Annotated in this window: 95 protein-coding genes and 1 tRNA gene (1 of these 96 running past the window's edge); 37 read left to right on the forward strand and 59 right to left on the reverse strand. The window is 62.0% G+C overall.

What is annotated here, in order from left to right:
* The 3 genes in view from AO692_RS13950 to AO692_RS13960 are tightly spaced (at most 15 nt apart) and all read left to right on the forward strand, a layout consistent with a single transcriptional unit that may run on beyond the window.
* On the forward strand, positions 1-275 hold the end of the coding sequence (locus tag AO692_RS13950; protein ID WP_054310657.1) for an ABC transporter ATP-binding protein. It extends 706 nt beyond the left edge of the window; only the last 275 of its 981 coding nucleotides appear in the window; the start codon falls outside the window, past its left edge; the stop codon is at positions 273-275.
* A complete protein-coding gene (locus AO692_RS13955; protein ID WP_054310658.1) occupies positions 272-1,282 on the forward strand; it encodes an ABC transporter ATP-binding protein in 1,011 nt (336 codons plus the stop codon). Before AO692_RS13950 ends, AO692_RS13955 begins: the two co-directional genes overlap by 4 nt.
* Positions 1,283-1,297: 15 nt before the next feature.
* The gene (locus tag AO692_RS13960) at positions 1,298-3,325 is read left to right on the forward strand and encodes a CocE/NonD family hydrolase (protein ID WP_054310659.1); all 2,028 of its coding nucleotides are present in this window, start codon (positions 1,298-1,300) and stop codon (positions 3,323-3,325) included.
* Between the two features lie 37 nt (positions 3,326-3,362).
* Here the strand turns inward: AO692_RS13960 and AO692_RS13965 are convergent, their stop codons facing one another.
* The 4 genes from AO692_RS13965 to AO692_RS13980 all read right to left on the reverse strand — a co-directional run bounded on the left by AO692_RS13965 (position 3,363) and on the right by AO692_RS13980 (position 7,547).
* A complete protein-coding gene (locus AO692_RS13965) occupies positions 3,363-4,043 on the reverse strand; it encodes a TetR/AcrR family transcriptional regulator (protein WP_054310660.1) in 681 nt (226 codons plus the stop codon).
* A 475-nt stretch (positions 4,044-4,518) separates the two neighbouring features.
* Positions 4,519-5,505 (reverse strand): dipeptidase, encoded by a 987-nt coding sequence (locus AO692_RS13970; RefSeq protein ID WP_054310661.1) that lies wholly within the window; start codon positions 5,503-5,505, stop codon positions 4,519-4,521.
* Positions 5,506-5,550: 45 nt separating this feature from the next.
* A complete protein-coding gene (locus tag AO692_RS13975) occupies positions 5,551-6,090 on the reverse strand; it encodes a 4-vinyl reductase (protein ID WP_054310662.1) in 540 nt (179 codons plus the stop codon).
* Between the two features lie 98 nt (positions 6,091-6,188).
* Positions 6,189-7,547 carry an MFS transporter gene (locus tag AO692_RS13980; protein WP_054310663.1) on the reverse strand — a complete coding sequence of 453 codons (1,359 nt, stop codon included), beginning with the start codon at positions 7,545-7,547 and terminating at the stop codon, positions 6,189-6,191.
* Positions 7,548-7,876: 329 nt separating this feature from the next.
* Here AO692_RS13980 and AO692_RS13985 point away from each other — a divergent pair, with 329 nt between their 5' ends.
* Complete coding sequence (locus AO692_RS13985) at positions 7,877-8,782, forward strand: LysR family transcriptional regulator (protein WP_082407369.1); 906 nt, start codon at positions 7,877-7,879, stop codon at positions 8,780-8,782.
* Between the two features lie 114 nt (positions 8,783-8,896).
* Here AO692_RS13985 and AO692_RS13990 read toward each other — a convergent pair.
* Positions 8,897-8,972 (reverse strand) — tRNA-Ile (locus AO692_RS13990).
* A gap of 131 nt (positions 8,973-9,103) precedes the next feature.
* On the opposite strand from AO692_RS13990, the gene AO692_RS13995 reads away from it, so the two are divergent.
* Positions 9,104-9,814, forward strand: a complete 711-nt coding sequence (locus AO692_RS13995) for an SIMPL domain-containing protein (protein ID WP_054310665.1) — start codon at positions 9,104-9,106, stop codon at positions 9,812-9,814.
* Positions 9,815-9,994: 180 nt separating this feature from the next.
* Here the strand turns inward: AO692_RS13995 and AO692_RS14000 are convergent, their stop codons facing one another.
* On the reverse strand, positions 9,995-10,345 hold the full coding sequence (locus tag AO692_RS14000; protein WP_054310666.1) for a hypothetical protein: 351 nt from the start codon (positions 10,343-10,345) through the stop codon (positions 9,995-9,997).
* Between the two features lie 195 nt (positions 10,346-10,540).
* Entirely contained in the window at positions 10,541-10,990 is a 450-nt protein-coding gene (locus tag AO692_RS14005; protein WP_054310748.1) for a YcgN family cysteine cluster protein, read from the reverse strand.
* Between the two features lie 158 nt (positions 10,991-11,148).
* Between AO692_RS14005 and AO692_RS14010 the strand changes: the two genes are divergently transcribed.
* Both AO692_RS14010 and AO692_RS14015 read left to right on the forward strand, forming a co-directional pair.
* The gene (locus tag AO692_RS14010) at positions 11,149-13,374 is read left to right on the forward strand and encodes an OmpA family protein (protein WP_054310667.1); all 2,226 of its coding nucleotides are present in this window, start codon (positions 11,149-11,151) and stop codon (positions 13,372-13,374) included.
* 428 nt (positions 13,375-13,802) lie between these two features.
* Entirely contained in the window at positions 13,803-14,324 is a 522-nt protein-coding gene (locus tag AO692_RS14015; protein WP_054310668.1) for a TIGR00645 family protein, read from the forward strand.
* 22 nt (positions 14,325-14,346) lie between these two features.
* On the opposite strand, the gene AO692_RS14020 is transcribed toward AO692_RS14015, so the two are convergent.
* The 3 genes from AO692_RS14020 to AO692_RS14030 form a co-directional block, all read right to left on the reverse strand.
* A complete protein-coding gene (locus AO692_RS14020; protein ID WP_054310669.1) occupies positions 14,347-15,213 on the reverse strand; it encodes an NAD(P)-dependent oxidoreductase in 867 nt (288 codons plus the stop codon).
* Between the two features lie 103 nt (positions 15,214-15,316).
* The gene (locus tag AO692_RS14025) at positions 15,317-15,907 is read right to left on the reverse strand and encodes a helix-turn-helix transcriptional regulator (RefSeq protein ID WP_054310670.1); all 591 of its coding nucleotides are present in this window, start codon (positions 15,905-15,907) and stop codon (positions 15,317-15,319) included.
* An 8-nt stretch (positions 15,908-15,915) separates the two neighbouring features.
* Positions 15,916-16,785 carry a S1C family serine protease gene (locus AO692_RS14030; protein WP_054310671.1) on the reverse strand — a complete coding sequence of 290 codons (870 nt, stop codon included), beginning with the start codon at positions 16,783-16,785 and terminating at the stop codon, positions 15,916-15,918.
* Between the two features lie 168 nt (positions 16,786-16,953).
* Between AO692_RS14030 and AO692_RS14035 the strand changes: the two genes are divergently transcribed.
* Positions 16,954-17,907 carry a trypsin-like peptidase domain-containing protein gene (locus AO692_RS14035; RefSeq protein ID WP_054310672.1) on the forward strand — a complete coding sequence of 318 codons (954 nt, stop codon included), beginning with the start codon at positions 16,954-16,956 and terminating at the stop codon, positions 17,905-17,907.
* A 2-nt stretch (positions 17,908-17,909) separates the two neighbouring features.
* Here the strand turns inward: AO692_RS14035 and AO692_RS14040 are convergent, their stop codons facing one another.
* Entirely contained in the window at positions 17,910-18,923 is a 1,014-nt protein-coding gene (locus AO692_RS14040; protein ID WP_054310673.1) for a zinc-binding alcohol dehydrogenase family protein, read from the reverse strand.
* A gap of 108 nt (positions 18,924-19,031) precedes the next feature.
* Between AO692_RS14040 and AO692_RS14045 the strand changes: the two genes are divergently transcribed.
* Positions 19,032-19,394 carry a helix-turn-helix domain-containing protein gene (locus AO692_RS14045; RefSeq protein ID WP_054310674.1) on the forward strand — a complete coding sequence of 121 codons (363 nt, stop codon included), beginning with the start codon at positions 19,032-19,034 and terminating at the stop codon, positions 19,392-19,394.
* A gap of 22 nt (positions 19,395-19,416) precedes the next feature.
* Here the strand turns inward: AO692_RS14045 and AO692_RS14050 are convergent, their stop codons facing one another.
* Together AO692_RS14050 and AO692_RS14055 are read right to left on the reverse strand one after the other, a co-directional pair.
* Entirely contained in the window at positions 19,417-20,325 is a 909-nt protein-coding gene (locus AO692_RS14050; protein WP_200911736.1) for an arginase family protein, read from the reverse strand.
* A gap of 119 nt (positions 20,326-20,444) precedes the next feature.
* Positions 20,445-20,870: a VOC family protein gene (locus tag AO692_RS14055; RefSeq protein ID WP_054310675.1), complete on the reverse strand. Its 426-nt coding sequence runs from the start codon at positions 20,868-20,870 to the stop codon at positions 20,445-20,447.
* 68 nt (positions 20,871-20,938) lie between these two features.
* Here AO692_RS14055 and AO692_RS14060 point away from each other — a divergent pair, with 68 nt between their 5' ends.
* On the forward strand, positions 20,939-21,535 hold the full coding sequence (locus AO692_RS14060; RefSeq protein WP_054310676.1) for a TetR/AcrR family transcriptional regulator: 597 nt from the start codon (positions 20,939-20,941) through the stop codon (positions 21,533-21,535).
* On the opposite strand, the gene AO692_RS14065 is transcribed toward AO692_RS14060, so the two are convergent.
* On the reverse strand, positions 21,484-22,482 hold the full coding sequence (locus tag AO692_RS14065) for a LysR family transcriptional regulator (protein ID WP_082407370.1): 999 nt from the start codon (positions 22,480-22,482) through the stop codon (positions 21,484-21,486). The two genes, AO692_RS14060 and AO692_RS14065, sit on opposite strands and share 52 nt — an antisense overlap.
* A gap of 121 nt (positions 22,483-22,603) precedes the next feature.
* Here AO692_RS14065 and AO692_RS14070 point away from each other — a divergent pair, with 121 nt between their 5' ends.
* A complete protein-coding gene (locus AO692_RS14070) occupies positions 22,604-23,251 on the forward strand; it encodes an FMN-dependent NADH-azoreductase (protein WP_054310677.1) in 648 nt (215 codons plus the stop codon).
* Between the two features lie 76 nt (positions 23,252-23,327).
* Here the strand turns inward: AO692_RS14070 and AO692_RS14075 are convergent, their stop codons facing one another.
* Positions 23,328-23,621, reverse strand: a complete 294-nt coding sequence (locus AO692_RS14075) for an HlyU family transcriptional regulator (protein WP_054310678.1) — start codon at positions 23,619-23,621, stop codon at positions 23,328-23,330.
* Positions 23,622-23,870: 249 nt separating this feature from the next.
* Positions 23,871-24,524: a PadR family transcriptional regulator gene (locus AO692_RS14080; protein ID WP_054310679.1), complete on the reverse strand. Its 654-nt coding sequence runs from the start codon at positions 24,522-24,524 to the stop codon at positions 23,871-23,873.
* 264 nt (positions 24,525-24,788) lie between these two features.
* On the opposite strand from AO692_RS14080, the gene AO692_RS14085 reads away from it, so the two are divergent.
* Positions 24,789-25,046, forward strand: coding sequence for a DUF2798 domain-containing protein (locus AO692_RS14085; protein WP_054310680.1), 258 nt, complete (start codon positions 24,789-24,791; stop codon positions 25,044-25,046).
* Positions 25,047-25,174: 128 nt separating this feature from the next.
* On the opposite strand, the gene AO692_RS14090 is transcribed toward AO692_RS14085, so the two are convergent.
* From AO692_RS14090 to AO692_RS14100, 3 genes are read right to left on the reverse strand one after another with little or no spacing between them, the layout of a single operon-like run.
* On the reverse strand, positions 25,175-25,600 hold the full coding sequence (locus AO692_RS14090; RefSeq protein WP_054310681.1) for a secondary thiamine-phosphate synthase enzyme YjbQ: 426 nt from the start codon (positions 25,598-25,600) through the stop codon (positions 25,175-25,177).
* A gap of 13 nt (positions 25,601-25,613) precedes the next feature.
* Positions 25,614-26,228 (reverse strand): LysE family translocator, encoded by a 615-nt coding sequence (locus AO692_RS14095; RefSeq protein WP_054310682.1) that lies wholly within the window; start codon positions 26,226-26,228, stop codon positions 25,614-25,616.
* 9 nt (positions 26,229-26,237) lie between these two features.
* Positions 26,238-27,131, reverse strand: a complete 894-nt coding sequence (locus AO692_RS14100; protein ID WP_054310683.1) for a helix-turn-helix domain-containing protein — start codon at positions 27,129-27,131, stop codon at positions 26,238-26,240.
* A gap of 138 nt (positions 27,132-27,269) precedes the next feature.
* On the opposite strand from AO692_RS14100, the gene AO692_RS14105 reads away from it, so the two are divergent.
* Together AO692_RS14105 and AO692_RS14110 are read left to right on the forward strand one after the other, a co-directional pair.
* The gene (locus tag AO692_RS14105; protein WP_054310684.1) at positions 27,270-28,100 is read left to right on the forward strand and encodes an N-acyl homoserine lactonase family protein; all 831 of its coding nucleotides are present in this window, start codon (positions 27,270-27,272) and stop codon (positions 28,098-28,100) included.
* Between the two features lie 208 nt (positions 28,101-28,308).
* Complete coding sequence (locus AO692_RS14110; protein ID WP_082407371.1) at positions 28,309-29,055, forward strand: DUF930 domain-containing protein; 747 nt, start codon at positions 28,309-28,311, stop codon at positions 29,053-29,055.
* Positions 29,056-29,080: 25 nt separating this feature from the next.
* On the opposite strand, the gene AO692_RS14115 is transcribed toward AO692_RS14110, so the two are convergent.
* From AO692_RS14115 to AO692_RS14130, 4 genes are all read right to left on the reverse strand, one after another.
* The gene (locus AO692_RS14115) at positions 29,081-29,332 is read right to left on the reverse strand and encodes a DUF333 domain-containing protein (RefSeq protein ID WP_054310685.1); all 252 of its coding nucleotides are present in this window, start codon (positions 29,330-29,332) and stop codon (positions 29,081-29,083) included.
* A 48-nt stretch (positions 29,333-29,380) separates the two neighbouring features.
* On the reverse strand, positions 29,381-31,405 hold the full coding sequence (gene rpoD / locus AO692_RS14120; protein WP_054310686.1) for an RNA polymerase sigma factor RpoD: 2,025 nt from the start codon (positions 31,403-31,405) through the stop codon (positions 29,381-29,383).
* 299 nt (positions 31,406-31,704) lie between these two features.
* Positions 31,705-33,636, reverse strand: coding sequence for a DNA primase (gene dnaG / locus AO692_RS14125; protein WP_054310751.1), 1,932 nt, complete (start codon positions 33,634-33,636; stop codon positions 31,705-31,707).
* A 132-nt stretch (positions 33,637-33,768) separates the two neighbouring features.
* Entirely contained in the window at positions 33,769-34,203 is a 435-nt protein-coding gene (locus AO692_RS14130) for an RcnB family protein (protein ID WP_054310687.1), read from the reverse strand.
* A 460-nt stretch (positions 34,204-34,663) separates the two neighbouring features.
* Here AO692_RS14130 and AO692_RS14135 point away from each other — a divergent pair, with 460 nt between their 5' ends.
* Both AO692_RS14135 and AO692_RS14140 read left to right on the forward strand, forming a co-directional pair.
* Positions 34,664-36,328, forward strand: coding sequence for a Na/Pi cotransporter family protein (locus AO692_RS14135; protein WP_054310752.1), 1,665 nt, complete (start codon positions 34,664-34,666; stop codon positions 36,326-36,328).
* Between the two features lie 107 nt (positions 36,329-36,435).
* A complete protein-coding gene (locus AO692_RS14140) occupies positions 36,436-37,623 on the forward strand; it encodes an MFS transporter (RefSeq protein WP_054310688.1) in 1,188 nt (395 codons plus the stop codon).
* 18 nt (positions 37,624-37,641) lie between these two features.
* On the opposite strand, the gene AO692_RS14145 is transcribed toward AO692_RS14140, so the two are convergent.
* The gene (locus AO692_RS14145; RefSeq protein ID WP_054310689.1) at positions 37,642-38,340 is read right to left on the reverse strand and encodes an isoprenylcysteine carboxylmethyltransferase family protein; all 699 of its coding nucleotides are present in this window, start codon (positions 38,338-38,340) and stop codon (positions 37,642-37,644) included.
* Between the two features lie 9 nt (positions 38,341-38,349).
* The gene (locus AO692_RS14150; protein ID WP_054310753.1) at positions 38,350-38,784 is read right to left on the reverse strand and encodes a hypothetical protein; all 435 of its coding nucleotides are present in this window, start codon (positions 38,782-38,784) and stop codon (positions 38,350-38,352) included.
* 117 nt (positions 38,785-38,901) lie between these two features.
* Between AO692_RS14150 and AO692_RS14155 the strand changes: the two genes are divergently transcribed.
* Positions 38,902-39,366 (forward strand): hypothetical protein, encoded by a 465-nt coding sequence (locus AO692_RS14155; RefSeq protein ID WP_152979834.1) that lies wholly within the window; start codon positions 38,902-38,904, stop codon positions 39,364-39,366.
* An 8-nt stretch (positions 39,367-39,374) separates the two neighbouring features.
* Here the strand turns inward: AO692_RS14155 and AO692_RS14160 are convergent, their stop codons facing one another.
* From AO692_RS14160 to AO692_RS14190, 7 genes are all read right to left on the reverse strand, one after another.
* Positions 39,375-40,814: a TRAP transporter large permease gene (locus tag AO692_RS14160; RefSeq protein WP_054310691.1), complete on the reverse strand. Its 1,440-nt coding sequence runs from the start codon at positions 40,812-40,814 to the stop codon at positions 39,375-39,377.
* Positions 40,811-41,314: a TRAP transporter small permease gene (locus tag AO692_RS14165; RefSeq protein WP_054310692.1), complete on the reverse strand. Its 504-nt coding sequence runs from the start codon at positions 41,312-41,314 to the stop codon at positions 40,811-40,813. The genes AO692_RS14160 and AO692_RS14165 overlap by 4 nt, the downstream gene beginning before the upstream one ends.
* Positions 41,315-41,465: 151 nt before the next feature.
* Entirely contained in the window at positions 41,466-42,521 is a 1,056-nt protein-coding gene (locus tag AO692_RS14170; RefSeq protein WP_054310693.1) for a TRAP transporter substrate-binding protein, read from the reverse strand.
* 195 nt (positions 42,522-42,716) lie between these two features.
* Positions 42,717-43,199: a GNAT family N-acetyltransferase gene (locus tag AO692_RS14175; protein ID WP_082407372.1), complete on the reverse strand. Its 483-nt coding sequence runs from the start codon at positions 43,197-43,199 to the stop codon at positions 42,717-42,719.
* A gap of 12 nt (positions 43,200-43,211) precedes the next feature.
* A complete protein-coding gene (locus AO692_RS14180) occupies positions 43,212-44,450 on the reverse strand; it encodes an RNA polymerase sigma factor (protein ID WP_054310695.1) in 1,239 nt (412 codons plus the stop codon).
* The gene (locus AO692_RS14185; protein WP_054310696.1) at positions 44,451-44,825 is read right to left on the reverse strand and encodes a YciI family protein; all 375 of its coding nucleotides are present in this window, start codon (positions 44,823-44,825) and stop codon (positions 44,451-44,453) included.
* 139 nt (positions 44,826-44,964) lie between these two features.
* Positions 44,965-45,414: a GatB/YqeY domain-containing protein gene (locus tag AO692_RS14190; protein ID WP_054310697.1), complete on the reverse strand. Its 450-nt coding sequence runs from the start codon at positions 45,412-45,414 to the stop codon at positions 44,965-44,967.
* A gap of 242 nt (positions 45,415-45,656) precedes the next feature.
* Here AO692_RS14190 and carA point away from each other — a divergent pair, with 242 nt between their 5' ends.
* Positions 45,657-46,859, forward strand: a complete 1,203-nt coding sequence (gene carA / locus AO692_RS14195) for a glutamine-hydrolyzing carbamoyl-phosphate synthase small subunit (protein ID WP_054310698.1) — start codon at positions 45,657-45,659, stop codon at positions 46,857-46,859.
* Between the two features lie 49 nt (positions 46,860-46,908).
* Here the strand turns inward: carA and AO692_RS14200 are convergent, their stop codons facing one another.
* Both AO692_RS14200 and AO692_RS14205 read right to left on the reverse strand, forming a co-directional pair.
* On the reverse strand, positions 46,909-48,177 hold the full coding sequence (locus AO692_RS14200) for a TCR/Tet family MFS transporter (protein ID WP_054310699.1): 1,269 nt from the start codon (positions 48,175-48,177) through the stop codon (positions 46,909-46,911).
* 199 nt (positions 48,178-48,376) lie between these two features.
* The gene (locus tag AO692_RS14205; RefSeq protein ID WP_054310700.1) at positions 48,377-49,309 is read right to left on the reverse strand and encodes a neutral zinc metallopeptidase; all 933 of its coding nucleotides are present in this window, start codon (positions 49,307-49,309) and stop codon (positions 48,377-48,379) included.
* A gap of 225 nt (positions 49,310-49,534) precedes the next feature.
* On the opposite strand from AO692_RS14205, the gene AO692_RS14210 reads away from it, so the two are divergent.
* Complete coding sequence (locus tag AO692_RS14210; RefSeq protein ID WP_054310701.1) at positions 49,535-50,425, forward strand: polysaccharide deacetylase family protein; 891 nt, start codon at positions 49,535-49,537, stop codon at positions 50,423-50,425.
* A gap of 6 nt (positions 50,426-50,431) precedes the next feature.
* Here the strand turns inward: AO692_RS14210 and mntR are convergent, their stop codons facing one another.
* On the reverse strand, positions 50,432-50,887 hold the full coding sequence (gene mntR, locus AO692_RS14215) for a manganese-binding transcriptional regulator MntR (RefSeq protein WP_054310702.1): 456 nt from the start codon (positions 50,885-50,887) through the stop codon (positions 50,432-50,434).
* A gap of 307 nt (positions 50,888-51,194) precedes the next feature.
* Here mntR and AO692_RS14220 point away from each other — a divergent pair, with 307 nt between their 5' ends.
* Complete coding sequence (locus tag AO692_RS14220) at positions 51,195-52,535, forward strand: Nramp family divalent metal transporter (protein ID WP_244483364.1); 1,341 nt, start codon at positions 51,195-51,197, stop codon at positions 52,533-52,535.
* 90 nt (positions 52,536-52,625) lie between these two features.
* Positions 52,626-53,501, forward strand: coding sequence for a protein-L-isoaspartate O-methyltransferase (locus AO692_RS14225; protein ID WP_054310704.1), 876 nt, complete (start codon positions 52,626-52,628; stop codon positions 53,499-53,501).
* Positions 53,502-53,504: 3 nt separating this feature from the next.
* On the opposite strand, the gene AO692_RS14230 is transcribed toward AO692_RS14225, so the two are convergent.
* The gene (locus tag AO692_RS14230; RefSeq protein WP_054310705.1) at positions 53,505-54,680 is read right to left on the reverse strand and encodes an MFS transporter; all 1,176 of its coding nucleotides are present in this window, start codon (positions 54,678-54,680) and stop codon (positions 53,505-53,507) included.
* Between the two features lie 250 nt (positions 54,681-54,930).
* On the opposite strand from AO692_RS14230, the gene AO692_RS14235 reads away from it, so the two are divergent.
* Complete coding sequence (locus tag AO692_RS14235) at positions 54,931-55,284, forward strand: helix-turn-helix domain-containing protein (protein ID WP_054310706.1); 354 nt, start codon at positions 54,931-54,933, stop codon at positions 55,282-55,284.
* A 75-nt stretch (positions 55,285-55,359) separates the two neighbouring features.
* Here the strand turns inward: AO692_RS14235 and AO692_RS14240 are convergent, their stop codons facing one another.
* The 4 genes from AO692_RS14240 to AO692_RS14255 all read right to left on the reverse strand — a co-directional run bounded on the left by AO692_RS14240 (position 55,360) and on the right by AO692_RS14255 (position 57,531).
* Positions 55,360-56,406: an extracellular solute-binding protein gene (locus AO692_RS14240; RefSeq protein WP_161808071.1), complete on the reverse strand. Its 1,047-nt coding sequence runs from the start codon at positions 56,404-56,406 to the stop codon at positions 55,360-55,362.
* A gap of 121 nt (positions 56,407-56,527) precedes the next feature.
* Entirely contained in the window at positions 56,528-56,848 is a 321-nt protein-coding gene (locus AO692_RS14245) for a hypothetical protein (protein WP_054310708.1), read from the reverse strand.
* Between the two features lie 97 nt (positions 56,849-56,945).
* Positions 56,946-57,218, reverse strand: coding sequence for a hypothetical protein (locus AO692_RS14250; RefSeq protein ID WP_054310709.1), 273 nt, complete (start codon positions 57,216-57,218; stop codon positions 56,946-56,948).
* 115 nt (positions 57,219-57,333) lie between these two features.
* The gene (locus tag AO692_RS14255) at positions 57,334-57,531 is read right to left on the reverse strand and encodes a hypothetical protein (protein ID WP_054310710.1); all 198 of its coding nucleotides are present in this window, start codon (positions 57,529-57,531) and stop codon (positions 57,334-57,336) included.
* Positions 57,532-57,781: 250 nt separating this feature from the next.
* Here AO692_RS14255 and AO692_RS14260 point away from each other — a divergent pair, with 250 nt between their 5' ends.
* The 4 genes from AO692_RS14260 (at position 57,782) to AO692_RS14275 (ending at position 60,977) form a co-directional block, all read left to right on the forward strand.
* A complete protein-coding gene (locus AO692_RS14260) occupies positions 57,782-58,867 on the forward strand; it encodes an ABC transporter substrate-binding protein (protein WP_054310711.1) in 1,086 nt (361 codons plus the stop codon).
* A gap of 126 nt (positions 58,868-58,993) precedes the next feature.
* Positions 58,994-59,719, forward strand: a complete 726-nt coding sequence (locus AO692_RS14265) for a hypothetical protein (protein WP_054310712.1) — start codon at positions 58,994-58,996, stop codon at positions 59,717-59,719.
* Between the two features lie 109 nt (positions 59,720-59,828).
* Positions 59,829-60,392 (forward strand): hypothetical protein, encoded by a 564-nt coding sequence (locus AO692_RS14270; protein WP_244483363.1) that lies wholly within the window; start codon positions 59,829-59,831, stop codon positions 60,390-60,392.
* 288 nt (positions 60,393-60,680) lie between these two features.
* A complete protein-coding gene (locus AO692_RS14275) occupies positions 60,681-60,977 on the forward strand; it encodes a hypothetical protein (protein ID WP_054310714.1) in 297 nt (98 codons plus the stop codon).
* A gap of 18 nt (positions 60,978-60,995) precedes the next feature.
* Here AO692_RS14275 and AO692_RS14280 read toward each other — a convergent pair whose 3' ends face one another.
* The 6 genes from AO692_RS14280 to AO692_RS14305 all read right to left on the reverse strand — a co-directional run bounded on the left by AO692_RS14280 (position 60,996) and on the right by AO692_RS14305 (position 64,394).
* Positions 60,996-61,433 carry a GFA family protein gene (locus AO692_RS14280; protein WP_054310715.1) on the reverse strand — a complete coding sequence of 146 codons (438 nt, stop codon included), beginning with the start codon at positions 61,431-61,433 and terminating at the stop codon, positions 60,996-60,998.
* Between the two features lie 229 nt (positions 61,434-61,662).
* Positions 61,663-61,914, reverse strand: coding sequence for a hypothetical protein (locus AO692_RS14285; RefSeq protein ID WP_054310716.1), 252 nt, complete (start codon positions 61,912-61,914; stop codon positions 61,663-61,665).
* A gap of 284 nt (positions 61,915-62,198) precedes the next feature.
* Positions 62,199-62,477, reverse strand: coding sequence for a DUF982 domain-containing protein (locus AO692_RS14290; RefSeq protein ID WP_054310717.1), 279 nt, complete (start codon positions 62,475-62,477; stop codon positions 62,199-62,201).
* A gap of 110 nt (positions 62,478-62,587) precedes the next feature.
* The gene (locus AO692_RS14295; RefSeq protein ID WP_054310718.1) at positions 62,588-63,019 is read right to left on the reverse strand and encodes a hypothetical protein; all 432 of its coding nucleotides are present in this window, start codon (positions 63,017-63,019) and stop codon (positions 62,588-62,590) included.
* A 185-nt stretch (positions 63,020-63,204) separates the two neighbouring features.
* On the reverse strand, positions 63,205-63,630 hold the full coding sequence (locus AO692_RS14300; protein WP_054310719.1) for a hypothetical protein: 426 nt from the start codon (positions 63,628-63,630) through the stop codon (positions 63,205-63,207).
* A gap of 167 nt (positions 63,631-63,797) precedes the next feature.
* The gene (locus AO692_RS14305) at positions 63,798-64,394 is read right to left on the reverse strand and encodes a TetR/AcrR family transcriptional regulator (protein ID WP_054310754.1); all 597 of its coding nucleotides are present in this window, start codon (positions 64,392-64,394) and stop codon (positions 63,798-63,800) included.
* Between the two features lie 112 nt (positions 64,395-64,506).
* On the opposite strand from AO692_RS14305, the gene AO692_RS14310 reads away from it, so the two are divergent.
* From AO692_RS14310 to AO692_RS14320, 3 genes are all read left to right on the forward strand, one after another.
* Entirely contained in the window at positions 64,507-65,517 is a 1,011-nt protein-coding gene (locus AO692_RS14310; RefSeq protein WP_054310720.1) for an NADP-dependent oxidoreductase, read from the forward strand.
* Positions 65,518-65,671: 154 nt separating this feature from the next.
* Complete coding sequence (locus AO692_RS14315) at positions 65,672-66,334, forward strand: dihydrofolate reductase family protein (RefSeq protein ID WP_054310721.1); 663 nt, start codon at positions 65,672-65,674, stop codon at positions 66,332-66,334.
* Between the two features lie 187 nt (positions 66,335-66,521).
* The gene (locus AO692_RS14320) at positions 66,522-67,835 is read left to right on the forward strand and encodes a tetratricopeptide repeat protein (RefSeq protein WP_054310722.1); all 1,314 of its coding nucleotides are present in this window, start codon (positions 66,522-66,524) and stop codon (positions 67,833-67,835) included.
* Between the two features lie 58 nt (positions 67,836-67,893).
* Here AO692_RS14320 and AO692_RS14325 read toward each other — a convergent pair whose 3' ends face one another.
* The 3 genes from AO692_RS14325 to AO692_RS14335 form a co-directional block, all read right to left on the reverse strand.
* Positions 67,894-68,157, reverse strand: coding sequence for a hypothetical protein (locus AO692_RS14325; RefSeq protein WP_054310723.1), 264 nt, complete (start codon positions 68,155-68,157; stop codon positions 67,894-67,896).
* Between the two features lie 93 nt (positions 68,158-68,250).
* The gene (locus AO692_RS14330) at positions 68,251-69,579 is read right to left on the reverse strand and encodes a S8/S53 family peptidase (RefSeq protein ID WP_054310724.1); all 1,329 of its coding nucleotides are present in this window, start codon (positions 69,577-69,579) and stop codon (positions 68,251-68,253) included.
* A gap of 113 nt (positions 69,580-69,692) precedes the next feature.
* On the reverse strand, positions 69,693-70,073 hold the full coding sequence (locus AO692_RS14335) for a DUF6180 family protein (protein ID WP_054310725.1): 381 nt from the start codon (positions 70,071-70,073) through the stop codon (positions 69,693-69,695).
* Positions 70,074-70,398: 325 nt separating this feature from the next.
* On the opposite strand from AO692_RS14335, the gene carB reads away from it, so the two are divergent.
* Positions 70,399-73,887 (forward strand): carbamoyl-phosphate synthase large subunit, encoded by a 3,489-nt coding sequence (gene carB / locus AO692_RS14340; RefSeq protein ID WP_054310755.1) that lies wholly within the window; start codon positions 70,399-70,401, stop codon positions 73,885-73,887.
* A gap of 57 nt (positions 73,888-73,944) precedes the next feature.
* On the opposite strand, the gene AO692_RS14345 is transcribed toward carB, so the two are convergent.
* The 3 genes from AO692_RS14345 to AO692_RS14355 form a co-directional block, all read right to left on the reverse strand.
* The gene (locus AO692_RS14345; RefSeq protein ID WP_054310726.1) at positions 73,945-74,397 is read right to left on the reverse strand and encodes a GFA family protein; all 453 of its coding nucleotides are present in this window, start codon (positions 74,395-74,397) and stop codon (positions 73,945-73,947) included.
* A gap of 504 nt (positions 74,398-74,901) precedes the next feature.
* Positions 74,902-75,387, reverse strand: a complete 486-nt coding sequence (locus tag AO692_RS14350) for a GNAT family N-acetyltransferase (protein WP_054310727.1) — start codon at positions 75,385-75,387, stop codon at positions 74,902-74,904.
* 34 nt (positions 75,388-75,421) lie between these two features.
* Positions 75,422-76,525 (reverse strand): transglycosylase SLT domain-containing protein, encoded by a 1,104-nt coding sequence (locus AO692_RS14355; RefSeq protein WP_054310728.1) that lies wholly within the window; start codon positions 76,523-76,525, stop codon positions 75,422-75,424.
* A 185-nt stretch (positions 76,526-76,710) separates the two neighbouring features.
* Between AO692_RS14355 and AO692_RS14360 the strand changes: the two genes are divergently transcribed.
* Positions 76,711-77,316: a methylated-DNA--[protein]-cysteine S-methyltransferase gene (locus tag AO692_RS14360; RefSeq protein ID WP_054310729.1), complete on the forward strand. Its 606-nt coding sequence runs from the start codon at positions 76,711-76,713 to the stop codon at positions 77,314-77,316.
* A 73-nt stretch (positions 77,317-77,389) separates the two neighbouring features.
* Here the strand turns inward: AO692_RS14360 and AO692_RS14365 are convergent, their stop codons facing one another.
* Positions 77,390-77,716 carry a hypothetical protein gene (locus AO692_RS14365; protein ID WP_152979836.1) on the reverse strand — a complete coding sequence of 109 codons (327 nt, stop codon included), beginning with the start codon at positions 77,714-77,716 and terminating at the stop codon, positions 77,390-77,392.
* Between the two features lie 270 nt (positions 77,717-77,986).
* On the opposite strand from AO692_RS14365, the gene AO692_RS14370 reads away from it, so the two are divergent.
* Entirely contained in the window at positions 77,987-78,196 is a 210-nt protein-coding gene (locus AO692_RS14370) for a cold-shock protein (protein WP_054310730.1), read from the forward strand.
* Positions 78,197-78,483: 287 nt separating this feature from the next.
* Here AO692_RS14370 and AO692_RS14375 read toward each other — a convergent pair whose 3' ends face one another.
* The 3 genes from AO692_RS14375 to AO692_RS14385 all read right to left on the reverse strand — a co-directional run bounded on the left by AO692_RS14375 (position 78,484) and on the right by AO692_RS14385 (position 82,700).
* Complete coding sequence (locus AO692_RS14375; RefSeq protein WP_152979840.1) at positions 78,484-80,595, reverse strand: ATP-binding cassette domain-containing protein; 2,112 nt, start codon at positions 80,593-80,595, stop codon at positions 78,484-78,486.
* 370 nt (positions 80,596-80,965) lie between these two features.
* A complete protein-coding gene (locus tag AO692_RS14380) occupies positions 80,966-81,577 on the reverse strand; it encodes a glutathione S-transferase family protein (RefSeq protein ID WP_054310731.1) in 612 nt (203 codons plus the stop codon).
* 223 nt (positions 81,578-81,800) lie between these two features.
* Entirely contained in the window at positions 81,801-82,700 is a 900-nt protein-coding gene (locus tag AO692_RS14385) for an EAL domain-containing protein (protein WP_054310732.1), read from the reverse strand.
* A 195-nt stretch (positions 82,701-82,895) separates the two neighbouring features.
* On the opposite strand from AO692_RS14385, the gene AO692_RS14390 reads away from it, so the two are divergent.
* Positions 82,896-84,098: a pyridoxal phosphate-dependent aminotransferase gene (locus tag AO692_RS14390; RefSeq protein WP_054310733.1), complete on the forward strand. Its 1,203-nt coding sequence runs from the start codon at positions 82,896-82,898 to the stop codon at positions 84,096-84,098.
* A gap of 74 nt (positions 84,099-84,172) precedes the next feature.
* On the opposite strand, the gene AO692_RS14395 is transcribed toward AO692_RS14390, so the two are convergent.
* Positions 84,173-84,568 (reverse strand): cupin domain-containing protein, encoded by a 396-nt coding sequence (locus tag AO692_RS14395; protein ID WP_054310734.1) that lies wholly within the window; start codon positions 84,566-84,568, stop codon positions 84,173-84,175.
* 285 nt (positions 84,569-84,853) lie between these two features.
* Here AO692_RS14395 and AO692_RS14400 point away from each other — a divergent pair, with 285 nt between their 5' ends.
* Both AO692_RS14400 and AO692_RS14405 read left to right on the forward strand, forming a co-directional pair.
* Positions 84,854-86,905 carry an elongation factor G gene (locus AO692_RS14400; protein WP_054310735.1) on the forward strand — a complete coding sequence of 684 codons (2,052 nt, stop codon included), beginning with the start codon at positions 84,854-84,856 and terminating at the stop codon, positions 86,903-86,905.
* Between the two features lie 867 nt (positions 86,906-87,772).
* Complete coding sequence (locus AO692_RS14405) at positions 87,773-88,276, forward strand: isoprenylcysteine carboxylmethyltransferase family protein (protein WP_054310736.1); 504 nt, start codon at positions 87,773-87,775, stop codon at positions 88,274-88,276.
* 60 nt (positions 88,277-88,336) lie between these two features.
* On the opposite strand, the gene AO692_RS14410 is transcribed toward AO692_RS14405, so the two are convergent.
* A complete protein-coding gene (locus AO692_RS14410) occupies positions 88,337-89,233 on the reverse strand; it encodes a LysR family transcriptional regulator (RefSeq protein WP_054310737.1) in 897 nt (298 codons plus the stop codon).
* Between the two features lie 54 nt (positions 89,234-89,287).
* Positions 89,288-90,262, reverse strand: a complete 975-nt coding sequence (trxB, locus tag AO692_RS14415) for a thioredoxin-disulfide reductase (protein WP_054310738.1) — start codon at positions 90,260-90,262, stop codon at positions 89,288-89,290.
* 255 nt (positions 90,263-90,517) lie between these two features.
* On the opposite strand from trxB, the gene AO692_RS14420 reads away from it, so the two are divergent.
* A complete protein-coding gene (locus AO692_RS14420) occupies positions 90,518-91,009 on the forward strand; it encodes an Lrp/AsnC family transcriptional regulator (RefSeq protein ID WP_054310739.1) in 492 nt (163 codons plus the stop codon).
* 46 nt (positions 91,010-91,055) lie between these two features.
* The coding region (locus tag AO692_RS14425) for a glycosyltransferase family 2 protein (RefSeq protein WP_054310740.1) at positions 91,056-91,831 on the forward strand (776 nt) is incomplete at its 3' end.

Consider the following 91,831-nt stretch of genomic DNA (forward strand, 5'->3'; position numbering starts at 1 on the left):
GCTCGACACGCGATATCTTCCACAATGCGCGACACCCCTACACCAAAAAACTGCTCGCTTGCGATCCGGCGAGGCTCTCGCGCCGCGAACCGCAGCTGCCCACCATTCCCGGCACGCTGCCCGACCTTCGCGACCGACCGAAAGGCTGCATTTTCCAAGCGCGCTGCGAATTCACCGACGAGGCCTGCGCAGAGATGCCCCCGGACATCCCGGTCGGTGGCGCCCATGTCACGCGATGCTGGCACGCCGGAAAAACGACCGGGGCGCGTGCATGACAACGGAACCCCTACTCGCAGTCTCCAACCTTCGGGTGCGTTTCCGCATCGGTGGCGTGATCAGCGCGCTCGCCGGTCGCCTCACTGAAATCGAGGCCGTCGCCGGGGTCGGTTTCACGCTGGAGCGCGGCCAGACGCTCGCGCTCGTGGGCGAATCCGGTTCGGGCAAAACGACGCTCGCGCGCGCCGTCAACGGCCTCCAGCCGGCGGCGAGCGGGTCGATCCGCTTCGAAGGCCGCGAATTGGGCAATTTTTCGAACGCAGGCTGGAAGTCGTTGCGGCGCAAGATATCGATGATGTTCCAGGATCCGGTCGGCTCGCTGTCACCACGGCTCAGCGTCCGCTCGCTGCTCGCGGAGCCATTCGCCATCCATGGCCTGTCCGGGCGCAGCCTCAACGCCGAAGTGGAGCGCCTGCTTGCCTTGGTCGGTCTTCCACGCGATTTCGCCGACCGTTATCCGCACCAGCTCTCTGGCGGGCAGGCACGCCGGGTCGGGGTTGCAAGGGCTGTTGCGCTCGACCCCGTGCTGATCATTGCCGACGAGCCGACGGCCGGTCTCGACGTGTCGATCCAGGGCGAGGTGCTCAATCTGCTCAACAGCTTGCGCGACCGCATGGGCTTGTCGATGCTCATCATCACCCACAATCTGCACGTCGTGCGGCAGATCGCCGATCGGATGGCGGTGATGTATCTCGGGCGCTTTGTTGAGGAAGGCGAGACGGAAGCGATCTTCCAGGCGCCGCGGCACCCATACACGGCCGCACTGCTTTCCGCGAATCCCGAACCTGATCCGGACAAGGTGCACAACCGCATCGCCCTGCCCGCAGATGTGCCGTCGCTGCTCGACCGGCCTTCTGGGTGCGAGTTCCACACCCGTTGCCCGTTCGCCCAAGACATCTGCGCAGGTCAGGTGCCTGCCTCATCCGCGCTCGGGACCAGCCGGCTCACCTGCCATTTCCCGCTCGATGCCGGCACGCGCGCCGTCAAGACAATTGCCACGACCTAAGAGAAAGTTCGCCCGATGAAAGACATCCGCGTGGTCACCGATTTTCCGCGCAAGGTGCATGAGATCGAGAACCTGTGGATCCCGATGCCCGACGGCGTGAAACTTGCTGCCCGCATCTGGCTCCCGGTGGACGCCGAGGCAGACCCGGTGCCTGCTGTTCTCGAATACCTGCCCTACCGCAAGCGTGACGGAACGGTGGAGCGCGACGCGCTCACGCATCCCTACTTCGCCGGTCACGGCTATGCTGGCGTGAGGGTCGACATGCGCGGCAGCGGCGACAGCGAAGGCATCTGCAAGGGTGAATATCTCAAGCAGGAGCAGGATGACTGCCTCGCGGTGATCGAATGGCTGGCGAAACAGCCCTGGTGTTCCGGCGCGGTCGGCATGATCGGCATAAGCTGGGGCGGCTTCAACGGGCTCCAGGTCGCAGCTCGACGGCCGTCGGCACTGAAGGCCGTCATCTCGTTGTGCTCCACCGACGACCGCTACAATGACGACGTCCACTATCTCGGCGGCGCGCAGATGTGCGACAATCTGAACTGGGGTACCACCGCCTGGGCAATCGCCATGACACCGCCCGATCCGCTAATTGCAGGGGATCGCTGGCGCGAGCTTTGGGACGACCGCTTAAACGGCAACGGCATCTGGATGCAGGACTGGTTCAAGCATCAGCGCCGAGACGAATTCTATAAGCACGGCTCGATCTGCGAGAACTACTCCGATATCGAGATTCCCGTTTACGCAGTCGGTGGCTGGGCCGACGGCTATCCAAACCCGATCTTCCGAATGATGGAGAGCCTCCCGGGCGTTCGCAAGGGTCTGATCGGTCCCTGGGGACACAAATATCCTCATTTCGCCATGCCCGGCCCGCGCATCGGGTTCCTCAAGGAATGCCTGCGCTGGTGGGATCAATATCTCAAGGGCATCAACACCGGCATTGCCGACGAGCCCATGCTACGTGCCTGGATCCAGGATCCCGCGCCGCCAGCTGCCATTTATGACGAGCGCCCCGGCCACTGGGTCGCCGAGCCTTCCTGGCCAGGGCCTGGAGTCAGCGAGCGCTCTCTCGCTTTGTCGCCAGGGCGCCTTGGCGAAAGCGCTGGCAACGACGACGTGCTGACAATCTGCTCGCCGTCAACGGCGGGCCTCTCCTCCGGAACGTGGTGCGGCTATGGGGCCGTGCCGACATTGCCGGTCGATCAGCGCATGGAAGCTGGCAACGCGCTCATCTTTGAAACGGAGCCCTTGCAGGAAGCCGTGGAGATCCTCGGCTTCCCGGAGTTCGAGGTCAAGCTCGCCTCGGACAAGCCAGTCGCGCTGGTCTCGGCGACCCTGTCGCTGGTGCTGGAAGACGGCGCGGCTGCCCGCGTCAGCTATGGGATCCTCAACCTCACGCATCGGCATGACGACCTCGAGCTCCAGCCCATGACGCCGGGCGAGGTCGAGACGATACGCATCAAACTGCGTTGCTGCGGCCAGCGCTTCGAGAAAGGCCAGCGCATCCGGCTCGCCGTCGCCACGGGGCATTGGCCGATTGTCTTTCCGGGACCGGAGAAGGCGACACTGTCGATCCATTGCACCGGCAGCAGGCTGATCCTGCCGGTGCGCGAACCGCAGGCGCTCGATGCGACGCTTGCGGACTTCAAAGGGCCAGAGAGTGCGGCGCCCATGGCGCAGGAAGTGATGAAGGCAGGGGAGCCCTTCCGACGCGAGGTGACGACGAACCAGGTGACCGGCGAGACCATCTATACCATCGTGAGCGACGCTGGAACGGTGCGCCATCCGCACACCGGCATGATTGTGTCGGCCAGGCAGACCGAGGTCTACGCCATTCATCCGGACGATCCAAACTCGGCTCGGGGAACCGTAACTTGGGACAAGTCCTATGCCCGGGGCGACTGGAACGCTGGTGTTTCGGTCTCGGCCACGGTTCGGGGATTGCGTGAAGTCTGGCGCCTGGAGACACATCTCGTTGCGCGCACCCGTGACGAAATCGTCCTCGATCGCGAAGAGATCACGGAGTTTCCGCGCGACCTGAATTGATGTGGCGGGCGGCGCACTGTCAGGGCTAGCTGCGGGCTTAACGCTTGATATGGGCGCGCCGTGAATTTCTCTGCCGTATCTTTTCGGCGAAGGCTTCGACCTCTCCGTCGTGGGGCGCTTTGCCCGTATGAGTAAGCAGGTATGCTGCCGTCAGAGATAGGCGGTTGCTTACCGGCTCGACGATTTCAAGCGAGTAATAACCGATCTGGGTGAAATAAAGCACACGCGCCCGCACGAACGCCTCGGTGTCGCCGTAGCCATGCCGCGAGAACATCGCTCGGATAGCCTCGACCCGCGCATCGTCCTCGTCCTTGACGATCCGGTGCACTTTAACCGACTGGCGCGACCATGCGCGGACGGCAAAGTCCAGGAGCGGATCGAACAGCGATTCATCCAACCAGCACTCGAAAACGTTGAGTACCCCCTGCGTGATCGATGCGGCGGGTCGAGCAGCTTGCGTGAGGATGAAACGAGTATTGTTGTCGCGCCAATGGTTGAGAAGTTGGTCAAGCAAATCCTGGCGGCTTTTGAAATACCAGTAGAAGCTGGAGCGGGAAACATTGAGTTTTTGCCCGAGCGTCAAGACACGCACCGCCTCCACACCCTCGGAGACAAGGGTTTCCAGCGCGAGCTTCATCCAGTCCTCGCGGGTCACCTTGGTGTTGCCACTCGAGCCGGATCGCCGCGCAATTTCCGCAACACTGGAGTCGGAAGACATGGTCACCCATTGTGTTGAACCGCGCGCTAGATAGACCCGAAACCACGCCCTCACAAGATCGCAAAGCGCCTGGTGATCATCATTCCGAAGGAAGGACGTGATTTTCGCAGGCCGTCAAGTATTAGTCAGCTCAGGCCCTTAACCGGCGTGTGACTTCGTCGGTTTTTTCTGCCGTTGGATCTATCCTGTTTGCCTCCATGCATTGCACTGCGTGCAGCGATCCTTGTACGGCTGCGATTGATCTTGCAGCGAATTTGGGCTCGGACCGAAAGCGAAGCGGTTCGCGCGACACAATGGATGCGATCCTTTACGCAGCTACGCTCGATACCTACCCTTCCCGAAGGCTCCGCTCAGAAAGAAGGCCGTACGATCTTTTAACGTGCTTGGGCGCTGCGTACCGGCTCAGCGGCAGGTAAAGCCGCCATCCACCGGCAGTGCGCGCCGGTCACGAAGGAAGCATCATCTGACGCCAACCTCAGCTGGACCATACCCGGTCGAGAAGGCCGAGCCAGTTAGCGCCGACGACCTTCTCGATTTTCGAGTTTGTCCAGCCAGCACGCGACATGGCATCCGCCAAATTCGGGAAATCGCTGATCCGCCGTATCCCGTCGGGGTTCTTGACCTCGCCGAAATCGGTCAATTTGCGTCCAAACCCCTTGTCGTGTGTGATCCAGTCGAAGAATTCTTCGCCGTAGCCTTGCGTGAAATCCGTGCCGATGCCGACGGAATCTTCCCCTACGAGATTGATCACATAGTCGATCGCGTCGATGTAGTCTCCGATATCGGACTGGGCGCCCTTCGGGAGGAAGGGCGGGAACATCGTGACGCCGACGAACCCACCCTTTTCGACGATATAGCGAAGCTCCTCATCGCTTTTGTTGCGGGGATGGGCCTTCAGTCCGGCTGGAAGGCAATGGGAATAGGCTACCGGCTTGCTCGATGAATCGATAACGTCTCTCGACGTCTTGGGGCCGACATGGCTGAGGTCGCACAACATGCCCACTCGGTTCATTTCGGCCACCACCTCACGGCCGAAATCTGAAAGGCCGCTATCCCGGCCTTCATAACACCCGCTTCCGACCCAGTTCTGCGTGTTGTAGGTCATCTGGGCGATACCGACGCCCAGACTTTTCAGTATCTCGACATAACCTATCTGGTCTTCGAAGGCTGTGGTGTTCTGCATCCCGAGGATGATCGCCGTTTTGCCCGCCTTTTTTGCTTGAACGATATCTTCGGTGGAGCGTGCTTTGACGATTTCGTCCGCATATTGGCGAAACCACCCGTTCCATTTCGCTATATTTTGGACTGTCGCCTCGAATCCTTCCCAGACACTGCAGGTACAGTTTGCTGCTGTAAGGCCCGCCTGGCGCATCTCCTTAAAGATGTCTCCGTTCCAGTTGGAGATGATAAGGCCGTCGATGACGACGGAATCGTCGTAGACCTGTCTTGCAGACTTGTTCATGCTATTCTCGCTTTCAGATTGGATCGGTTTTCGCCGGCGGAAATTTCAAGTATTGGCGCCTTGAACCCTTGTTATTTCAAACCGGCAGCACTCGAAGCCCATCGCTTCGCACTGGACCTCCCGACACTCGACCTTGAACGGTTTGCGGCCTTGCTCGTCGAATAAGTACTGAAGTCCCCCGGCAAAAAAGCCTTCGAACATGTAGCAGGTCGCGTGGTCAGCGCCGGAAGGGCTCTCCAGCGCATAGATCGAGTTTTGGACGGCGATTTCGGCACTCCCGAGATCTTCGGCGACGCGCTCCAGCTTGAACTGTCCCCAGCCTCTCGCGGTCAGGCGTTCGAGGTAGTGCTCAAAAACGGGAAAGCCGGATATGTCGTAGGTTTCAGCCTGTTTCCGGCACCAGTAGTAGGCGGATTTGGCGCCTGCCTGGTACAGAACGTCGCGATACCTGGACAGGCCGAGAGCGCTTTCGACTTCCTTGTGAACATTCACCATGAAGTGACGCGGAATGTAGAGCATGGGCAGACCATCGGTCTCCCAGATCCCGGTCGCTTCGTCCACGTTGATATCTACCGATGGCAGCATGCCTCACCTTATTGAATCGTCTGGATGTATCGGTGCACGCAGGGCCGACTTTTGCGGGCAGCCCTGTTGCCTGGTGCACATCTCGTAGAAGGGCCGAACTATACCGCCACGCGCTTCTTCGAAGCCTGAATCCGGCTTGCGCCGGCCGTTTCAGGCATCTCGCCGAACAGGGAGACTCGTGACGTTTCGCGCAGTGCCAAGCCGCCTGCCATCGCGAGTACTGCGATCGCAATCAGATAGAATGCCGGAGAAAGATTGTTTCCGGTGCGTTCGATCAACCACGTCGCCATCAAAGGAGCCGTGCCTCCGAAAATTGTATAGGACACGTTGTAGGTGAAAGCCGAGGCGGTGTACCGCGTGCGGGTCGGAAACGATTCCGACATCAAGGCTGCCGTTACCACGCCACAAGACAGCGCCCCCACTGCGAGCAGCAGCACGCCGGCGACGGCGTGGAATACGGAGCCCGAGCTTGCCAGTCCGAAGGCAGGCAAGACCGTCAGGATGACCCAACCGCAAATCAGCCCGATCGACTTGCGCCGTCCGATGCTGTCCGAAATTCGACCAGCGACCGGGCACGCGGCGGCGGCGAAGAACAGGGCCACCGTTGATACCAGGAGCGCTTGAGGCCTGGTGAGATTTCCCACCACCTGGAGATACGTCGCGAAATAGGTGGTGAAGGTGTAGAAAGACAACGCCGTGAGCGAAATGAAGGCTCCAAGGCGCAGGATCGTGCCGGCTTGGCTTTGCAGTGTCTCCCTCAAGGGAGAATGTGCGTGCAGATTCTCCTCGGCCGCCATGGCCTTGAACGCGGGCGTCTCAGACATCCGCCACCGCAAGAACAGGCCGATGATGCCGAGCGGCGCCGCGACGATGAAGGGAACCCGCCATCCCCAGGACGCCATCGCCTCGCTGGAAAGACTGTTTTCCATTGCGAAAACCAGGAGAGCGGCGGAAGCGAAGGCGGTAAATGTCGAGACCGGAACGAAGCTTCCGTACCAACCCCTGCGATGATTTGGGGAATGTTCCATGACATACGCCACCGAGCCGGCATATTCCCCGCCGGCCGAGAAGCCCTGGAGGCAACGCAAGAGGGTCAAAAGAACCGGCGCCATCACGCCGATGCTGCCGTGCGTCGGCAGCAAGCCGATCAGGGTTGTGGCGCCCGCCATCATGAGGATCGTCAGCGACAGGATGCTTTTGCGTCCGACCTTGTCGCCGAGAATTCCGAAGAAGATGCCGCCCAGGGGCCGCATCGCGAACGCCACGGCGAAGACGCCGAACGTTTTGAGAAGTCCCAGACTGACGCTCGAGCTTGGAAAGAACTGGTTCGCGATGATCGTTGCAAGAAAGCCATAAACCGCGAAATCGAACCATTCCACGAAATTGCCTATGGCCGCCGCACTGATTACCTTTCGCAGCGTTTTGGTTGAAGTCTGCGGGTCTGCCTGCGCTGTCATGCCGATATCCTCCCGAATCTGACATTGGGTCTGAGATGGAACTTTGGCCCTCTGCCGGAGGCTGGTGCTGGACCTGCTTGCCGACCACCGGTGCGCCTTTTCGGCTTTTCCCGGCTTGTACGTGAGTGCCGCCGTTCCGTTCGATCTCCCCTGCACCGCATGGTGACAAAGGAATTTCAAACAGCACGACGCGATACGCCGACGATCCGAACCGTCGGAATCCCGTCGATCAGTTCCCTTCCTCGCCACAAGGATCGTAGCGGCAGAGTTATTTGTAAAATATCGATGAGAGCTTTATTGATAATCTTGGGATATCAATGGGAGGACTCATGGCACTCGATTTACGACACTTTCGTGCCTTCCTCGTGCTTGGAAACGAGCTCCATTTTGGGCGAGCTGCCAACACGCTGCGCATCGCGCAGCCGGCACTCTCAAAAACCGTTCAGCAGCTCGAGTCCGAGATAGGCGCACCCTTGCTCACCCGCACGACGCGACGGGTTGAACTAACAGAGGCAGGGAAAGTGTTTCTGACGGAAATTTCCGGCATTGCCGGTCAGATCGACCTGGCTATCACAAAGACGCGCAAGGCAGCGCGAGGTTTGCAAGGCGAACTGCGCGTCGCCTACACAGATTTTGCAATCAACGGAAAGCTGCCCGAGTTCCTGCGGGATTTCAACCTCGCGCATCCGGATATTCATCTGGATCTCATATTCATGCCGACCGTTCGTCAGCACGTCGCCATTCTTCAAAACTCGATCGATATCGGTTTCATGTACGGAGAATTCGACCACCAATCCACCAACAGCCTGGTTTTCGACGAGAACGAATACGTCGTGGTTCTGGCGTCTGACCATCCGCTCGCGAGAAACGAGACACTGACGCTGACAGAGCTCAAAGACGAGAAGTTTGTGTTCGGGACAGGTGATAGTTGGGTTGTTTTCCGGCAGCAGGTTTTCGCCAAATGCCGCGCGAGAGGCTTCTTTCCCGACATCGCTTTGGAAGCGACAAACAGCGACGGAATCTTCGGGCTTGTGATCGTGGGGGCGGGCGTGGCCATCTATTCCAGCTGTATAGGGAACATGGCACGGCACGGGGTCGCGGTTCGCCCGCTCAGCGACCTGCCTGAGAAACTTCCAATCTCGGCCGTGTGGGATCGCAGTAACCGCTCGAAGGTGCTCAGCACCTTTCTCAAACACCTGCGAAATCACCGCCGGGGTCTCGGAGCCGGTGAATAGCACGGCTTTGAAATCGAGCTGATCAGGCGGGCGGTCCAATGACGTTGCCATGCCCATCCGAACCGACCATACAGGTGGCGAACTGCCCTATAAACCATTGATAGACAATGACGATGGTGGGCCCGGAGGGACTCGAACCCCCAACCAAGCGGTTATGAGCCGCCGGCTCTAACCATTGAGCTACAGGCCCCACGCGGGCTGGATAGTGTTTTTCCAGTCCCCGCACAAGGCTTTACGAGCGCTCTCGCCAAGATCGCCCAAATCAATCCATATTCGACGCTTAATCGGGCCATCGCCACTGGCGAACAACGGAGTTTTTCGATGACCAGAGCCTTTTTACCCCTAGCCCTTGCCGCCGCAGTCGCAATGCCAACGATCGCCGGCGCGGCCGAGACCCCGCAGCCGCCGCGCATCATCGTGTCCGGCGAAGGCGAGGCAACCGTGGCGCCTGATCTCGCCCTTCTGTCGCTCAGCGTCATGCGTGAGGCCAAGACCGCACGCGAGGCGCTCAACGCCAACAACGATGCCATGGCTGCCGTCATCGCCGCCATGAAAGCGGCCGGTATCGCCGAGCGCGATCTGCAAACGGCGAGCATCCAGATCAACCCGCGCTACAACTACCCCAACAAGACCGACGGCGGTGAGGAGCCGAAACTGATCGCCTACCAGGTCACCAATACGCTGTCGGTGCGTGTGCGCGACATTGCCAAAACAGGCGAGATTCTCGACAAGGCCGTGTCGCTTGGCGTGAACCAGGGCGGCGGCATCTCATTCACCAATGAGAACCCGGCCACCGCCATCACCGAGGCACGCAAGAAGGCAGTCGCCGATGCCCTCGCCAAGGCCAAGACGCTTGCCGAAGCGGCAGGCGTCAGCGTCGGCAAGGTTGTGGAAATCACCGACCAGAACTATGCCCCGCCGCCCATGCCGATGAATGCCAAGGCTTTTGACGCCGCCGGCGCGTCCGTGCCGATGCAGGCCGGTGAAAATGCCTACAAGGTCGTGGTCAACGTCACCTTCGAACTGAAGTGATCGCACACAAGACGCCAGAACAATCTGGCGCCCACCTGGCATGCGAAGCAGACAAGAAAAACCCCGAAGGAGCGATCCTCCGGGGTTTTTTGCATCCGTTTAAATAGCGGCTGCGCTTAGAGCGTTTGCTTTTACGCAATTCCGGACGGAAACCGCTACACACTTTTCCTGGAATTGCGCTTAGCGATAGACCGGGCAGCCACGCTCGCGGCCGAACACGACCATCGTGCGCTCACCGTCCTCGCGGCCGACGACCTTGATCACGCGACGATTCACATCGACGATGCGGGCGCGCCAGATTCCCATGCGCTCAGCCTTGTTCAACGCTCGTTCCGGCGAGCAGCCGCGACGCTCCCAGCGGTCACGGCGCCAGTCGCGGTGATCGCGGTCGCCGGCGTAGACGCCGAAGCGCGGCTCGCCATTGCCGAAGTTCAGATAGATGCCCTCGGCCTGCGCGGTCGCGGGTACGGCGGCCAAAGCGCCAAAAGCGACGAAAGCCGAAAGTGCGGCAGCCTTGATCTTGGTCAACATGGTCTTCTCCTTATGGAAGCGTTGTCTGCTTGAACCCTGTTCGCCGAAGCGATGATGTGACCATAACGAGGCTTGGCTGAACCGAACGGGAACCGCCTGTTCATGCGAGGTTCATTTCACCGGTGGCCATAGTCGGGTATGGAAAATGAACGGCGGCATTGCCGCGTGCATGTTTATTCGTCGACAGACCCGACTTCAGGGCTCCTCATCGAGCACGTAATCGAAATAGTCTTCCGGTTCGACGAGATCGGTCTCGCTGGCGCGTACGCGCCCACGCATCGAAATGCCGGCTTCATGCACCGTCTCGGCACTGCCGGAAACCAGCCGATGCCACCAGTAGAGATCGTGCCCCTCGGCAACGAGCCGATAGGCGCAAGTCGATGGCAGCCAGCTGATGGTGCGCACATTCTGCGGCGTGAGACCGACACAGTCGGGCACCTTGGCCAAACGGTTGGGATAGTCGTGGCAGCGGCAGGTGCCGGCGTCGAACAGGCGACAGGCGACACTTGTCCAATAGATTTCGCCGGTATCCTCGTCCTCGAGCTTCGACAGGCAGCATTTGCCGCAGCCGTCGCACAGCGATTCCCACTCCGCCGGAGACATCTCCTCCAGAGTCTTGGTCTTCCAGAACGGTTCGCTTTCCATCCGGCGCATGTGGCGCGCCGCGGCGGCAACGTCAAGCGCGCTTGGCCTGCGCCATCAAAACGCCCGTTCGATACCCCTATTCTCACCGCTGTGGCTCTTGCCGGTCGAATCGACCGCGCAAACGGGTCCCAGCAGCGTCCCCGCAAAGGAGATTCGACATGAAACGCCAACAACGGATTCTGACCGGAACCGCGCTCGGCCTGCTGATGGCCTCGACACCACTCGCCGCCCTGCCGCTCCAGGACGACCCGGCGGCACGCGCCGCATCCCCCCTTGTTCTGGCGCAAGCAGAAGGTGACGGCTCAGCCGAAAGCAGCCAGCCGCCGGTGGAACAGGCTGCGCCGGAGCCGCAACCCGAACCAGTTGCCGCGCCTGAGCCCGTGGCGGCGCCAGAACCCGCTCCGGCAGTCGAGCAGGCCCCTGCACCCGAACCAACCACGATACAGGCGCAGCAGGAACCGGAGGCCGCAGAGCCATCCGCCGAGCCTGAATTGCCGCGCAAGAAACGCAAGCAGAGCGAGGAGCAGGCGGAACCCGCACCGGCAGAGCAATCCGCACCCGCCGAAGCCGCTCCGGCTCAACAGGAGGCTCCGGCCGCCGATCCGGAGCAGCCGCGCAAGAAGCGCAAGCAGAGTGAAGAGCAGCCGGCACCCGCCGAAGCTGCGCCTGCCCAACAGGAAGCGCCGGCCGCCGAGCCCGAACAGCCGCGCAAGAAGCGCAAGCAGAGCGAGGAGCAGCAGGCACCCGCCGAGGCCGCACCTGCCCAACAGGAAGCGCCGGCTGCCGAGCCGGAGCAGCCGCGCAAGAAGCGCAAGCAGGAGCAGACTGAACCTGCAGCCGAACAGTCGGCGCCTGCCGAAAAGGCACCGGAGGCCAAACCCGCCGAACCCGAACAGAAATCCGCGGAGCCCGAGCAGAAGCCGGCCGAGAAGAAACCCGCCAAGGAAGAACCTGCGGCAAAGCCGGCGGAAGAGCCAGCCCAGGCAAAACCAGATGAGAAGCCTGCCTCCGAGCAGTCGAAGCCAGCGGAACCCGCGCAGAGTGGAGAGAAACCGGCGACCGGAGAACAGAAACCGGCTGGACAGGGCGAGACGACCACCAAGCCTGCCGATGAGCCGCAGCCCGGCGAACAGCCGAAAACCGGTGAACCGACCGAGCCGGCGCAGGGCGGGCAGCAGCCTGCAACCGGAGAACAGAAGCCGGCCGGCCAGCAGACCGAAGCGCCGGCCAACCCCAATGCCGCGCCGATCTTCGACAGCCAGAAGGATACTCAGCGTCCGGTCAAGGGCCAGGAAGGCACCACCGCCCAGCCGCAACAACCCGGCCAGGCACCGGCCGAACAGCCGGCGGCACAGCCTGCCCAACCAGCTCAGCAACCGGCCGAAAAGGCGCCACCGCCCGCCGACGACAGGGCAGCGCAGGTGACGATCCAACCAGAGAAGATCGCTCCGGTGACAGAAGAAAAAGGCACGCGGCTCGAACGTGCGCCCGATTTCGACGTGCGCCGGCGTCCACGTCCCGAAGGCGCCGACATCGTCAAGAACTTCGGCGACCGTACGATCATCCAGTTCAACAACCAGGTGATCGTCGAAAGCAACGAGCGACCGCGCATCACCCGTGATGCACAGGATGTCTACTACGAGGATCTGCCGCGCGGCCGCACACGCGAGACCATCGTACGTGACAACGGCAACCAGATCATCACCATCCGCAACCGCAATGGCGATATCGTCAGGCGGTCCCGCATCACACCGGACGGGCAGGAATACGTGCTGAGCTATGTCGATGAACGCTACTATGAAGACATGAACGAATGGCGCGATCCGGGCGACGAGCTGCCGCCGATCTACGTCGATATTCCGCGCGAAGAATACATCCTGGAATCGGAATATGTCCGCAGCCCCGATGACTATTATGTCTTCCTGGAGCGGCCACCGGTGGAGAAGGTCAAGCGTCTCTATTCGATCGACGAGGTCAAGCGCTCGGCGCGTGTGCGCGATATCGCCCGCCGCATCGATCTCGACACGCTGAACTTCGAGTTCGGCTCAGCCACGATCCCCGAAAGCGAGGTGCAAAAGTTGCAAGGTGTCGCGGACGCCATGCAGAAGCTGCTCGCCAAGAACCCGGCCGAGACCTTCCTGATCGAAGGTCACACCGACGCCGTCGGGTCGGATGTCGCCAATCTGGCGCTGTCTGACCGCCGCGCGGAGGCGGTGGCCAACGCGCTGAGCAGCGTCTTCGACGTCCCGCCGGAAAACCTGAGCACGCAGGGCTACGGCGAACGCTATCTCAAGGTGAAAAGCGACAAGCCGGAGCGCGAGAACCGGCGCGTCGCCATCCGCCGCATCACCCCGCTGGTGGCGCCGATGGCTAACGCAAAATAGGCGGTTCTGCTCCTAGGGCATTGATTCGCCACATTGGGAGTCCCAAATGTTAGTGGGGTTCCCTGCCCCGTCCCGTCCTGAACGGGACGTCAAAGAGGCCCGGCCGGCTTACTCCACCGACCGGGTCTTTTGCTGAGCACGCTTCCGAATCGAGCAGCAGCGAAGCAAAAAGTTGCAGGTCCTTGTGGCAAAGATCATGCGACAAACGGGAGATGGAACGGAAGCCGGTTCATCGTGATCGCAATCCGCTCCAGAGCATTTCGCGTCTTGCCAAGACCGCGCCGCTCACTGGAGCGTTTCCGTTTCCACGGAAACGCGGAACCCTCCAACTTTTGTTTTTTTTGCGCAATTCCGGACGCAAAACCGCGACACACTTTTGCTGGAATTGCTCTAAAAAACGACGCCGACTGGAAGCACGGACGCATTTCATGAAACGCCTCGAACTCGCCATCGAATCCATCATCCTGGCCTCGCGCTGGCTGCTCGTGGTCTTCTACCTCGGGCTCGGCCTGGCGCTCGCCATCTATGCGCTCTCGTTTGCCAAGAAACTCTATGAGTTCATCACCAAGGTGATGGTGCTGGGCGACACCGACACGATCCTGAAGATCCTCGGCCTCATCGATGCAGCGCTCGTCGCCTCGCTGGTGGTGATGGTCATCATCTCGGGCTACGAAAACTTCGTCAGCCGTTTCGATGAGCATGACGGCAAGGTGCACTGGCTGGGCACGATCGATGTCGGTTCGCTGAAGGTCAAGGTCGCCTCGACCATCGTGGCGATCTCGTCGATCCATCTGCTGCAGGTGTTCCTCAACTCCTCGTCCTATTCGACCGAGCAGTTGATGTGGCTGACCATCATCCACCTCACCTTCGTGCTGTCCGCGCTGATGCTGGCCTATATCGACAGGCTGATGGGCCACGGAAAAGGCGACAAGAGCGCTTCGCCCGACTGATCGCAGCGCTCTCCGATCAGGTCTAGAACAGCCCGGTCACCTTGGTTTGGGTGCGAGCGAACACTTCATCCGGCACGAAGAAGTCGCCGGCCAGGGCGCCCTTTGCGCCCGGCGCGTATTTCGAGAAATCAGTGACCCCCTCGGCACGCAGCACTTCCTCGTCGATGTAGAAATTTCCGGTCGCCTCGCGCGATGGGCGCGTCAGGATGGCATGCGCCGCGTCCGCCATGATCTCTGGCGAACGGCTCATCGCCGCCACCGTCTCGCCACCGAGAAGATTGCGTATTGCTGCCGTGTCGATCGCCGTCAACGGCCACAGCGAATTGACCGCGATACCTGCCGATGCGAATTCGGCGCTCATGCCCAGCGTGCACATCGACATGCCGAACTTCGCCATCGTGTAGGCGACATGGCCCTTGAACCACTTGGCTTTCATGTCAAGCGGCGGCGCCAGATTCAAAATATGAGGGTTTGACGCTAACTTAAGGTGCGGAATGCACATTTTGGAAACGAGGAAGGTGCCGCGCGTGTTGATCTGGTGCATCAGATCGTAGCGTTTCATGTCGGTTTCCAGCGTGCCGGTAAGCTGGATGGCACTGGCATTGTTCACACAAATATCGATGCCGCCGAAACGCTCGACCGTCTTGGCGACGGCTTCCGCGACCTGTGGCTCTTCGCGAATGTCGCACAGCACCGGAAGCCCCCTGCCGCCAGCCTTTTCGATCGCTTCGACAGCTGTGTGAATGGTGCCAGGCAGCTTGGGGTGCGGCGTATCCGTCTTGGCCGCGATGGTGACATTGGCGCCATCGCGCGCGGCCCGCAACGCTATCGCCAGCCCGATGCCACGCGACCCGCCTGAAATGAACAGCGTCTTTCCCTTGAGCGACATGCCATCGATCTCCCTGCAGCAACGGGCGATCCTTGCCCGGTCTGTACAGGGATGCAAGGTGGGTAAGCCCGCATCGATGGTGACGCTGGGGCGTGTCTGACCGCTAGACCAGCACCAGCCCCTGTCGCATGGCGATCGCAATCGCGTCCGTGCGGTTGGCGGCACCGAGCTTTGTCAGGATCGCCGCGACATGGAATTTGGCGGTATGCACGGAAATGTCGAGCCGACGGGCGATCACCTTGTTGGGCGCGCCTTCGGCCAACAAGGCCAATACCTCCGCTTCGCGCGGCGACAGCGACGGCCGCGCGGCAACCTCATGGTCGCCACTCAGGTGATCGTCCGCTTCTGCTGCGAAATCGACCGTTTCCAAAGCTTCTTCGTCCCGGACCGCATGATACCCGGCCACCGCCAGCCGCGCTGCGGCAGCGATCAGCCCGTCCTCGGCATTCGGCGGCAAAACGGCAAAGACACGCCCCGCGCTGCCATTGACGGCGGCAACGGGGCGAGACGACAGGAGCACCAGCGGCACCGCCAGCTGAAGGGCGGCGTTGTCGACGATGGCCACGTCGACGCCAGAAACGCTGCCTGCCGGCACCGGCGCGAACTCCTCGCTAGCGGCCAGCGATGCCGACAGCCGTTCGGCCCGCCCGGCATCGCCGAGCGCGATCAGCACTGTCAGTCGCCTGCCTGCCATCGATCCTCTCAATTCAGCGGCTTTTCGCCGATCGTCACGACAACCTCGCTGCGGTCGCCGCCGCGCAGGATGCCAAGCTTGACCGAAGTGCCGGCGCTGTCAGGCCCCAGCCTTCTCATCAAGCCACGCGGCCCTTCCACCGGCTCGCCATTCCAGGCCACGATGATGTCGCCGACATGCAGTCCGGCGGCCTTGGCCGGACCATTGTCGTCCAGTCCCATCACCATGGCACCGGTCGTGTCGCCATCGCGCGCAGGGTGCAGGGCTGCACCCAGATAACCGCGCACGACATGGCCCTTGTCCTTCAGCACGGCCACCGTACGCTCGATGGTCTCGAACGGAATGACCAGAGCGCGGCGGCGTGGCCCGAACAGGAGCATACCGATCAGTCCGCCTCCGGCATCCAGCACCGGCCCGCCTTCGAAGCGCCCGCCGGCGCCGACAGCGAGATTGATACGCCGGTCGATGGTGCCGCCACGCATCGAGCGCCAGGCTGGCCCAACTTCACCGACCGTTCCAAGCACGGCAAGTGCCGCGCCCCCGCTGTTGCCGATGGCAATCGCGACATTGCCGGGTCGCACGGCAGCGGCCTTCGCCAAAACCGGCAGGCCGGGTTGCTCGGTCTTCAACAGTGCGACGCCGGTTGAGGGATCGCGGCCGGCGAGCGTCGCCTTCACGCCTTCGCCGGAGCCGAGCGTCAATTCGAGCTCATCGTCGGCATCGAGGACCTCCTCGGCAGCGACGAAGTAGCCTGCCCCCCAATGAAAAGCAGAGGCGGTACGGCCGTGATGCATATTGAGACTGGCGACAGCAGACGCCGCGCCTTCCGCGATATCGGCGACGGCGTCCGAAAAGGCGCCAAGATTGAAGTCGCTCATGATGACCTCCGGGATTGTTGGTTCCCCAGATATCGCCGTCTCGGGCCGGCAATGGTACTCGCCTGACGGCTAGGAAAACCGGCTGCTGGCCATCTGGTCAGGTCGCGGTGAAACCTCGTGCTCCGCACATATAGGCATCGATCCGCATTTTCACATGGGAAGCCTGCCATGGCATTGCCTGCTCTCGATCCAATTGCCCAGGACGACACTCTGCTCGATGCCTATTCTTCCACGGTCGCTGATGCCGTCGACCGTATCGGTCCCGCTGTCTGCCGCATCGAGCGGATCGGCGGGCGCGGCGGGCATGGTTCGGGTTTCGTCATTTCGCCAGATGGGTTGATCATCACCAATTTCCACGTCGTCGGCGACGCCCGCGCCGTGCGCGTCGCCATGCCCGACGGCACCGTCGATGAGGGGCGCGTGCTTGGCTCCGACCCAGACACCGACATCGCGCTGGTGCGTGCCGGCGGTTCCTTCGCCAACGTGGCCCCTTTGGGCGATTCCAAACGGCTCAGGCGCGGGCAGATCGCGATCGCCATCGGCAATCCGCTGGGTTTCGAATGGACGGTGACCACCGGTGTCGTCTCCGCGCTCGGGCGCTCCATGCGCGCCACCACGGGTCGGCTGATCGATGATGTCATCCAGACCGACGCCGCGCTCAATCCCGGCAACTCCGGCGGACCGCTGGTCTCGTCTGCCGGCGAAGTCATCGGCGTCAACACTGCCATGATCCCCGGTGCGCAGGGCATCGCTTTCGCGGTCGCTTCCAACACCGCCAATTTCGTCATCGCCGAGATCATCCGCTTCGGCCGTGTGCGGCGCGCCTTCATCGGTATTTCCGCAGATACGACCAACTTGCCGCGCCGTGCAGCACTGCTTTCCCAGGTCACCAGCAGCACGGCGGTGCGGTTGCGCAGCGTCGAGCCCGGCGGCCCTGCGGCAAAGGCTGGATTGAAGGAAGGCGACATCGTCGTCGCCATCGATGGACGGCCGGTGACCGGCGTCGACGATCTGGTCAGGATGCTCGACGCCGAACGCATCGGCCGTGAAACGGTCTGCACCATCCTGCGCCGCACCAGCGTCAGCCGCGTCGCGGTGACGCCGGCGGCAAGGGCTGGATGACGCTACCAGCCGGCAAGTACGATCTTGCCCAGCGTGGTGCCGGATTCGATCTGGGCGTGCGCGCGCTTCAAATTCGTTGCCGAGATCGTTCCATAGGTGTCGGCCATGGTGGACTTGACCTTGCCGGCATCGACCAGCCCAGCCACTTCGGTCAGAAGCTCGTGCTGGCGGATCATGTCCGCGGTCTGGTGCACGGGCCGCGCGAACATCATTTCCCAGTGCAGGGACAACGCCTTCGATTTGAACAGCGTGACGTCGAAGGATTTCGGGTCATCGATCAAGGCCACCCTGCCCTGTGGCGCGATCAGCTTGGAGATCTCGTCCGCGTGGGCACCGCTGTGGGTCAGTGAAAACACGAAGGCAGGCGTGCCGATGCCAAGCGCGGCCACCTGATCCGACATGGACTTGCGATGGTCAATCACATGATGCGCACCACGCGCTTTGACCCATTCAACCGTTTCAGGCCGCGAGGCGGTGGCGATGACCGTCAGATCGGTCAGGGCACGCAGAAGCTGGATGGCGATCGAACCGACACCACCAGCGGCCCCGACGATGACGATGGCGTTGGCTGCACCAGCAACCGGCCGGGTCACCTCAAGTCGGTCGAACAACGCCTCATAAGCAGTGATTGTCGTCAGCGGCAAAGCGGCAGCCGCCGCAAAATCCAGGGAGCGTGGCTTCAGCGCCGCGATCCGCTCGTCCACCAGATGGAATTCGGCATTCGAGCCCGGCCGGTTGATCGCCCCGGCGTAATAGACCGCGTCGCCGGGCTTGAACAGGCTCACGTCCGGACCGGTTTCAACCACGATGCCAGCGGCATCCCAGCCAAGCACCCTGTGCTGCCCATCGGCCGGCTTCGCGCCGGCGCGGACCTTGGTGTCGACCGGATTGACTGAAACCGCCTTGACCTCGACCAGGATGTCCCGGCCAAGAGCCTTTGGGCGCGGCAGTTCGATGTCGACGAGGGATGAAGGCGCCGATATCGGCTGCGGTTCCAGATACCCGATGGCACGCATGGCATGTCTCCTTTTTTGCGTACATGCCAGATGTGCTCTATGTGCGTTTATCGCAAGAATGCACTTTTAGTGTATATAGTGTCGAAAAAGGTACCATCGAGGAATCCCATGGGCCGCATCCGTCATCAAGATCTGCGCAGTTCGCCAGCCTGTCCCGTGGAAGGCACATTGGAACTCATCGGCGGCAAGTGGAAAGGCGTGATCCTCTACCATCTCATCCAGCAGGACACACTTCGCTTCAACGAATTGCGCCGCAAGATGCACGTCACCCAGCGCATGCTGACCAACCAGTTGCGCGAGCTGGAGGCGAGCGGTCTCATCGACCGCAAGGTCTATGCAGAGGTTCCGCCCAGGGTTGAATATTCACTGACCGACCGTGGACGGTCACTGGAACCGATCATCCTGGCGCTGAAGCGCTGGGGTGACGACAACATTCTCGCCATGGGTTACGTCGCGCCGGGCAATTGCTAGTGCCACCGCGTCTTCGACGAGCCTAGTGGGCCGCAAACACTCGGCGCAGGAAATTCACCAGCCACACCGCCAATTCGCCAGTTGGGTCCAGGTCGGGATCGAAGATCGTCACATTCATGCCGACGCATCCCGGCCTGGCCACCAGGTCGCCCAGGATAGCGACGAGTTCATCCGGATCGATGCCCGGACTGCCCGGAGAATCGACTGCTGGCATCACCGTCTGGTCGAGCGCGTCGACATCGAAATGCAGCCAGTGGCGGCCACCGCGCGCCAGCACTGGCTCGGCCTTGGCAATCACCCCTGCCGCGCCAAGCTCCCGCGCGGCGAAAACGTCGACCAGCGTGATATCCGTCGCCTTGATGTCGCGCCAGGCGTAGTCGGCTTCGCGGTTCTCGCGCTCGCCGATCTGGATGACGTGATCGTCGCGAAGCAAGGGACCTTCTACGCCCGGCCATTCAGTGAGCAGCGCTTCGCCGCGCCCTGTCGCGGCCGCCAGATCCATGCCCGCAGCCGAACTCAACGGCAGCTTGTCGTCGTCATTGCCTGGGTGGCGAAAGTCGCTGTGGCCGTCGACATGTACCAGGGACAACGGTCCCGAGCGCCGCATACCGGCCAAGGCGCCAAGCAGGATCGTGCAATCGCCTCCGACAACGAGTGGAAACGCCCCTCGTCGAATCGTATCCGCAACAATATCAGCCAGTTGCAGGTTGAAACTCCGCATCGCCGGACCGTTGCGCAGCTTCGTATCAGGCTGCGGTTCGATGCTATACGCGGGCCGTTCCATATCGACGACCTGCGCCGGCGTCAGCGCTTCGACCAGCCCAGCCTCCGTCAACGCTTGCGGCGCCCGCCAGGTGCCGGGTTCATGACCGGGTCTCAGCGGACGCAGGCCGAGATTGAAGGGAGCTCGGATGAGACAGATGTCACGCATGGAAAGGGCCCGTTTCATGCGCCAGCATAGGTCGCCTGTGATACCGGCGCCATCTCGAGCCAACCCGACAGCGGTTCGCTGCCGACAATTCCTGTCAGGTGACTTCACCCACGACCCGGCTACTTGCCGACCGCCTCCGGCGCGAACTGCGCCAGGAATTCCTCGCTCGGAGGGATCGGCTTGATCACGTCGATCAGCACACCATTGGGATCGCGGGTGATGAAATGGCGCTGGCCGAAGGCCTCGTCACGCAGCGACCGCAATATCGGCAATCCGGCCGCCGCCACCCGCTCGTGCACGGCGTCGACGTCCTTCACTTCGAAATTGATAAGCAGGCCGGAAGCGCGGCCTCTTCCTTCCGCCGGGATGGTCTCGTGATCGCCCTGCACGATACCGAGATTGACGCGCTTGTCCTCGGATGATTGCAGATGCACGTACCAGTCGCTTTCGAACAGCGGCTTGAAACGGAAATGCTCGACATAGAAGGCCGTGGTGCCGGCAACGTCGCCGGTCATCAGCACGGGGTAGTAGCTGGTGGTTTTCATGGCTTTCCTTCCTCTCGAAATAAACATACAGTCTGCATGTAAGTTGAATTAACATACAGGCTGTATGTATGCAAGAGGCGAACTCACGTCGATCCAATCGGGATCGCACCGAGGCCACGCGCGGCGATCTGATCGCAGCAGCACGCCGGCTTTTCACCGAAAAATCCTATGCGGAAACGGGTACGCCGGAGATCGTGGCTGCGGCCGGCGTCACGCGCGGCGCGCTCTACCACCACTTCACCGATAAGCAGGCCCTGTTCCGGGCCGTGGTTGAGGCTGAGGCGGCGGCGGTCGCGAACGCGATCGAACAGGCAGCTCCCCGCACGCTTTCGGCGCGGGACGCACTGCTGGCCGGCGGCGAGGCCTATGTCGCTGCCATGGGCCTGCCTGGCCGCACGCGGCTCCTGCTGCTCGATGGGCCAGCGGTGCTTGGCCGTGCGGAAATGGACGATATCGACGGCCGGCACGGCAACCGCACCTTGCGCGAAGGGCTCGCGGCGGCGATGCGGGCCGGCGATTTGCCCAAATTGCCTCTGGAGGCGCTGACGTCCCTGTTGGGAGCGGCGTTCGACCGTGCTGCGCTCGCGGTCGATGCCGGCGCTTCCGCTGGCGACTATCGGGATGTACTGGCCGCGGTCATCGACGGACTACTACGCCGACCCTGAGCCTCTCTTGAGCGTTTCTCGCGCTCGCTCATGTGCTGCAGCGTCGAACAGACCTTCGGCAACTCCTGCTTGAATTGTTCGATCAGCCAGTTGCCGGCTGGTCCCGGCGGAGAGTCCACCCTGTAGAAAGCGTGCAGGTCATAAGCACGTTCCGGATAGGGTTCGAGGTCGAGAATCTTCAGACGCTCGGCACCGACATCTTCCAGGATCATCCAGGTCGGCAAGCCGCCCCAGCCGAGACCCGACAGGATCAGATCGCGCTTGGTCGACACGTCGGTCATGCGCCAGGTGCGATAGGCGAAGACACTGAAGTCCTTGCCCTCCGTCATCTTGGAAACGTCCGAGACGACGAGCTGGATGTGCTGGCGCACTTCCGACAGCGGCACCCTGCCCTTGTAGGTCGCAAGCGGATGAGCGGGCGCCGCCACTGGCGTCATGGACGTGTCTCCGACGCGCACGGAGACCAGTTCGTCGCTGATCGCCTGCGGTATGCCGCCAATGCTGAGATCACACTGGCGGCGCAACAGCTGGTCCCAGGTTACGCCGATGGCACCGACATTGAGCTTCAGCGCCACGGACGGGAATTCCGCTTCGAAGCCGGCGAGCACCCTGACCAGCGCCGGCGACGGTGTCGTCACGTCGACCGCGATCGTCAGCTCCGCCTCCAGCCCGCGCTTCAACCCGTCGGCACGGGCGCGGATATCCTGCAAAACGCCGACCATGCGGCGCGCATCGGCCAGCATCGCCTTGCCTTCGACGGTGAGCATCGGCTCGCGCGTGCCTTCGCGGGTGAAGAGCTTGAGTTCGAGCTGTGCTTCCAGATTCGCGATCGTGTAGCTGATCACCGATTGCGCACGGTTGAGATGCCGAGCCGCACCGGAGAAACTGCCGGTCTCAGCCACCGCCAGGAACACCTGCAACTGGTCGAGGGTTGGATTCGCCTGCATGATCCATCCAATCTATGGATATATTCCATAGATATTTTCCCAATTTTTTAGATCGATGTCGAGGACTATCTCTTTCTCCGAAGTCAGGCGGTTGTCCGCCACCACCCAACGGAGAGCTGAAATGTCCAATATCCTTCTCGTGACCTCGAGCCCACGCGGCGAGGCCTCGCATTCCACCCGTGTCGCCACCGAGCTGGCCGACAAGCTGCAGGCCGCCCTGCCGGGATCCACGCTGACCAAGCGCGACCTCGTCGCGAACCCGCTGCCGCATATCGAGCCGGACTATGCCACCGGCATCTACACGCCTGCTGAAGCCCGCACGCCACGCCAGACCGATTTGGTGGGTGTCTCCGATGTCGCCGTCGACGAGTTGTTCGCAGCCGACCACATCGTGCTTGCCACCGGCTTCATCAACTTCTCGATTTCCTCGACGCTGAAGTCGTGGGTCGATCACATCTCGCGCTCTGGCAAGACCTTCTCCTATAGCGCGAACGGCCCGCAGGGCCTGGTCACCGGCAAGAAGGTCTACATCGTCCTGGCCTCCGGTGGCATCTATTCCGAAGGCCCTGCCGCGGTCATGGACTTCGCCGTGCCCTATCTGAAGAGCGTTCTGGCCTTCAACGGCATGACCGATGTGGAAGTCATCCGCGTCGAGGGCGTCGGCATGGGTGAGGATGCGCTGAATGCCGCGCTCGCCAAGGCCGGAAAACAGGTCGACACGGTTGCCGCATCGGTGGCTGGATCAGCTCTCCCCGCTGTCGCGGCCTGACAGGGTCGACCAAAAGCAACAGCCGCCGTGGCGACACGGCGGCTGTTGTGTTTCGGCCCAAGCCAGGGCGGCGGGATTAGCCGAAAATACGCTCACCTTGCTCATCTATGAGCTGAACGCCCTTTTTCAGCGTGATATCGACGGCATCATCAAGCCCGGCAAAGCGGTCGGCGCGAATGAAACGGTGTTCCTTCACCACGCCGTCGATCTCCTTGGAGATCACGCCGCAGGTCTGGTACTGCCCGTCCGCCTTGTAGGGCGTCGCCGCGATGGTGAAACCCTTATGCTCGATTTCCTTGGCCGGCTTGGCTTGGCCGGGCGTTTCCGGCTCGCTGCCACCACCGCCGAAGAGACGTTTCAAAAAGGACATGGGCGACCTCCACCGGTTCAACAGCGCGGCAACTTAATAAAAAGCAGCCAGCGCGGGTTCCATCGTTCAGTAGCCGTCCTGACGACAACGGGCAAGCACGACGGGTCCGCCGGCCTGCCCGTTGTTTTGGAATGCCGGTGGCGGCTTAGAGCGCCGCGCGTCCAATAGGACGCGCAAAGGACGCTCCAACCCTTTTTAATCTACGCATCGTGCTTTCCGAAAATCGATGCCGATTTTCGGGCCGATGCGCTAGCGCTTGACCAGCGCCTCCAGCGCCTCGGCGGCATCCTTCAGGATGCTGGCGGCCTCGGCCTGCTTGTCCGTCGGCGCCTCGATGATCTCGGCAAGAGCGGCACGCAGACGGCGGCGCAGCAGCCTGAGTTCCGGATTGCGACGGTCATCGCGGCCCTGCCGCTCGCGATCGTCGTCCCAGCCGAACCATTCGCGCGCCTTGGCCATTTTGGCGCTGACCCGCTCGAGGTGTTCGAGCGCACGCTCGACCATGTCGCGGTTTTCCTCCAGATGCGCCGCGCCGGCTTCGGTGATGGAAAACACCTTCTTGGCGCCTTCGGTAGACGAGACGGCATAACCAGCCTCTTCCAGGAAAGTCAGCGTCGGATAGACCACGCCGGGGCTCGGGCTGTAGATGCCTGAGGAACGCTCCTCCAGTGCCTTGATGATGTCGTAGCCGTGACGCGGCGCATCCGACAGCAGCGAGAGCACGATCAGCTTGAGGTCGCCGTCGCCGAACATGCGGCCGGCTCTCAGCATCTCGGCCGGGCCGCCATGGCCACGCCGGCCATGGCCGAAGGGACCAGGACCGCCGCGGCCGCCGCCGAAACGACCGGCCATGTGCCAGAACGCGCGCTCGGCGCGCTCCCCGAATGAATGATGTCTGTGCATTTAAAACTCCATACGTTATGTCTTACGATATATCTTAATTAAGATCGAGCGACTGACGAGTCAAGATATATCTTACGATGCATCTCACGAGAATTGAAGGAGGTATTGATTTCACGGGCATGCCCCCGCTATATGGCCCGTGAAGGCGACCGCCTCTCCGTAAGCGTCTGACGTCAAGCAACGCATCCAATCCCGGTTCGGCCGGGCTGCCCAAAAGGCGCAAGGATGCCCTGCCATGAACCGGACCTTTTTCGGAAAACTCTCATGACAACCGATATTGTCTCGCGCAGGAAACTGCCCGCGCGTTATGCTGCCGTCATCAGCCCGCTTGTTCTTTCGCTGCTGATGACCTTCATCGTCTCGTTGATCTCGACGCTGAAGAGCCTCGGCCTCCAGCCATCCATGCCAGGCATCTGGATGGTCGCCTGGGGCCTGTCCTGGCTGGTCGCCTTCCCCACCTTGCTCATTGTCCTGCCGATCGTGCGCCGCATCGTCGGCGTGCTCTGCGAGCCGGCACGTTGAATGGAGGTGCCTAGAGCATGATCCCGAAAAGTGGGAACCGGTTTTCGGAAGAGATCATGCTCCAACAATGAGTTAGATTAGGATGGCGATTCAACCAAACGCCATCCTGATCTAACCACTTCCCTTTTTCAGGCCAGATGAAGCAGCACTTCCCGCCGGTGCGGGAGGTTGCGGTGTTCGAAGAGGTAGATGCCCTGCCATGTGCCGAGCCCGAGACGGCCACCGATGACGGGGATCGAGATCGAGACCATCGTCAGCGCGCTCTTGATGTGAGCGGGCATGTCGTCCGCGCCCTCCAAGCGATGAACGAGATAGTCCATCGACGGATCGTCCGCCGGCGGCACCAACCTGCGGAAGAAGGCTTCCAGGTCGCGCCTCACATCCGGGTCCGCGTTTTCCTGGACGGTGAGCGAGCAGGACGTATGCCGCACAAAGGCGGTCAGCAGGCCGGTCTCGATCCCGGCCTCGTCCACAAAGCGCGCTGCCTGATCCGTGAACTCATAGAGCCCGGGACCGCTGGTCGCGATGGTGAGCTGTTTTTGCGTGCCGGCCAGTGTCCCGGTGCCTCTATTGCTGTGTGGTCAAGGCCAGCTTTGCGCCAAGAGCCACAAAGGCAGCGGCGAAGCTGCGTCTCAGCCACGTCATCACGCGCGCGCTGCCGACGATCCGGTCACGCACCGAAGCAGCGCACAGGCCATAGATCGCGAAGATGATGAAGGTTGCCGCCATGAACACGCCCGACAGCTCCAGCATGCGCGCCAGCACATTGGGTTCGTTCGGCGCAATGAACTGCGGCAGGAAGGCGACGAAGAAGATGGACAGCTTCGGATTGAGCAGGTTGATGAGCACGCCGTCCACCAGGACCTGGCGGACACTGCGGGCATCGGGCCTCGCCTCGACCTTCAGCGCACCATGCTCGCGCAGGCTCTGCCAGGCCATGTAGAGCAGGTAGGCGACGCCGGCATATTTCACGATCTCGAAGGCGATGGCGCTGGCATGCAGCAGCGCCGCCAGTCCGGTCAGCGCGGCCACCAGATGCGGCACGATACCCAGCGTGCAGGCGAAAGCCGCCAGTACGCTGGCCCGGCCACCGCGCGAGAGCCCGGCGGCAAGCGTATAGACGACGCCGGTGCCCGGCGAGGCGACGATGATCAAGGTTGTGAGCAGGAATTCGGGCGACATGGCGTCTCTTCACCTGGACTGTTCGGTTGAACCTTGCTGACGTACCACACTTGGCGACGCGCCATAAAGACCGCGGAACTGGCGACCGAAATGCGAGCGCGAAGCATAGCCGGCCGCACTGACGGCAGCGGTGACATTGCCCTCGCCCCTGGCAAGGACATCATGGGCAAGCTGCATGCGTGTGGCGGAAAGCACCGCCCGGAGCGAGGTACCTTCGCCCGCAAGCTGTCGCCGCAATGTCGAGGCACCCACGCCGAGCGCCTGGCCAAGCAATTCGGCCGTCCAGCGCCGCGCGGGTGCCGAAGCGACGAGCAAGGCAACACGTTCCGGCAGGGAGACTTCGAAAAGCCAGGCCGCGGCCGGCACGTTACGGAGCAGCAGCAGCACTTCGGCCAGCCTGTGCTCGGCCAGCATCGCCGCATGGCCCGATGCGGCAAGTACCGGCGCGGCGTGGGAAAGCGCAGCAACCAGGTCTTCCGTCAGCGGCACGCGCAGATCCAGCCCCAAAGCAGGGGCTCGCGGTGGCCGACCAAGGCGACGCACGGATTCCGGCACATGATCCACTTCGACGATCAGCGATTCATAGATGCCGCTCGTCTCGGCCGGCACATTGACCACATCGAAGGCCCGGCCATGCGGAAAGACGAACACGTCACCCGCTTCGAAACGCTGGCCGGCATCGCCCAGCCAGATTTCCTTGGAACCGCTGAGCACGACGCCGATAAGCGGCTTTTCGTTGCTGATCCGGGCAAGTCGCTCGGCCGCAAAGCAGCAATAGCTGAACAACTGCCGCCCATGTGGATGCATGCCGGGTTGTTTTTGCGGTCGAGCCGGATCGAGTGCGAGCGGTCGCAAAGCCAGCAACAGGCGCTCGGCAAGCCGGGACGATTTGGTGTCGTTCATGCGTAAAGCCTAACCACCGGCAATAGCCTATGCAATACGGATGAGCGTTTCGGGCACAAGATTCAAGCGCCTCCGGCACCACCCATACCACACCGAACTGTAAATCTCGATCCACCGTCAACACAGGATCGAACGACGATGCTCAGAAATTTCATGTTCGCAGCGGCAATCGCCGCCACCGCAGCCACGGCAAATGCCGCACCACAGGTTGAATTGTGGCGCCTCGATTGCGGCCGCATCGCGGTCAACGATCTCAGCGTCTTTTCCGACACCTTCGCTTATGCGGGCGAAAAGAAGACGCTGACCGACAGTTGCTACGTCGTCCGTCATGGCAACGACTACATGCTGTGGGACACCGGCCTTCCCACCGCCCTGCTCGGCAAACCGCTGGCTTCCGACCAGGTGCTGACGCCGACACTCGATCGCACGGTTCCGGATCAACTCAAGGAAATCGCCGTCAAACCTGAAGCCATCGGTCGGATCGGCATCAGCCACTATCATTTCGATCATGTCGGCCAGGCTGCCGATTTCCCGAAGGCACGCCTGATGATCGGCAAGGCCGACCTGGAAGCGCTGAAGTCGAATCCGCCACCCTTCGGCGCCGAACCCTCCCTGCTCGCCCCTTGGCTCAGCGGTAGCGCGGCGGTGGACACGGTCGAAGGTGACAAGGACATCTTCGGCGATGGTACTGTCGTCATGCTGTCAGCGCCCGGCCATACGCCCGGCAGCCACGCGTTGCTGGTCCGGCTCGCCGAAAGAGGCCCTGTACTGCTTAGCGGCGACGTCGTCCATTTCGAGAAACAGTTCGAAACAGATGGTGTTCCACCCTTCAACACCAACCGGGCCGACAGTCTTGCCTCGATGGCGCGGCTGCGATCGATGGCCAGCACGCTCGGTGCAACCCTGGTCGTCCAGCATGACGCCGACGACATCGCCAAGCTGCCGGCTTTTCCGGTCAGCGCGAAATAACCCAACCTAAAAAACAACCCAGCCAATGACTTGGCCGGGTTTTCCGAATCCATTCCTGAGATTGTTGAATCAGTTTGTCCGATCGGATTGCATCCGATCAACAGCCTCACGCCCGCAAACGCGTCCCTTCCATTCATCGCCAAACTGCCGCACTGTTGCCTTTGGGTCTTGGGTATCCGTTGTCCTCGCGTTTTGACGAAACCCATCCTTGCGCCCTCCAATTGTCACGATCGAGCCAACTGCAGTTGCCAAGGGCGCCGGTTTGACTCCCACTTCGGCAGTTTCTGCGCTGCAGGCCAACAATAGGGATTTGCCCCTTGGCATTGGGGCATCCTGCCTGCTGCATTTGTTATTGCTGGTCGGCCTGATGCTGCTTCCCATCCCACAAGCCTTGCGACTACCGCCGATCGAAAGCATCAAAGTCGACTTCGTGCCACCGCCGCAGGCACCTCGACCTGTGCAGCAAAGTGAACCGACCGCAACGCCGAAAGCCCTGCCGAGCACTCCTACTGTGCAGCCGCTCGTCCGGGCACCGCGCCCCGCACCGGCCCAGCCGCCGTTGATCAAGGCCGAAAAACTCTATTCCACACAGGTTCTCGCCGACCCGCGCAGCCGTGGTGCACGCAGAGCCTTGCCTCAGCTGGCGCCCCAGGAGCGTGTCATTCAGCTCTGCAACATAGAGGCTTTGGCGCAATTGCGTCGGCAGCGATCCGGTTTCCAGCCGGACTTGGTCGTTCCGTACGCAACGGAGGATACGAAGGTGACGGGTCAGCTACTTGAGGCAAAAGGCGCGGCGATACGCAGCAAGAAACACTGGTACGGGCTCGCATTCAACTGCGAGGTAGCGCCGGATCTCAAGACTGTCGTCGCATTCGAATTCTTGCTCGGCGCGGAGATTCCGGAACAACAATGGGCAGACCACAATCTGACCTTGGATGACGGCCCTGGCGATTGAGCAGATCAGCCTGCGATGGCCACCGTCAATCTTTGGGCCTTACGCATTTCTTGTCGCGAAACAGCGCCCATTCCTCACACACGCGGCCATTGGGCAAATGGCAATAGCCGGTCTGGTTGCCGCTGGCGTCGGTACGGATCTTCGATTTGCCACCGATCTTGACGCAATGAACCGAGGCCGGATTGGCCATGCCGATCTTTTTGGCGGCTTGCGCGCCCTCGACTGACAAGAGCGGCAAGGCGGCAAAGCAGACGACCGCCATCAGAGCATTGCGCATCGGGGACCTCCAAAGAAAAAGCCCGGGACATGCCCGGGCTTGGTTGTCTTAGCTGTCGAGGAAGCTTCTCAGCTTGCGGCTGCGGCTCGGATGCTTGAGCTTGCGCAGCGCCTTCGCCTCGATCTGGCGGATACGTTCGCGTGTCACCGAGAACTGCTGGCCGACTTCTTCCAGCGTGTGATCGGTGTTCATGCCGATACCGAAGCGCATGCGCAGCACACGCTCTTCACGCGGCGTGAGCGAGGCAAGCACGCGCGTGGTGGTCTCGCGCAGGTTCGCCTGGATCGCGGCGTCGATCGGCAGGATCGCGCCCTTGTCCTCGATGAAGTCGCCGAGATGCGAATCCTCTTCGTCGCCCACCGGCGTCTCGAGCGAGATCGGCTCCTTGGCGATCTTCAGCACCTTGCGCACCTTTTCCAGCGGCATGGCGAGCTTTTCAGCCAGCTCTTCCGGGGTCGGCTCGCGGCCGATCTCATGCAGCATCTGGCGCGAGGTCCGCACGATCTTGTTGATCGTCTCGATCATGTGCACCGGGATACGGATGGTGCGGGCCTGGTCGGCGATCGAACGGGTGATCGCCTGCCTGATCCACCAGGTGGCATAGGTCGAGAACTTGTAACCACGGCGGTATTCGAACTTGTCGACCGCCTTCATCAGGCCGATATTGCCTTCCTGGATGAGGTCGAGGAACTGCAGACCGCGGTTGGTGTACTTTTTCGCGATCGAGATGACGAGGCGAAGGTTCGCTTCCACCATCTCCTTCTTGGCGATCGCCGCTTCGCGCTCGCCCTTCTGCACCTGATTCACGATCTTGCGGAATTCCAGGATCGAGATCGCCGTCTCGGTGGCGAGGTTCTGGATCTCGGAACGCAGATCCTGGATCGCGTTCTGCTCGTTCTTGGTGAACTCTTTCCAACCGCGCGTCGTCAGGTTGGCGATGTTCCCGATCCAGTTCGGATCGAGCTCGGAACCCTGGTATTCCCTGAGGAATTCCTCGCGGCGTACACCATAGCTTTCGGCGAGGCGAAGAAGCTTGCCCTCGTTCTGCACCAGGCGCTTGTTGATGTCGTAGAGCTGCTCGACCAGTGCCTCGATACGGGCCTGGTTGAGTGACAGCGACTTCACAGCCGTGATCAGCTCGTCCTTCAGCTCCTTCAGGCGCCGGTCCTGGCTTGGCGAAAGCGTGCCGGCCGCGGCGAGACGATTCTCGACCTGCTGGTCCTGCAGCTTGCGCAGCTTCTTGTAGGTGTCGGCGATGACGTCCAGCGTCTCCATCACCTGCGGGCGAAGCTCGGCTTCCATCGCCGCCAGCGACAGGCTCGCCTCGTCCTCGTCCTCTTCGTCTTCCTCAAGGCCGCGGGTATCGCCGCCGACATTGGTGATATCGTCCTCGTCGTCGCCACGACGGCGACCCGCCTTCGGCTCTTCCTTCGGCTTGGCGTCTTCATCGACACGCTCGACGACCGGCGCCTGCTTGCCTTCAGGACCGGCATAGGTGGCTTCGAGGTCGATGATCTCGCGCAGCAGGATCTTGGCTTCGTTGAGCTCGTCGCGCCAGATGATGATGGCCTGGAAGGTCAGCGGGCTTTCGCACAGCCCCGCAATCATGGTCTCGCGGCCAGCCTCGATGCGCTTGGCAATGGCGATTTCGCCTTCGCGCGACAGCAGCTCCACCGAACCCATCTCGCGCAGATACATGCGCACAGGGTCGTCGGTGCGGTCGGTCGGCTCCTTCTTGGCAACGGTGGCAACGGCGGTGCCGGTCTGTTCGGCAAGCTCGTTGGCGTCGTCTTCAGAAGAATCCGCGCTTTCGCCCTCGGCATCGTCGCTCTGTTCGTCGTCCTCGACGACGTTGATGCCCATATCGTTGAGCATCGCATTGATGTCTTCGATGCGGTCCGGGTCCGTCTCTTCAGACGGCAGCACAGCATTCAGCTCGTCCAGCGTGACATAGCCGCGTTTCTTCGCGGCCTTGATCATCTTCTTGACAGCATCGTCGGAAAGGTCGAGCAACGGGCCGTCAGTCGTGCCCTCGCGTTCGGTTTCGACCTCTTCCTTTTCCTTAGTCGCCATTCTAAGTCTTCTCCAGGCGGCCATCCAAAGGGCCGCTTCGCTGCTGACAAATCAGTTGCGCTCGTTCACAAGCGCGTCTGCCAAGCCAGTACCTGCTTCTCACTTAACTCCAGATTAACCCTGATATCTGTGGCGGGCTTCCCTTCCCGTCCAGTGCATACATCGTCATTTAGCGCCGATGCTGGGCATGGGTTAACGTTTCGAATCGTCCTGATTCCGTCATTCTGCCAGAAGGTCAAGCGCCTCTCGCATGATTCGCCTTAAAAAAGCGAATCAATTAGGCGCGCCTGATTGGTTGGCTATGCCCTGCCCGCCCGGCCGGAAGATATGCCAAACCCTTCGATCAATGCCTCTGTTGCCTGCACGTCGCGGAACTGCGCCTGGATCTCGACCAGATGCCGGTAATTCTCTTCGGTGGGATCGCTGGCGAGCGCCGCTTCGGCCTGCTTCAGCTCCCTATGTAATGTGCGTTGGCTGCGGTGCAAGTGCAGCACCTGGTTGAAGGCGTCGCGCGCATCGTCAATCGCCGCGCTTTCCAGCGCCGGCCACTGCCTGGTGCGTCGGATCAGTGCCACCGCGCGCTCCCACACTTCCCGGCAGCCGGTTCGGTCGATCACCTCGATGATGGTGTCGCGGTCGCTGGCCTGGTCGTGCGCCAGCGCATCGAGCAATGCGGCGTGCAGCCGGCGCAGGTCACTGTTGGCGAGATCGAGGAACTCCACATATTCGAAATTCTCGTCGATCAGCGCCGGATGGTTGACGAGCGCCACCACCACGGTCGCCTCGCGCACCGACATCACCTCGCCAGTGCGCTTCACCAGCGCCGAGCGGCCAAGGCTCTCGGTGATCGCACTGCGCCCTGCAGCGGCCGCCCCGCGTGACCATTGCCCGCCCTGCCGGCCACCTTGCCCTCGTTCGCCCGGACGTGACGGGCGCGTGCTACGTTGCGGTGCAAAGAAACTCTGCACGCGCTCGCGCATCTCCTGTTGATAGTGATAGCGCACACTTTCATCGCGGATGCGGCTGGTGATCTCGCGCAGCGTCTTTTCGAGTTCGGCACGGCGCTCCGGCGTCTCGAAGACTTTGCCCCCGGTCTCACGCATCCAGATCAGGTCCGCCAGCGGCCGTGCTTCGGCAAGCACCGCCCGGAAGGCGTCCGGTCCATCAGCCTTGACCAGGTCGTCGGGGTCCTTGCCTTCGGGCAGAAGCGCAAAGCGTGCGGTGCGCCCGGACTGGATTGACGGCAGGATCAGGTCGGCGGCCCGCCATGCGGCTTTGAGGCCGGCGCCATCGCCGTCGAAACAAAGGATGGGCTCGCCCGACATGCGCCACAGCAATTCCATCTGGTTTTCGGTGAGCGCCGTGCCGAGCGGCGCCACCGCGTTCTCGAAACCGGCCTGCGCCAGCGCGATCACATCCATATAGCCTTCGACGGCGATCACCGTGCCGCCGCGCGCCACGTCCTTGCGGGCACGCGCGAAATTGTAGAGCACGTTACCCTTGTGGAAGAGCTCGGTCTCGGGAGAATTGAGGTATTTCGCCGAAACATCCGCAGACATGGCGCGTCCGCCGAAGGCGATGATGCGCCCGCGCGAATCCGGGATCGGAAACATGATGCGGTCGCGGAACCGATCATAGGAAACCGGAATGTCATCGCCGAACACCACCAGCCCGCAGGCCTCGATCTGCGCCTTCTCGACACCTTTCGAGGCCAGGAATTCCTTCAGTGCGTTGCGGCTGTCCGGCGCGAAACCCAGTCGGAATGACTGCTGCGTCGCGGGCGTCAGGCCACGGTCGCGCAAGTAGGCGCGTGCCTTGGCCCCTTCGGAGCCATGCAGTCGCTCCTGGAAGAAGGCAGTCGCCATTTCCATGACATCGGTCAGGCTGGCCCGCTGTTTTTCACGCTGCTCCGCCTGTTCGTCGCGCGCCGGCATCGGCACGCCGGCCATGTCGGCGATGCGCTCGACCGCTTCGGGGAAACTCATGCCGTCGAGTTCGGTCAGAAAGCGGAAATGATCGCCCGAAACGCCGCAGCCGAAACAGTGGTAGCGCCCCTTCTTGTCCTCGCAATGGAAGGACGGGGTCTTTTCACCGTGGAATGGGCAGCACCCCCAATAGTCGCCGCGCGGTGCGTTCGTCTTCTTCCTGTCCCAGGCCACGCGCTGGCCGATCAGCGAGGAGATCGGCACGCGGTCGCGTATCTCATCGAGGAAGGTTGGGGGAAAGCGCATGGCGATCATATAAGCACGGCCACCCGAACTGGCTATCGCTATCGCTGGCAATGCCCGGTTTTCACAGATGGTATCGGCAAATAAAAAAGGCGGCCCTTGTTGGCCGCCTTTTGTTTGAGAAGAGCTCTCGGCTTAACGCGCGGCAAGCACGCCGGCGATCAAACCGGTCGCAATGCCAACGAGCAGATATTCGTCACCGACACGGATCCACTGCTGGCCGGCGCCCGGGCGACGCAGACCATAGCGATGATAGTCGCGGATGCCCTGGTAGCGTTTCCATTCCCGATAGCGCTGGCCCGACTTCCAGCGCGGCTCGCGCACCACTTCTTTTTCTTTACGGATGATCACCCGCTTTTCGACGGTGCGACGATCGTAGCGTCTGTCATAGCGCCGGTCGCCATGCCGCCGCTCTTCGTAGCGGCGGTCCTTGCGAATCGGCTCCTGCCACTGAACCGCGGTGACATTCGACTGCGGCACGGTGATCGCCGCGGCCGGCGCGGCGAAGCCCTGCAGGGTCGATGCCGCCAGCATCGAAACGGCCATGGCCGAGAGAATAAGACGTTTCATGGTGTAACTCCTCGTTTGTTCGCACAACGGAATAGAGCTCACAACATGAACCAAAACTGAATGTCAGCATTACAATTTCGTAATGAACATAGGCGTTTAGAGGATGTTTCGCACGTTTCTCAATTCACTCCCATCTTCATTCGCTCTTCCGTGAAGCAACCATTTGCAACGCCTGACCGGCTTATGCGTTTCACGTTTCACGATGGCGCCCCGCGCTCCGTTCATGTTCAAATCCGACACCGGCCGCCGCTTGTCGGAGCGTGGTGACGTCAACAGAAATTTATTATCCGGCTAATGTAAGAATCGGCTGTTTTGCCTTATATGTGAACCTCATGACCCGCGCCATTTCAGATCGGGCCGACGCCAGTTTGACGCCACCGGCCACGCATTCATCCACATGCGGATTGCGATGCGCATGCGGATTGCGATGCGCTGCCAATTGTGCGCCGAGGACGTGCCCATGAGCGGCTCGGTCGTTCTTCTGCATCTAACCGGCGCCGTGGCGCTGATGCTGTTTGCCACGCGCATGGTGAAGACCGGGGTCGAGCGCGCCTATGGTGATGTCCTGCGGCTGAAGCTGCGCGGCACGATGAAGAATCCGCTGCTGGCGGTACTGGCAGGCACGGCGCTGGCGATCGCGTTGCAGAGTTCTACCGCCGTCACGCTCCTGGTCGGTTCGTTCGCCGGAGCCGGCATCGTTTCGGGCATGGCGGGGCAGCTTGCCGTGCGCGGCGCCGAGATCGGCTCGGCCGTTGTCGTCAAGCTGCTCACCTTCGATCTCTCGCTGATCGTGCCGATCTGCCTGATCACCGGCACGATCATGTTCATGGCCACCGAGCGGCGCGACTGGCGCCAGATCGGCCGTATCCTGATTGGCGTCGGGCTGCTGCTTTTGTCGCTGGAGATGATCGGCCAGGCTTCCGAGCCGCTGCGCGAAAGCGAGCTGCTGCCCGTCATCATCGATTATTTCAAGGGCGACCCCGTCACCGCCTATCTGCTGGCTGCGCTCGCCACCTGGTTGTTCCAGTCGAGCATCGCGGCCGTGCTTTTGATGACCACGCTGGCAGGACGTGGTTTCATCCCGCCGGAACTCGGCATCGTGCTGGTTCTGGGCGTCAACCTCGGCTCTTCGATCATCGCCCCTCTGCTCACCCGCAATGCCGAGCCAGCCGTGCGCGTCGTGCCGGTCGGCAATCTTCTGATGCGCGGTCTCGGCTCGCTGGTGATGCTGGCGCTGTTTCTCGCCTTCAAGCCGCCGGTGACGTTCCTGGGCAGCACCGGGCCGAACCAGATCGTCAACGCCCATATCCTGTTCAACGTCATCATCCTGCTCGCAGGTCTGCCGCTGGCTGGCCTCGTCTACAATGTCTCCCGGAAAATCGTCGCGCTGGGTGCAAAGAATGCTCCGGCGGATGCCTTCCAGGTGACCGAACTTTCGGCACTGAACGAGGCCGCGCTCAATGTGCCCTCACAGGCGCTGGGCAACGCCACCCGCGAAGTCGTGCGCGTCTGCGAAACCGTCGAGATCATGCTGAAGCGTGTCATCGACCTTTACGAGCAGGCCGACGAAGACAAGATCAGGGCGCTTGCGGCGCTCGATGACCGGGTCGACCAGAAACACGCCGCCATCAAGCTCTATCTCGCCAAGGTCACCAAGAACTCGCTGACCGAAGACGAGGCGTTACGCTGCCAGGAGCTCATCGGCGCCTGCGTCAAGCTCGAGCAGGTCGGCGACATCATCGTGCGCAATATGCTGCCCTTGGTGCGCAAGAAGATGGAGCGTGGGCTGGAGTTCACACCCGAGGGCTGGCGTGAGCTCACCGCTTTCCACGCTTCGGTGCTTGCCAATGCAAGGCTTGCCTTCAACGTGCTGATTTCCAGCGACGCCGAAACCGCGCGCCAGATCGTCGAGGAGAAGGACCGGCTGCGCGACCGTGAGAAGCAGACCAGCCAGGCGCATTTCCTGCGCCTGCGCGACGGCTCGCCCAACAGCATCGAGACCAGCACCATCCATCTCGACACCATCCGCGACCTGAAGCAGATCAACTCGCTGCTCGCCTCCATCGCCTATCCGGTGCTGGAAAAGCGCGGCCTGCTCAGCGATTCCCGGTTGCGGGCAAGCTGACAGTCGCCACTATCCAGAAAAACTAAACCCTGATCCACGATTTCTGGATTGCCTGTCGGGCCTGATCATGTTCAGAGGCCCTTCACAAGGCCTTTTTGAGCAGTGCCATGCCGCTTCCGCTGATTGCCCTTTTCCTTGCCGCCTTTGCTTTCGGCACGACCGAATTCGTCATCGCAGGCGTGCTGCCGCAAGTGGCCGAGGGTTTGAACGTCTCGGTGCCGAGCGCCGGCTACCTCGTTTCCGGCTATGCACTCGGCATCGCGATCGGCGGTCCGTTGCTGACACTTGCTACCTCGAGGGTCTCGCGCAAGACGCTTTTGATAGCACTGGCGGTCGCCTTCACCATCGGCCAGATCGCCTGCGCCGTGGCGCCCGACTTCCTGTCGATGCTGGCACTGCGCATAGCGGTCGCCGTCGCGCACGGCGCCTATTTCGGCGTCGCCATGGTGGTTGCCGTTGGCCTTGTGCGTCCTGAACAGCGCGGCATGGCGATCGCACTCGTCCTGTCCGGCCTCACCGTTTCCAACATCATAGGCGTGCCGGTCGGCACCGCGATCGGCAATCTCTGGGGCTGGCGCGCCACCTTCTGGGTGATGAGCCTGTTGGGTGTGGCCTCCCTTCTGGCAATGGCAGTTCTTATTCCTCGAGCCACCGGGGCTTCCGCGAGACCGGCAGGCCTGGCGCATGAAGTGCGTGCGCTCGGCCGCCAGCAGGTATGGACCTCGCTCATCCTCATGCTGATGCTGATGATGGGCCAGATGACGCTCTACACCTACATCACCCCTTTCCTCGAGGAAGTGACCGGCCTGACCAAGGCGCAGGTGCCATGGGTGCTTCTGCTCAACGGCGTCGGCGCCACCATTGGCGTTTTCGCCGGCGGGCGGTTGGCGGACTGGAAGCTGATGCCGTCGCTCATCACCATGTTCGCGCTGCAAGCGGTGATGCTGACGATCATCTATCTGGTCAGCCCCTACCCGCTGCCGATGGTCGTTGCGATCACGCTGTGGGGAGCACTCAACTTCTCCATCGGCGCACCGATCCAGGCGCGTATCCTGTCCTGGACGGCTGATGCCTCAAACCTCGCCTCGTCGCTGATCCCGTCAGGCTTCAACATCGGCATCGCGCTTGCCTCCTCGGTCGGCGCCGTCGTCCTCAGCGCCGGCTACGGCTATCGCATCCTGCCGGTACTCGGTATTGTCGCCATGGTCGTGGCGTTTGCCGTAGCGGTCATCTCCTTCGCAGCCGAGCGCCGCAGCGGTCTGCGGCCGCCTCGGCCCGCGGCAGCCGCCGAGTAACCGCGGAAAAGCACCTGCCTACCAGACGTGTGGAACCAGCCGATAACGCACGCGACGGCTGTAGTCGTCATAATCGACGAACTGCCGCCGCAGCGCCTTTTCCTCGTTAACCGAACGCCATGCTAAAGCGAGGCTCAGCGCAAGCGAGCCCCAGAGGCCGGCCCAGGAACCGAGCAGCAGCGGCATGCCGAAGAACAGCAGCAGTGCACTCGAATACATCGGATGGCGCACCAGCGCATAGGGTCCGGTATCGATCACCGTCTGGCCTTCCTGGATCTTCACCACAGGTGCCGCGAAACTGTTGACGTTGAAGGTCCAGAAGCAACCCACAAAGTTCGCGAGGATCAAGAGCGCACCCACCACCTGCAGCCAGAGCGGTACGGCAGTGAAGTTCGAACGGGCCGCATCCCATGGCATGAAGGCGAACCACAGGCAGAAGGCGAGCACGAACAGCGAAAGCCAGACCTTGTCCCATCCCTCCTGCCCCTTCTGGATCGGCGAGCTCATCCGTTCGCGCAGCAGTTGCGGACTGCGTCGCGAGAGCCAAGCGATAAGGGCGACACCGCCGCCCCCAAACAGGACGATCATGATCCAACCCGCGGGATAGGCGAGCGTGCCGGCAGCCAGGAAGGTGACCACCGCCATGAAGACCATCCACAGCAACAGCTGCAGATAGTAGCCGACCAGCGTTCTCTGGCCTTTGGCTTGCGATGTCATGTCAGAACCTCATTGTCCCGCGGCGTCGCCACGTGGTGCGGCGATCCAGCCGACATACGTCAGATAAAGCCCCACTAGCGTGAGCAGGCCGAAACCTGCCTGGACCAGACCGAGATGCGGCATCGCGGCTGCCGCGCCATGGTCGATCAATTCCGGTGCCGCCATCAGCACGGCCCCACGTAGCGCCAGGAACCAGCCGAACACCGAAATCAGGATGGCAGCGAGGCTGCGCCAATATTGGTGGAAGGCGATGATGACGAGGCCGCACAGCAGCAAAAGTCCTCCGGTCATCCAGACGACGATCCCGTTCTCGAAGAACCCGGACAGCGTCTGCCCCATCGTCGGCGCGCGGTAGATGATGGCGCCGGTGGCGATCGCCACATAGGGACCGATGACGCGAGCGAACGCCCGCGTGCGCATTTCAGCAACAGATGGGCCTGGCATGGAATGCCTCCTGGAAAGCCGACAGGTGCGGACGAGGCTGCCGCAAGCCGGATTGCCGTAACCGGCCGAACCGGTATACATTTTCAGCAAATCAAGTATATTCGGAAAATGTCGAATATGTCAATTATGGATGGCCCTCGGCAGCGCTTCATTGACGACATCGCCCGGCTTTTCGTGCCCTGGGGCGTGCCGATGACGGCCGCTCGCCTCTATGGCTACATGCTTCTCATGCCCGATGCCGTCGATCTCGACCGCATCGCCGCCGATCTCGAAATCAGCAAGAGCAGCGCCAGCGTCGCCGCGCGCCTGCTCGAGCAATACACGCTCGTCCGCCGCCGCAGCGTGCGGGGCACCAAGCGCATTCTCTACGAGGTTTCCGAGCATTATGAAGAGATGCTGGCCCAGCAGAACCGGCTGCTGGAGGCGCTGGCCAACCAGTTGCTGAAGGGTACGGAGGCCAGCCCTTCGGACAAGGTTCGGTCACGGCTGCGGGATATGGCCCGGGTCAATTTCGCCGCCCGCGATGCGATGGACGAGATGCTGCGTTCCATGAGCGCCAAGCGCGGTGGCGAAACGACCTGAAACGCCCTCTAGTTCAGCAAACGCACCAGCCATAGCGAGAGCATCGGCAAGGCGGTGAGCAGCGCCAACCGGATCACGTCGGCGATCACGAAGGGCATCACCCCTCGATAGGTCCGGGTAATCGGCACGTCGCCGGCGATCTTGTTGATGATGAACACGTTGAGTCCGATCGGCGGCGCGGCAAGCCCGATGCCGACCACAACCAGCACGAGGATGCCGAACCAGATCGCCACATCCTCGGCACTCATGCCGAAATCCAGCGCCAGCACGATCGGCACGAAGACCGGCAGGGTGAGCAGGATCATCGCCAGTTCGTCCATGACCGCGCCCAGCACGATATAGACGAGCAGCATGCCGACCAGCACCGCATAGGGCGCCATGCCGGAATTGCCGATCATCTCGGCAACCGTGGTCGGCATGCGGGTCAATGCCAGGAAGGCGCCGAACACCTCGGCACCGAGCAGGATCAGGAAGATCATGCCGGAGGTCTCCGCCGTCTGCAGCAGTGCCTCGCGCATGTTGCGGATATTGAGCTTGCGCTGCGCCAGCCCGAAGACAAGCATGACGATGACGCCGACCGCGGCGCCCTCCGTCGGGGTGAAGACGCCGCCATAGATGCCGCCCACGACAATGACCGCAACGGCGGCCGCGGGCACCAGTGCGAAATCGGCAACCAGCAGTACCAGTCCGATAGTCGCAGCCAGCACAGCAGCCGTGATGCTGACCAGCCCAAAATAACCGACACCAACGGCGGCCAGTGCGAGCAGGCCACCGGCTGGCCGCGCCCAGGCTGGTTGCGGCAGGCGTTCGACCTCGCGCTCGACCGGCGGCGCAAGCTCCGGCCGGCGCCGAACGACGACGGCAATCGCGATGCAGTAGAAGGCGGCGGCAAGCAGGCCTGGGATGAGAGCCGCCTGGAACAGCTTGGCGATGTTTTGCTCGGCGGTGATGGCATAGATCACCAGGATGACCGAGGGCGGGATGAGAATGCCCAGCGTGCCGCCTGCCGCGATCGTGCCGGTGGCAAGGCCGAGGTCGACGCGGGCCCGGCGCAGTTCCGGCATCGCCGCGCGCCCGAATGTCGCCGTGGTCGCGACCGAGGAACCGCAGATGGCGCCGAAGCCGGTACAGGCGAGAATAACGGCCATGGGCAGGCCGCCACGCGTCTTGCCCAGCCGCCGCTCCGCGGCCTGGAACAGGGTTGCCGCCATGCCCGAACGCTCCGCCAGCGCGCCCATCAGGATGAACAACGGTATGACCGACAGCGTGTAGGAAGCGAACTGCCGGTAGGTGTTGGTCTGCAGATAGTAGAACAGCGCATTCCAGCCGGAGAGGTAGGCGTAGCCGCCTGCCCCGACCACCAGCATGGCGAGCGCGATCGGCATACGGATGGCGATCAGGATCAGCATCGCCGCGAACCCCAGAAGGGCGAGTTCGACGCCGCTCACGCGCGGCCTCCGAACTTCAAGACGGCAACCGCCAGAGCACCGACGAAGGCCACCGCCGCGAGTGCTGCGCAGATGGCGTAGACCGGCCAGATCGGCCAGGAGATCTGCACCATGGTTTCGTTGTATTGGAAGGATTCCTGCGCACCGGAAACCAGCCCCCAGGCAAAGAAGCCGAGGAAGGCGGCAAGTACGAGATCCCAAACGGCGTCGATCGCTGCATTCATCCTGGCCGGCAGTCGCTGCGTGAAGGTATCGACCGCGATGTGGCCGTTGCGCATCTGCGTGTAAGGCAGGAAGGCGAAGACAGCGACGCCGATGCCGATTTCGACGAATTCATAATCGGCGGGGATCGGTTTGTTGAACAGCCAGCGGCCGATCACGCTCGTCGTTACGATGCCCGCCACGATCAGGATCAGGATGCCGCCGGCAATCGCCACGGCCCCCGCTATTCCTTCGACGGCCCGGGCGAAGCGGCCCGACGGCTCGGATTGCGCCTCCATCAAACCTCCCTCTCCCGGATTTACGCCCCGGCAGGTTCCGCAAAAGTGTCTTGCGGTTTTGCGATAAGAACCTGCGATAAAACACACGCCAGGCAGACGATGCGCGAGAAGCCACGCAAGTCCGCTTGGGCGCAATCGGCCATGGCAGGCATCAAGCCGCGCTGTATTTCGTGATCAGCGCCTTGGCTTGCTCGATCATCGCGGCGCCGTCCAGCCCCTTGCCCTTCATGTCCTCGACCCATTTGTCGCGAACGGGTTGGGTCGCCTCGATCCAGCGAGCCTTTTCTTCCTCACTGATCTCGGAGAGCGTGTTCTTGCCGCTGGCCTTCACCTTGGCCGCCACTTCCGTTCCGACATCGTCCCACATCTTGCCTGCAAGCTTGGCAAAGGTCATGCCAGAATTCTTGTCGAGCACTGCCTTCAGGTCATCCGGCAGGCCGGCATAGCGGTCCTTGTTCATGGCGAGGAAGAAGGTGGTGGTATAGAGCGTTGGCGTGCCGGGAACCGAGGTGTGATAGCGGGTCAGTTCGTCGACCTTGATCGAGGGCACGACCTCCCAGGGGATCACGGCGCCGTCGATCACCTTCTGCGCCAGTGCTTCCGGAGTCTGCGGGACGGGCATGGACACCGAAACCGCGCCGAGCGCCGAAAGCGCCTCGCCGGCCAATCGGGTCGGGTTGCGCAGCTTGAGACCGGCGAGATCCTCCATCTTGGCGATCGGCTTGTTGGTGTGGATCAGGCCCTGGTCATGCGCCCAGAAGGACAAGAGCTTGACGTCGGCAGTCTCCTTGGCGAGATGCGCATCGCCATATTCCTGCGCCGCCGGTGCATTGGCGGTTGCCTTGGGTGCCGCAACGAAAGGCAGCTCGAACACTTCCGTCGAAGGGAAGCGTCCGGGCGTGTTGCCGGGCAGAGTCCAGACGATATCGACGACGCCGTTGCGCGCCTGGTCATAAAGCTGCGGCGGCTTGCCGCCGAGCTGCATGGCCGGATAGATCTCGATCTTCAGCTTGTCGCCGCTGTCGGCGGCCACCTGCTTCGCCCACGGCTCCAGCAGCCTGGCATGCACGTTCGAGACCGGCGGCAGGAAGTGATGCAGTTTGAGCGTCACGCTCTCCTGCGCGCGGGCGCCCGTAGAGCCGAGCAGCGCCGGCGCCGCCAGAAGCGAAGCGGAACCCTGCATGAATTTCCGACGCGAGATGGCCATTCCTATCCTCCCTGGAACAGTCGATAGTTAACGCGTTATCTAGAACGTGGAACTTGTGGGCTGGCAGGAGGCTTGTCAAGCAGATCTGCCCCAGGCCAGCGGCCAAAATTTCACAATGTGAAATTGGTAGCGCCCTTGACCACGGAAGCCAATGCCACGAAACGCGTTTCGAACGATCACTTGCCAACAGCCCGATCAATCCCGCAACAGCTGGACCATAACCAACGCCTTGCCAAGCAGGGTTTCTGTCTCGCCTGCCAGCTCGAAACCGCAACGGCGGTAGAAATTCTCGACTTCCAGCGCGGCGACGACCTTCAGCACCGTGGCACCGGACACTCGAGCACGCTGTCTGGCGTCTTCGACCAGTGCCCTGCCGATACCTTGGCCTGCCATTTCCGGCTCGACGAACAGACCGTCGAGTTCCGCTTCCCCGCTACCGGTCGACAGTATGATGGCGAAGCCCGCTACCTTGCCATCGACTTCGGCAACCACGGCGGAACCGTCCCGAAGATGCTCGGCAGACAGATGCACGATGCTTCGGTCCTGAAGCAGGGCACCCCGATAGGCCGGATGCACCAGTGAGGCCCGCCACTGCAACTCTTCGAGTGCTGGGCGCTCGGCGGGACCCGCATGGCGCAGGACCATGAAGGGCCGTTTCGACGCTGTTTTCTCTGCCATAGCGATACCAGCTCAGCTGCCCTCGATTTCGGCCAGTCGCGCTTCCAGGAACCGGCGCTCTGCCGGTTGCCGCGCCAATTCCAGCGCACGTCGATAAGAAGCCTTGGCGGGCTCCATCTGCTTGAGCCTGCGTTGCATGTCGGCGCGCGCCGCATACGCCAAGTGGTAGCCGTCGAGACCACCTTCGCCCAGCACCGCTTCCACCGCTGCCAGGCCCGCCGCAGGGCCGTCGCGCATGCCAATGGCGGCAGCGCGGTTGAGGGATGCCACCGGCGAGGGATCGACACGCAACAGCGTGTCGTAAAGGCCGACGATCTGCGCCCAGTCGGTGTCCTCGATGCAAGAAGCGCCGGCATGAACCGACGCGAGCGCCGCCTGCAGCAGGTAAGGCCCAGCCCGGCGCATGGCAAACGCGCGCTCGACAAGGCCAAAGGCCTCCGCGATCAGGTCTCTGTTCCACAGTGAGCGGTCCTGATTTTCCAGCAGAACGAGGTCGCCCGCGGCGTCGATACGCGCCGTCCGCCGGGACTCATGCAGCAACATCAGCGCCAAAAGACCGATCGGCTCCGGTTCATCGAGCAACCCCACCACCAGCCGCCCAAGCCGGATGGCCTCGGTGCCCAGATCGGTCCGGGTCAGCTCCGGCCCTTCGGTCGCCGCATAACCTTCGTTGAAGACGAGATAGATCACCTTCAGCACGCTTTCGATACGAGCCGGCAATTCGGCGCGATCCGGTACCTCATAAGGGATAGCCTCATCGCGGATCTTCGCCTTCGCACGCACGATCCGCTGCGCGATCGTAGGCGCCGGCGCCAGATAGGCGCGTGCAATTTCTTCCGTGGTCAGCCCGCCGACCTCACGCAGTGTCAGCGCGATGCGCGCGTCCGGTGCCAGCGCCGGGTGGCAGCAGGTGAAGATCAGCCTCAATTCGTCGTCGTGGATCGTTTCCGGCAACACGGTTTCCACCGTGGTGTCGGCCAGGGCATTGAGATCCGGTATGGCCGCGGCGAGCCTGGCCTGCCGTCGCCAGCGGTCGATGGTCTTGAAACGCCCCGTCGAGACCAGCCAGGAATAAGGATTGGCTGGCACGCCATCGACTGGCCAGCGCTGCGCGGCGGCGGCAAAGGCCTCATGCAAGGCCTCCTCCGCCGCTTCGAATCCGCCGAGCAGGCGGATCAGCGTTGCCAGCACGCGCCGTTTCTCGCTGCGGTAGACCGCCTCGATGGTGGCGCGTGCTTCGGCTTCCGTCACTCAGAGATCATCCAGGGTGGGAGGCGGCGTCGAGAAATCCACCGCAGGCCGCACCTCGATCGAGCCGATACGGGCCAGCGGATGGGTGCTGGCCACCCGTGCCGCTTCGTTGAGGTCGCGGGCGTCGATGGCGATGATGCCGCCAAGCATCTCGCGGGTTTCCATGAACGGCCCGTCGGTGGACGACATCTTGCCGTCGCGCACCTGTACGGTCATGGCGCTGCTCGGCAGTTCGAGTGCCTCGCCGGCAACGAAATGGCCGCTTTCCTTCAGCTTCTCGTCATGGTTGGCGCACTCGGCAAGCGCGGCATTGGATTCGGCGCTGCCATCGAACAGCTTCTTGGCATCATAGTAGATCAGGCAGATATAGCGCACGGGTCATCTCCTTGCGGTGTGTTGTTGACGCCCCTTGTCGAATGGCTCGACACGGATTCGACATCGCCCGAAAAATTTTCTCGAAAAAGTTCCGGTCCTCCGGAAGGCGCTCGAACCGCCGCCTTCCTGCAACAGGCTGCTAACCCAGCAGCCCCTTCACCACGCCGCTCGCCTTGCCGAAATCCATCTGCCCGGCGAATTTTTCGCGCAACGCGGCCATCACCTTGCCCATGTCCTTCACGCCGGCTGCACCCATCTCGGCAATGACGGCGCGGATCGCCGTTTCCGTCTCGGCGGCATCCATCTGCCTGGGCAGGAAGTCGCGGATGATGGCGATCTCGGCGCGCTCATTGGCCGCGAGTTCCGGCCGGTCACCATCCTCGAAGGCCTTGGCCGATTCCTCACGCTGCTTCACCATCTTGGCGAGGATCTGCAGGATCTCGTCGTCGCTGGCAGCATCCTTGGCATTGCCGCGGTTGGCGATGTCGCGATCCTTGATCGCCGACTGGATCAGCCGCAGCGTGGTGAGCCGCGGCTTGTCGCCCGCCTTCATGGCTGCCTTGACCTCTTCGGTGACCTTCTCACGCATCGTTTTTCTCCTTGGTTTGACCTGATAAATGGCATTTCAGCCGAAATCACAAGCTTGCGGCACGAATCCCACCCTGGCGTGCCTTGCGGCGATTGACCCTGCCCGCCCGTTCACTTATGGGAAGGCCTTGCAACCAAACTGGTTACATGGATTGGCGTGGGCAAAGCTGCCCGGCGCTTTTTGGCGCGCAATCTGAAACCGGAACGGTTGCTTCTTGTCCGCCTCTTGATGGAGAGCCCGCCATGGCCGCGACCACCCCCTGGACCACCGAAAAGCCGACCGCCCTTCTGGTTCTGGCGGATGGCACGGTCATCGAAGGGCGCGGCCTTGGCGCTACCGGCTCGGCCGTCGCCGAAGTCTGTTTCAACACCGCGCTCACCGGCTACGAGGAAATTCTGACCGACCCCTCCTATGCCGGCCAGATCGTCACCTTCACCTTCCCGCATATCGGCAATGTCGGTACCAATGACGAGGACATCGAGGATTTGAACCCGGCGGTGCGCGCCGGCGCCGTTGGCGCCATCTTCAAGGCCGACGTGACCGACCCGTCCAGTTTCCGCGCCGCCGGCCATCTCGACCAGTGGCTCAAGCGTCGCGGCATCGTCGCCCTTTCCGGCATCGACACGCGCGCGCTCACCGCGTTGATCCGCGAGAAAGGCATGCCCAATGCGGTCATCGCGCACGCCCCTGACGGCAAATTCGATATCGCTGACCTGAAGCGCCGCGCCGCCGCGTGGTCGGGTCTCGTCGGCCTCGACCTCGCCAAGGAAGTCACTTCCGGCCAGTCTTCGGTCTGGAAGGAAACACCCTGGGCCTGGAATGAGGGGTATGGTGAACAGGCCGAGCCCACCATGCATGTGGTGGCGATCGACTACGGTGTGAAGCGCAACATCCTGCGCCTGCTCGCCGGCCTAGGCGCCAAGGTCACCGTGGTGCCGGCCAAGACAGGCGTCGAGGAGATTCTGGCCATGAAACCGGATGGCATCTTCCTGTCCAACGGCCCTGGCGATCCGGCCGCCACCGGCGAATATGCCGTCCCGGTCATCCAGGGGCTGCTCAAGACCGATATCCCGGTGTTCGGCATCTGCCTCGGCCACCAGATGCTGGCGCTGGCGCTCGGCGGCAAGACCGAGAAGATGCACCAAGGCCACCACGGCGCCAACCATCCGGTCAAGGATCACACCACCGGCAAGGTCGAGATCGTCTCGATGAACCACGGCTTCGCGGTCGACTCCAAGTCACTGCCGGAAGGCGTTGAAGAGACTCATATTTCGTTGTTCGACGGCTCGAACTGCGGCATCACGCTGAAGGGTCGTCCGGTCTTTTCCGTGCAGCACCATCCGGAAGCCTCGCCGGGTCCACAGGATTCGCACTATCTGTTCCGCCGCTTCGCCAACCTGATCCGCGCCAAGAAGGGCGAACCGGCGCTGGCCGAACGGGCTTAACGTCTCAACTTCGATAAATGAAAAGGCGGCCTCAGCCGCCTTTTTCGTTTCAATGACCACCAGCAGCCCCTTCCTGGGCGTGCATCTGTTCGACCTCCTTCGGCGTCGGTTTCGCCACCTTGGTGACGAAGACAAGCACCGACATGGCCAGGAAGAATGCAGCCAGCAGATAGGGAGCGCCGCCGAACAACACCGGAGCGTTCGGCCCGGTGAACCACGAGAAGATCGCCGTATAGAGCAAGGGCGTGATGATCGAGGTGATCGAGAAGATCGAGGTCATCGCACCTTGCAATTCACCCTGTGCAGAAGGCGGCACCTTGGCGGCGGCAAGACTGCGCAGCGGCGGATCCGCGAGCGCCTCCAGGCAGCCGGCCACGATGACGGCGTAGATCATCCAGCCCTGCATGGCGAAGGAATAGCCAATGGCGCTTGCGGCCGTGAAGGACAGTCCGATCGCGGCTGTCTTCCACTCGCCAAGTGCGGGAATGACACGCGGCAGGATCGTCGCCATGACGATAGCCCCGCACAATCCGAAAGCGCCGAGCGAAAAGCCGATCTGCTGCTCGCTCCAGCCATAGCGATAGGTGGAGACGAACGACCAAACCGCCGGATAGACCATATGGCCGAGCGTCATCAGGAAGAACACCAGTCCGATCCAGCCGATGCCTTCATAATTGCGCATCTGCATGAGCGTGCCGACCGGATTGGCACGTTTCCACTCGAAGCGGCGGCGATGTCTCTTGTCCAGCGTTTCCGGCAGCAGGAAATACCCGATGATAAAATTGAGAAGGGCAAGTCCGGCAGCGAAATAGAACGGCACGCGCGGCCCGAATGTGCCGAGCAGACCGCCGAGCACAGGACCGATGACGAAGCCGACGCCGAAGGCGATGCCGAGCAGGCCGAAATTCTTGGCCCTGTTCTCATCGGTCGAGATGTCGGCGATGAAGGCCGAAGTGGTCGAGTAACTGGCACCGGAAATACCGGCAAGCACCCGCCCGATGAACAGCATCGGATAGGACCAGGCGATGGCGCAGATCAGGTTGTCGATCGAAAAGGTCAGCACCGAGGCAAGCAGCACCGGGCGACGGCCGAAGCGATCGCTGAGGCCGCCGATGATCGGCGCAAACACGAACTGCATGGCGGCATAGACGAAGAACAGCCAGCCGCCCTCGATGGCCGCCTCGCTCACACCAACGCCGGTCAGTTCCTGCAGATAGGCCGGCAGCACCGGCATGATGATGCCGAAGCCGATAATGTCGAGCAAAAGGGTGGTGAAGACGAGGATCAGGCCTCGTCTGGCGGTCTTGGCTTCCAACATGATGGCACGTCCCTCATCCGCCTCGTTACGGCGGGACGGCTCTTATAGGGGAAGCTTGCCATAAGAACAATGAAAGAACGGGCACTTGGTCTCTCTCCTGACAGCAGCCGTCAGGAGAAGGGCCGTTTTGTGAAGTAATGTTCTCTCGTCTTCCCTTCCATGCCGCGAGACCGGCACCTGGTGCCGCCTCGACGCCATGTCAGATCGGATTGTTGAAGGTGTCGCAGGACGACAGCTTGCCCGAATCGAAGCCGGCCTTGAACCAGCGCTGGCGCTGCGCCGAGGTGCCGTGGTTGAAGCTTTCCGGCACGACATAGCCCTGCATCTTCTTCTGCAGCGTGTCGTCGCCGATCTGCTTGGCCGCATTCAATGCCTCTTCCAGATCACCCTGCTCCAGAATGCCCTTCTGCGCGGTGAAACGGCCCCAGACACCGGCGAAGCAATCGGCCTGCAGTTCGACCCGCATCGACATCTGGTTGGCGTCGGCCTCGCTCATGCGCTGCCGCATCTGGTTGAACTTGGGCAGTACACCGGTGAGATTCTGCACATGGTGGCCGACCTCATGCGCGATCACATAAGCCTCGGCAAAGTCGCCGGAAGCGCCGAACTGCCGCGACAGCTGATCGAAGAAGGCCGTGTCCAGATAGACCTTATGGTCGCCCGGGCAGTAGAACGGCCCTGACGCAGAACTGGCAAAGCCGCAGGCGGAACGGATCTGACCGGAGAACAGCACGAGCTTCGGCTGCTCGTAGGTCAGGCCATTGGCCTGGAAAACACCGGTCCAGACGTCTTCCGTTTCGGCCAGGATGGTCGCGACGAACTGCTTCATCTCGTCATTGGCTTGTGCACTCTGGCCTGGCTGGTCGGATTGGCTGATCTGACTGTTGTCGCCGGGCAGCAAGCTGCCGCCACCGCCGCCCAGCACCTGGATCGGATCGATGCCGAGGAACTTCAGCCCGAAATAGAGCACCACGAGAATGATGATGGTCGACAGGCCGCCACCACCGGCACGGCCACCGATCGGGATGCGGAACTGGCCAGGTCCGCCCCCAAGACCGCCCGGCAAACCGCCGCCGCCGCTGCTGCGGTTGTCCTCGATGTTGTCACTCTGCCGGCGACCCTTCCAGAGCATGGCAACTCCTCGCATAGACTAGCCTCGGCCGCCTGGCCGAACATGATCAGTGTTATCGCAACGGTTGCGGCAAGTCACAGGATTTTTCGTTCTGCAAGCACGCTTGCCGGACCACGAAATCTCCTCCTGTGACCGTCAAAACGCCAGCCAGAACAACCGTTTGTAAACCATTCAGTAACCATAATCGCAATAAAACCACCACATTCTCAAGGGGATAGCTTGGCTGTGGTTTCGTTTGGACGCCGTCTGGCGCGTGTCTTCACTTTTGTCTTCATCGTTGCAACGAGCGCTGCCTGCGGTACCACCAGCCACAATATGGCGGGCGGTGAGACCAGGCTCGCCTTCGTCGCCGAACCAACGCAAACAGCAACCAGGGATGCCGGCGCCACCCCTCCGCTATCCTTTGGCGGCCTCGCCGGCCGCACGGTGACGGTCGACAGCGTCTCAGACCTCAGGCTGCGCAAGCACGAAGTGGCTCTGACCTTCGATGATGGCCCGGTGCCTGGCCGCACGCACGCCGTGCTCGACGCGCTCGACAAGGCCGGCGTGAAAGCGACCTTCCTGATGGTCGGTCAGATGGCGCATGCCTATCCCAGGCTGGTGCGCGAAGTGGCCATGCGCGGCCACACCATCGGCACCCATACGCAGAGCCATGCCAATCTCACACAGGTCAGCACGCCAAACGCCGAAGCACAGATCAACAGTGGTATGAAGAACGTCTCGGATGCATTGGTGCCGACACGTTATCGCGCCGCGCCCTTCTTCCGTTTCCCTTACCTGGCCTCAACGCCACGGCAGCGTCGGCAACTGGCGGCGCGCGGCATCACCGTCATCGACGCCGACATCGATTCCAAGGACTATTTCCAGTCGAGTACCGAACAGTTGCGCCAGCGCACGCTCGCCCGTGTCGAAGCGCGTGGTTCCGGCATCATCCTGATGCACGATATCCATGCGCGCACCGGCAAGATGCTGCCGGCCCTGCTGGCAGATCTCAAGGAGCGTGGCTACAAGGTGGTTCGCCTGGTGCCCGGCGGTCGCGCCGAAAACCTCTTGGTGTCTTCGCTCACCCACAACATGAGCGCCGGCTATCCAGCACCGAAGACCATGCGGAACTGAGCCGTCCTACAATCCCTTCGCCATGGCGCGCTGGAATGCCTCCAGCGTTTCGGCGCTGACATGGTGCTCGATGCCCTCGGCATCAATGCGGGCGGTTTCGGCACTCACGCCGAGTGCGCGCAGGAAAGCTTCCACCGTCTGGTGACGGATACGGCTCTCGTCGGCAACCTTGCGCCCCGCTTCCGTCAGGAACACGCCGCGATAGGGCTTTCGCGAAACCAACCCATCGGCGCACAGTCGGGTCAGCATCTTGGCCACAGTCGGTTGGGCCACGCCAAGCCGGGCGGCGATGTCGACCTGGCGTGCTTCGTTACCGTCCTCGATCAGGTCGGCGATCAGTTCGACATAGTCTTCCACCAGCGCGCTGCGGCGCGCTTCGCGGGTGTGCCGAAACCCTTCTGAATGCACCTCCGCGTCCGGCAACGGCTCGTCGCGCGGGACTGATCGTGGTCTCGACGCCAATCGCTTCTCCTTGACATGCAGACTGCCGGTTCAACCAGCGTTCTGCTTTTATAGCACAGGCTCTGATTTTTCAGCGCCTTTTCTATTTTCGTTCGAAAGGTCGAAAAAATCCGCCGTTTCAGCGCGCGCCGTATCGCCCGAAGCACCTTCCAAGCCGCCTTTAGGCGAAAATCGAGATGCGATCAAAAAGCCGAGACAATAAAATATAGCATATTGCATAATGTTGAGCGACGGCATAAATTTGGGTTGCTAGACAATCCGCAATCCAGCAGGACTTCGCATGCAAGACGCCGACGTCGCCGAAACCATGCCCTCCGGAAAGGCCTTCTTCCGGTCGATGGGCGACGGCCGACCGAGCCTGCCGGAAGTCAACTCCTCCATCGCCGTGCCCACCACCGGCACCTGGCTTCGCCGCCTGTTCGCCTTCATGGGTCCCGGTTATATGGTCTCGGTTGGCTATATGGACCCGGGCAACTGGGCCACTGACCTCGCGGGCGGCGCGCAGTTCGGCTACACGCTGCTCTTCGTCATCATGCTGTCCAACCTCATGGCGATCCTCCTGCAGGCACTGGCCGCTCGCCTCGGCATCGCTACAAGCCGCGACCTCGCCCAAGCCTGCCGCGCCTATTATCCCAAGCCCGTGGCCTACGCCTTGTGGGTGGCCTGCGAGCTCGCCATCATTGCCTGCGACCTCGCCGAAGTGATCGGCACGGCCATCGCGCTCAATCTTTTGTTCGGCATTCCGCTCATTGGCGGCGCGCTCATCACCGCGCTCGATGCTTTCCTGGTGCTATTGTTGATGAACAAGGGCTTCCGCTATCTCGAAGCCTTCGTAATCGCCCTGCTCATCATCATCTTCGGCTGCTTTGCCATCCAGATCTTCGCGGCATCGCCTGAGCCGGGTTCGATCCTGCACGGCCTGTTCGTGCCGTCGTCCGAGATCGTCACCAATCCGGCCATGCTCTACATCGCCATGGGCATCATCGGCGCCACCGTGATGCCGCATAATCTTTATCTGCACTCTTCCATTGTGCAGACCCGCGCCTATCCGCGCACCGAATCCGGCAAACGCGACGCCATCAAATGGGCGACGCTGGATTCCACCATCGCGCTGATGCTGGCGCTGTTCGTCAATGCCGCCATCCTCATCGTCTCGGCAGTCGCCTTCCACGGCAGCGGCAACCAGAATGTCGCCGAGATCGGACAAGCCTATGAGCTGCTGTCGCCACTGCTTGGTCTCGGCATCGCCTCTACCCTGTTCGCCATCGCCTTGCTCGCTTCGGGCCTCAACTCGACGGTGACAGCGACCCTGGCCGGCCAGATCGTGATGGAGGGTTTCCTTCATCTGCGCATCCCGCAATGGGCTCGCCGTCTGCTCACCCGTGGCCTCGCCATCATCCCTGTGGTGATCGTCACGGCGCTCTATGGCGAAAAAGGCACGGCGGAACTGCTGGTGCTCAGCCAGGTCATCCTGTCGATGCAGCTCCCCTTCGCGGTGATCCCGCTGGTCCACTTCGTATCGGACCGCAACAAAATGGGCTCATTCGCCATCCCCAGGGGAGTAGCGATCCTGGCTTGGGTGGTAGCGGCGGTGATCGTCGGTCTGAACCTAAAGCTGCTCTATGACACCTTCACCGGTCTCGTTTGAGGCAGTCGCCACACGGCTGTCCAAGAAATCGGCTATGTTGCGGCAGTGCTGATATTGTGTCCGCGCCGCCGCAAGGTTTTCTAAGTATCCATGAGCCGTGTCGCCGAAGCCCGTCGTTTTTACGCCCGCCTGCTGGCCTCGCATGCCGGAGCGCAAGATCCGCGCCTCGAGGAGGCCTTTGCCGCGATACCGCGCGAAGCCTTCCTTGGTCCCGGCCCCTGGACGGTGATCACCACCCCTTGGACGGCGCGCAACGGTCGAAACACGGTCGAGACGCCAAGCGCAGATCCGGTCCATATCTATCAGAACCAACTGGTGGCGCTGGATCGCGATAAAGGCATCAACAACGGCGAACCGCTGCTGCACGCCATGTGGATGACGAAAATAGCGCCAAAACCGGGCGAACATGTCACCCATATCGGCGCCGGCACCGGCTATTACAGCGCCATCCTGTCCAGGCTCGTGGAGCCTGGCGGCAAGGTAACGGCCTACGAATATGAGGCCCATCTTGCCGCTCGTGCCGTCGACAATCTTGCCGGTTACACGAACGTGACTGTCATCCACGGTGACGCCGTGCGCGAAGAATTGCCGCCGTCGGACGTCATATACGTCAATGCCGGCGCCATTGCCCCGCCCGTTTCCTGGCTGCAGGCGCTGAAACCGGGAGGCCGGCTGGTCTTTCCCTGGCGGCCGGTGGAAAAGGTCGGTCTTGCGGTCATGGTGACGCGGCAGGAAAAGGGCTTTGCCTGTCAGCCCTTCATGCGCTCTTGGTTTATCCCCTGCATCGGCGCCTCGCATCCGGACACCACTCCCGGTGCAACCGTCAAGGTGCCGACTTCCGCCCAAGCCAAGCGCAGCCGTTCCGTGTTTCTGACCAGACAGAAGGCTCCGGACGCAACCGCCATCGCTATCTTCGGCGATGTCTGGTTCTCGTCGCGAAGCCTTGATCCCCGAAAGTCGGCCTGACCCCTATTCGGCTGGCATGGCCACCGGCCGTGCGGCGCGCTGGCTGAGCAGCAGCACGCCAAGGCCGGCGATAGGAAACAGGGCCGCCGCGATACCGAGATCGGCCGTGCCGCCATATTGCAGAACCAGACCGCCAACGACCGCGCCCAGCGCCACACCGAGATAGAGCGCCGACGCGTTGAGCGAGAGCACGATGGGAGCAGCATCCGGTGCCAGTTTGACGATGCGGCTGGCCTGCGCCGGCGGGAAAGCCCAGCCGATCAGGCCCCAGGCAGCGACCAACACGAACAGCACAGGCCCTGCGAACGGATGCGGCAGCAAAGGCACCGCCGAGATCAACGCCAGAACGATGGTGACCAGCCCGAACGACCACGCGACGGTACGCGTCGCGCCGAAGCGGTCCGCCATCTGGCCGCCGGTGATGTTGCCGGCGACGGCGCCGACGCCGAAGGCAAGCAGCAAACCAGGCAGGGCGATCTCACTCAGACCGGCCCCTTCGATCGCCAGTGGCGCAATGTAGGAGAAGACCGTGAAAGCGCCGGTCAGGATCAGCAGGGTCTGGACGAGGATCGGCAGCACGCCGGGACGCAACGCTGCCCGCAATCGTTCCCGAAGCGGCAATCGCGTACCGATCAGCCCACGTGGCAGGCGCCAGGCCAACACCAGTCCCGCCAGCGCGCCGAGCGCCGCCACCGCGAAGAAGGTGCCGCGCCAGCCGGCGAAGGTTCCCAAAAGCGCGCCGAGCGGCGCGCCGACCGCCACCGCGACGGTGGTGCCGCCGACCACGACGGAAATCGCACGGGCGCGGTGATGGGCGTCGACCAGCGACACCGCCGTTGCCTGTGCCGTTGCGGCGAACAGCCCTGACGCCAGAGCCATCACGATGCGCGCGGCAAGCAACACTGCGAAGGAAGACGAAAGCCCGGCCACGACATTGCCGAACACGAAGAATGCCAGCGTCCACAGGATGATGCGACGACGGTCCCAATCGCCGGTCAGTGTCGCCAGAACCGGCGCGCCAACCGCATAGGCCAGCGCAAAGGCGGTGATCAGCACACCCGCCACCGGCACTGAGATGCCGGCATCAGCCGCAATCTCCGGCAGCAGGGCGGAAATGACGAAACCCTCGGTCGAGATGGTGAACGAACCGAGCGCAAGCCAATAGAGGCGCTTGTCCATGGGAAATCCTTAGTTCAAAGATTATTGAACAATTGAACTTGCTTTGGCGATTTGTCAATCGCCCGCGACGAGGCTTTGTTCAAAAAACATTGAATATTTGAACAAGGGTTGGCTGTTTTTCAATTCCATGGCACAAGGTTCCTGCCAGCCTCATGTCAGTGGACCGTCGAAGCGCACGGTTTGCCGGCGCATTGAACCAGGCCGAAAACGGCCCTACCTTGAGCGCATGTCCCCTATTGAGCGCGTGTCTATGACCCTGCCGCACCCGACCACCGATCAGATCAGCCTGCCGCTGGTGCTCTCCGTGCTTGGCGACCCGACCAGGCTGGCCATCGTCGCCCACCTCGCCCATCGCGAAGGCGGCAAGGGACGGATGAACTGCAGTCAATTCCTGGCGCTGGGATCAAAGACCAATCTCAGCTACCACCTTGCCAAGCTGCGCGAGGCGGGGGTCACCCGAACCGAAGTGGTCGGCACCCAGCGCTTCCTCACGCTGCGCCGCGAGGACCTCGACCAACGCTTCCCCGGCCTGCTCGACAGCATCGTTGCCGGCGTCGAATTCGCAGCAATCCCCAAGATAGAGGAATCGGTCGAAATGGCGTGAAAAACGCCTTTCGTCTCACCTTCGCGACCCGTGAAACTATTTTGCAAGGCGTTTCGAGAAGGCATCTAAAGGCGGCTACGCCTTGAACAGCTCGTTGTAGATGCCGACCCATTTCTTCAGCGGCTCACCCGCATCCGCAGGCGTCAGCATCCTGTATTTGAAGTCTGCGGTAACAGGGCTGGTTCCCGGCTCCTTGGGTGGAACGCGCGGATCGGCGGGCGGATAACCCGCCTCGCGAACCAGTTCTTGCCCTTCTTGCGAGCACAGATATTCGATGAACAGCCTGGCTGCATTCGGATGCGGCGCGTTCTTGGCAAGGAAGATGGCTCCAAGATGCCCCACGAACGGTTCGGTTCTCGCGGCCTTGACCGGAGCTCCCTTCGCCTGGCTGATATAGGTCTGGTGATTATAGATCATCAGCCCGATCGGATACTGACCGGCAATGACGTTATCCAGAACCACGCGCTGGTTGCCGGCAACGTTGACGATCCTCTGCTTCGAGAGCTTCTTCAGATATTCCATGCCCTTTTCGTCGCCCATGACGTTCAACACATTGGCGATGAAACCGGCTGGGCCTGATAACGCGGGCGTATCGGCCCAGGCCATCCTGCCTTCCCATTTCGGATCGAGCAGGTCCTCATAGCTCTTGGGCGCTTCGTCCTCGCTGACAAGATCGGTGTTGTAGCCGGTGGTCAGATAGATCGAATAGATGGCAGTGTAGTAGCCGTCCTTGTCCTTCATATCTGGCGAGAACGACGCGGCATTGGACGGCCGGAACTGACCGACAAGGCCGGAGGCCAGCAAGGGCGGAAAGACGGCGCCTGATGAGTCGAACAGGTCGGCCAGGTTTTGGCCGGCATTCGCCTCACTTCGCATGCGCAGCACGGTCTCTGCCTCGGTGACCGAGGTAAACCGCACATCGATGCCGTAGCGCTGCTTGAATCCAGCCGCCACTGGCCGTACCAGCTGATTGACCACGATGCCCGTATACCAGGTGATGCTACCCTCTTCGCGGGCCCGCGCGACAAGCGCCTCATCCGGCTCCGCGAAGGCTCTTCCGCCCATTGCGCTGACTGTCAGCGCCGATGTCGCCGTGACCAGCAATTCGCGTCTCGTAAGCATCGCAACTCCCTCTTGCGTTGGCATAACGCCGGGGAATTGTCGGTCCGGTGAAATCTCCACGTCAAAGGAGTTTAGCTGGCTGTACCGGTGAGATTTACTCATCTCACCGTTGTTTGGACCACTATTGCTCGGGAATTATGAACGGAGGGAACCGCAGCGAATCCGCTCCGCATTTGTGCCAGGTCATTTCGGCGCTCGCCTGATCCTTCTTGCCAAGACACCAGTTCCGCTCGTTTAGCGCCGCACCATAGACCGATCGCGAAAGGCATGCCGCCGCGACCTTGACATCTCCACCGGGGGCACCGCGGCAGGTTGAATTGCTCTCCTTCCAGAGCGTGATCAGTTCCTCAGGCGTTTCGGACGCGTCGGGAAACTGCATGTCCTCGGCCTGCGCGGCCCATGTGGAGAGCAGGCCGGCAACAGCGATGGCAAGCAGTCTCATGATCGGTCTCCGTTGCTGTGCCCGCCGGAAAGTACCATGTCACGGGATCTGGCCCGGACAAAGAGGCACGCTGCACATCAGCTTGCGGCGAGATCAGCTATCGGGAAGAAACGTTTATCTCTTCCACCTCAGGGGCGATCGGGAACGGATTGACCGAATAGGAGTTCGAAGTCAGGCCGCTGCCGGTGCGAATGATGATGCGCTCTTCCTTGAACCGCTCGAAGGTGGCGCGGGAAATCCGCATCGATTTGCCCCTGGAATCGGCAGCGGCGACTTTGTTCGACCAGGGAAAATAGGTGATGGTCGCGACACGCTTGAGAAAGCGCTTTTCCTTGTCGCTCAGCTCGATTGAAATGCCTGCTCCACCCATGTCGCGACAATACGAACAAGCCGGAATTTGTCCAGCAGGACGAGAGACGGGCATGCCTGCCTCAAACCACGCAGTATGCTGCTCTTCCTGGTTGAGGGCAGCCGGCCTGAATGTGCTATTTGGCAACAGCCAGGACGATGGCGATTATGATAAGAAGTGGACCCATCCACTTGAAATGCTTGATAAGATGGCTCCACCACGCCGGCTGCCCGGGATTGGCCTGAATCGGAAACGCAAGCAGCCCGAATCCGATCCCGGACATCCAGAGCCCAACACAGAACATGATGAACTGGTCGATGTAGTCGGCGACCATTTTGCGCTCCCGTTCCAACCATTGCCAAAACAACGGAAGGCAACTTCGCTTGAAAATCAAGGGAGGGGTCGTTGGGCGCGACCGGGACCTGAAATACTCGACTATGGCTTACGCATTTCATCCCGTCGAACCGGCCGGTGGAGCCGTATGGTTCACGCACCACTGTACTGGCCTCCGCAACAATACAGATTGTCGGATTCGTATTGCACTGTCCCTGTCCACGCCATTCCCGCTTTCGTAAGACCAGCACATGAACACGGCTGACAGATCACCCGTTCGGATCGGCGCTCTGGTCCCGCTGACCCAGCCTGGCTGGGTCGAGGCGGGCCGGCACTTGCTTGCCGGGATCGAGTTGGCCGTCGACGACGTCAATGAAGCCGGCGGAATCGTCGGAAGACCACTTGAGCTGGTAATCCGGGATACCGCGGCCGATCCCCGAAGGGCCGCGGCGGCAGTGGACGAGCTGGCGAACCTGGGCGTATGTGCCCTGGCTGGAGAGTATCACAGCGTCGTCGCTCGCGCCGCCGCTGCCAGGGCGGATGCCCTCGGCCTGCCGTTCCTCTGCTCATCCGCGGTTCTCGACGCGCTCACCGAGCAGCCGACGCAATGGGTCGCCCGCCTCGCCCCGGCGCAGTCCCGCGGCTGGCAAGTCTTTGCCGACTACTTGCTTGGCGCAGGTCACAGCCGAATTGCATTGGCAGTCGATCAGAGTGTCTACTGGGCCTCCGGAGCCCGTATTCTGCGCGACCATCTCGGTCGACATAGCGGCACCGTCATCGAACTCGACGCGCGTTCGCTCGCCCCCTCAGCGGTATGCGACGAACTCGTCGACAACCGCGCCACGGCCCTGCTTCTTCTGGTCGGCTACCCCGAACCGGCAGTGTCCCTTGTCGAGGCCGTCCGCCGCGACCGGCGCCTCGCCGAAATCATGATCGGCGCGCCGGCGGGGCAGCCGGAATTTGCCGAATTTGCGACATTGCTGGGCCAGGACAGCGCCGCGATCCCGTTCCTGCGCTACCTGCCCGAGCGTCTGAGCCCCCTCGGTGCGCGCGTTGACGTGGCTCTTCGCCGGCGGCTGGCGGCAATGCCTTCCTTTGTCGCCTTCGAGGGTTACGACACTATCGCCGTCCTCGCGGAGATGCTGCGTTCCTGTGGTGTCGATCGGGATCGCATCGCCGAAGCCTGGTCGTGCATCACAGTGAAAGGTACCCGCGGACAAATCCGTTTCACCCGCACACCAGGCATCAGCGTGTGGCAATGGGTCTGGGCGCCAATCCAGGTCGTTGAACGGAATGCGACGGAGCCGGACGGCTTTCGGGTCCTCCACGCAGGCTGAGCCGAAACACGGCTGTATTACAAGCTGCCTCACGATGTGCTCAGCTGCTCACAATCCCGCCCCTCCTTTGCCCGAAACCGGATCTACGTGACGATTTCGTGACTGTTTTGCGACAGGAGAGGAACCGTGGCGACAGGTCTTCATGGCGGACATCCCACAACCGTCGATCTTGCCCGTGGGATGGATCAGTTCGGGCTTTTGCTTACTGCATTCCTGGTCGTTGGCGCGACGACCGCTTTCGCGGCTTTCGTCGCCGTTTGGGCGCCGGATTTTCGGCCGTTGCTTTTGCAGGAAGACGGCATCGTCGAAATGGCCACCGCCGTCTTCTTCGCTGTGGCAGCCATCGAGGCCGGCATTTCAATCGCCACCTGGGGACTGCGGCTGCCGCTTCTTCTGGCGGGCCTGATCGGCTTTGCCGAGCTGATGGACGAAACCAGCTTCGGTTCGCGCCTGTTCGGCTTCCAGCCGCCGCCGCTTTATGGTGGCGGGCAGCTGGACGGCTTCCATGATCTGCTGATTGTCGTCTTTCGCCTGATGCGTGACCTGAACCCGCTCCTCGCCTGGCTGCTGGTGGGACTGATGCTTGCGGCCTCCGTCGCGCTGGTGGCTTTTGTGGCGATGCAAGTCCTGAGAGGTTTCAGGGGCGATCCGAAACGTCTCTCGACCCACACACTGCTTTTTGCGCATTTTGCCTTTATCGGCCTGGCACAGGTCATCGACATTTCCGCCTCCTCTTCGCCCGCCCTGTCGGCGATGGAAGAGGTCTTCGAGCTTGACGCGGCGATCCTGCTTGCCTTCTACGTTCTGCAGCAGGCACGCGAAGCACGCGTTGCCAATGCCCGGCGGTCGTAATCATACCCTTGTCCACCTATCGGACCGCACCAGCAACGTTGGGAACATGACGCGATCACAAACCGCTCGTCTCGCTATTCCTGCGCTCTTGTCCACGCTCTTGCTCCCGATGAGCACGGCCGTTGCGACCGAAAGCGTCGAGACCATCGTGTTGATCCGCCATGGCGAAAAGCCGGCGCAAGGGCTCGGACAGCTCAATTGCCAGGGTCTCAACAGGTCGTTGCGGCTACCTGCCGTGATCAAGGCCCGCTTCGGCATTCCCGCCGCTATTTTCGCGCCCAATCCGGCCGACAAGAAAACCGATCAGGGCACGGCATATGACTATGTCAGGCCGCTTGCCACGGTCGAGCCGATGGCGGTCGCGTTCGGGTTGCCTCTCAATGTCGGCATTGGCGTCGAAGATATTTCGAAGCTCCAGGATGAGCTCGAAGACAAGGCCTATGCAAACGCACTGGTCGTCGTTGCCTGGGAGCACAAGGAACTGGTCAAGCTGGCGCGCAAGTTGATGAAGGACCATGACGGCGATCCCGATACCGTGCCCAAATGGAAGGGCGACGATTTCGACGGCATCTATGTCGTGCGGCTCACCCGTAACGAGAGTGACACCACCGCGACGTTCCAGACTGCGCAGCAAGGGCTCGACGACCTGCCCGAGACCTGCCCCGACCGTTAGAGCAGTTTCCGGCAAAAACGTGCAGCGGCTTTCCGTCCGGAATTGCGTAGAAACAAGTAGCTAGAGCATTTCCGTGTTTCCGTAAAAACGGAAACGCTCCAGATCGGCGCGCAGCGTCCGAGACGCCGGCGAAACAGGGCGCGCAGGTAATCCCATCGACCGTGAAGCGGTTCACATCCACCCTTCACGTCCTGCTGTAGACAAAACATGCCCTGGCGGGCGTGGGCCGTGTTCCCGGCATGAGTACCGTTGGCGGGGGCCGGGATGGGAAGGTCACGGAGGCGGGTCATGGAACCAATGTTCTGGATAGCGGGAATCGTGATCCTTCTCATCCCGTTTGTCGGCACGCTGGCTATGCGGAACTGGTTGACGAGCTTGCTAGCCGTGGCCGTTTTGGCGTTCATCATTTCCTGCTTCTGGATTTGGCAGGAATACCGCTACAGCGGCGACGACGCCGCGCAGGCTCTGGCCAGGATCGTCACAGGCATCTGGCTTGCCGGACTTGCGGGGGGATTTGCAGTCAATATCGGGCTGCTCTGGTTGCGCCACCGCAAGCGCACAGCCCCCTTGGCGCGCATTCGCTGAAACTGTGAACCGGGCCCGTCACCGGTCTTTCGGATTGCCGAAATCCGGATCGCGCGGCCTTGAATACGTGTCGATCCTGGGAAGACTATCCTCGATCGCGATAAAGGGCAGCCTCAGCTCCCAATAGGCATGGGCGACCGGAGAAAAGGTCTCCGGGGCGTCCATGAAACCGATGCTGAGATAGAGTTCGTTCGGCAGGCCTTCGTCGCGATAACCTATGGAAGTGCCGCATTCGCCGCAGAAGCAGCGGACAACGCCCTGGGTCCTGGAAAAGGTCTTGGGTTCGCCCTTGGTCAATTTGACCTGCGCTGGCCGGAAACCGATCCAGATGGTGAGCGGGCCACCGATGGCCCGCCGGCAATCGTCGTCGTGGTCGTAGCAGATCCAGAACGGCTCACCGCTCATCTCTGCTTCGATGGCACCACAAAAACAGTGGCCGCGCCGGATATGATCCATGGATCGAACTCCCAAACAGCGGGCGCGGCGAACCGACTACCAGGAGACGACCATCATCGTCGCAGCGCCCATGCCGACCACCAGGCAGGCGGTGTAGATCGTCCAGTAGAGCTTCACAGACATCATCGTGTTCCCCTTGTAGAAAAGGAGAACGGCAAGGAAACGGCCCAGTTCCAAAAAGTTGCGGTCGAAGCAGCCTGTCTGGATCGTGCTTTTCGTTCAGTGGCGGTCAGGCGTCCGACAGCACCTCTCCCACTTCCGGGGTGACCGGCGCATTGATCGGTTTGTAGGTGTTGGAGGTGATATCGCTGGAGGAGCGGATGAGAATGCCGTCATCCCGCAGCCGTTCGAACGTCGCGCGCGACAGCCGCATCGCCTTGCCGCTGGCATCCACGGCTTTGACCTTATTTTTCCATGGAAAATGAGTGACCTTGTGCACGCGCTTCAGGAAGCGCTGCTCCATTTCCGTCAGTTCGATCATCGACGGTCCTCCGCCTCACCTCGCTGTTTTGTGCTGCTTGCGCTCACGTCACCGGGTGGGTTCGCGGCAAACGCTTCGCGTGGTTCCCTTGGTAGACGCGGAGTTTGGGAAGGCTGTTTCTTCTTAGACTTGGCCGCGCGCTTGGCTGCACGTTCGCCTCTACTTTCATGATGGGCAACGCTGCCGGACATCGCTGTTTCTCCTTGCTGGAAAAACCGGCCGAGCGGTCCGAAAGTTCCCGAAAATCGGAGATCGAGAACGGGCCGATGCACCAGGCTGCATCGTCAGCGCAGGCGAGACCTGCGCGAAGATAAGGCTGTCGCGGTTCCATCCTCGGCCAGGATGCCGTTGTTCAGGGCAAATCGCTGGAAGGCCAGCCGCGCCTCCTTGCCGCTGCGCTGGCCTTTGAAGGCCTTGCGGCAGACCGCGATGGCGCCGGTATGGTCAAGGTCGGGGATGCCCTGCCAGTGGGTCAGGATGTCATAGGCGTCCCGCGCACTTTGCACATCACGAGGGTCGTCGATGCGAATGGGTACGGGACGGTCGAATTTCGGGTTCGCCATTTGTAAGGGCTCCTCAAGTGAGACTTCATTCCACTATGAGAAACGGGCGAGAACTGGTTTGCCGTCGTCACAAATGAAGAACCCGCATCAGAGTTCGTGAGGTTGCCGGCTTAGGCCCGGTCCAGCTCATAGACCGTGTAGCCATTCTCCCTGCCCTTTTCGCGGAAACCCAGGATCCGGAACCATTTGGCGATCTCTGGTCGGTCGGACCAACTGAACGAATCGATCGGCAGGTTGCCGCAAAGCTCCTGGATGCGCCGGATATGCGCCTTGCAGAATCGAACGCTCCCACGCGAGAAGAAGCTTTCATGGGCCGCGAAGGCGGTCTGCGCGGCGTCACCGACTTCCCGCCAGGCGATGATGGCGACGGGATTTCCGTCATCCAGCAAGGTATGGGCCCGGCCTTCCTTCAAGCTCATCAGGAATTCGTCCTTCGCATCCTCGATGTTCAGCCCGGCAGCGGTGTACTGGTCGGCCATACGCAGGGAGAGGTTGCGAAAGATCTCGGCAAGATCGGCGGGGGTCGCTGTTCGATAATCCATTGCTCGCTCCTTCTGGGAGCGGGACGCTAACCGCCAGGATGCTACCGGGCAACTCACAATTGCCAGCGGCAGAGCCAGTGGACTGTTTTGAACGGGCATGTCCACAGGCGGGGTCGATTTCGACGAACCCGCCCGCGACGGTCTTTCAGCGCTTGCCTGGCCGGCCTGTCACGCGCCCCGCCTGCCTAACGGGCGAAGAATTCCTGCAGCCGCGTGAAGAGCCCCGGCTTGATCGCGGCACGGACGTTTCGGGCGGCGGTGGCAGCCCGCACGGTCGCGCCATAGTGGCAGTAGCAGAGCGCGCCGTGCAACTGGGCATCGGTGAGCTCGAAGAACCGCTTCGCCTCGCCATAGGTATCGTCGGCCAGTCCCTGCTCGCGCAGGACAGGATCGTCGTATGCGACCGAAATCGGCGAACCGGCGCAGCGCATGGTGCTGCGCACGCTGAGTGCCTGGTATTCGGTCTGATGCAAGGTGGCGAGACGGCGATGCGGCTCCATCTCGAGAAGCTCCGCCCAGCGGGTCAGGCGCTCCGCCCTCGACATGTCGTGGTGATGGGCAGCATCTATTTGCGCGACCTGTTTAAGCTGGTCGATGGTTTGATGTTTCATGGCTGGCCTCCTGTTGGATTACGGCCGGCCTGTCCTCCGCGCTACGCGTGCTCGAAGCATGAGCTTGGCATAGGCGCTTGTCCAGCAGTCGCAAGCGCTGGTGCAATCACGTTTGATGTAGCCTTGAGCCGAGCCGTGCCTGGCGCGATATGGGACGATGATCTTGCCTACTTCCGCTCGTAAGGCTTCAGAGTCATCGAAAAGATGCGTGTCAGTGCGGCCACGGCCTCCTCGCGTGTCAAGCGCCCCGCAGCCGCATCTTGTGCAAGCGCCTCGGCCGCGCCCAGGAGGCCCTTGTAGAGCGCGTTCGCAGCGACCGGGTCCAGATCGATCAGACGGCCGAAGGCACGACGGTAACGCTCGACATAGCCGTCGCGCAGCGCCTGGCGGAACGCCGCCGTCTCCTCGGTCGCGGCAAGCGCGGCAAAGGTCGAGCCCATTTCCGGCCCCATGTCGAGCACACAGCCGACATAGGTCGAGGCAAAGATACGCGAGACGGCTTCCACCGTGTCCCCGCCGGCTTCCAGCACACTTGCCTGCGCAGCGAGCTGCCGGTCGTTGTATTCGTCGCACAGCGCGATCAACAGGCCCGCGCGCGTACCAAAGTGCTCGTAGGCGATCGGCTTGGAGACCCCGGCGCGCTCGGCCAGATGGCCTAACGTCAGCGCCTCGGTGCCTTCCTTGCCGATGACATGGCGCGCCGTCTCCAGCAATTGCTGGCGACGGTCGGCCTTGGCCAGCCTCTTCGTCACACCCTGGTTCATGTCCTGCACCGAATTCTTTTCGCAGCCCGCTTGAACGGCATGTCCGACCGCATATGTTACCAATCGTAAGTTACCTGTAGTAGCTTACTGATCGTAATATAGGAGGCACTCGATGTCTGTTGTAGCCCAGGAAATTCTGTTGAACAGCCGTCCCACCGGCGCACCCACCCTTGATACGTTCCGTTCGGCCACACGTTCCCTACCCGCCATCGGCAACGGCCAGCTGCTCGTCCGCACACTGTGGATGTCGGTCGACCCTTACATGCGCGGCCGCATGCGCGATCAGCCAAGCTACATCGCGCCCTTCCAGGTCGGCGAACCGCTTGAAGGCGCGGCCGTCGGCGTGGTCGAGGACTCGCGAAGCGACGGTTTCGTCAAAGGCGACGTGGTGAGCCATTTCTCCGGCTGGCGCGACCATGCCCTTATCGACGCCCAGACCGCCACCAAGATCGACCTTGCCGCGGCGCCTGCCGAAGCCTGGCTCGGGCCGCTCGGCGTCCCCGGTTTCACCGCCTTTGTCGGCCTTGAACGTTTCGGCGCGCTGAAATCAGGAGAAACCGTATTCATCTCGGCCGCCGCCGGCGCGGTCGGTTCGATGGCTGTCCAGATCGCCAAGGCCAAGGGCGCCCGTGTCATTGCTTCGGCAGGCAGCGACGAGAAGGTTGCCTGGGTACGCGAACTCGGCGCCGACGAGGTCATCAACTACAAGACGGCCAAGGACCTGACCGCCGCATTGCGCAAGGCAGCCCCCGAAGGCATCGACGTCTATTTCGACAATGTTGGCGGCAAGCATCTGGATGCGGCGCTGGCTGCCGCCAAGGATTCCGCCCGCATCGTCATTTGCGGCATGATCGCGGGTTACAACGACGAGCAGCCCGCCGAGACCATGCACCACCTCTCCGCCATCATCATCAAGCGGCTGTCGGTGCGCGGCTTCATCGTCCTCGACCACTATGATCTCTATCCGGAATTCTCTGCGGCGATGATCGGCTGGCTGAAAGACGGCAAGGTCAAGTCGCGCGACACCGTCTATGACGGCCTCGACAATGCGCCGAAGGCATTCCTTGGCCTGTTCAGCGGCGACAACACCGGCAAGATGCTGGTCAAACTCGCCGACCAATAGGCTGTGCGAGCATGCCGTCCGGCGCCCGTTTCACCGGACGGCCTTCAGCCTCTGTCGTTCGCCGGCGATTTTTCTCCTCCTCCGTGTCGGAACCTCGCTGGCCCGCCCGTCCTAGGGCAGACTTCGGAATTGGCCGAGAACACGGGAGACCATCATGAGAAAGATCATCGTCGCCACCTTCGTCAGCCTCGACGGCGTCATGCAGGCGCCGGGCGGTCCGCAGGAAGATCCGACCGGCGGCTTCAAATTCGGCGGCTGGGTCGCGTCGCATTTCGACGAAGCGCTCGGCGAAGCACTGGGCGAGATCTTCGGCCGGCCTTACGATCTGTTGCTCGGCCGCAAGACCTACGACATTTTCGCCGCGCACTGGCCCTTCATAAAGGACGGCCCGGATCAGGCGATCGCGGACAGCTTCAACAGCATCACCAAATACGTGGCCTCGCGCTCGACCCCGAAGCTCGCCTGGCAGAAGAGCCAGTTGCTCGGCACGGACGTCGTCGCCGCGTTGAGGAAACTCAAGAGCGAAGACGGTCCGGATCTGCTGGTGCAGGGCTCCGGCGATTTCCTGCAGACCTTGTGGAAGCACGGCCTGGTCGATGAGCTCAGTGTTCTGACCTTCCCGGTCCTGCTTGGCAAGGGCAAGAAACTGTTCGGCGACGGCGTCGCCCCGACCGGCTTGAAACTGGTGAAGGCAAAGTCCTACCCGAGCGGCGTGATCGTGGCCAACTATGTGCCGGCCGGCGACGTCAAAACAGGCGATTTCTCGCTGGGCGAGCCATCCGAAGCCGAACTGGAACGCCGCAAGAACCTGACCTGAGGTCCGTCTGACCTTCCGGGCCGGCAACACGGCCCGGCCCCGCGAGGAGCGCTTCGACCGGCGGCGCTCCTCATCCGCAATGTACTAGGTCATCGTCAGGGCCGCTTTCGGCTTGATTTTGCGGGCCTCCGGGTGCCTGCTGTCGAATGCGTGGGGAGTGTTCGCCGATCGGTGGGAGGTCGCGACAATGAGACGGCCAAGCCTGGCGCTCCTGGCGCTGGCGCTCTTTGCATCCGCCGCCGCGGCACAGCAGGCTCAACCCGACCTCGACAAGCAGCTCGAGCAGGAGGACATGTATCTCCGCCTCGACCCGAACGATGTCGTCGCGCGCCACAACCGCGCTTCGATCTGGTTCCGCAAGGGCGAGTACAAGAAAGCGATCACCGATTTCAGCGAAGCGATCCGATTGATGCCGCGTCGCGCCGAAACCTACAACAACCGCGCCACCGTCTATCTGCGCACGGAGGAATTCGACAAGGCGATTACCGACTACAGCCGTTCGATCGAGCTCGGCTATGCCGGCGCCTATAGCGGCCGTGCCGCTGCCTATACGCTGAGCGGCAGATATGATCTTGCCTTTGCCGACCTGGACAAGGCGCTCAAGATCAACCCCGATGACCCCGACGCCATAGGCAACCGCGCCATGGCCTATGCCCAGCAAGGGCAATTCGACAAGGCCCTGCCGGACTACGACAAGGCCATAAAGCTCGCCCCGAACAATGCGGTGTTCTACGAAGGACGAGGCGATGCGTGGTTCAGGACAAACCAGCCTGACAAGGCGATTGCCGATCTCAGCAAGGCTGTGGATCTCGATCCGCGAAACATCCAGGCATTCTACACCCGTGGCAAAGCCTATGCGCAGCTCGAACGCCACGATGAAGCCATCGCCGACTACAGCCGGGCCATCGAATTGACCGGCAACCAGCGGGTGAAGAACCACGCCAATGTCTATGCCGCGCGAGGCAACGCTTACACCTTTTCCGGTCGCTATGAAGCCGCACTCGCCGATTTCGACAAGGCAATCGAGATCGACCCGAGTTCCGCTTTCGCCTTCGGTGGTCGCGGCGCAACTTATGCGGCGCTGAAGCAGTTCGACCGCGGTCTCGCCGACATGGACAAGGCGATCTTTCTCGATCCCAACAATGCCGACAGCTATAACGGCCGCGCGTTGGTGCTGTTCCTGGTCGGCCAGGCAGACAAGGCGATCGCCGATCTGGACAAGGCACTCGAGCTCAATCCGAAACAGTTCAAGGCTCGCCTCAACCGCGGCGTGATACACGCATCGAAGGACCGGCTCGATATGGCGATTGCCGACTACGATGAAGCAGCAAAGCTGCGCCCCGACGATGCCGAGGTCTTCTATCGTCGCGGAATGGCCTACCGGCAGAAGGGCGAAACCGCCAAGGCCAGGGCAGACCTGGAAAAAGCGCTGCGCCTCATGCCGCATTTCAGCGAGGCAAAGCAGGAACTGGAGGGCTTGAAGAGCGGAGGCGGGAAGTAGGGCTTGAGCCTATTCGCAGCGGCACAGAGAGCGTCAAACCGCCAATCGGAAACCCGGCCTACTTCCGTGTCGGCCCGAACGGCTCGATGCGCGGGTTGGAGAACGGGCCTTTCACCTGCCCGCCGGTGTCCGCTGTCGGCCGCTCCTTGATGGCGGTCTCGTGAACCTGGACGGCATAGAGCCCCTTCTGCGGATCCAGGACGACCACTCCGAAACTCCTGTCCATCTCGGCAGTCGGCACGCCAAGCAACTCGGCCGCACGGTCGAGACCGGGCGTACCTTCGGGACAGGCAATGGTCATGAGCACCATGTCGCGGGACATATCCGCTCTATCTTTCCGCTTGCCGCACGATCCTTGTCCGAAAAGCCGTAACTTCCGACTAGCCTGCGTTTCAGATCGCGCTCCAGTGCTGATCTACAGCCCGAAATGCTCGGCTACCGGCAATGGATCGATGATCCCGGCGCCGTAGTCATTGTTCCATCCGGACTTCGGCCAAGCCTTCTTCTGTGCCTCGGCCTTTATACGATCAAATAGGTCGCGCGGCGAGACTTTGCTACTCGGCAAACCGCTGCGGATCGCCGCAACACAGCCTGCCGCGACGGGGCTCGCCGTCGACGTGCCGGTATCCGGGGAACCTTCGCCGAAGGCCTGTGACCCCAGGAAATGACTGTAGCTCGTGAGATCGGGTTTTTCGCGCGCCATGCCGGAGATGGCCGGCCCCTGGCTGGAATAGCCAAGACGCACGCCGTCGGTATCGCAAGCAGCAAGGGTAAGCACATCGGGATGCGCATTGGCGCCGCTGATCGAATGGCGCGTCACGCCCTGGCAGCGCCCGCTCGGACAATCCGCGCCGCAATTGCCGGCAGCGAACAGCACATCGGCCCCTGCCCTGGCGATGGTCCCGACCATGATGTTGAACGGATGGTTCGGGTTGTCGGCATAGCGGCCGGGATGGCCGGGCGGGAAATCCCAGCTCGGATGATACATGCCCCAGCTGTTGTTGATGACCAGCGCCTTGTATTTCCAGTCAGGACCCGTGAACTGCTGGTGCAGATAGGAGAAGGCCAGCAGGGCATCGCTCAGGAAACCGGCCATCACGCTGCCGCCCGGCGTCTCCGATTGCAGGATGGGGAAATCGAGCAGGCTGCAGGACGGTGCGGCGATCAGCGCGTCATACGCGCACATCGTGCCATGGTCGACCGCATAGTCCCCCGGCGTGTTCCTGATGTTGGACGGCGCCCAGGAGATCTTCCTGTCCAGCTTCGGTACCAGCCCCTGCGCCTTCAGATGCTTCACGTTGATGCCGGTATCCATGACCGCGAGCGCGACATCCTTGCCTTGCAGCCCCTTGTCCTTGAGCTGGTCGAGCTTGAGCAGCCGAGCAACATCCGCATGCGTGCCGACGGCCTCGACCCCGCAATAGGGATCCTTGAACATGCCGATCTGCGGATCGGCGAAGATCTGCACGCCACGGCCGGAGGAGCGCACATCGTCGATGCGGCTGGCCTCGATCGTGCCGCGCACGGCAAACACCGGCGCCTTCTCGATATGTGATGCCGCGAGCCTGACCTTGGCCGGCGTGCGCGCTGCGATCGGCAACGGCGGGAAGGCGGGATCGACCAGCAGCCCGCCCTTCTTGGTCGGTGCCGCGATCGGGTCGTAACGTTCCCTGGAAAAGGCGAGATGGCTTCTCTCCCGCACGAACGCCTTGGCGGGAATGGTGACGATGACGGACACGCGCATGACATGGGCCTCCTCGTTGCAAGGAGACTAACACAGGCCACCGTGACGTGGAGTAGACTTGGACCTCCATACTGACATGACGGGGTCCGCTGCCGCCTTCGCTTGTCAGCGTCTTATTTGCCGGCCTCGAGCAATGCCTTGTGGACTCGATCCGCAAGCTTGCCCGCATCGCTCTTTTGCCGGCGATAGTCGATGCCTTGCACGACATAGGCAGTCTTGTTGTCCACCGCGATGCAATAGACCAGGAAGGATGCTCCGCCTTCGGCTGGTCCACCGGACACCACGATCAACTGGCCCGGCGTACGGTCCACCGAATGCACATATCCATAATCGCCGGCTTCCCGCTGGGCGATCTCAGCGCATGTGTCGATGCTGAGTTTCGAGGCATCGGCCCGCTCGACATTATAGGCGACGTGGAACGCATCGGACGCAGCTTGAGCAAGCGTTGTGGTAAGGCCGAGAAAGAGGGCCGCGGAAGCCATCAACATGCGCATGAACAGATTTCCTCATGGAACGACAGCCCCGCCGAAGCCACCAAAACTCCTTCTACGTGCAACGATGAATTTGTTGCAACCACATCACGAAGTTACCCACAGCAGGCAGTTGTCCGGCGGCACGAGCCGGTATCGTGCAAACGGCAACGCTATGGTGCATTTTCGGGGTTACATCGGCGAAAACTCTCCCCTATAAGGCCCGCCTAGCCTGATACAAGAATCCATGCTGCGCACCCCGGCCGGGCCTCTGCGACGCGTCGACACGCGGACCGGAGAATCCCCCGCCCCGGGTCTTCCGCGCAGGCTGAATGAACGGACCGAGACCATGCCAAGACGCACCGACATCAAGTCCATCCTGATCATCGGCGCCGGTCCCATCGTCATCGGCCAGGCCTGCGAGTTCGATTACTCCGGCACCCAGGCGTGCAAGGCGCTGAGGCAGGAAGGCTACCGCGTCATCCTGGTCAACTCCAACCCGGCCACGATCATGACCGATCCGGAGCTGGCCGACGCCACCTATATCGAGCCGATCACGCCGGAAGTGGTGGCCAAGATCATCGCCAAGGAGCGGCCGGATGCGCTGCTGCCCACCATGGGCGGCCAGACCGCGCTCAACACCGCCCTCTCGCTGCGCCGCATGGGCGTGCTCGACCGCTACAACGTCGAGATGATCGGCGCCGACGCGCATGCCATCGACAAGGCCGAGGACCGTTCGCTGTTTCGCGAGGCCATGGCCAAGATCGGCCTGGAGACGCCACGTTCGATGCTGGCCAACGCGTCGGCCGTCAAGGACGAGGACCGCAAGAAGCACGAAGCCGAGCGCGCCGCGCTGAAGGCCTCGGGTGCGGACAATCTCGACGCCGCGCTCGATGCGCTGGAAACGCAGTGGAACCTCGGCGAAGGCGACCGCAAGCAGCGCTACATCAACCATGCCATGGCGATCGCCGCACAGGCGCTCGACCATGTCGGCCTGCCGGCCATCATCCGCCCGTCCTTCACCATGGGCGGCACCGGCGGCGGCATTGCCTACAACCGCACGGAATTCTTCGAGATCGTCGGCTCCGGCCTCGATGCCTCGCCCACCACCGAAGTGCTGATCGAGGAATCGGTGCTCGGCTGGAAGGAATACGAGATGGAAGTCGTGCGCGATCGCGCCGACAACTGCATCATCGTCTGCTCGATCGAGAACATCGACCCGATGGGCGTGCACACCGGCGACTCCATCACCGTGGCCCCGGCGCTGACCTTGACCGACAAGGAATACCAGATCATGCGCAACGCCTCGATCGCGGTGCTGCGCGAGATCGGCGTCGAAACCGGCGGCTCTAATGTGCAGTTCGCCGTCAATCCTGCGGATGGCCGCCTCGTCGTCATCGAGATGAACCCGCGCGTGTCGCGCTCCTCGGCGCTCGCCTCCAAGGCGACCGGCTTCCCGATCGCCAAGATCGCCGCCAAACTAGCCGTCGGCTACACGCTGGACGAATTGGAGAACGACATCACCGGCGGCGCCACGCCCGCTTCCTTCGAGCCGTCGATCGACTACGTCGTCACCAAGATCCCGCGTTTCGCCTTCGAGAAATTCCCAGGCGCCTCGCCGGTTCTGACCACCGCCATGAAGTCGGTCGGCGAAGTGATGGCCATCGGCCGTACCTTCCAGGAATCGCTGCAGAAGGCCCTGCGCGGCCTGGAGACCGGCCTCACCGGCCTCGACGAGATCGAGATCCCGGGCCTTGGCGGCAACGGCGGTGCCGACGACAAGAACGCCATCCGCGCCGCGCTCGGCACGCCGACGCCGGACCGGCTGCGCATGGTGGCGCAGGCGATCCGCATGGGCACCTCGCTGGAAGAGGTGCACGCCATCTCCAAGATCGACCCGTGGTTCCTCGAGCAGATCGGCGGCATCATCGCCATGGAAGCGCGCATCCGCGAGCATGGCCTGCCGGAAGACGCCGCCAACCTGCGCATGCTGAAGTCCATGGGCTTCTCCGATGCCCGCCTGGCATCGCTGACCGACCAGGACGGCGATGCCGTCGCCAAGCACCGCGCGAGCCTTGGCGTGCATCCGGTCTACAAGCGCATCGACACCTGTGCGGCCGAATTCGCCTCGCCGACGGCCTATATGTATTCGACCTACGAGACGCCTTTCGCCGGCAGCCTCGCCGACGAAGCCAAGGTTTCGGACCGGAAGAAGGTCGTCATCCTCGGCGGCGGCCCCAACCGCATCGGCCAGGGCATCGAATTCGACTATTGCTGCGTGCACGCCGCCTATGCGCTGCGCGAGGCCGGCTATGAATCGATCATGGTCAACTGCAATCCGGAGACAGTCTCGACCGACTACGACACCTCCGACCGCCTTTATTTCGAGCCGCTGACCGCCGAGGACGTGCTCGAGATCCTGCGCGCCGAGCAGGCGGCCGGCACGCTGCACGGCGTCATCGTGCAGTTCGGCGGCCAGACCCCGCTGAAGCTGGCCGATGCGCTGGAAAAGGCCGGCATCCCGATCCTCGGCACCTCGCCCGACGCCATCGACCTTGCCGAGGACCGCGACCGCTTCCAGAAGCTGCTGCACAAATTGGACCTAAAGCAGCCGAAGAACGGCATCGCCTATTCGGTCGAGCAGGCCCGCACCGTGGCCGGCGAACTCGGCTTCCCGCTGGTCGTGCGCCCCTCTTACGTGCTGGGCGGCCGCGCCATGCAGATCATCCATGACGAGGGCATGCTGCAGACCTACCTGCTCGACACCGTTCCAGGCCTGGTCCCCGAGGACATCAAGCAGAAGTACCCGAACGACAAGACCGGTCAAATCAACACACTGCTTGGCAAGAACCCGCTTCTGTTCGACACCTACCTGTCGGGCGCCATCGAGGTCGACGTCGACTGCCTCTGCGACGGCAAGGCCACCTTCGTCTCCGGCATCATGGAGCATATCGAGGAGGCCGGCATCCATTCGGGTGACAGCGCTTGCTCGCTGCCGGTCTATTCGCTGCCGACCGAACTGGTGGACGAGTTGGAGCGGCAGACATCGGCGCTGGCCAGGGCGCTCAATGTCGGCGGCCTGATGAACGTGCAATACGCCATCAAGGACGGCGTCATCTATGTGCTGGAAGTGAACCCGCGCGCGTCGCGCACCGTGCCGTTCGTCGCCAAGACCGTCGGCAAGCCGATCGCCAAGATCGCGGCGCGCATCATGTCCGGCGAGAGCCTGGATGGCGCCTTTGCCCATTACGGCGAAAAGCCGGATCCACGTCGCCCCGGTCATGTCGCGGTCAAGGAAGCCGTGTTCCCCTTCGCCCGCTTCCCCGGCGTCGATATCCTGCTCGGGCCCGAGATGAAGTCGACCGGCGAGGTGATGGGTCTCGACCGCGACTTCGCCATGGCCTTCGCCAAGAGCCAGCTCGGCGCCGGCGTCGACTTGCCGCGTTCGGGCACGCTGTTCGTGTCGGTGCGCGACGAGGACAAGGCCGGCGCGCTGCCGGCGGTGAAGCGCCTGGCCGGCCAGGGCTTCAAGGTGCTCGCCACCTCCGGCACCGCGCGCTACCTGAAGGAAAACGGCGTCGAGGCCGAGAAGATCAACAAGGTGCTGGAAGGCCGCCCGCACATCGAGGACGCCATTCGCAACCGCCAGGTGCAGATCGTCTTCAACACCACGGACGGCCAGAAGGCGGTCTCCGACTCCAAGTCGCTGCGCCGCGCCACGCTGATGCAGAAGGTGCCCTACTACACCACGCTGGCCGGCATGGGCGCGGTGGCCGAAGCCATCGCCGCACTACGCGCCGGCTCGCTGGAGGTCAGGCCGTTGCAGGAGTATTTTTGAGGACTGGCGAGCGGTGGTCGTCAGGGACATGCAGGGAGTAAGGACTGACCTGTCCCCTCACCTCCACTCCCTGAACTCCGCCATCAGCCCCTCATAGTCTTCCATCGGCGGCAAAGCCTCATAGCTCTTCACGGCGCCTGTTTCGGCGAAAGGCAGCTTTTCGCTCACCCATGTCTCGATATAGGGCGCGAAGTCGCCCGCCCCTTCCAGCAGCGTCGGGCGCACATTGACGAACCAGTCCATGCCCTCGGCTTTCGTGAACATCCACGTCATGCAGTGCGGGCAGAAATAGTGATGCGCGTCGGCGCCGTGCAGGCCACCGACCACCGGCTCACCTTCGGTCACCGCAAAACCCTCGGCCGGAATGGCGGCCGACAGCGAATAGGCGGAAGAGCTCATCTTCTGGCAACCGGTGCAGTGGCAGGCCATGGTCACCAGCGGCGCTGCGCGCACCTCGATCTTGACCCGCCCGCAGCGGCAGGCACCTTGCCTTGGCAGTTTCCAGTCCATCGCCATCTCCTCTGGTTTATCGCAGGATAGGCGGACGACGGCGGCAGGCAAGCGCGGCAGCTCGACGCGCCCCGCCAGCCGGTCGACGCTGCGCCGACGTCGATTGCGACACTCCGGTCGCTTCGTCCCCTCACGGGGGCAGGTCAATCGCATATGGCCGCGCTCCGGCCCGCCATCCTTTTCTGCGTTCCGGAATGGATCCCCGACACTCTCCGCTCCCTTCGGTCGCTCCGAGGTCGAGGATGACGGGCTTCATTTGCTGCTGGCGCTAATTTTCACTGGCGAGCCCACGCTCATGGCTTCATGATTGACGGAGGCGAAGAGGGAACTCCGTCATCCTCGACCTCGTAGGGAGCGAAGCGACTGGAGAGTGTCGGGGATCCATTCCGGAACGCGGACGAAGGCGCGGCGATCCAGACACAGCTTCAAGTCGCGCCGGCTGACATATGCGATTGCCCTGCTCACGGAAGCGAGAATGACGGAACTTGGCCGCCGGCTCGTCCCTCAGCCGTTCCAGTCGACCTCCACCATGCCATGCCGCCGGTAGAGGCGGATGGCATTGGCGTTTTCGACCACCATGGTCTTCAGATCGAGGTTGCTGGCGCCCCGCGCCTTGAACACGGCAAAGACATGCAGCAGCAAGGCTTCCGCCAGCCCGTTGCGCCGTGCGCTCGGATGCACCGCGAGATATTTGAGGTAGTCGCTGGTCCAGCACAGCGCCACCGCAACCAGTTGCCCGTCGGCATCGTTCACCACGAACCACAAAGCCGGGTCGTACTCGGCATCGCCGGATTGCTGCGCCCACCAGAGGTCGAAATTCTTTTCTTCCTTCTGCAGGGTCTGGGTGAGCAGGGCATGCACCGCACGCGCGTCGGCAGGCTTGAACGGCCGCATCGTGAAACCGTCGGCCCAGACCGGGGCCGGCAGCTCACCTGCCAGCGAGCGGCGCAAACGGATGCCGATGTCGTCTGATGTCTCGACTTGCGTCATCGGCTGTCCCCCATTCCCTCAAGCCGCACCCGGCTCAGGCGTCGGGAGCCGGCTTGCGCTTGCGATCGCGGCCGAGCCCGGTTTCCTCGAGCATGCCCTTGCGCTTGGCGTCGTAATAGTAGCCGGTCTGGTAGAGGCGGTCGGCGCGCTTGTAATCGCCATTGGCCACCAGGAAGGCACCGCGCAGATATTTCACCGCATATTTCAGATTGGTCTCGGCATCGAACAGGCCCTTGGGCGAGCCGCCATAACCCATGCCGCGCGCGGTGGCATGCTTGATCTGCATCAGGCCCCAGTGGCCGTTGTTGTAGGCCAGCGGGTTGAAGGTCGACTCGCGCTTCACCACCGAGCGCACCAGTTCCACCGGCACTTCGTAGAGCGCGGCGTATTTGGCGATCAGCCGCTCGACCTCGTTGCGGCCGGCGCCGGCTAGGCGCGGCCTCTCGGCCTCCGGTTCTGGCGACATCAGATAGGTCGGCACCGGACCGGAATAGGCGATGGGCTGCACGCCGGGCAGCGATCCGGTGGCTTTCGGTGCGGCGGGTGCCGCCGGGAACACCAGGCTGGTGGCAGCGGAGGCAACCATCACCGGCTTGGCCTTCGGCGTCGGCAGGTCACCGCCCATGCGGGTCGACAGCGTGCTGACGCGCGCGCCGGTCTGGCTTGTCGTCGTGGCCTGTGGTTGCTGGGCGGATGCCTGAACGGTGGCAGCCTGCGCGGTTTTCTGGTCCGCGGGCTGGGTCGCCGGTTTGCCGTCGGCTGCGACAGTGGCGGAAACAGCGGTCGCCTCGCTCGGCTGAGCCGGCGCCGACGTGGCGTTGGCAAGCCGGGCGCTGGTGCCGGGCGTCGTCGCCAGCGTGGCGGGGCTGTCGGCGTGCTGCTGCGGCGTGGCACCCGCAAAAGCATTGCCGGCCGCTTCAGCGGGAAGTGCCGCGAACTGAACAGGTGTGAGACCTGAGGGTTCCGGCAGCACCGAGACTTCCTCGGGCAGCGCCAATGCAAAGCCAGCGTCAGCCTCGCTCACAGTGGTCGTGGCGGGCGCCAGCGATGGCTTGACGGCAGTCGTCGATGTACAACCGGAGACACCGGCCGCAGCCAGGAGAATGCCGATCGACAGGGTGTGGGTTGTTGTTCGCAAGCCGCGCTCTGTTCGTGCAAATCGTTAAATGCTCCTTACACCACCACTTTTGGTCGGGCAACATGGCCGGCTGTCGGTTTTCGGGTGGCGGAAAGCTGCGAAACATGCAGAATCGTTCATGATTTGTACTTGAAGGCGCCGTTGCCTTTCCTGGAAACCGGCGCCGGAATGGAAGGAGCCTGACCATGCAGACCGCCATTGAAAAAAGTGTCGAAAAAAATCTCGCCGTCACGCCCGGCCACGCCATCTTCTCCACGGCGCTCGGCTTCATGGGCATCGCCTGGAACGAGCGCGGGCTCACCCGCCTCTGCCTGCCGCAATCCAGCGCCGAGAGTCTCGAGCGGCGCCTGCTGCGATTGGAAAGCGTGCCAGGCAAGCGTTTCGAGGACGGTTCCGCTCCTGGCTGGGTGGGCGAGCTGATCGAGGCGATCAAGGCCTATGCCGCTGGCGAAACCATCGATTTCTCCGATGTGCCGGTCGATCTCGACGGCATCGATGACTTCCGCCTCGCCATCTACGACGCCGCGCGCAAGCTGGCCTTTGGGGAAACCACCACCTATGGCGAACTCGCCAAACGTGCCGGCCACTCCGGGCTTGCCCGCGAGACGGGCGCGGCCCTCGGCGCTAACCCGGTGCCGCTGGTGATTCCTTGCCACCGCATCACCGCGGTCGGCGGCAAGATAGGCGGCTTCTCCGCGCCCGGCGGTTCGGCGACCAAGGAAAAGATGCTGGCCATGGAAGGCGTGCGCGTCGGCCCGCCGCCCTCGGCCCAGACTTCGTTCGGTTTTTAAGCTCGCAGGCTCAGGTCGGAATTCGGGCGAACCTCGCCCGAATTTTAGAGCGCTTCCTTTTTCCGAAATTGCTCTAATCGAACGGCACGATGAAGCGGCGCCGGTCGAAATCCGGACGCTTGCATTTGAACACCGGGCAGGAGCCGGTATCGGCGCTCGGCACGGACGCACGGCTGCGCAACTCGCCCATGTCGCAGAATTCAACACTTGCAACATAACGGTCATACAGCGTGAGGCGCGGATTGCGCGGAGAGCGGTAGCGCAGGATCACCGCGCCCTCGCGGTCGACCAGCCTCTGCACCCGGTCGCAGCTCATGCGGCTCGGATCATAGCGCGAAATCGCCTGCGCCTCGGCCGCAACAAGCGAAAGACATGCGGCAAACAGGATCGTTTTTTTCATGGCCTCCTCCGGCATGAAGTATCGTATCGGCCAAACTACGCCGATGCTTTGCGGCTTGCCAGTCGTGCAGTGTTTGCATTGGGTGCCAAACAACACCGCCTTGTTTTCGGTGAAAAAGTCGCTTATATGCGTGACGTTGATATTTGGGCCGATTGACCCCATGCCTCGCGATCTTCGCGTTTGCTCCCGTCTTTCTCCAAAATCTCGATACCAAAGGCCGGCGTGGTCCGGTCTGAAGAAAACGCAAGTGAATGTGAAGGAACATCGATAATGGCAACTGGAACGGTCAAGTGGTTCAACGCCACCAAGGGCTTCGGTTTCATCCAGCCTGACGCCGGCGGCGCGGACGTTTTCGTCCACATCTCCGCCGTGCAGCGCGCTGGTCTGACCACCCTCAATGATGGCCAGAAGATCAGCTACGAGATCGAGCAGGACCGCCGTACCGGCAAGTCGTCCGCTGGATCTCTGTCGGCAGCCTGATTTGGCGCAAGGCGCGCGCCGGGCATCTGTCCGGAGCGCGCGGCAAGTCACGGATGTACTGACGGTCGCGCGAGAAGCGCGCCGGAGCGGAAATGGCAGGACAGTCGAAGCGGCGGATTGCCGCCGGCACCACCAGGAACGCTCCGGGTCAGGCTAGCAGACTTAACGAAAGGCGGGATTTTTCCCGCCTTTTTGTTTTTCTCCGGAGCAATTCGAGCAAAACGCTGGAATTGCGTAAAGACAAAGAGCCGGGGCGTTTCCGCGATTTAGAAAGCGGGGGACATGTTCTAGCGTCGCCCTCGCTTCCCACTGCCCCACAAAGCACGCTGGAATAGATTCCGCCTCCCCTTGCGTGGGAGAAGATCGATGTCACTGACGAGCTTTGCGCCGCCCTTGCGCCGCTCCAACGTGATCTTGCGGGTGTGGTAGGCTTCCAGCTCCGTGCGATGCGCCACGCTGATGATGGTCACCTTCGGCAGCTCACGGATCACCGCTTCCATCATCTTGTCCTGGCTCTTCTCATCCAGCGCTGCCGTCGCTTCGTCCAGCACCAGGACATCGGGCCGATGCAGGAACAGGCGCGCGAAGGCAAGGCGCTGCTTTTCACCGCCTGACAGGGTCTGGTCCCAGGGCGCCTCCTCCTCGATCCTGTCTTTCAGATGGCCAAGCCCGACCTTCTCCAAGGTCGCCTTGATCGTTTTTGGCGTCCAATCGTCGGCGGCGCCGGGATAGGCGACGGCGCGACGCAACGTCCCTGTCGGGATGTAAGGACGCTGCGGCAACATGAACAGCCGCTTGTCGGGATGGAAGTTGACGCTGCCGCTGCCCCATGGCCAAAGGCCGGCGATGGCCCGCACGAGGGTGGATTTACCGGAGCCGGAATCGCCCGAGACGAGAACCCGCTCGCCCTGCTCTATCGCAACTTCGGTCTCCCTGACCACCGCGGTGCCGTCGTCAAGCGTCACTGAGAGATCGTTAAGGGTGAGCATCGCGTTGCCCGTCGTCTCGCCGTGTTCGATGCGCCCGAGCTTTTCGCTCTGTTCGGCGCGCTCCAGACCGTCGAGCGACATCATCAGCGAGGCGATACGATGGGCAGATGCGTTCCAGTCGGCCAGGCGCGGATAGTTGTCGACAAGCCAGCCAAACGCGCCCTGTACGATGGCGAAGGCCGAGGCCGCCTGCATCACCTCTCCGAGCGTCATGGAGCCCTCGAGAAATTTGGGCGCACACAGCAGTATCGGCACGACTGGAGCGAACAAGCTTGATCCTTGCGAGACCAGTGCCGTGCGCATGTGCTGGCCGGTTAGCTGCGCCCATCGCGCGAGTACGCCGGCGAAGGTCCTGTCGATGCCACTGCGCTCCTCCTCCTCGCCGCCGAGCAGGGCGATGCTCTCGCCGTTCTCACGCACGCGCGTCAGCGTATAGCGGAATTCGGCCTCTACCTGGTTCTTCTGTTCGGAAAGCCGAACGAAGTTGCGGCCGATGACGACCATCGAGATGGACGTGATGGCAGCATAAATCACGGCGGCAACAACGAGGAAGCCGGGAATGGTGATGGTCGACGTGCCGAATGGCAGGGTCAGCGCGCCGCCGATCGTCCACAACACCACGATGAAGGTGGAGGCCGACAAAAACGCGTTGAGGACACCGGAAAGGAAATCGACCGGCGATTCCGTGGCGATGCGCAGATCTTCCGTCAGACGGGCTTCCGGATTTTGATGATCGCCGCCGACCAGGTTCAGCTGGTAGTAGCGACCGTTGGCCAGCCAGCGCGCGATGACCGCCGTCGTGAGCCAGGACCGCCAGCGCCGTTGAATCGTCATGCGCAGATAAACCTGCGCCACCACAAGGCTCCCGCTCGCCATCACCAGGGGGATGAAGACCGCACTCAGCAGATAGACGGTACGGGCATTGCGTTGCTCAATGGCATCGAAGATCCAGCGATTCCAGAGGTTGATCCCATACTGAAAGCCGACATTGATGCAGATCAGGAGCAGAAGCCCGATCGTGAACGCCCAGGCGAGCTTGTCGCCGCGAAGGCTCCAGTAGCCCCGCGCGCTGATCCAGAAACGCCTGAACAGGTATTTCTTGCGCGCCCGCTCAGCCTGCTCGGGCGTTAGCTCCGGACTGGGTTCATCCCCTTCGGGTGGAGGTGGAACGTCTTCCCCGACAGCTTCCGGCTCCCTGTCGGCAACCACCTCTTCGGTAGGCTCCGGACCTGACTGCGTCTCGCGTGCGTTGCTGACAGGCGAAACCTCATGCCGCGATTTTGCTTGCCGTGAGGACTTCCGGCTCGGTTTCTTGGTGGAGTGCGCCTTCCGGCGCGGCTTGGCCCGGCGCGGCTTGGCGGAGCCACGTGGTTTGACGGCATCAGCGGGGCTCTGTTCGGCTCTGGACATCGCGCTCAACGGCCCAAAATCCAAAAGGTTCAGAAGATCCTCAGCTCGCGCGTGCCTGCAGATCGGTCGGAATCGGAAGGCATTCCGGACGGCTCAGGGCCGCCGCTCCGGTCGCTTCTTCTTGATTTTCTGATTGGGATTGGGAGCAGGATCTTCTCTCGTATCCCTCACAGGCTGATCATGGGGCTCGGAGCCTGGAGGCTTCGGAGAAGGATCCTTCTGGGTTTGGTCGGGTACGGGTTCGCGGGCCACGGAAGCCTCCTCGAATTTCCAATCAACCACATCGAGGCGAGAAGGTTCCTGAAATGTCCTGCCGCCAGCCTCCGCACGCGCGCCGATGGCCGTTTCCGCTGGCTGTCAGTGACACATGTTACGGAAGCCATTCGATAGGCACATGGCCGGGATCCGCTTCCACCCGCTTCAGCCACGCACCAATTGCCGGAAACGCACTGAGATCGAAGCCGCCGAGTTCGGCCGTGTGCGTATAGGCGTAGAGTGCTATGTCGGCGACACTGTAGGCATTACCTGCAAGAAACGGGCTCTGCCCGAGCCTCTGCTCCATGACGCCGAGCGCCTTGTTGCCACGCTCCAGCGTCGTCGCGAGACGTTCCGGCGTGGCATCCCTGGCCCTTTCGGGGAAAGTGATCAGCGCCTTGCGCACGGCGATGTAGGGCTCGTGACTGTACTGCTCGAAGAACAGCCACTGATAGACCAGCCCCCGCTCGTAGCGGTCGGCAGGCAGGAAACGCGTGCCTTCGGCGAGATAAAGCAGGATGGCGTTGGATTCGGCGATCCGTCTGCCGTCATCCAGCTCCAGCATGGGCACCATGGCGTTCGGGTTCTTGGCCATATATTCGGGCGTGCGTGTTGCGCCCGTATGGGAAGAAACCTCGACATTGGTGAAGGGCTGACCAAGCTTGGCCATCAGCAGGCGCGGCTTATAACAATTGCCGCTGTCGATCATGCTGTAGAGAATGGTCATCGCGTTTCCCTTCAAAGCAGCGGTTTGCCTGAGCCGACCTCCAGCATCCAGCGATTTCTTTTGGTGAATATCAATCAGCGCCGCTGATATGTCCGTGGAGCAAGGTGTTTCGGTTACAGACAGCACTATTGCGTTGCCACCCGAAACAAGGACGAATGAAGGAAGAACCGGGAACACGGCTGGATGACCATCCGGCCGGCGAGCTTGTGCGCTGGTCACGCACTCATTGAACGATCCGCTTTCCGAAGCTTCTAGCCGGGCGCCCCGACTGGGCGGAAATGCCGCCGCCAGGTTCTCCACCGGCCAGCGGCCCGGGTTCGGGCATATGCACGGCCTTGGCATAGCTGCGGAAACTGGTCGGCGCGATTTCAGGCTTGGCCAGAACAAAGCCCTGCACCATGGACGCGCCGGATTTTTCGGCGAGATCAAGCTGCCAGCTTTCCTCTATGCCTTCGAAAACCGTCCGGATGCCGCGACCCTCGAATGCCGCCACCATCGTCATCAGCAATGCAAACCCGGCACCGGAGTCCATCAACTGGGTGATCCAGTGCGCATCGAACTTCACGATGTCAGGCTTCAGCTCCTTGATCCGGTTGATGTCGGAATCATCGGCGCCGTAGTCATCGACAGCGATACGGAATCCGTTTGCCCTGAGGGCCTCGACGAAGTCGCCCAGCGCAACCTTGGAGGCGGAGCGTTGCTCCGTCACCTCACAGACGACCCGCTTCGGATCGATGCCCGCTTCGTGCAGCACCAGACGCATTTCGCGCAGTGCATTGTCCGAAACGGCCCTGTCGATGAAAACGGACGGGTCGAAATTGATGAAGATATTGGCATCGTCCGGCAGGCATGTGCCCGCATTGAGGAGATGCAGGGTTCGCGTCAAGGCCTCGACATGCAGCCGGTCAGCCGGTGAGCAGGTGGCGAAGAACTTGCCTGGCGATTGCGGTTCGCCGTCGCGGAACGGCCGGATCAGTCCTTCGAAGGCCGCAATGGAGAGCTTGCCATCCTCGAAAGCAAAGATCGGCTGGAACGCGCTCTTGAGGGTATACAGGCCCCACACCCCGGTCGAGGTGCCATCATCGTGACGAATGATGTGGGCGAGCCCGATGCTGCGCGACACTGTTCCTCGCTTAGCCGCGTGCCAAAACCAGGCAAATCTATCGGCCAAGGTTTTACCGCGCGTTAATGATCCCGATTGGCCTTGCGAAGCCAAAACCGAGCCACTGGCTCAGCAAACGAAGCTTGCGCTTGTTTTGCCGATACGACAATAGAGACCCCGCTGCCGCCTTTGGCCGCTTTCTATGGAGATCCTGTCATGGCCTTCCTCGCCGACGCACTTTCCCGCGTAAAGCCCTCCGCGACCATCGCGGTCACGCAGAAAGCGCGCGAGTTGAAAAACGCCGGCCGTGACATCATCGGTCTCGGTGCGGGAGAACCCGATTTCGACACGCCGGACAATGTCAAGAACGCCGCTATCGAAGCGATCCGCCGTGGCGAGACGAAATATCCGCCGGTTTCCGGCATCGTCCCGCTGCGTGACGCGATCGCCAAGAAGTTCAAGCGCGAGAACAATCTCGACTACAAGCCGGAGCAGACCATCGTCGGAACCGGCGGCAAGCAGATCCTGTTCAACGCTTTCATGGCGACGCTGAATCCTGGTGACGAAGTCGTCATTCCACGTCCCTATTGGGTGAGCTATCCCGAGATGGTCGCCATCTGCGGCGGCACCGCGACCTTTGCCGAGACCAGCATCGACAACGGTTTCAAGCTGACGGCCGAAGGTCTGGAAAAGGTCATCACGCCGAAGACGAAATGGCTGGTGATGAACTCGCCGTCCAACCCGTCCGGTGCCGCCTATACCGAGACCGAGCTCAAGGCGCTGGCCGAGGTGCTTTTGAAGCATCCCCAGGTCTGGATCCTGACCGACGACATGTATGAGCACCTCACCTACGGCGATTTCGTCTTCAAGACGATCGCCGAGGTCGAGCCGCGCCTCTATGAGCGCACGCTGACCATGAACGGCGTTTCCAAGGCCTATGCCATGACCGGCTGGCGCATCGGCTACGCAGCGGGCCCGCTGCCACTGATCAAAGCCATGGACATGATCCAGGGCCAGCAGACCTCGGGCGCCTGCACGATCGCGCAATGGGCCTCGGTGGAAGCGCTGAACGGCCCGCAGGATTTCGTGAAGAAGAATAAGGCGATCTTCCAGGCGCGCCGCGATCTCGTGGTGTCGATGCTGAACCAGGCGCGTGGCATTTCCTGCCCGTCACCCGAAGGGGCCTTCTACGTCTATCCGTCCTGCGCCCAGCTGATCGGAAAAAAGACGCAAGGCGGAAAGCTGATCGATTCCGACGAGACCTTCTGTTCTGAACTGCTGGAAGCCGAAGGCGTGGCCGTGGTGTTCGGTTCGGCCTTCGGCCTCGGTCCGAACTTCCGCATTTCCTATGCGACGTCCGAGAAGCTGCTGGAGGAGGCTTGCACGCGCATCCAGCGCTTCACGGGAAGCCTCAGCTGATCCCATTAAGGGATTCAGAAGACTCGCAAAAAGCCCGGCTCATGACCGGGCTTTTTTTCGGCAGCGGCGCTGCATTATCCCTGATACTGTTCGTCGCTGACCGGCTCCAGCCAGTCGACGGGCGACCCGTTGAGCGCCTCCTGCATGGCGATATGGGTCATGGCCGTCTTCGGTCCGGCGCCATGCCAATGCTTCTCACCGGGCTCGAACCAGACGGTGTCGCCAGCCTTGATCTCCCGGATCGGCCCACCCCAGCTTTGCGCCAGCCCGGCACCCGAGACGACATGGATCGTCTGGCCGAGAGGATGTGTGTGCCAGTGCGTTCGCGCGCCCGTCTCGAAACTTACCGAAGTGGCCCTCAGCCGTGCCGGTGCCTCTGCCTCGATGATGGGATTCTGTGTCACCCTTCCAGTGAAATAAGCGTTCGAGGCAACGATTGTCGGCACGCTGCCGCAAGCGATGATCTTCATCGGTTTCTCCTTCCAGGTCTCTGAATCAGGCTCTTTGTCGACCAAGCTTAGCCGCCCGTCATCTAGAGCAATTCCACTTTTCTCTGAAGCGCGGATTGCTCTATCTTTTTTCACGCAATTCCGGACGCAAAACCGCTGCCCACTTTTGCTGGAATTGCTCTATTTTCCTTGCCCTGCTTTCGAACCCATGTTTCGATGTTTCCGGGTCGCTGGCAAACGCTTTCGATCCGCGACGGCCGACAGGCCGGCCGCCGCTCTCAGCGGAATGCCTGAGTGGAGGTCAGCATGGGTAATCGCGCCGGAGGACGACGCTCGGGACCGAAATGCATAGCCATAGTCGGTCCCTTCGCAAGCGGTAAGACGACACTTCTCGAAGCCATTCTCGCCCGAACGGGCGCCATTCCTCGCCAGAACCCGGTTTCGTCCGGCAACACCGTATCGGACCATTCCGCGGAAGCCCGCGCCCACGCCATGAGCGTCGAGGCGAGCATTGCCACCACCGAATTCATGGGTGACGAGTTCACCTTCATCGATTGTCCCGGCTCTATCGAATTCGCCTTCGAGGCCGAGCCCGTCCTGGCAGGTTGCGACATCGCCGTCGTGGTAGCCGAGGCGGATGAGAAGAAGATCCCGGCACTGCAGCTCATCATGCGCAAGCTGGACGATCTTGGCGTGCCGCGCATCCTGTTCCTGAACAAGGTCGACAAGGCGATCGCCGGTGTGCGCGAGACGCTGAAGATGCTGCAGCCGACCAGTTCCGTGCCGCTGCTGCTGCGCCAGATTCCGTTGCGCAAGGACGGTGTCGTCATTGGTTCGATCGACCTTGCGCTCGAGCGAGCCTACATCTACCGCGAATATGCCGAGAGCGAAGTCGCCGAAATCCCAGATGACGACAAGGCGCGCGAGATCGAGGCGCGGTTCTCCATGCTGGAAACCCTCGCCGATCACGACGACCAGCTCATGGAACAGTTGCTGGAAGAGATCGAACCGCCGAAGGACGCCGTCTTCGACGACCTCGCCGCCGATCTGCGTGCCGGCACTGTCACGCCGGTGCTGATCGGCACGGCCGAAAAAGGCAACGGTGTGCTGCGGCTCCTGAAGACAATCCGTCACGATGCGCCCGACGTCGAGGCCACCCGCAAGCGCCTTGGCGCGCCGGATGGTGCGGCAACCGTCGTGCAGGTGATGAAGACCGTCCATACGCCGCATGGCGGCAAGCTTTCGATCTCGCGCATCCTGTCAGGGCAGATCAACGACGGCGCCGAACTCTTTCTTTCGGACGGCAACACGACAAAGGTTTCCGGCATCTATCGCATGCTGGGCAAGGATCAGTCGAAGCTTGCCACCGCCAAGGCTGGTGAGACTGTGGCCATCGGCAAGCTCGACGAGGCCCACACGGGCCAGACCCTGACTTCGGCAAAAGGCGGCATGAAACCGCTCGTCGACCTCGCCCCGCCCCAGCCGGTCTTTGCTTTTGCCTTGCGGCCGAAAGAGCGCAAGGATGACGTCAAGATGTCGGCAGCCATCCAGCGCCTTGCCGAAGAGGACCCTTCACTGAGCCTGAGCCACAACCAGGACTCGGCCGAGACGGTCCTGTCCGGCCATGGCGAGATGCATCTGCGCGTGGTGCGCGAGCGGCTGGAAGGCAAGAACCAGATCGCAGTCGAGGGGCATGCACCCGCGGTGCCCTATCGCGAAACCATCCGCAAATCGGTTCAGCAGCGCGGGCGCCACAAGAAACAGTCAGGCGGCCACGGCCAGTTCGGCGACGTGGTGCTGGAGATCAAGCCATTGCCGCGTGGCAGCGGCTTCCAGTTCACCGACACCATCACCGGCGGTGTCGTGCCTAAGACCTACATCCAGTCGGTCGAAACCGGCGCGCGCGATTACTTGAAATGCGGACCGCTCGGTTTCCCGGTCGTCGACGTCGCAGTCAATCTTTCCGACGGCTCCTATCACAGCGTCGATTCCTCCGACATGGCGTTCCAGATGGCTGCGAAGCTCGCGATGAGGGAAGGCATGGCGACCTGTTCACCCGTGCTGCTGGAGCCGATCATGAAGGTGGAAATCGTGACACCCTCCGACGCGACGGCCAGGATCATCGCGCTCATTCCACAAAGGCGCGGCCAGATCCTCGGCTACGACGCTCGCGCTGACTGGCCCGGCTGGGACGTCGTGGAGGCAACCATGCCGCAAGCGGAGATTGGCGACCTGATCATCGAGTTGCGCTCGGCGACGGCCGGTGTAGCCAGCTACCAGGCGAGCTTCGACCACATGGCGGAACTGACCGGCCGCCTCGCCGACGACGTCATGAACGCCAACGGCAAGGCAGCCTGACGATATCGTCTCCGAGTTGCGCTCGCCCAAGCGGCGGCCACATCATCAGGGTGAAAGACAAAACGGCGTCCGGTTGAACCGGACGCCGTTTTCGCGGACCGCTTTCTTGGGAGAAAAGAGCTCAGGTCCGCCGCATGTCTCCAATCCAGGCTATCGCCTCAACCGGAAGAATTAGGCTGGACGCGACCGTTGCCAGAGCCCGATCGTGCGGGAGATGCCCCCATCCCTCGAACGATTCTGATCGCGTCCTGATTACATGCATAACCGCTAATTTGCGTATTACCATGTTACTTAGGGTTACACGTGACCGTTACATGACGGATAGCTAACGCATCGGCCCGAAATCGAAATCGATTTTCGGAAAGCACGATGCGCAGATTCAAAAGTGTTAGAGCGTCCTCGACGTGGCGCATATGCTCTGTCGATCGCACTTCGCGTGGACCTGTTCCCACGATCTTTCCGGCATGCGGTTTCCCCTCGCCGCAGGCAACAAAAAAGCCGGATCGCGAAGACCCGGCTAAGTTGAATGGAAGCGCCCGTTAGGGCTAAACCTCCAGAGGGGAACACTCAAGGGCGCTAATGGGAGGAGAACGCGCCCAGGAGATGATTGATATATGGGCTCTTCCTGCCCAACAAACAAGCACCTATTTTGCAACGCACACATGCAAAAAGGCTCAGGCTGTGGTCCAACGCACATTTCACGGCCATAGGGCCAGAAAAGCGGCACATTGCACAGCGTTTTTCATGCTGCGCTGCAAATCTATGCATTGGCCGGCAGCCAGGAGGAGAAAGTGTGGCGCCGAAACAGGCAGATAATCTGACAGCCGGCGATACCGCCTGGCGCGGAAGAACCGAACTGGGGGCATCATGAAGAGCAGGACCTCAGCCATCATCGGCAGCGCAGTTTTCTTTCTGGTCGCACCCTGCATTGTTGCTGGCGTGCTGCCTTGGTTGGTCCTCGATCGCTATCGTCTCCCATTTTCTACAGCGCTGCCTTTTGTGGTCATGGGCTGGATCCTGATCGTGGCAGCTGCCGCGGCTCTTCTGCATTCTTTTGCCCGCTTCGCTCTCGAAGGCCTCGGCACGCCGGCGCCGGTCGCCCCCACAGAGAGACTGGTGGTCGGCGGTATCTATCGCCATATCCGCAACCCCATGTATGTCGCCGTGCTTTCGATCATCGCCGGCCAGGCGCTGCTCTTCGCAAGCTGGGCGGTCGCGCTTTACGGGTTGATCATGGGCATAGCCATGGCGTCGTTCGTGCACTTCTATGAAGAGCCGACACTCGCCAGGCGTTACGGTGCTGAATATGAGACCTACCGACGCGCCGTGCCGGGCTGGCTGCCTAGATTGAAGCCGTGGCACGACGCATAAACCGCGCAGGCGAAACCACCACCGGGAACAACGGCTACTGGAAGGTCCGAAAGCGCCGGATCAATATGACCAGTTGCGGGCCTTGGCGATGATGAAGTCGCGGAAGACGTGCAGCTTCGCCTGGTTTTTCATGGCATCGGGATAGGCGAAATAGGTGTCGAAGGACGGCACCTCGGTTTCGGGCAGAAGCTGCACCAGGCCGGCATCCTTGCCGACGACATAGTCCGGCAGCATGGCGATGCCGGCACCGCCTTGCACAGCACGCTTGATCGACAGGATGTCGTTGATCTGCAACGTCGGCACGCGCTGCCCGCTTTCGAAATCGCCGACCGTCTCCAGCCAATTGAGCTCAGACAGATGCGTCGGCACCGGCACGCCGAAGGTGACGATGCGGTGGCTCTTGAGTTCGGCCACCGTTGCTGGCTTGCCGAATTTGTTCACATAGGCCGGCGACGCATAAAGATGGAAGTGCACCGTGAACAGACGCCGCTGGATCAGGTCCGGCTGCTGCGGCTGCCTCAGCCGGATCGCACAGTCGGCCTGGCGCATGGTCAGGTCCAGCTCCTCATTGGCGAGAATGAGCTGCAGATGGATTTCCGGATAGAGGTCGATGAATTCCTGCACGCGGTCGGTCAGCCAGCCGGCTCCCAGGCCTACAGTGGTCGTCACGCGCAGAATGCCGGATGGCCGATCCTTGGATTCGGCCAGCCGGGTCTTGATCGATTCCAGCTTCATCAGCACGTCGTGCGCCGTGCGAAACAGCATCTCGCCCTGTTCGGTAAGCACGAGGCCACGTGCATGACGATGGAACAGTGGCACGCCGACGTCGTGTTCCAGCGCGCTGACCTGCCTCGAAATCGCCGACTGCGAAAGATGCAGTGTCTCGGCCGCATGCGTAAATGACCCAGCCTCGGCGGCTGCGTGAAACACGCGAAGTTTGTCCCAATCCAGCGCCATGATTCCCCTCGTTTCGCTTTGGCGTCTGAAGAAAGATCTCGGAGATTTTGCGGCTTATTCCGCCGCTTCCCGATGCACCTCAATCCCAGCGAGATATTTTTCCGCTTCGAGCGCCGCCATGCAGCCCATGCCGGCCGCCGTCACCGCCTGGCGATAGATGTCGTCCGTCACATCGCCGGCGGCAAAGACGCCGGGCACGTCGGTCCGCGTCGAATCCGGTGCAGTCCACAGATAACCATTCGACTTCTGCTTGAGCTTGCCGGTGAACAGCTCCACCGCCGGTGCATGGCCGATCGCCACGAACACACCGTCGACCTTCAACTGGCTCTCCTGACCTGTCGCCACATTACGCAACTTCAGCCCTTCGACCGAGGGCGGCAGCGGGGCCTGGCCGGGACGGCCGGTGATCTCGTCCACCACCGTGTCCCAGATGACGCGGACATTGTCCTTCTTCATCAGCCGTTCGCGCAGGATGCGTTCGGACCTGAATTCGCTGCGACGGTGAATGACGGTGACCGTCTTGGCCAGGTTGGAAAGATAGAGTGCCTCTTCGACCGCCGAGTTGCCGCCGCCGACCACTGCGACATCCTTGCCGCGATAGAAGAACCCGTCGCAGGTAGCGCAGGCCGAAACACCGAATCCCATAAAGGTCTGCTCGGAAGGAATGCCCAGCCACTTCGCCTGCGCGCCGGTGGCGATGATCAGAGCGTCCGCCGTATAGGTCGTGCCGGAATCGCCCTTGGCTACGAACGGGCGAACATCGAGGTCGACCTCGGTGATGATGTCGTTGACGATCTCGGTACCGACATGCTCGGCCTGCTTCAGCATCTCGCTCATCAGCCACGGGCCCTGTACGGGATCGGCGAAGCCAGGGTAGTTTTCGACATCCGTGGTGATCATCAGCTGGCCACCCTGCTGGAGCCCAGCCACCAGCATTGGTTTCAGCATGGCTCGCGCCGCATAGATGGCCGCGGTGTAACCGGCAGGGCCGGAACCGACGATGAGAACGGGCGCGTGCTTGACGGTCATGGAACGGCCTTTGCGAAAGACGGCCGCCTCAGGCGACCCGAACGAGCGGCAATTGTTGCGCGCAATGTAAGTGCTGCCTACTCTGCCAGCAAGGACATGCGACAAGTGTCCCCATAATGCTTGCATGGCTGACCGAACCGCAGCCCATGGTTAATCCATGGTGAATGCTGAAAATTCCCCGTGCAGGGATGGCGTGGCCCGTAAACTCGTTTAATGACGTGTTTGCGAAAGATTCTTGCGCAGCGGGCGGAAACCATGCCGATAAAGGCCGATCTCGACGCCATTGACTGGAAGATACTGCGCGAATTGCAGCGCGATGGCCGCATGACCAATGTCGAACTCTCGCGCCGTGTCGGGATATCGGCCCCACCCTGCCTACGGCGCGTCAAACGGCTGGAAGAAAGTGGCATCATCCGCGGCTATCGCGCCCTGCTCAACGCTCCCGCGCTCGGCATGGATGTCGTTGCATTCTGCCTGATCGGCCTGCATCACCAGGCCGACGCGGAATTGAAGGCTTTCGCCGAGCGCACGCGCAGCTGGCCGATCGTGCGCGATGCCTGGATGGTCTCCGGCGAGTCCGATTTCCTGCTGCATTGCGTGACCAGCGATCTCGCAACATTCCAGAGCTTTGTCATCGAGGAACTGACCTCCACGCCGAATGTCGACACTGTGCGCACCGCGCTGACTATCCGTCAGGTAAAAGATGAAGGCCTAGTCGAAATCAGTGCCTTGAACCAAACACAGTAAAGGCGCATGGCTGGAAGCAATTAACGCCTCCCCTAATTCTCTCCCCATGTCTCAGTTCAACACTCCTGTCTCCGCTCTGATCATCTGCAAGAACGAAGTCGACATGATTGCCGACTGCCTGCGGAGCGTCGACTTCTGTGCCGAGATCGTGGTGGTGGATTCTGGTTCGACCGACGGCACGCTGGAATGCATCGCGGACTACGTCGCGAAAGGCTATCCGATCCGCCTGTTCCACAACGACTGGCCGGGCTTCGCCAGGCAGCGGCTTTTTGCGCTACAACAGGCCACGCAGCCTTGGTGCTTGTGCATCGAGGCAGATGAGCGCGCCGACGCTGAGCTGAGGCAATCCATCATCGAAATTACAAGTTCGGGCAGAAACAATACCGATGGTTGGTTCGTCCGCCGTCGCGACTACCTGAAAGGTTACGGCTACGCCCACCGCTGGGTGGCACACAATCGCATCTTCCGCTTCTTTCGCCGCGACAAGGCGACAATGGACATTGCTCAACGCGTCCACGAGTCCTTCAGAGTGCCTGGCCGCACCGCTCTGATCGAAAAGGGGATGCTGCTGCACCGGCGCGCGACCTCGCTGACCGAGGATCTGAAGCGCACGAACTCCTATTCGTCGCTCAAGGTCGAAGCTCAGGTCGAGCAGGGCGACAAGCCCAGCATGTCGCGGCTGGTCTTCTCGCCCTGGATCAATTTCCTGAAATTCTATGTCGGCAAGCGCTACTTCCTGTGCGGCCGCTACGGCTACGTCCATTCGGCGATGGTTTTTCTCTATTCCTACGTCACCGAAGCGAAGCTGTTCGAGGCCCGTGA

The sequence above is a fragment of the Mesorhizobium sp. 1M-11 genome, from assembly GCF_001303895.1.
GTDB lineage: Bacteria > Pseudomonadota > Alphaproteobacteria > Rhizobiales > Rhizobiaceae > Mesorhizobium.

Coding starts and splice junctions, on each gene's coding strand:
- AO692_RS13955 (WP_054310658.1), top strand. CDS start 272: ATGACAACGGAACCCCTACTCGCAGTCTCCAACCTTCGGGTGCGTTTC.
- AO692_RS13960 (WP_054310659.1), top strand. CDS start 1,298: ATGAAAGACATCCGCGTGGTCACCGATTTTCCGCGCAAGGTGCATGAG.
- AO692_RS13965 (WP_054310660.1), bottom strand. CDS start 4,043: ATGTCTTCCGACTCCAGTGTTGCGGAAATTGCGCGGCGATCCGGCTCG.
- AO692_RS13970 (WP_054310661.1), bottom strand. CDS start 5,505: ATGAACAAGTCTGCAAGACAGGTCTACGACGATTCCGTCGTCATCGAC.
- AO692_RS13975 (WP_054310662.1), bottom strand. CDS start 6,090: ATGCTGCCATCGGTAGATATCAACGTGGACGAAGCGACCGGGATCTGG.
- AO692_RS13980 (WP_054310663.1), bottom strand. CDS start 7,547: ATGACAGCGCAGGCAGACCCGCAGACTTCAACCAAAACGCTGCGAAAG.
- AO692_RS13985 (WP_082407369.1), top strand. CDS start 7,877: ATGGCACTCGATTTACGACACTTTCGTGCCTTCCTCGTGCTTGGAAAC.
- AO692_RS13995 (WP_054310665.1), top strand. CDS start 9,104: ATGACCAGAGCCTTTTTACCCCTAGCCCTTGCCGCCGCAGTCGCAATG.
- AO692_RS14000 (WP_054310666.1), bottom strand. CDS start 10,345: ATGTTGACCAAGATCAAGGCTGCCGCACTTTCGGCTTTCGTCGCTTTT.
- AO692_RS14005 (WP_054310748.1), bottom strand. CDS start 10,990: ATGGAAAGCGAACCGTTCTGGAAGACCAAGACTCTGGAGGAGATGTCT.
- AO692_RS14010 (WP_054310667.1), top strand. CDS start 11,149: ATGAAACGCCAACAACGGATTCTGACCGGAACCGCGCTCGGCCTGCTG.
- AO692_RS14015 (WP_054310668.1), top strand. CDS start 13,803: ATGAAACGCCTCGAACTCGCCATCGAATCCATCATCCTGGCCTCGCGC.
- AO692_RS14020 (WP_054310669.1), bottom strand. CDS start 15,213: ATGTCGCTCAAGGGAAAGACGCTGTTCATTTCAGGCGGGTCGCGTGGC.
- AO692_RS14025 (WP_054310670.1), bottom strand. CDS start 15,907: ATGGCAGGCAGGCGACTGACAGTGCTGATCGCGCTCGGCGATGCCGGG.
- AO692_RS14030 (WP_054310671.1), bottom strand. CDS start 16,785: ATGAGCGACTTCAATCTTGGCGCCTTTTCGGACGCCGTCGCCGATATC.
- AO692_RS14035 (WP_054310672.1), top strand. CDS start 16,954: ATGGCATTGCCTGCTCTCGATCCAATTGCCCAGGACGACACTCTGCTC.
- AO692_RS14040 (WP_054310673.1), bottom strand. CDS start 18,923: ATGCGTGCCATCGGGTATCTGGAACCGCAGCCGATATCGGCGCCTTCA.
- AO692_RS14045 (WP_054310674.1), top strand. CDS start 19,032: ATGGGCCGCATCCGTCATCAAGATCTGCGCAGTTCGCCAGCCTGTCCC.
- AO692_RS14050 (WP_200911736.1), bottom strand. CDS start 20,325: ATGCGTGACATCTGTCTCATCCGAGCTCCCTTCAATCTCGGCCTGCGT.
- AO692_RS14055 (WP_054310675.1), bottom strand. CDS start 20,870: ATGAAAACCACCAGCTACTACCCCGTGCTGATGACCGGCGACGTTGCC.
- AO692_RS14060 (WP_054310676.1), top strand. CDS start 20,939: ATGCAAGAGGCGAACTCACGTCGATCCAATCGGGATCGCACCGAGGCC.
- AO692_RS14065 (WP_082407370.1), bottom strand. CDS start 22,482: ATGCAGGCGAATCCAACCCTCGACCAGTTGCAGGTGTTCCTGGCGGTG.
- AO692_RS14070 (WP_054310677.1), top strand. CDS start 22,604: ATGTCCAATATCCTTCTCGTGACCTCGAGCCCACGCGGCGAGGCCTCG.
- AO692_RS14075 (WP_054310678.1), bottom strand. CDS start 23,621: ATGTCCTTTTTGAAACGTCTCTTCGGCGGTGGTGGCAGCGAGCCGGAA.
- AO692_RS14080 (WP_054310679.1), bottom strand. CDS start 24,524: ATGCACAGACATCATTCATTCGGGGAGCGCGCCGAGCGCGCGTTCTGG.
- AO692_RS14085 (WP_054310680.1), top strand. CDS start 24,789: ATGACAACCGATATTGTCTCGCGCAGGAAACTGCCCGCGCGTTATGCT.
- AO692_RS14095 (WP_054310682.1), bottom strand. CDS start 26,228: ATGTCGCCCGAATTCCTGCTCACAACCTTGATCATCGTCGCCTCGCCG.
- AO692_RS14100 (WP_054310683.1), bottom strand. CDS start 27,131: ATGAACGACACCAAATCGTCCCGGCTTGCCGAGCGCCTGTTGCTGGCT.
- AO692_RS14105 (WP_054310684.1), top strand. CDS start 27,270: ATGCTCAGAAATTTCATGTTCGCAGCGGCAATCGCCGCCACCGCAGCC.
- AO692_RS14115 (WP_054310685.1), bottom strand. CDS start 29,332: ATGCGCAATGCTCTGATGGCGGTCGTCTGCTTTGCCGCCTTGCCGCTC.
- rpoD (WP_054310686.1), bottom strand. CDS start 31,405: ATGGCGACTAAGGAAAAGGAAGAGGTCGAAACCGAACGCGAGGGCACG.
- dnaG (WP_054310751.1), bottom strand. CDS start 33,636: ATGCGCTTTCCCCCAACCTTCCTCGATGAGATACGCGACCGCGTGCCG.
- AO692_RS14130 (WP_054310687.1), bottom strand. CDS start 34,203: ATGAAACGTCTTATTCTCTCGGCCATGGCCGTTTCGATGCTGGCGGCA.
- AO692_RS14135 (WP_054310752.1), top strand. CDS start 34,664: ATGAGCGGCTCGGTCGTTCTTCTGCATCTAACCGGCGCCGTGGCGCTG.
- AO692_RS14140 (WP_054310688.1), top strand. CDS start 36,436: ATGCCGCTTCCGCTGATTGCCCTTTTCCTTGCCGCCTTTGCTTTCGGC.
- AO692_RS14145 (WP_054310689.1), bottom strand. CDS start 38,340: ATGACATCGCAAGCCAAAGGCCAGAGAACGCTGGTCGGCTACTATCTG.
- AO692_RS14150 (WP_054310753.1), bottom strand. CDS start 38,784: ATGCCAGGCCCATCTGTTGCTGAAATGCGCACGCGGGCGTTCGCTCGC.
- AO692_RS14155 (WP_152979834.1), top strand. CDS start 38,902: ATGTCAATTATGGATGGCCCTCGGCAGCGCTTCATTGACGACATCGCC.
- AO692_RS14165 (WP_054310692.1), bottom strand. CDS start 41,314: ATGGAGGCGCAATCCGAGCCGTCGGGCCGCTTCGCCCGGGCCGTCGAA.
- AO692_RS14170 (WP_054310693.1), bottom strand. CDS start 42,521: ATGGCCATCTCGCGTCGGAAATTCATGCAGGGTTCCGCTTCGCTTCTG.
- AO692_RS14175 (WP_082407372.1), bottom strand. CDS start 43,199: ATGGCAGAGAAAACAGCGTCGAAACGGCCCTTCATGGTCCTGCGCCAT.
- AO692_RS14190 (WP_054310697.1), bottom strand. CDS start 45,414: ATGCGTGAGAAGGTCACCGAAGAGGTCAAGGCAGCCATGAAGGCGGGC.
- carA (WP_054310698.1), top strand. CDS start 45,657: ATGGCCGCGACCACCCCCTGGACCACCGAAAAGCCGACCGCCCTTCTG.
- AO692_RS14200 (WP_054310699.1), bottom strand. CDS start 48,177: ATGTTGGAAGCCAAGACCGCCAGACGAGGCCTGATCCTCGTCTTCACC.
- AO692_RS14205 (WP_054310700.1), bottom strand. CDS start 49,309: ATGCTCTGGAAGGGTCGCCGGCAGAGTGACAACATCGAGGACAACCGC.
- AO692_RS14220 (WP_244483364.1), top strand. CDS start 51,195: ATGCCCTCCGGAAAGGCCTTCTTCCGGTCGATGGGCGACGGCCGACCG.
- AO692_RS14225 (WP_054310704.1), top strand. CDS start 52,626: ATGAGCCGTGTCGCCGAAGCCCGTCGTTTTTACGCCCGCCTGCTGGCC.
- AO692_RS14230 (WP_054310705.1), bottom strand. CDS start 54,680: ATGGACAAGCGCCTCTATTGGCTTGCGCTCGGTTCGTTCACCATCTCG.
- AO692_RS14235 (WP_054310706.1), top strand. CDS start 54,931: ATGACCCTGCCGCACCCGACCACCGATCAGATCAGCCTGCCGCTGGTG.
- AO692_RS14240 (WP_161808071.1), bottom strand. CDS start 56,406: ATGCTTACGAGACGCGAATTGCTGGTCACGGCGACATCGGCGCTGACA.
- AO692_RS14245 (WP_054310708.1), bottom strand. CDS start 56,848: ATGAGACTGCTTGCCATCGCTGTTGCCGGCCTGCTCTCCACATGGGCC.
- AO692_RS14250 (WP_054310709.1), bottom strand. CDS start 57,218: ATGGGTGGAGCAGGCATTTCAATCGAGCTGAGCGACAAGGAAAAGCGC.
- AO692_RS14255 (WP_054310710.1), bottom strand. CDS start 57,531: ATGGTCGCCGACTACATCGACCAGTTCATCATGTTCTGTGTTGGGCTC.
- AO692_RS14260 (WP_054310711.1), top strand. CDS start 57,782: ATGAACACGGCTGACAGATCACCCGTTCGGATCGGCGCTCTGGTCCCG.
- AO692_RS14270 (WP_244483363.1), top strand. CDS start 59,829: ATGAGCACGGCCGTTGCGACCGAAAGCGTCGAGACCATCGTGTTGATC.
- AO692_RS14275 (WP_054310714.1), top strand. CDS start 60,681: ATGGAACCAATGTTCTGGATAGCGGGAATCGTGATCCTTCTCATCCCG.
- AO692_RS14280 (WP_054310715.1), bottom strand. CDS start 61,433: ATGGATCATATCCGGCGCGGCCACTGTTTTTGTGGTGCCATCGAAGCA.
- AO692_RS14285 (WP_054310716.1), bottom strand. CDS start 61,914: ATGATCGAACTGACGGAAATGGAGCAGCGCTTCCTGAAGCGCGTGCAC.
- AO692_RS14290 (WP_054310717.1), bottom strand. CDS start 62,477: ATGGCGAACCCGAAATTCGACCGTCCCGTACCCATTCGCATCGACGAC.
- AO692_RS14295 (WP_054310718.1), bottom strand. CDS start 63,019: ATGGATTATCGAACAGCGACCCCCGCCGATCTTGCCGAGATCTTTCGC.
- AO692_RS14300 (WP_054310719.1), bottom strand. CDS start 63,630: ATGAAACATCAAACCATCGACCAGCTTAAACAGGTCGCGCAAATAGAT.
- AO692_RS14305 (WP_054310754.1), bottom strand. CDS start 64,394: ATGAACCAGGGTGTGACGAAGAGGCTGGCCAAGGCCGACCGTCGCCAG.
- AO692_RS14310 (WP_054310720.1), top strand. CDS start 64,507: ATGTCTGTTGTAGCCCAGGAAATTCTGTTGAACAGCCGTCCCACCGGC.
- AO692_RS14315 (WP_054310721.1), top strand. CDS start 65,672: ATGAGAAAGATCATCGTCGCCACCTTCGTCAGCCTCGACGGCGTCATG.
- AO692_RS14320 (WP_054310722.1), top strand. CDS start 66,522: ATGAGACGGCCAAGCCTGGCGCTCCTGGCGCTGGCGCTCTTTGCATCC.
- AO692_RS14325 (WP_054310723.1), bottom strand. CDS start 68,157: ATGTCCCGCGACATGGTGCTCATGACCATTGCCTGTCCCGAAGGTACG.
- AO692_RS14330 (WP_054310724.1), bottom strand. CDS start 69,579: ATGCGCGTGTCCGTCATCGTCACCATTCCCGCCAAGGCGTTCGTGCGG.
- AO692_RS14335 (WP_054310725.1), bottom strand. CDS start 70,073: ATGCGCATGTTGATGGCTTCCGCGGCCCTCTTTCTCGGCCTTACCACA.
- carB (WP_054310755.1), top strand. CDS start 70,399: ATGCCAAGACGCACCGACATCAAGTCCATCCTGATCATCGGCGCCGGT.
- AO692_RS14345 (WP_054310726.1), bottom strand. CDS start 74,397: ATGGACTGGAAACTGCCAAGGCAAGGTGCCTGCCGCTGCGGGCGGGTC.
- AO692_RS14350 (WP_054310727.1), bottom strand. CDS start 75,387: ATGACGCAAGTCGAGACATCAGACGACATCGGCATCCGTTTGCGCCGC.
- AO692_RS14360 (WP_054310729.1), top strand. CDS start 76,711: ATGCAGACCGCCATTGAAAAAAGTGTCGAAAAAAATCTCGCCGTCACG.
- AO692_RS14365 (WP_152979836.1), bottom strand. CDS start 77,716: ATGAAAAAAACGATCCTGTTTGCCGCATGTCTTTCGCTTGTTGCGGCC.
- AO692_RS14370 (WP_054310730.1), top strand. CDS start 77,987: ATGGCAACTGGAACGGTCAAGTGGTTCAACGCCACCAAGGGCTTCGGT.
- AO692_RS14375 (WP_152979840.1), bottom strand. CDS start 80,595: ATGTCCAGAGCCGAACAGAGCCCCGCTGATGCCGTCAAACCACGTGGC.
- AO692_RS14380 (WP_054310731.1), bottom strand. CDS start 81,577: ATGACCATTCTCTACAGCATGATCGACAGCGGCAATTGTTATAAGCCG.
- AO692_RS14390 (WP_054310733.1), top strand. CDS start 82,896: ATGGCCTTCCTCGCCGACGCACTTTCCCGCGTAAAGCCCTCCGCGACC.
- AO692_RS14395 (WP_054310734.1), bottom strand. CDS start 84,568: ATGAAGATCATCGCTTGCGGCAGCGTGCCGACAATCGTTGCCTCGAAC.
- AO692_RS14400 (WP_054310735.1), top strand. CDS start 84,854: ATGGGTAATCGCGCCGGAGGACGACGCTCGGGACCGAAATGCATAGCC.
- AO692_RS14405 (WP_054310736.1), top strand. CDS start 87,773: ATGAAGAGCAGGACCTCAGCCATCATCGGCAGCGCAGTTTTCTTTCTG.
- AO692_RS14410 (WP_054310737.1), bottom strand. CDS start 89,233: ATGGCGCTGGATTGGGACAAACTTCGCGTGTTTCACGCAGCCGCCGAG.
- trxB (WP_054310738.1), bottom strand. CDS start 90,262: ATGACCGTCAAGCACGCGCCCGTTCTCATCGTCGGTTCCGGCCCTGCC.
- AO692_RS14420 (WP_054310739.1), top strand. CDS start 90,518: ATGCCGATAAAGGCCGATCTCGACGCCATTGACTGGAAGATACTGCGC.